At 33.0% G+C, this 115343-nt stretch carries 94 protein-coding genes, 2 tRNA genes, 2 rRNA genes and 1 pseudogene (2 of these 99 cut by a window edge); 61 read left to right on the top strand and 38 right to left on the bottom strand.

The window, feature by feature from the left end; all coding sequences use genetic code 11:
* On the bottom strand, nt 1–382 hold the 5' portion of the coding sequence (sdhC, locus tag AAGD26_RS05795) for a succinate dehydrogenase, cytochrome b556 subunit (protein ID WP_341748050.1). The gene continues 5 nt to the left of window position 1, outside the view; the window shows 382 of its 387 coding nt (coding positions 1–382); its start codon is at nt 380–382; the stop codon falls past the left edge of the window.
* A 189-nt stretch (nt 383–571) separates the two neighbouring features.
* Here sdhC and AAGD26_RS05790 point away from each other — a divergent pair, with 189 nt between their 5' ends.
* Nucleotides 572–784, top strand: a complete 213-nt coding sequence (locus tag AAGD26_RS05790; RefSeq protein WP_341748051.1) for a hypothetical protein — start codon at nt 572–574, stop codon at nt 782–784.
* Nucleotides 765–1112 (top strand): type II toxin-antitoxin system PemK/MazF family toxin, encoded by a 348-nt coding sequence (locus AAGD26_RS05785; protein WP_341748052.1) that lies wholly within the window; start codon nt 765–767, stop codon nt 1110–1112. Before AAGD26_RS05790 ends, AAGD26_RS05785 begins: the two co-directional genes overlap by 20 nt.
* 66 nt (nt 1113–1178) lie before the next feature.
* Here AAGD26_RS05785 and AAGD26_RS05780 read toward each other — a convergent pair whose 3' ends face one another.
* A complete protein-coding gene (locus AAGD26_RS05780) occupies nt 1179–3698 on the bottom strand; it encodes a DUF3971 domain-containing protein (protein WP_341751464.1) in 2520 nt (839 codons plus the stop codon).
* Nucleotides 3699–3806: 108 nt separating this feature from the next.
* Between AAGD26_RS05780 and AAGD26_RS05775 the strand changes: the two genes are divergently transcribed.
* Together AAGD26_RS05775 and dnaE are read left to right on the top strand one after the other, a co-directional pair.
* Nucleotides 3807–5111: a UDP-glucose dehydrogenase family protein gene (locus tag AAGD26_RS05775; protein ID WP_410520643.1), complete on the top strand. Its 1305-nt coding sequence runs from the start codon at nt 3807–3809 to the stop codon at nt 5109–5111.
* Nucleotides 5101–8694, top strand: a complete 3594-nt coding sequence (dnaE, locus tag AAGD26_RS05770; RefSeq protein ID WP_410520612.1) for a DNA polymerase III subunit alpha — start codon at nt 5101–5103, stop codon at nt 8692–8694. The genes AAGD26_RS05775 and dnaE overlap by 11 nt, the downstream gene beginning before the upstream one ends.
* Before the next feature lie 354 nt (nt 8695–9048).
* On the opposite strand, the gene AAGD26_RS05765 is transcribed toward dnaE, so the two are convergent.
* From AAGD26_RS05765 to coxB, 5 genes are read right to left on the bottom strand one after another with little or no spacing between them, the layout of a single operon-like run.
* Complete coding sequence (locus AAGD26_RS05765) at nt 9049–9810, bottom strand: gamma-glutamyl-gamma-aminobutyrate hydrolase family protein (RefSeq protein WP_341752327.1); 762 nt, start codon at nt 9808–9810, stop codon at nt 9049–9051.
* A 10-nt stretch (nt 9811–9820) separates the two neighbouring features.
* Nucleotides 9821–10249: an RDD family protein gene (locus AAGD26_RS05760; protein ID WP_341751462.1), complete on the bottom strand. Its 429-nt coding sequence runs from the start codon at nt 10247–10249 to the stop codon at nt 9821–9823.
* A gap of 4 nt (nt 10250–10253) precedes the next feature.
* Nucleotides 10254–11870 (bottom strand): cytochrome c oxidase subunit I, encoded by a 1617-nt coding sequence (gene ctaD, locus AAGD26_RS05755; protein WP_341751461.1) that lies wholly within the window; start codon nt 11868–11870, stop codon nt 10254–10256.
* Nucleotides 11871–11878: 8 nt separating this feature from the next.
* A complete protein-coding gene (locus AAGD26_RS05750) occupies nt 11879–12496 on the bottom strand; it encodes a CatB-related O-acetyltransferase (RefSeq protein WP_341751460.1) in 618 nt (205 codons plus the stop codon).
* A 19-nt stretch (nt 12497–12515) separates the two neighbouring features.
* Entirely contained in the window at nt 12516–13316 is an 801-nt protein-coding gene (gene coxB / locus AAGD26_RS05745; protein ID WP_341751459.1) for a cytochrome c oxidase subunit II, read from the bottom strand.
* A 137-nt stretch (nt 13317–13453) separates the two neighbouring features.
* Between coxB and AAGD26_RS05740 the strand changes: the two genes are divergently transcribed.
* The 3 genes from AAGD26_RS05740 to AAGD26_RS05730 all read left to right on the top strand — a co-directional run bounded on the left by AAGD26_RS05740 (nt 13454) and on the right by AAGD26_RS05730 (nt 15802).
* The gene (locus tag AAGD26_RS05740) at nt 13454–14164 is read left to right on the top strand and encodes a B3/4 domain-containing protein (RefSeq protein ID WP_341751458.1); all 711 of its coding nucleotides are present in this window, start codon (nt 13454–13456) and stop codon (nt 14162–14164) included.
* Between the two features lie 146 nt (nt 14165–14310).
* Complete coding sequence (locus AAGD26_RS05735; RefSeq protein ID WP_341751457.1) at nt 14311–15063, top strand: YebC/PmpR family DNA-binding transcriptional regulator; 753 nt, start codon at nt 14311–14313, stop codon at nt 15061–15063.
* Nucleotides 15056–15802, top strand: coding sequence for a sugar phosphate nucleotidyltransferase (locus tag AAGD26_RS05730; protein ID WP_341751456.1), 747 nt, complete (start codon nt 15056–15058; stop codon nt 15800–15802). The genes AAGD26_RS05735 and AAGD26_RS05730 overlap by 8 nt, the downstream gene beginning before the upstream one ends.
* 15 nt (nt 15803–15817) lie before the next feature.
* Here AAGD26_RS05730 and AAGD26_RS05725 read toward each other — a convergent pair.
* The 5 genes and pseudogenes from AAGD26_RS05725 to AAGD26_RS05705 form a co-directional block, all read right to left on the bottom strand.
* Nucleotides 15818–16027, bottom strand: a pseudogene (locus AAGD26_RS05725) (IS110 family transposase); the annotation flags it as partial.
* 394 nt (nt 16028–16421) lie between these two features.
* Complete coding sequence (hemA, locus tag AAGD26_RS05720) at nt 16422–17666, bottom strand: 5-aminolevulinate synthase (RefSeq protein ID WP_341751454.1); 1245 nt, start codon at nt 17664–17666, stop codon at nt 16422–16424.
* A gap of 43 nt (nt 17667–17709) precedes the next feature.
* Entirely contained in the window at nt 17710–19731 is a 2022-nt protein-coding gene (gene mutL, locus AAGD26_RS05715) for a DNA mismatch repair endonuclease MutL (protein WP_341751453.1), read from the bottom strand.
* Entirely contained in the window at nt 19706–19879 is a 174-nt protein-coding gene (locus tag AAGD26_RS05710; protein ID WP_341752326.1) for a zinc-finger domain-containing protein, read from the bottom strand. The genes mutL and AAGD26_RS05710 overlap by 26 nt, the downstream gene beginning before the upstream one ends.
* Nucleotides 19880–19975: 96 nt before the next feature.
* Nucleotides 19976–20647 carry a phosphatase PAP2 family protein gene (locus tag AAGD26_RS05705; RefSeq protein WP_341751452.1) on the bottom strand — a complete coding sequence of 224 codons (672 nt, stop codon included), beginning with the start codon at nt 20645–20647 and terminating at the stop codon, nt 19976–19978.
* Nucleotides 20648–20678: 31 nt separating this feature from the next.
* Between AAGD26_RS05705 and AAGD26_RS05700 the strand changes: the two genes are divergently transcribed.
* The 3 genes from AAGD26_RS05700 (at nt 20679) to AAGD26_RS05690 (ending at nt 22942) form a co-directional block, all read left to right on the top strand.
* A complete protein-coding gene (locus tag AAGD26_RS05700; RefSeq protein ID WP_341751451.1) occupies nt 20679–21425 on the top strand; it encodes an MBL fold metallo-hydrolase in 747 nt (248 codons plus the stop codon).
* A gap of 93 nt (nt 21426–21518) precedes the next feature.
* A complete protein-coding gene (locus tag AAGD26_RS05695; RefSeq protein WP_341751450.1) occupies nt 21519–22241 on the top strand; it encodes an amino acid ABC transporter ATP-binding protein in 723 nt (240 codons plus the stop codon).
* Entirely contained in the window at nt 22238–22942 is a 705-nt protein-coding gene (locus AAGD26_RS05690; protein ID WP_341751449.1) for a TIGR02281 family clan AA aspartic protease, read from the top strand. The genes AAGD26_RS05695 and AAGD26_RS05690 overlap by 4 nt, the downstream gene beginning before the upstream one ends.
* Nucleotides 22943–23200: 258 nt before the next feature.
* On the opposite strand, the gene AAGD26_RS05685 is transcribed toward AAGD26_RS05690, so the two are convergent.
* The 4 genes from AAGD26_RS05685 to uvrB form a co-directional block, all read right to left on the bottom strand.
* Nucleotides 23201–24004, bottom strand: a complete 804-nt coding sequence (locus AAGD26_RS05685) for a DsbA family protein (protein ID WP_341751448.1) — start codon at nt 24002–24004, stop codon at nt 23201–23203.
* 94 nt (nt 24005–24098) lie between these two features.
* The gene (locus AAGD26_RS05680; protein WP_410520611.1) at nt 24099–27722 is read right to left on the bottom strand and encodes an acyl-[ACP]--phospholipid O-acyltransferase; all 3624 of its coding nucleotides are present in this window, start codon (nt 27720–27722) and stop codon (nt 24099–24101) included.
* A gap of 156 nt (nt 27723–27878) precedes the next feature.
* On the bottom strand, nt 27879–30158 hold the full coding sequence (locus tag AAGD26_RS05675) for an N-6 DNA methylase (protein ID WP_341751447.1): 2280 nt from the start codon (nt 30156–30158) through the stop codon (nt 27879–27881).
* Between the two features lie 352 nt (nt 30159–30510).
* Entirely contained in the window at nt 30511–32499 is a 1989-nt protein-coding gene (gene uvrB, locus AAGD26_RS05670; RefSeq protein WP_341752325.1) for an excinuclease ABC subunit UvrB, read from the bottom strand.
* A 75-nt stretch (nt 32500–32574) separates the two neighbouring features.
* On the opposite strand from uvrB, the gene grxC reads away from it, so the two are divergent.
* The 3 genes from grxC to AAGD26_RS05655 all read left to right on the top strand — a co-directional run bounded on the left by grxC (nt 32575) and on the right by AAGD26_RS05655 (nt 33244).
* Complete coding sequence (gene grxC, locus AAGD26_RS05665) at nt 32575–32847, top strand: glutaredoxin 3 (protein WP_341751446.1); 273 nt, start codon at nt 32575–32577, stop codon at nt 32845–32847.
* A gap of 116 nt (nt 32848–32963) precedes the next feature.
* Nucleotides 32964–33040 (top strand) — tRNA-His (locus AAGD26_RS05660).
* Between the two features lie 127 nt (nt 33041–33167).
* Nucleotides 33168–33244 (top strand) — tRNA-Arg (locus AAGD26_RS05655).
* 94 nt (nt 33245–33338) lie between these two features.
* Here the strand turns inward: AAGD26_RS05655 and hemF are convergent.
* The 3 genes from hemF to AAGD26_RS05640 form a co-directional block, all read right to left on the bottom strand.
* Nucleotides 33339–34175, bottom strand: a complete 837-nt coding sequence (gene hemF / locus AAGD26_RS05650; RefSeq protein WP_341752324.1) for an oxygen-dependent coproporphyrinogen oxidase — start codon at nt 34173–34175, stop codon at nt 33339–33341.
* 68 nt (nt 34176–34243) lie between these two features.
* On the bottom strand, nt 34244–35605 hold the full coding sequence (locus AAGD26_RS05645; protein WP_341751445.1) for a hypothetical protein: 1362 nt from the start codon (nt 35603–35605) through the stop codon (nt 34244–34246).
* 65 nt (nt 35606–35670) lie between these two features.
* Nucleotides 35671–36948 (bottom strand): MFS transporter, encoded by a 1278-nt coding sequence (locus tag AAGD26_RS05640; protein ID WP_341751444.1) that lies wholly within the window; start codon nt 36946–36948, stop codon nt 35671–35673.
* Nucleotides 36949–37281: 333 nt separating this feature from the next.
* Here AAGD26_RS05640 and AAGD26_RS05635 point away from each other — a divergent pair, with 333 nt between their 5' ends.
* Nucleotides 37282–38748 carry a patatin-like phospholipase family protein gene (locus AAGD26_RS05635; protein WP_341751443.1) on the top strand — a complete coding sequence of 489 codons (1467 nt, stop codon included), beginning with the start codon at nt 37282–37284 and terminating at the stop codon, nt 38746–38748.
* A 129-nt stretch (nt 38749–38877) separates the two neighbouring features.
* On the top strand, nt 38878–39732 hold the full coding sequence (locus tag AAGD26_RS05630) for a cytochrome c oxidase subunit 3 (RefSeq protein ID WP_341751442.1): 855 nt from the start codon (nt 38878–38880) through the stop codon (nt 39730–39732).
* A 147-nt stretch (nt 39733–39879) separates the two neighbouring features.
* Here the strand turns inward: AAGD26_RS05630 and bcp are convergent, their stop codons facing one another.
* The 3 genes from bcp to AAGD26_RS05615 form a co-directional block, all read right to left on the bottom strand.
* Nucleotides 39880–40368 (bottom strand): thioredoxin-dependent thiol peroxidase, encoded by a 489-nt coding sequence (bcp, locus tag AAGD26_RS05625; RefSeq protein ID WP_341751441.1) that lies wholly within the window; start codon nt 40366–40368, stop codon nt 39880–39882.
* 16 nt (nt 40369–40384) lie between these two features.
* Nucleotides 40385–41083, bottom strand: a complete 699-nt coding sequence (locus tag AAGD26_RS05620; protein ID WP_375332417.1) for an SURF1 family protein — start codon at nt 41081–41083, stop codon at nt 40385–40387.
* A gap of 87 nt (nt 41084–41170) precedes the next feature.
* Nucleotides 41171–41989: a glutamine synthetase gene (locus tag AAGD26_RS05615; protein WP_341751439.1), complete on the bottom strand. Its 819-nt coding sequence runs from the start codon at nt 41987–41989 to the stop codon at nt 41171–41173.
* Between AAGD26_RS05615 and pgeF the strand changes: the two genes are divergently transcribed.
* The 4 genes from pgeF to AAGD26_RS05595 all read left to right on the top strand — a co-directional run bounded on the left by pgeF (nt 41990) and on the right by AAGD26_RS05595 (nt 46729).
* Nucleotides 41990–42724, top strand: coding sequence for a peptidoglycan editing factor PgeF (pgeF, locus tag AAGD26_RS05610; protein ID WP_341751438.1), 735 nt, complete (start codon nt 41990–41992; stop codon nt 42722–42724).
* Nucleotides 42725–42851: 127 nt separating this feature from the next.
* The gene (gene dnaN / locus AAGD26_RS05605) at nt 42852–44015 is read left to right on the top strand and encodes a DNA polymerase III subunit beta (RefSeq protein ID WP_341751437.1); all 1164 of its coding nucleotides are present in this window, start codon (nt 42852–42854) and stop codon (nt 44013–44015) included.
* A 283-nt stretch (nt 44016–44298) separates the two neighbouring features.
* The gene (gene sdhA, locus AAGD26_RS05600) at nt 44299–46089 is read left to right on the top strand and encodes a succinate dehydrogenase flavoprotein subunit (RefSeq protein WP_341751436.1); all 1791 of its coding nucleotides are present in this window, start codon (nt 44299–44301) and stop codon (nt 46087–46089) included.
* Nucleotides 46090–46093: 4 nt separating this feature from the next.
* Nucleotides 46094–46729: a histidine phosphotransferase family protein gene (locus AAGD26_RS05595; RefSeq protein WP_341751435.1), complete on the top strand. Its 636-nt coding sequence runs from the start codon at nt 46094–46096 to the stop codon at nt 46727–46729.
* A gap of 83 nt (nt 46730–46812) precedes the next feature.
* Here AAGD26_RS05595 and AAGD26_RS05590 read toward each other — a convergent pair whose 3' ends face one another.
* From AAGD26_RS05590 to AAGD26_RS05575, 4 genes are all read right to left on the bottom strand, one after another.
* A complete protein-coding gene (locus AAGD26_RS05590; protein ID WP_341751434.1) occupies nt 46813–49035 on the bottom strand; it encodes a tetratricopeptide repeat protein in 2223 nt (740 codons plus the stop codon).
* Between the two features lie 571 nt (nt 49036–49606).
* A complete protein-coding gene (rnpA, locus tag AAGD26_RS05585) occupies nt 49607–50017 on the bottom strand; it encodes a ribonuclease P protein component (protein ID WP_341751433.1) in 411 nt (136 codons plus the stop codon).
* 3 nt (nt 50018–50020) lie between these two features.
* Nucleotides 50021–50155 (bottom strand): 50S ribosomal protein L34, encoded by a 135-nt coding sequence (gene rpmH, locus AAGD26_RS05580; RefSeq protein WP_341748129.1) that lies wholly within the window; start codon nt 50153–50155, stop codon nt 50021–50023.
* 241 nt (nt 50156–50396) lie between these two features.
* On the bottom strand, nt 50397–52358 hold the full coding sequence (locus AAGD26_RS05575) for a transglycosylase SLT domain-containing protein (RefSeq protein WP_410520642.1): 1962 nt from the start codon (nt 52356–52358) through the stop codon (nt 50397–50399).
* A gap of 35 nt (nt 52359–52393) precedes the next feature.
* Between AAGD26_RS05575 and fabD the strand changes: the two genes are divergently transcribed.
* Together fabD and AAGD26_RS05565 are read left to right on the top strand one after the other, a co-directional pair.
* The gene (gene fabD / locus AAGD26_RS05570; protein WP_341751431.1) at nt 52394–53323 is read left to right on the top strand and encodes an ACP S-malonyltransferase; all 930 of its coding nucleotides are present in this window, start codon (nt 52394–52396) and stop codon (nt 53321–53323) included.
* A gap of 78 nt (nt 53324–53401) precedes the next feature.
* Nucleotides 53402–55231: a ribonucleoside-diphosphate reductase subunit alpha gene (locus AAGD26_RS05565; RefSeq protein WP_341751430.1), complete on the top strand. Its 1830-nt coding sequence runs from the start codon at nt 53402–53404 to the stop codon at nt 55229–55231.
* Nucleotides 55232–55846: 615 nt separating this feature from the next.
* Here AAGD26_RS05565 and AAGD26_RS05560 read toward each other — a convergent pair.
* Both AAGD26_RS05560 and AAGD26_RS05555 read right to left on the bottom strand, forming a co-directional pair.
* Nucleotides 55847–56884, bottom strand: coding sequence for an IS110 family transposase (locus tag AAGD26_RS05560; RefSeq protein WP_341751256.1), 1038 nt, complete (start codon nt 56882–56884; stop codon nt 55847–55849).
* Between the two features lie 218 nt (nt 56885–57102).
* The gene (locus AAGD26_RS05555; protein ID WP_341751380.1) at nt 57103–58059 is read right to left on the bottom strand and encodes an IS110 family transposase; all 957 of its coding nucleotides are present in this window, start codon (nt 58057–58059) and stop codon (nt 57103–57105) included.
* Nucleotides 58060–58394: 335 nt separating this feature from the next.
* On the opposite strand from AAGD26_RS05555, the gene AAGD26_RS05550 reads away from it, so the two are divergent.
* Entirely contained in the window at nt 58395–59384 is a 990-nt protein-coding gene (locus tag AAGD26_RS05550) for a ribonucleotide-diphosphate reductase subunit beta (RefSeq protein WP_341751429.1), read from the top strand.
* Nucleotides 59385–59907: 523 nt separating this feature from the next.
* On the opposite strand, the gene AAGD26_RS05545 is transcribed toward AAGD26_RS05550, so the two are convergent.
* Nucleotides 59908–60348, bottom strand: coding sequence for a hypothetical protein (locus tag AAGD26_RS05545; RefSeq protein WP_341751428.1), 441 nt, complete (start codon nt 60346–60348; stop codon nt 59908–59910).
* Nucleotides 60349–60536: 188 nt separating this feature from the next.
* Here AAGD26_RS05545 and odhB point away from each other — a divergent pair, with 188 nt between their 5' ends.
* The 11 genes from odhB to AAGD26_RS05490 all read left to right on the top strand — a co-directional run bounded on the left by odhB (nt 60537) and on the right by AAGD26_RS05490 (nt 79741).
* Nucleotides 60537–61724, top strand: coding sequence for a 2-oxoglutarate dehydrogenase complex dihydrolipoyllysine-residue succinyltransferase (odhB, locus tag AAGD26_RS05540; protein WP_341751427.1), 1188 nt, complete (start codon nt 60537–60539; stop codon nt 61722–61724).
* A 21-nt stretch (nt 61725–61745) separates the two neighbouring features.
* Nucleotides 61746–66182: a pentapeptide repeat-containing protein gene (locus tag AAGD26_RS05535; RefSeq protein WP_341751426.1), complete on the top strand. Its 4437-nt coding sequence runs from the start codon at nt 61746–61748 to the stop codon at nt 66180–66182.
* Between the two features lie 199 nt (nt 66183–66381).
* Nucleotides 66382–69161 (top strand): 23S ribosomal RNA (locus AAGD26_RS05530).
* Nucleotides 69162–69314: 153 nt separating this feature from the next.
* A 5S ribosomal RNA gene (gene rrf, locus AAGD26_RS05525) occupies nt 69315–69429 on the top strand.
* A gap of 304 nt (nt 69430–69733) precedes the next feature.
* Nucleotides 69734–70306, top strand: coding sequence for a VUT family protein (locus tag AAGD26_RS05520; protein ID WP_341751425.1), 573 nt, complete (start codon nt 69734–69736; stop codon nt 70304–70306).
* A 417-nt stretch (nt 70307–70723) separates the two neighbouring features.
* Nucleotides 70724–71662, top strand: coding sequence for a DNA cytosine methyltransferase (locus AAGD26_RS05515; RefSeq protein WP_341751424.1), 939 nt, complete (start codon nt 70724–70726; stop codon nt 71660–71662).
* A 2-nt stretch (nt 71663–71664) separates the two neighbouring features.
* Nucleotides 71665–72078 carry a hypothetical protein gene (locus tag AAGD26_RS05510; RefSeq protein ID WP_341751423.1) on the top strand — a complete coding sequence of 138 codons (414 nt, stop codon included), beginning with the start codon at nt 71665–71667 and terminating at the stop codon, nt 72076–72078.
* 3 nt (nt 72079–72081) lie between these two features.
* A complete protein-coding gene (locus tag AAGD26_RS05505) occupies nt 72082–72387 on the top strand; it encodes a hypothetical protein (protein WP_341751422.1) in 306 nt (101 codons plus the stop codon).
* Nucleotides 72388–72440: 53 nt separating this feature from the next.
* Nucleotides 72441–73016: a dephospho-CoA kinase gene (gene coaE / locus AAGD26_RS05500; RefSeq protein WP_341751421.1), complete on the top strand. Its 576-nt coding sequence runs from the start codon at nt 72441–72443 to the stop codon at nt 73014–73016.
* Entirely contained in the window at nt 73004–73699 is a 696-nt protein-coding gene (dnaQ, locus tag AAGD26_RS05495) for a DNA polymerase III subunit epsilon (protein ID WP_341748117.1), read from the top strand. The genes coaE and dnaQ overlap by 13 nt, the downstream gene beginning before the upstream one ends.
* Nucleotides 73700–74206: 507 nt before the next feature.
* Nucleotides 74207–79741: an autotransporter domain-containing protein gene (locus tag AAGD26_RS05490; protein WP_341751420.1), complete on the top strand. Its 5535-nt coding sequence runs from the start codon at nt 74207–74209 to the stop codon at nt 79739–79741.
* Nucleotides 79742–79789: 48 nt separating this feature from the next.
* Here the strand turns inward: AAGD26_RS05490 and AAGD26_RS05485 are convergent, their stop codons facing one another.
* Complete coding sequence (locus AAGD26_RS05485) at nt 79790–80506, bottom strand: ComF family protein (protein WP_341751419.1); 717 nt, start codon at nt 80504–80506, stop codon at nt 79790–79792.
* Between the two features lie 18 nt (nt 80507–80524).
* On the bottom strand, nt 80525–80704 hold the full coding sequence (locus AAGD26_RS05480) for a DUF2706 domain-containing protein (protein WP_341751418.1): 180 nt from the start codon (nt 80702–80704) through the stop codon (nt 80525–80527).
* Between the two features lie 187 nt (nt 80705–80891).
* On the opposite strand from AAGD26_RS05480, the gene AAGD26_RS05475 reads away from it, so the two are divergent.
* The 14 genes from AAGD26_RS05475 (at nt 80892) to AAGD26_RS05410 (ending at nt 92669) form a co-directional block, all read left to right on the top strand.
* Complete coding sequence (locus AAGD26_RS05475; RefSeq protein WP_341751417.1) at nt 80892–82190, top strand: MFS transporter; 1299 nt, start codon at nt 80892–80894, stop codon at nt 82188–82190.
* Between the two features lie 76 nt (nt 82191–82266).
* A complete protein-coding gene (gene ndk / locus AAGD26_RS05470; protein ID WP_341751416.1) occupies nt 82267–82689 on the top strand; it encodes a nucleoside-diphosphate kinase in 423 nt (140 codons plus the stop codon).
* A gap of 11 nt (nt 82690–82700) precedes the next feature.
* Entirely contained in the window at nt 82701–84548 is a 1848-nt protein-coding gene (gene mnmG / locus AAGD26_RS05465) for a tRNA uridine-5-carboxymethylaminomethyl(34) synthesis enzyme MnmG (protein ID WP_341751415.1), read from the top strand.
* Nucleotides 84548–85147, top strand: a complete 600-nt coding sequence (gene rsmG / locus AAGD26_RS05460; protein ID WP_341751414.1) for a 16S rRNA (guanine(527)-N(7))-methyltransferase RsmG — start codon at nt 84548–84550, stop codon at nt 85145–85147. The genes mnmG and rsmG overlap by 1 nt, the downstream gene beginning before the upstream one ends.
* Nucleotides 85122–85886 (top strand): AAA family ATPase, encoded by a 765-nt coding sequence (locus AAGD26_RS05455; protein WP_341748380.1) that lies wholly within the window; start codon nt 85122–85124, stop codon nt 85884–85886. Before rsmG ends, AAGD26_RS05455 begins: the two co-directional genes overlap by 26 nt.
* Entirely contained in the window at nt 85883–86755 is an 873-nt protein-coding gene (locus AAGD26_RS05450) for a ParB/RepB/Spo0J family partition protein (protein WP_341751413.1), read from the top strand. The genes AAGD26_RS05455 and AAGD26_RS05450 overlap by 4 nt, the downstream gene beginning before the upstream one ends.
* A complete protein-coding gene (fsa, locus tag AAGD26_RS05445) occupies nt 86756–87406 on the top strand; it encodes a fructose-6-phosphate aldolase (protein ID WP_341751412.1) in 651 nt (216 codons plus the stop codon).
* A 135-nt stretch (nt 87407–87541) separates the two neighbouring features.
* Nucleotides 87542–88444, top strand: a complete 903-nt coding sequence (locus AAGD26_RS05440; protein ID WP_341751411.1) for a DNA adenine methylase — start codon at nt 87542–87544, stop codon at nt 88442–88444.
* Entirely contained in the window at nt 88437–88904 is a 468-nt protein-coding gene (locus tag AAGD26_RS05435; protein ID WP_341751410.1) for a PD-(D/E)XK nuclease superfamily protein, read from the top strand. The genes AAGD26_RS05440 and AAGD26_RS05435 overlap by 8 nt, the downstream gene beginning before the upstream one ends.
* 69 nt (nt 88905–88973) lie before the next feature.
* Entirely contained in the window at nt 88974–90011 is a 1038-nt protein-coding gene (locus tag AAGD26_RS05430; RefSeq protein WP_341751303.1) for an IS630 family transposase, read from the top strand.
* Between the two features lie 95 nt (nt 90012–90106).
* Nucleotides 90107–91774 (top strand): energy-dependent translational throttle protein EttA, encoded by a 1668-nt coding sequence (gene ettA, locus AAGD26_RS05425; protein ID WP_341751409.1) that lies wholly within the window; start codon nt 90107–90109, stop codon nt 91772–91774.
* Between the two features lie 3 nt (nt 91775–91777).
* Nucleotides 91778–92107 (top strand): DUF2672 domain-containing protein, encoded by a 330-nt coding sequence (locus tag AAGD26_RS05420; protein WP_341751408.1) that lies wholly within the window; start codon nt 91778–91780, stop codon nt 92105–92107.
* Entirely contained in the window at nt 92085–92447 is a 363-nt protein-coding gene (locus AAGD26_RS05415) for a TfoX/Sxy family protein (protein ID WP_341751407.1), read from the top strand. Before AAGD26_RS05420 ends, AAGD26_RS05415 begins: the two co-directional genes overlap by 23 nt.
* Before the next feature lie 9 nt (nt 92448–92456).
* A complete protein-coding gene (locus AAGD26_RS05410; protein ID WP_341751406.1) occupies nt 92457–92669 on the top strand; it encodes a hypothetical protein in 213 nt (70 codons plus the stop codon).
* A gap of 87 nt (nt 92670–92756) precedes the next feature.
* Here the strand turns inward: AAGD26_RS05410 and AAGD26_RS05405 are convergent, their stop codons facing one another.
* Nucleotides 92757–93461 (bottom strand): hemerythrin domain-containing protein, encoded by a 705-nt coding sequence (locus AAGD26_RS05405; RefSeq protein WP_341751405.1) that lies wholly within the window; start codon nt 93459–93461, stop codon nt 92757–92759.
* Nucleotides 93462–93715: 254 nt separating this feature from the next.
* Between AAGD26_RS05405 and mltG the strand changes: the two genes are divergently transcribed.
* Both mltG and cyaY read left to right on the top strand, forming a co-directional pair.
* The gene (mltG, locus tag AAGD26_RS05400) at nt 93716–94684 is read left to right on the top strand and encodes an endolytic transglycosylase MltG (protein WP_375332346.1); all 969 of its coding nucleotides are present in this window, start codon (nt 93716–93718) and stop codon (nt 94682–94684) included.
* Between the two features lie 2 nt (nt 94685–94686).
* Nucleotides 94687–94998 (top strand): iron donor protein CyaY, encoded by a 312-nt coding sequence (cyaY, locus tag AAGD26_RS05395; RefSeq protein ID WP_341751403.1) that lies wholly within the window; start codon nt 94687–94689, stop codon nt 94996–94998.
* A 245-nt stretch (nt 94999–95243) separates the two neighbouring features.
* Here the strand turns inward: cyaY and AAGD26_RS05390 are convergent, their stop codons facing one another.
* Both AAGD26_RS05390 and AAGD26_RS05385 read right to left on the bottom strand, forming a co-directional pair.
* Nucleotides 95244–96764 (bottom strand): Npt1/Npt2 family nucleotide transporter, encoded by a 1521-nt coding sequence (locus AAGD26_RS05390; protein ID WP_341752323.1) that lies wholly within the window; start codon nt 96762–96764, stop codon nt 95244–95246.
* A gap of 533 nt (nt 96765–97297) precedes the next feature.
* Nucleotides 97298–97999, bottom strand: coding sequence for a hypothetical protein (locus AAGD26_RS05385; RefSeq protein ID WP_341751402.1), 702 nt, complete (start codon nt 97997–97999; stop codon nt 97298–97300).
* Nucleotides 98000–98190: 191 nt separating this feature from the next.
* Here AAGD26_RS05385 and AAGD26_RS05380 point away from each other — a divergent pair, with 191 nt between their 5' ends.
* The 4 genes from AAGD26_RS05380 to AAGD26_RS05365 all read left to right on the top strand — a co-directional run bounded on the left by AAGD26_RS05380 (nt 98191) and on the right by AAGD26_RS05365 (nt 103038).
* Nucleotides 98191–98601 carry a hypothetical protein gene (locus AAGD26_RS05380; RefSeq protein WP_341751401.1) on the top strand — a complete coding sequence of 137 codons (411 nt, stop codon included), beginning with the start codon at nt 98191–98193 and terminating at the stop codon, nt 98599–98601.
* Nucleotides 98601–100037 carry a tRNA lysidine(34) synthetase TilS gene (gene tilS, locus AAGD26_RS05375; RefSeq protein ID WP_341751400.1) on the top strand — a complete coding sequence of 479 codons (1437 nt, stop codon included), beginning with the start codon at nt 98601–98603 and terminating at the stop codon, nt 100035–100037. Before AAGD26_RS05380 ends, tilS begins: the two co-directional genes overlap by 1 nt.
* An 11-nt stretch (nt 100038–100048) precedes the next feature.
* Nucleotides 100049–101938, top strand: a complete 1890-nt coding sequence (gene ftsH / locus AAGD26_RS05370) for an ATP-dependent zinc metalloprotease FtsH (RefSeq protein WP_341751399.1) — start codon at nt 100049–100051, stop codon at nt 101936–101938.
* Between the two features lie 314 nt (nt 101939–102252).
* Nucleotides 102253–103038, top strand: a complete 786-nt coding sequence (locus tag AAGD26_RS05365) for a succinate dehydrogenase iron-sulfur subunit (protein WP_341751398.1) — start codon at nt 102253–102255, stop codon at nt 103036–103038.
* Between the two features lie 146 nt (nt 103039–103184).
* Here AAGD26_RS05365 and AAGD26_RS05360 read toward each other — a convergent pair whose 3' ends face one another.
* From AAGD26_RS05360 to AAGD26_RS05345, 4 genes are all read right to left on the bottom strand, one after another.
* A complete protein-coding gene (locus AAGD26_RS05360) occupies nt 103185–103949 on the bottom strand; it encodes a polysaccharide deacetylase family protein (RefSeq protein WP_341751397.1) in 765 nt (254 codons plus the stop codon).
* Between the two features lie 128 nt (nt 103950–104077).
* Nucleotides 104078–104941 carry a 16S rRNA (adenine(1518)-N(6)/adenine(1519)-N(6))-dimethyltransferase RsmA gene (gene rsmA / locus AAGD26_RS05355; RefSeq protein WP_341752322.1) on the bottom strand — a complete coding sequence of 288 codons (864 nt, stop codon included), beginning with the start codon at nt 104939–104941 and terminating at the stop codon, nt 104078–104080.
* Complete coding sequence (locus AAGD26_RS05350; protein WP_341748361.1) at nt 104941–105828, bottom strand: SurA N-terminal domain-containing protein; 888 nt, start codon at nt 105826–105828, stop codon at nt 104941–104943. The genes rsmA and AAGD26_RS05350 overlap by 1 nt, the downstream gene beginning before the upstream one ends.
* A gap of 10 nt (nt 105829–105838) precedes the next feature.
* A complete protein-coding gene (locus tag AAGD26_RS05345; protein WP_341752321.1) occupies nt 105839–107977 on the bottom strand; it encodes an LPS-assembly protein LptD in 2139 nt (712 codons plus the stop codon).
* A 554-nt stretch (nt 107978–108531) separates the two neighbouring features.
* Between AAGD26_RS05345 and AAGD26_RS05340 the strand changes: the two genes are divergently transcribed.
* From AAGD26_RS05340 to AAGD26_RS05305, 8 genes are all read left to right on the top strand, one after another.
* Nucleotides 108532–108948 carry an Rrf2 family transcriptional regulator gene (locus AAGD26_RS05340; protein WP_341748359.1) on the top strand — a complete coding sequence of 139 codons (417 nt, stop codon included), beginning with the start codon at nt 108532–108534 and terminating at the stop codon, nt 108946–108948.
* Nucleotides 108949–109013: 65 nt separating this feature from the next.
* The gene (locus tag AAGD26_RS05335; RefSeq protein WP_341751396.1) at nt 109014–110177 is read left to right on the top strand and encodes a cysteine desulfurase family protein; all 1164 of its coding nucleotides are present in this window, start codon (nt 109014–109016) and stop codon (nt 110175–110177) included.
* Between the two features lie 35 nt (nt 110178–110212).
* Nucleotides 110213–111469, top strand: coding sequence for an IscS subfamily cysteine desulfurase (locus AAGD26_RS05330; RefSeq protein ID WP_341751395.1), 1257 nt, complete (start codon nt 110213–110215; stop codon nt 111467–111469).
* 30 nt (nt 111470–111499) lie between these two features.
* Nucleotides 111500–111880 carry a Fe-S cluster assembly scaffold IscU gene (gene iscU, locus AAGD26_RS05325; RefSeq protein ID WP_341751394.1) on the top strand — a complete coding sequence of 127 codons (381 nt, stop codon included), beginning with the start codon at nt 111500–111502 and terminating at the stop codon, nt 111878–111880.
* Between the two features lie 9 nt (nt 111881–111889).
* Nucleotides 111890–112222, top strand: coding sequence for an iron-sulfur cluster assembly accessory protein (locus tag AAGD26_RS05320; RefSeq protein ID WP_341751393.1), 333 nt, complete (start codon nt 111890–111892; stop codon nt 112220–112222).
* A gap of 160 nt (nt 112223–112382) precedes the next feature.
* Nucleotides 112383–112865 carry a hypothetical protein gene (locus AAGD26_RS05315; RefSeq protein WP_341751392.1) on the top strand — a complete coding sequence of 161 codons (483 nt, stop codon included), beginning with the start codon at nt 112383–112385 and terminating at the stop codon, nt 112863–112865.
* Between the two features lie 566 nt (nt 112866–113431).
* On the top strand, nt 113432–114820 hold the full coding sequence (locus AAGD26_RS05310; protein ID WP_341751391.1) for a hypothetical protein: 1389 nt from the start codon (nt 113432–113434) through the stop codon (nt 114818–114820).
* Nucleotides 114817–115343, top strand: the 5' end (the start) of a protein-coding gene (locus AAGD26_RS05305) for an NB-ARC domain-containing protein (protein WP_341751390.1). The gene runs 742 nt beyond the window's last position; the window shows 527 of its 1269 coding nt (coding positions 1–527); the start codon lies at nt 114817–114819; its stop codon lies off the right edge, out of view. The genes AAGD26_RS05310 and AAGD26_RS05305 overlap by 4 nt, the downstream gene beginning before the upstream one ends.

Genomic DNA, 115343 nt, shown 5'->3' with positions numbered 1-115343 from the left:
ACAACCAAAAAACTAACATCATCAATATCGAAGCTACTACCACAAACCAACCTGTGAAGTTAATAGCCCTTATTGAAAAGCAATGTCCACTATCCCAAATTAAGTGACGCACCCCATTACATAAATGATAAAACCATGCAAAACTTATGAATATTAGAGGAATTCTAAGTAAATTACATTTAAAGCACTGTAAATATTCAGGATCAAATTTACTAAAAGCTAATAAAATAAAGCACCACGACAATATTGATAGTCCAAAAAATAAGCCTATCCCCGTTATACGATGCAAAATAGACAAAACGGAGCTTATCTGCTTTTTATATATCGTCAAATGAGGAGAAGTAGGTCTACTATTATAAATTTCCTGCTTTGTTTTTGTCATAAGTTTCTGTCATAAATTATCTATAGGTGTAATCTATATCCTAAAACAAATTCAGGATGAAGCCCCTATAACTCTAATAGCAACAGTATAAACGCTAGTTAGAAAATACTCAAGTTTTCATATTGTATTGTATTGTATTGTATTGTACAATAACTATTATACAATAATGAAGTTAATTTTATGAGAACGATGAGTATTAGTTTAAACGAGACCTTATATGATAAATTAAAATATATGATTCCTTCTAAAAAAATTAGTAACTTTGTAAGCAATGCTATTGCTAAAGAATTAGAAAAAAAGGAACTGGAACTTACTTTGGCATATAAAGATGCAGAGCAAGATAATGAACGTCAAAATTTGCTAAAAGAGTGGGATGCAATAGATGACATTAGTAAAAAATAAAGAAATAATACGAGGCAATATTTATTGGGTAAATCTTGATCCAACAATTGGAACTGAAATTCAAAAAACAAGACCTGCAATAGTTATATCTAATAATATTCAGAATAAAATATCTAGTAGAGTAATAATTATCCCCATTACCTCAAATATTAATAATATTTTTCCTTTTGAAGTAAGAGTTACAGTTAACAACAAAACTGCAAAAGCGTTAACTGATCAAATTAGAACCATAGATAAATCTAGATTGGGAGAGTTTATAGAACAGTTGAATAAAACTGAGATTATTAATATTGAAAAAGCTATTAAAGTTACTTTAAGTTTGACTTAAGTAACCTAGGTTTGATATAACAAGTTATCAGTATCATCTCTGCTCGGGTTGATGACATAGGGACTATTACTCCTTATACTTCATCTCCATAGAGTAAGGCACAACCTTTGAAAATATTTTACCAATTATTGGTACTTTAGTGATAACGTTACTTGCAAAAAAGAAAGAAGGTATTACATTACCTTTAAGCTTCATTTGATGTTTATTAGTATCAATTGTACCTTGCATTGTAAAATCAAAAAATGGTCCGGTAGCTGATGTATCAGCAATATTTATGGTATTACCTATATAACTAAATCTACCTGTCATGTTTTTAAACATGATATCCTTATTATTTAATATAAAACTCATAAAACCTGGAAAAGAAACAACCGATACCATTCTAGTAAGAAAAGGCACATCGGTGGTAACAAAGCGCTTTATATCAAATGTTCCATCTACGATTGGTATCACTTCTCCCTTTCTAGCATCATATCTTTTTGTATCAAGTGTTAGATTTATAATACCAGATTTCATTTTATTATACATACCAATACCTCTAAATAAAGCTCCAGCATTATCACAGGTAACTATCCATTGTTCTAAATCTTTTTTATCTGTAAGTAGCATTTTAAAAGATTTAGTACCAATTTTTGAATTTAAAGAACCAGAAAAACATTTGATTTTATTACAATCAATTTGTAAATTAAGCTTATCAAGCATTATATTATTTTTTAACCTTACCCTATCTACATCAACTGTTAAATGAATATTTTTTGGATCTCCTTCTTTCTCTAAGAATTGCATCATATTAGATTCAGACAAATCTAGTTGTCTTCCCTGAATTTCAGCATTCAAGCTATCTTTACCTAAAAGCAATTTCCCTACTAGATCAGTCGTATTATACTTCATTACAGGTAAAGTAACATCATACTTATCTTCTGCTACTTTAACCTTACCAACTATTTTTAAGTTATTTTCTCCCGAAAGATTAAAATCAATATCACCATTTAGGTTATCATGTAACTTGCCAGTTAAAGTAAAGTTAGCTTCACTACCAAGTTTTTTATGTATAGATATTTTATCAATATAAAATTCTAAGTTTCTGAGGTTAGTATTGGCTTTAATTAAGCTTTTCCCATCTTTTTGTTCTTTATATTCAAAATCTAGAACAGTACTACCTGAGATTAATTTTAATATACCAACCTTTTGGTTATTACCCATAATGGTAGTTTTTACTTTTAATAGATTCTGATAATCATCTTGGTTATTATCAGTAACATTAACATCGATAAGTAAATTACTGTCATAGCCATTAATTTTACCTATACCGATCAAATTTACCTTATCGCCATTAAATTTTCCAGTTATTTTGGCATTTTTAAATATAATATTGTCACTAAATGCTTTTCCATTTACTCCCGTTATTATTGTAGAAATGTCATAAGTATTTTTGATAACAGGGCTAATTGGTATTATTATGCCAATTTTTGAGTTAGCGATTCCAGTAATCTTTTTAAGATCGATCCCTTGTTTTTTTATCTTGTTATAATCCTCATTTGATATGAAATCAATTAAATCGTTAACTCTCCCCTTAGCATCAGCATTAACAATAAAATTTGATTTATCCATCCCTTGCCAATCAAAAGTTATTACCCCACCTGAAATAAGACTATTACTACTATATGCTTGATTTAATATGAACTTAACAGATAGCCCAGATATAGTAACATCAGTATCAATTTTTCGTAAAGGGGGATAGTCTTTATCATATTGATATTCAAGATCTACAACATGCAGCTTAGCCTTCAATGCAGTTTCTAAGGAAATATTCTTTTCTAAAGAATTTTTATCAAAATTAAAATCAAATTCTCCATTTCTAATATAACCACATTTCATATATTCCTGTAGAAATAAAATTACTTGATTATCAGGAATAATTTTCTCAGCAATTTGATAAATCATTATAGGAATATTCTGAGCATTACCACTTGCTTGAATTATGCTACCATCCAATACACTATTGAATAATAGATATGCTTTATCACCAAACTCTAGTTTACAATTGATTGATTTCTTAGAAGCTCTAGAAATTTTACTGTTATAGGAACAAAATCCTTCACCATCAGGTAATTTCTTGCCATAACTATCAAGCAAAGAGACATTTTTTATAGGCCCCAAGTTTAACTGTGTTTCAATCTTATTTTTAAAAAAATCCACAATGGAACTAGCAGATATTTTAGCATTTATTACTAGTTGATTATCTTTAGAGATTAAGAAAAAACTATCTATGTCAATAGTACTATGAATTAAAGGCTTGGTTGTTATATCATCAATAATAAAACTGATTTTGAAGTTAGTAATTTCACCTTGGGCGTTATTTGCTAAATCCATAAAGATTTTATCGATTGATAGAATATTATTTCTTACTTGTAAGTTACCTATCCGTATTTTCATAGCTTTTTTATCAAGGATAAATTCTATTACCTTCTTAATTGGCTTATCTAAATATCCTTTACTACTACTTAATATTAATAAAGTTAAAATTACTACAACTGTACAAACTATTATGCTTAGGCTAATAAAAAATCTTTTAATGAGCATCATCTTGTTATTTAGTACTTGATCAGTTAATATATACTTTGCAACAATATAGCACAACAAACTTGTTGCACTAAGTATATACTGAAAAAAATTTGAAAATTATTTATGAATATTAGACTTCATTTTATAGGTACTGGTTACGTTGGATTAGTATCTGGCGTAATGATGAGTTACTTAGGACACGACGTTACTTGCTTAGATACCGATATTTCTAAAATCGATCAGCTTAAAAAAAATATTTTACCAATTTATGAACCAAAATTAGCTCAGTACCTACCGCCATTAGTAAAGTCTAGTAAGTTGAAGTTTACAGCCAACTACTCGGCTGAATTAAGAAATGCCCAAGCGGTATTTATTACAGTAGGAACACCACCACTACCTTCAGGGGAGGCAGATTTACAACATATTTTTACTGCTATCGATAATTTATGTGAATGGATCAACGATGATTGTTTGATTGTTATTAAATCAACTGTACCTCCAACAACATGTAACCAAATTATTGATTATTTAAAAAAAAGGAATCTTAAATTTCCTATTGCCTCAAATCCTGAATTTCTTAGAGAAGGTACTGCTGTAGATGACTTTTTAAACCCTGATAGAATATTAATTGGCACAAATAATAAACACGCAGAAGATTTATTAAAAAAGATCTACCTGCCTTTGACTACAAAGAATATATCTCTTATATGTACTGATTTGGTTACGGCAGAACTTACCAAATATGCCTCAAACGCTTTCTTAGCAACAAAGATTGCTTTTATTAATGAAATGGCAAATTTATGTGAGAGGACTGGGGCAAATATCAAAGAACTATCGATTGCTATGGGACTCGACAAGAGAATAGGTAAAGAATGTTTAAATGCTGGTCCTGGATTTGGTGGCTCATGTTTTCCTAAGGATCTCTTAGCACTTTCACAAATAGCGGAGCATTATCAATGTAACTTACAAATAGTTAATTCTGTTATAAGTAGTAATGATCAGAGAGCCTATGATATGGCGGATAGGATTGATCATATCATAAATGATAATTTGACTAATAAAAATATTACCGTATTGGGTCTTACTTTTAAGGCTGGTACAGATGATATTAGAAGCAGCCCTTCTATTAAAATCATCAAAATTCTAGTTGATAAAGGAGCTAATATTATAGCCTTCGATCCAATAGGTATGGATAATGCTAAAAAAGAGCTAAAAAATATATTTTTTGCCGATTCAGCACTTAGTGCTTGTCAAAATAGTGATATAATTTTAGTGGCAACTGAATGGTTGGAGTTTAAAGATTTAGATTGGTCGCTTATTCGCCATCAAGTTAAATCTCCTATAATTATTGATTTCAGGCATATTCTTGACGGAGATATGCTAAAATCTCTTGGGTTTAAATATTATCTTATTGGTACGCAATATGAAGTTTGATTTTATTCACTTAAGAGTACAAAGCTCATATTCATTTCTTGAGAGTGCCTTAACAATTGATCGTATAGTAGAGCTGGCACAATTACACAAAATGCCAGCGATTTGTTTAGCAGATAAGGGTAACTTATTTGGCTCACTAGAGTTTGCTCTAGCTAGCTGCAGGGCAGGAGTACAACCTATAAATGGGGCAATTGTAAACGTTGCTTTTACTAAAGATAATTTTGGTGAAATGGTGCTGATTGCTAAAGATGAGGTAGGTTACAAAAATTTACTAAAAGCAGTTAGTGCTAGTTTCACTGAAAATGATCGCAAAATTTGTAATCATATTACTTTTGATGATTTAGTTAAATACCAGGAAGGGCTTATTATCTTATCCGCTTATACTGATGGGATAATTGGTAAAAGCCTGATTGATGGAAACGAAGAATTAGCCATTTTTTGGACCACTAAGCTACAAAGCATTTTTGGTGATCGTTTCTATTTTGAGATTATGCGGCATAATTTAGCAATAGAACAATCTATAGAAGCAAATTATATAAAAATAGCCGATGACCTTGGTATTCCACTAATTGCTACCAACAAAGTATTGTTTAGCGATGTTAACATGCATGATGCACATGATGCACATGATGTATTATTATGTATATCTGCTGGTGTTAGTAAAGAAGAGGAGAATCGTAAAAAGGTTAGTACTGGTTGTTATTTTAAATCACCAAAAGAAATGCTAGAACTTTTTAGTGATTTACCTGATGCTGTACAAAATACCGTACATTTAGCCCAAAGATGCCATTTTATGGCACATGCTAATCCACCAATGTTACCAAATTTCTCTAGTCTAGATATTAATGAAATAGATCTAATTAAGCAAAACTCCACAGCGGGATTACTATCAAGACTTGATACAAAATTTAAATGGGAAAATATTGCCATAGATAAACAGCAAGATATTAAACAACAATATCTAACTCGTCTTAATTACGAACTAGATATTATTTGTCGGATGGATTTTGCTGGCTATTTTCTTATAGTCTCTGACTTCATAAAATGGAGTAAAGAGCAAGGTATTATGGTAGGACCTGGTAGAGGCTCTGGGGCAGGTTCAATAGTTGCTTGGAGTCTTCTTATCACTGATCTCGATCCTATTAAATTTGGTCTACTATTTGAGCGTTTTTTAAACCCTGAACGTATATCAATGCCAGATTTTGATATTGATTTTTGTCAAGAACGGCGAGAAGAAGTTATTAATTATGTACGTTCTAAATACGGGGATAATAAAGTTGGTCAAATCATCACTTTTGGTAAGATGCAGGCAAAAGCTGTTATCAAAGATGTATCACGAGTTCTTGGCTTGCCTTATAAATATGCCGAATATCTAACTGAGCTTGTGCCATTTAATGCTGTTACTCCCGTTACATTAAATCAGGCTATAAAGGAAGTAAAGGAGTTGAACAACGCCGCCCATGGCAGCGGTCTATATAATTTAGATGGTCAAGAGGAGCTAATAAAACAAGTATTGGATACATCCTTAGTGCTTGAGGGACTTAACAGGCATGCTTCTACACATGCAGCGGGAATCGTTATAGCTGGCAAAGATTTAGTAGAAATATTACCAGTTTATAAAGACCTAAATTCGGATATGTTGGTAGTACAATATTCCATGAAATATGCTGAGATTGCTGGTTTAATTAAATTTGATTTTTTAGGTCTGCAAACTCTGACTGTTATTACTAAATGTCTAGAATTATTAAAACAACAAGGCGTAAATATTGATTTTAGTAATATGCTATTTGATGATCAAAAAACTTATGAACTGCTGTGTAGTGGCAGAGCTACCGGTGTTTTCCAGTTTGAAAGTAGTGGAATGCAGGATGCTTTAAGACGTCTTAAGCCTGACTCCATCCAAGATATAATAGCGTTAGGAGCATTATACCGCCCTGGTCCTATGGATAATATCCCAACTTATATTGCTTGTAAGCACGGTTTGCAGCTACCAGATTACTTGCATGAGATGCTTAAACCAATTTTAGAAGAGACTTATGGAGTTGTTATATATCAGGAACAGGTCTTAGAAATTGCCAAAGTAATTGCCGGCTATAGCTTAGGTGGAGCAGATTTACTTCGTAAAGCCATGGGCAAAAAAATAAAATCTGAAATGGCAGAGCAAGAAGAAACTTTTATTAAAGGTGCAATAGCTAACAATATTTCACGCCAGCAAGCAGAGTCTATTTTTACAACAGTGGCTAAATTTGCTAGCTATGGTTTTAATAAAGCACACGCCTCAGCTTATGGTGTAATATCTTATCAAACCGCCTATCTGAAAGCAAATTTCCCAGCCGAATTTTTGGTAGCTTGTTTAAATCTTGAATTAAATAATCATGATAAAATCAATCTATTCATGCAAGAAGCTAGAAATAACAATATTACTATTATTCCTCCTAATATCAATCTTTCCACTGGTTATTTTAGTACTACTCATGAAGAAGGAAAGACATTTATCATCTATGCCCTAGGTGCTATCAAAAGTGTCACAGCTACTTTTGGCAAAATATTAGCAGAAGAAAGAGTTAAAAATGGTAAGTTTAGAAATATTATAGATTTTATTGAGAGGCTATCGCTTAAATCTATTAATCGAAAATTATTAGAGAATCTTATTAAAGCCGGGTGTTTTGATACGTTACATTCTAATCGTAATCAGTTACTGTTAAGTATCGCTAAACTTTTAGCTTACGCCTCTTCCTATCATGCAGAAAAAGTTTCTGATCAATTTAGCCTGATTAAGGTAAATTCTGCAAGTCAACAAGTGTTAATTGAAGCAGAACCACTTGATAATAATACTGTCTCTTCTTATGAATTTGAAGTATTAGGACTATTCATTACGCTACATCCATTATCAAGATATCAAGATTTGCTAGCTAGGCTTAATATTGCAACATCACTTGACTTACAAAATGATAGTGGTGCTACTTCTAGTAGGCAGATAAGGATAGCTGGGGTAATACAAAAAAAAGATTCACGTATGTCATCTCGTGGAAGGTTTATAACCTTACAACTATCTGATCAGTTTGGTATTTTCGAATTAACTATTTATAGTGAAGAAATACTTAAAAATTTTGTTCACTTACTTGACATTCAATGTCTAGTTGTGGCAAACTGTGATTTGTTTAAGGATGCTGGAGGAACAAGGTTAATCGCTAAAAGCTTCACAACTATTGACGATATAATGAATGAAGAACGACTAGAGATAAAACTCTATCCACAAAATCATTATGAACTATGTCAAATCGTTGATTTGCTTAAAAACCGTATTAGCCCTGAACGTAGTAATACAAGAATAATTTTACTGCTTAAAGTGAGTATACAAGATGAATTTCAAGAGTTGGCTAGGTGTACAAGTGGTGAGCAGACTAGGCGTAGTCAAATCGTTGTTCCTACGCGAAGTTCCATCGTGCCACAACGCCAACACTTGAAAGGCAAAGGGTATATAAATAATAACTTTACTGCTCGAGTCCATTTACCAGAAATTTTATGTCTAGAAACTGAAGATTTTGAATTTTTAAATCGGTTTATGTTAGGTTCTAGTTAACCTGAATTCGATGTAACTTGTTACATCGAATTCAGTATTATATATAGAAACAATCAGGTTTGAAGCGGCTGCCCACCTGATTGTTAAAATATAATACTCCATTCAATATGTGATTTTAATAATTAAAATCACATATTGAATGATGAAAAAAGTTAAAAAATCGTCTATTAGCGAAGTGCTATTGTAAGGCTTAAATCGTCATTGCGAGAAGCCGCTGCAAGAAGCGGCAACGTGGCAATCTTGTGAAGTAGTACTCAAATCACCTAGAGGTCACCTAACAAAGGCAGATATTACTTCATGAGATCGCCACGTCGGCGATTTCATCGTCTCCCTTGCTAATAGGCGGTTCTTTGGCTAAAACCTTTCCAGTTTAGCTATAGCTTCGATTAATCCTTTAAATAAATTTAAATCTAAATCATTAGGGTTTAAATATTCAGGATGCCATTCTACTCCTATAACAAATTTGTGATTTATTGACTCAATTGCTTCAATTATTCCGTCCGGTGCTGTTGCTGCAACTTGGAGCTCCTTGCCTATTTTTCCTACTGCTTGATGATGGCTCGAGTTAACCATACAAGTTTGCTTATTTCCCGATAAGTTTGCAAGAATAGTGTTTGGTTCTATCGTTATAGAATGCGATAATGTATGTTTGGGAGCAGGCTGCTCGTGGTTAATAGTTGTAGTTACCCCTGCTTGTGACTTTATGTAATCAGGTATATGCTGGATAAGGTTGCCACCACATACTACATTTAACATCTGCATACCACGACATATTCCAAGGAATGGCATATTCTTTTCTAGAGCTTTTTGGATAAGTAGTAACTCAAAATTATCACGTTGCTCGTTGGTAGCTGTTCTATCACAAGTGAATTCTTGACCATAAAATTTAGGGTGAATATCCTCATCGCCACCGGGAATAATTAGCCCATCGATAATTGACAGCATCACTTCAATTGTATCATATTGATAGGGTAGCATTAAGGGGATTCCCCCAACTTTTATAACGCTATCTGCATAATTTTGTCTAATTGCATACCAAGGAAAAGGAGCATAGGCATACTTTTCAGAATTATTAGCCAAATCTAGAGTAATCCCTATTACTGGTTTTTTTTGTATCATATTAACCTTATCGCTTTACCATGCGAGTACCACAAATCATGTCATGTAGAAACTTTTTCTTATTAGTACATATCATGCAGATAATACTTATAATCCCCAATATTACAGTACTACTTATTAGTGCTAATATAATAAATCTAATCAACGATTTTAAAAAGCTTATTCGCGTACCATCCTCGTTTATGATCTTCATACCTAAAATATAGCAACCAAGAGTTGCTTGTATTGAAGATGACTCAAATATTGGATCATATAATATTGTTAATGATAGTATTATTGATGTCGAAATGAAAGAATCAGATAGTGTATCGGCTAGTGGAAGGTTACTTAGTAGTATCATAATAATACAAATTAGAAGAAAAATAATTAAGAAAATTCGATCCAAAACTACAGCAATAGATCTTCGCCAAAACCCACAATAGATATATTCATTCATAAAATTAGTTTCCTTTATGTGATGTTTCAAAAGTATGAAATGGTGGTGGAGATGATACTGACCATTCAAGGGTATCAGCCCCATCACCCCAAGGATTATTTGGGCATTTTTTGCCATATTTCATAGTATAAATAACAATAAATACAAAATAAAGAGCTGCAATAAAGGAAATAACTGCTCCGATAGATGATACCATATTCCAGCCAGCAAAGGCGTCCGGATAATCCGGTATTCTTCTTGGCATCCCAGCTAATCCTAGAAAATGCTGAGGAAAGAATGTCAAATTAACACCGATAAAGGTAACCCAAAAATGTATTTTGCCCATCATCTCAGGATATTGCCGCCCTGACATTTTACCAAACCAATAATAGAACCCAGCAAATGCGGTAAATAAAGCCCCAAGCGACATGGTGTAATGGAAATGTGCTACAACATAATATGTATCATGTAAAATTCTGTCGATTGCTGAATTTGATAATATTATGCCGGTAACTCCGCCAATAGTAAATAGCAAGATAAACCCTATGGAAAACAACATAGGCGTTTCAAAAGTAATTGATCCTCCCCACATTGTGGCAATCCAGCTAAAGATTTTGATACCAGTAGGTACAGCTATAATCATAGTACCAGCAGTAAAATATATTAATGCATTGTACGAAAGACCAACAGTAAACATATGGTGAGCCCAAACTATAAAGCCAACAAATCCTATAATTACCATAGCTACCACCATACCAAAATAACCGAATATCGGTTTACGGGAGAAAGTAGAGATGACCTGACTGACTATCCCAAACCCCGGTAATATTACGATATATACCTCTGGATGACCAAAGAACCAAAATAAATGCTGAAATAATACTGGATCTCCACCCCCTTCTGGTTTAAAGAAAGTAGTACCAAAATTTCGGTCAGTTAATAACATGGTTATTGCACCGCCTAGTACCGGGATTGCTAGTATCAGCAAGAAGGCAGTAACCAAAATTGACCAAACAAATAAGGGCATTTCAAATAACCCCATACCATCAGTTCTCATATTAAAGATAGTGACAATCATATTAATTGAACCAAGAATGGAGGAAAGCCCTGTAAGATGTAAGCTTAAAATAGCCATATCGACAGCAGCCCCAGGATGCCCTACTAGACTACTTAGAGGAGGATACAGTGTCCAGCCAGTACCAGCTCCTCCATCAACCAAACCTGACAGCATTAATAATATAAAAGCAGGGACAAGTAGCCAAAAACTTATATTATTTAGCCTAGGAAAAGCCATATCCGGGGCACCTATTAAAATTGGTACAAAGTAATTACCAAATCCACCAAATAAAGCTGGCATAATCATGAAAAATACCATAATTATCGCATGAGCAGTAATTAATACATTGTATAGCTGATAATTACCACCTAGTAGATGCCCACCGGGTACTGCTAGTTCTAACCTAAAAATAACAGAAAATAATCCACCAACAAGTCCAGCAAATATGGCGAATATAATATACATTATGCCAATATCTTTATGATTGGTGGAGAAAATCCATCTTTGTAACCCCTTAGGGGTTTCGTGATGATCAGATATTACTTCTGCAAGAGGTCTAATAGAGGCTTTATCTTTAAGTGTCATAATGGTTACTATTTACATTCTTTAAGTTGATCAATATCTGCACCTACTATGACTTCGATATTTCTAGTAATTTTATCATAATCCCAGTCCCACCATTTTATTTGTGCTAATTTGTCTACTATGTCTTCTGAGAATCTTTTTCTAATAATTCTACTAGGATTACCTACAGCTATAGAATAGGGTGGTACATCCTTGGTGACCACTGCATATGCTCCGATAATTGCTCCGTCTCCTATTGTTACTCCTGGCATAATGACTGAATTCGTACCAAACCACACATCATTACCAACTATTGTACTTCTAGCTTTGTTGCAAGTTGGAGTATAATTATTCCAACCTTCAAAAATAAAAAATGGATAAGTAGAAAAACCATCCATGAGATGGTTTACATCATCCATGATGAAGGTAGTTCCTTTGGCAATAGCACAAAACTTACCGATAATTAATTTACACTGATGACAACCTATAACATTATTACGTTCAAACTGTTCTGGATAGTGGCTATCATGATAGTAACTATAATCACCTACCATTATGTTAGGATTATGAATAAAATGTTTTAAAAATATAGTTTCTTTAACCTGTTTTGCGTAAAGATGGGGATAATGCTTGTTGAAATGTACCATAGTAACTCTTTTATTTAATTTATTTGAAGGCTAATTTTTTGTTAGTCTTCATATTCATAGAGAATTTTGACTTTGCCATAATCAACCAGTTTTGAAATTCTTCCTTGCTTACCACTTCAATGGCAATCGGCATAAAAGCATGGTTAATACCACAAAGCTCTGAACACTGACCATAATACACACCTTTTTTGCTAATTTTAGTCCAAGTTTCATTGATTCTTCCAGGAACGGCATCCATCTTTATGCCCAGTGCTGGTACTGCAAAACTATGTATGACGTCTCCTGCCGTAATTAGAAATTTTACTGTAGTATTTTCTGGTATGATAATACGGTTATCAACTTCTAATAATCTTTTTTGACCAGGTTTTAAGTTTTCATCAGTAATTAAATAACTATCAAATTCAATATTCTCATGATCAGGGTAGATATAGTGCCAATACCATTGATATCCTACAACTTTAACCGTCATGTCTATCTCAGGGATTTTTTCGGCAAACCGTAAAATACGGAACGATGGTACAGCAATAATAACCAAAATTATTATAGGAATTATCGTCCAAATAACTTCAATCAATATATTATGAGAGAATTTTGCTGGAATGGGATTGGCTTTGGCACTAAATCTAATACAAACATACATTAGTAAAACGAAAATAAAGACAACTATCCCTCCTGATATGAGTAGCAGGAAATTATGAAACCCTTGTAGCTCCTCCATAAGAGGGCTTGCTGGAGTTTGTAGCAACATTTGCCACGCCTGAGGTTCTGATGCTAAGCAATCGTGAGCAAATAAAAGATATAAAATTATAAATTTTTTCATAAATAATACTTAGTGGGCTTAACTCCATATGCTATAGTTAGACAATAATAAGATGATATGTAGTTTTATTAAAGTAAAAAATATGGGATGGTAAAAAAATTTGAAGAATTTATTATTAAATTATTGGAGATTCAATTATGAAAAGTGTGGTACGAGAGTTTAACAGACGAATAAGTATCAGCAAAGAATTGATGGAAGCCTCAGGAGGGGTTCTAGTATTAGGAGTTGTTACAGCAAAGGTGCAAGTAAGTTCATTAAACCAAAGCTTATGGGATTTGTTGCAAGATAGTGGCAAAAGTCAAAAAAAACATGCTCCTAAAACAATTAGTGAACTAATTCCTATTAAAGCTTTACGCGATGCTTACAAGAACTTAGGGGTAAAAGTTTCTAGTTACCCGGGCTCTAATGAAGCTTTATTAAAAAGAATTCTTTCAGATAAGGGATTATATCAAATTAATACGGTTGTAGACATAAATAATTATATTTCTATTACTTCATTACGGTCTGTAGGATCTTATGATTTATCTAAGTTATCAGGAGATATTGAATTTCGACCAGGAAAACTAGGGGAAACTTATATTGGTACTACAAAGAGGGCAATTAATCTTGAGCATTTACCCGTGTTATGTGATCAGGATGGACCATTTGGCAGCCCTACATCTGATTCAAGTAAGGCCTTAATTCAGGACTCAACAACTGATCTTATTACAATAATTTTTAGTTTTGATGGAAATCAGTTGTTACAAGAACAAATGCATGAAATGACAAGGTTATTAACACAATATGCTGGTGCTACTAATGTGCATACTTATTCGATCAAAGATGGGTTTCAAGAATTACTTCTATAATTTGAAGAATTTATTATTGACTTTAAGCAGCCTTTTGGTACGATTCGGCTACTATAGCTAACCTGATTAGCGTTGCTCCGTCATTGCGAAGAGGCGTTAGTTTAGCTATAATGAGTAGATTTTTTAAAATGATTTAAGATTACAATATGGCTGGTCATTCAAAATTTAAAAATATTCAACACCGAAAAGGTGCACAAGATAAGAAAAGAGCAAAAATTTTTACTAAGTTAGTTAGAGAAATTATTACTGCTGCTAAACTAGGGGCTGATATAAGCAATAATCCACGATTGCGAAGTAGTATAGCGGCAGCTCGTAGTCAAAATTTGCCAAAGGAGCGAATAGATAAGGCAATAAGTGCAGCAAGTGATTCGAGTAATAATGAAAATTATACAGAAATTAGATATGAAGGCTTTGCTCCTGGTGGGATTGCGATAATAATAGAGGCTTTAACTGATAATAAAAATCGTACGGCTGCGGAAATTAGAGCAGCTTTTAGCAAATTTGGTGGTAATTTAGGTGAAACTGGAAGTAGCAGTTATATGTTTGATCATCTTGGAGTAATACAATATCCGGCAAATTTAGCAACAACAGAAGCTATGTTTGACAGTAGCCTAGAGGCTGGGGCAAAAGATGTGATTTCTGAAGAAGATACATATTTAATCTACACGGATATTGAGAACTTTATGCAAGCTGTTGATTTTCTGACCAATAAATATGGACATCCTGAAGAATCTTACGTAGGTTGGGTGCCTAAAAATACCATAATTATAGAAGATAATGATAAAGCAGAGAAGCTATTAAAATTAGTGGATATTTTAGAAGAAAGTGATGATGTGCAAAAAGTTTTTGGTAATTATGAATTATCTGACGCAATTTATGAAACTATGAAAGATGCTTAATATGGATTGCCAAGTTATTGTTTTAGCTGCCGGTAATGGGAGAAGAATGGAATCTTCGTTACCAAAAGTAATGCACGAAGTTGGTGGTAGACCTATGCTTGATAGGGTGATAACAAATGCTAACAAAGTGACTAACGATATCATTTTAGTTCGTTCATTGCAATTAGAAGAATATACCTCTTCTTATAAGGAGGTTTGTAAATTTGCATTACAGCTAGAACCTCTTGGTACTGCTCATGCAGTATATACTGCTTTAGACTTAGTTGACGATAATAAAATTGTAGCAGTGCTGTACGGAGATAATCCTTTAATCACCGCAAATATTATTAATGATTTACTAGACCACCTAGTTTCTACCAATTCAGCCATTACAACGTTATGCTTTAGACGTGATAACCCGGGGCAATATGGACGAATAGTTACTGATGAACTAGGATATTTCTTAAAAATTGTGGAATTTAAAGAGGCAACGAGTGAAGAACAAGCTATAACAATTTGTAATTCTGGTATTATGGCTTTTGAAGCTGGTATATTAAAAAAATATCTACCTAGTATTTTTTTAGGTAAGGTTGATAGATCAAAAGAGTTGTATTTGACCGCCCTTGTAAAAATAGCTAAGGATAGCGGAGAAAAAGTATCATATTTGCTATCTTCAGACCACGACATAGTGCTTGGAGTAAATACTAAACAGGAGCTAGAAGAAGCTAATAAAACTATTGCTAAGTTAATGGGCAGGTAATACACACAAAATTCTTCAACGTAACTTAGCGTTTGCAATCACAATGATTTTCCGCATTAATGCTACCATCGCCACCATTTTCTTTTTTCCTCTATTGATCAATTTTTCATAAAATACCTTCAGTTCAGAGTTAGAATTTCTAGCAGCCATAGCAGCTACAAACAACATAGGTCTAACAAAATTTCGACCATGACCTGTATGTCTATATCCGCTATATCTACCGCTAACCTGAATTCGATGTAACTTGTTACATCGAATTCAGTGTTATATTGTGGTCATGTTAGTTCATTTCTTAATAATTTTCATTAGACTTCTTTCGAAACTCTACTTCTGCTGGTGATTTGGACAATGATGCGGTACTCGAATCCGTAACGGAATTAGAGTACGCTGCGGTTCGAGGTGAAGCGTCTCCTTCACACCCTTGCGCACAAGCGAGTTTCGAAAGAGGTCTATTATACATTATTTTCTTTAGAAATCGATCGAAGCAAATGTATTAGTAAGAAGAATTATTATTGCTACACCTGCTATTAAAATCATGGTTGATGACATAGTGACAAGTAGGAATGGCATCTTTGGTAGTTAATGCTACTATGTACATTAACTACTGATTGCAATTATGCTACGCTGCAGGGTGTAAAGGTAATTTTATTATAGAGTAAGAATTGATTGATGGTGATATATCGAGAGTACTAAAAATTTCAACAAGGGCTGTGGTGAGGTCATGAATCATTTGGTCGGTATGGTTAGGTGTTGGGATGATTCTTAAACGTTCTGTGCCACGTGGTACTGTTGGGAAGTTAATATGCTGAACATAAATATTATAGTTATCTAGCAACATATTAGAGGCTTGTTTGGCTTTAATTGGATCACCAATAATTATTGGTATAATATGGCTATCATTTTTAAAATAATTCACTTTAGCTTTATCAAAAGATTCTTTTACCTTGGCTATTACCTTTTGGTAAGTTTCCCTCTCTATATTATAATTTTTTAAATGACGAACACTGGCAGTTGCTGCTGAAGCAATAACTGGGGGTAGAGAGGTGGTGAATATAAAACCTGGTGCAGTAAGCCTTATAGAATCGATAATTTGACGATTGGCTGCAACATAACCACCAATAGTGCCATAAGCCTTACCAAGCGTTCCTTGGATCATATCAATTTTATCAGCACAACCCTGAAGATCGGCAATGCCAGCACCATGCTTGCCGTATAGACCCACTGTATGTACTTCATCAATAAAGGTTAAAGCATTATATTTTTTAGCTAAGTTCACTATTTTTTCTATGGGAGAAAATAATCCATCCATAGAATAAGCTGACTCAAAAACAATAATCTTTGGTCTATTAATATCCACTCCTTTGAGTAATTCTTCAAGATGTTGAATATCAATATGTCGATAAATATGTTTTTCAGCTTTTGAGTTACAGATACCGGAAATAATAGAAGCGTGATTTAATTCATCTGAGAAAAAAACTATATTAGGCATTATTTTTGCCAGTGTTGCAAGGGTAGTATCATTGGCAACATAACCGGACGTAAATACTAAAGCTGATTCTTTATTATGTAGGGTTGCTAGTTCTTGCTCTAATTCTATTATGCAGCTATTATTGCCGCCTATATTTCTTGTGCCACCAGAACCAATTCCATATTTGGTTGTAGCCTCTAGAGCAGCTTTGGTAACATCTGGATGCTTACTCATACCAAGATAATCATTGATACACCACATAACAATTTCTTTATCACCATGCCAAGCAGACGGAAAGTTATCTGCCTGCCTTTGAACAGGAACAAATTCACGATATCTGCCTTCTTGTTTAATTCTAGTTATGTGATTATCAAATATATTATTATAGTTAGACATTATATTATTTTTTTATACAGTTTAAAACCTACCTAACCTCAGGTTACCTACGTCCAAATAATCGCTCAATATCTTTGAGTTTGAGTTCGATGTAAGTTGGTCTACCATGATTACACTGACCAGAAAATGGGGTTTTTTCCATTTGTCTTAATAATTCATTCATTTCTTCAGAAGATAATTTACGACCTGCTCTGATAGCATAATGACATGCATAGGTTTCTGTAACATGTTCAATCAATTGAATCAAGGAAATATTTTCACCAAGATCAGATAAATTATCTGCCAAGTCTTGGATAAGTCGGTTTATATCGGTATTTCCAAGTAAGCTTGGACTCTCTGATACAATGATAGATCGCTCGCCAAATTTTTCTAGGCTTAAACCTAATTTAGAAAGATCATCCTTTTTATTATACAATAAATCAGCTCTTTTGACATCCGGTAATTCTACTATCTCAGGCATGAGTAATCGTTGCTTAATTAAGCCATTGTTACTTATCATTTGCTTAATTTTCTCATATCCCAAACGCTCATGTGCTGCATGTTGATCTACGATAATAATACTATCTGCTGTTTGTGATATTATATAAGTGCCGTGCAGTTGGGCTCTCGCTGCTCCGAGTAGCACATTAGGTTTTTTGCATAACTCTACTTCTGCTGGTAATTTAGGCAATGGTGCTAGACTCGAATCCATAACGGAATTTGCCATACTGCTTGAAGGATGAGGTTTCAATCCTCCTGCAGATTCCCTAGTAGAAGTGAATTTTGCAAGAGGTTTATTATTACAATCTAGGTCTAGGATATCATCCTCTAGCACTTCTACTTTAGCATGTGGGTCTGTCTTTATTAATTGTTGCTGAACATTAGAACTATCATTGTGCCTAGGGATGGTTAAATTTTGAGCCTTATAAGTACTGATATTATCAGATATACTTAAACCATTTGGATATACTTTGTCAGAAGAAGAGGCAGGGTTCTTTTGAAATGCCTTATTTGTTTTAACAAAGTTAGTAGTAGTATTTCGAAAAAGACCTAAGGCAGTTGTGGCAACATTCGTTGACACCATATGACTTCTAGTGGCAAGGGCATCTTTGATAGAGCTTATTAGTAATCCCCGTATAGTACCCGGATCATGAAACCTTACTTCTGTTTTGGCAGGATGTACATTAACGTCGACCATGTGGGGATCTATCTGTAGAAACAAAACTGAAACTGGATGTCTATCCCGAGCTAAATAATCCTGATAAGCTAGTCTTAGAGCGATTTGTAGTAATTTATCCTTAACGGGTCTATTATTAACAAATAAAAACTGATCCTCAGCAGAAGCTCTATTAAAGGTAGGAATGCTGGTAAAGCCATATACTGATATTTCCGGTCTTTGTAGATTAATATGGACAGAATTTTCAATAAAATCATAACCCAATATATCAATTATTCTTTGCTTTAACAGATCATCAAAATTTCCATCTTGACCTTTTACTTTTATGATATTTTTGCCATCATGAGATAAATTAATACTGATTTTAGGATGAGCTAATGCAATTTTCTTGATTACATCAACCGAAGCTGCCAATTCAGTTTTATCAGATCTTAAGAACTTTAGTCTTGCAGGGGTGGCAAAGAATAAATCACGTATTTCAATCTTAGTACCCTCGTTATGAATGGTAGGTTTAATCTCTCTATTATGCCCACCGCTAAGTTGTATATGATAAGCCCTATCAGCCCCACGTGCCTTTGAAGTAATCAACATCTTACTTACAGAACCTATTGAAGGTAATGCCTCTCCGCGAAAGCCAAAAGTGTGAATATTTTGTAAATCTGACTCATCAAGTTTAGAAGTAGTATGACGTTCTACAGCAATTTTTAGATCTTCTTCAGACATGCCTATTCCGTCATCAGAAATAATAATAAGATTTTTCCCTGCTTGCTGTAAGCTTATATCTATCTTAGTGCTAGCTGCATCAATAGCATTCTCAACTAATTCTTTTACTACCGAAGCTGGTCGTTCAATTACTTCCCCAGCAGCGATGCGGTTTATAGTACTATCTGACAGGAGTTTTATCTTCATTACTTACTAACACAAATGTTTTACTACAATAAGGACACACAATAGAGCCTTTGGTTGAATCAATCTTCAAATAAATTCTTGGATGATCAAAAGGTGGTTCTTTGCCAAAACATGATACGGATGTAGAGATAGTCTCAATAATTTCCATATTTTGCATAAATTTGAAGCTATATAAGAGTTTTTTAGTATCTTACTACTATAAAACATAAGTGAAATTTATTCAAAATAAAAATCACTAATTATATTAGTGGTCTAGAAAATAATGATATAATAGAGAAAGAATCCTTTCACCAAACCATTTTATTAAATTGTTGGTAAAAATTTTAAAAATCATTTTACTAACCACTATAATCATTATGGTGATAAGGAAACTATAAATAATATCAGCTGGGTAATGCATAGCAAGAGTAATACGTGAGACTGCCACTAATAAAACAATCAAAAAGGCTATAATTTTTTGCCACATTGTTATATATGACCAAATACAGTAAGATACCATTAATGCTAATCCGGAGTGACTGCTTGGAAAACTGGATAAACATCTTTCAACTTCAACATTAGCAATTGTTACAAAACTATTAAGAGGTAATGAGCAAAATGGTCTAGGTATATTAACCGAAAACTTAAATAGAGCATAAGTACAACCGAATATAGCATAAATTATACCAATCATTACCATTTTATTATATATAGACCAAAATTTGATCTGACGCTGATTAAAATCTTGAATCTTTTTTAACTGGATATAGAAATATCCACAATATATAAAATAAACGATAGCAAAGTTGGTAATATTAAAACAATAAGAGATAATTTGTAGAATATAAGCTATTATGCTAAAATGGTTAGTAATTCTATTGATCCACAAGAATATCTCTTGATTAAGACCATGGAAATTATATAAAAGTTCAAACATTTTCAATTTCAATTTTGTTTGGTTTAAGTATATGCTACAAATAACAGTGCTAGGATGTGGCTCATCACTTGGTATGCCGATAATTAATTGTGATTGCAATATATGCACTTCTACTTCAAGTTACAATAAAAGAACTAGATCATCAATATACATCGATGATGGTAATAGTCAAATTCTTGTTGATTTTGGTTTTGATATCAAGAATCAATTAATGCGAGAAAAGATTAAAAAATTGGATGGTGCTATATTAACCCATTATCATGCAGATCATGTTAACGGTATTGATGAGTTACGTGTATTTCCATTTTTCCAAAAAATACCACTAGAAATTTTTTCTGACAGTAGCACAGCATTGAAAACTGAGAATCGTCACCAACATTTATTTGCTCCGGACAAACTGATTGCAAGACCGGTAGATTTTTTTGCAAAATTTAAAATTAATACCATAGATGTACAATTCTTCAGACAACATCATGGTCCTATAGATAGTTTAGGTATTAGAATGGATGATTTTGTATATTCTAGTGATGTGCTAGCTTTTCCGGCAGAATCTAAACCATTCTTGAAAAATATCAATGTTTGGATATTAGACTGTATGGCGTATGAATCTAATGATTGCCATGCAGGATTAGATAAAGTTTTACAGTGGAACGATGAATATAAACCTCAACAAATATTATTAACGAATATGAATCATTTTATTGATTACCATGAGATATCAAAAATATTGCCAAGTAATATAAAACCTCTATATGATGGTTACAAATTTATAGTTTAACAAACCTGAGTTACCCCAATTCGGGATAAAAATTAGTTAATTCTCATCCCGAATTCACGTAGGTCTATCAACTTTTCAAATTATTAGGAGTATATGATAATACTCGATAAGGTTTCAAGAAATTATGGCAAAACCTATGCTGTTAAAGATATTAGTCTTGAGTTCAAGAAAAAAGAAACTATAGCGATTATAGGATCTTCTGGTAGTGGTAAATCTACTTTATTGCGAATTATCAATGCTTTAGAAGTTCCCACCAGTGGGCATGTGTTAATCGATGACAAAAAATTGACGCAAAAAAATAAAAGGAAACTTTGTCTTAAAATTGGCATGGTTTTTCAAGCGTTTAATCTTTTTCCGCACTTAAATGTCCAAGATAATTTAATATATGCTCCTGTTAATATTTTAGGAATGAAGCAAATGGCTGCCATTGCTAAGGCAGAGAAATTATTAGAACAATTTGGTTTAAGACAAAGAATTACCGCCTTTCCTGTCAATTTATCTGGGGGACAGAAACAAAGAGTGGCGATTTGCCGAGCCTTGATGATGAATCCAGAAATAATGTTATTTGACGAGCCTACTTCAGCTTTAGATCCTGAAAATATTAAAGATATTATTGAAATTATCTCTTTATTAAAAAGTCAAATGACGATGATTGTTGTTACTCACCATATTAAATTTGCCAAAGCGATAGCGGATAGGATCATTTTTATGAATCACGGACAAGTTTTAGCTGATCAGCCGGCAGTAGAGTTTTTTGAAAAACCCAAATCTCATAGAGCAAGATTATTTTTAGAGAATATAGGTGATTTAATGTGAGTAATAAAAGTCTTATAAAGTTAATAATTATTCTATGCATTAGTATTGTCATTACTTTCTGTGTACGTAAACTAGTAGCTGCACAATTTGCTGCTTTTTCTTGGGATAACCAAAAAAGTATAACTTGTTTTATAATGATTTTGGTGATTATCAGTATAGTTTATAATTCCTTTAGTCAAAAAGGTATAAGGATACTCTCTATTCAATTATTAACTTGGGGCGGAATTTTCTTAATTATAATTACTAGTTATGCTTTCAAGTTTGAGTTAAATTACGCCGCTCAAAGAGTCATATCCGTACTAATACCATCATATAATTGGGTCAATAAACAAGGGGAATTAGTGATTAGTCGTAGTAGCGATGGGCATTTTTATATTAATGCACTAGTAAATGGGGTAAAGATTAAGTTTATGATTGATACCGGAGCAAGTGATGTTGCCCTTACTACTAACGATGCTAAAATGCTGGGATTTGACTTATCAAAACTAAATTACACCAGAACTTACTCTACAGCTAATGGTACGAGTAGGGCTGCTCCCGTGAGATTAAATAGTGTTGAGATTGGTAGAGGAGCTTTTTTTAGAAATGTTGAAGCTCACATAGGTACTGGCGGTCTTGACGTATCGTTACTAGGCATGTCGTTATTAGAGCGTTTTAAAGGTTTCAGAATAGATCGAGATATGTTGATTTTGAGTTATTAGGTGTATACTCTTCTAGGAAACAACTATCTAACATATTGATTTTTGAGCATTTTTGCTTCTTCCATTATGAACTTGATAGCACTTATCAAGTGTTAGCTCCTAACAAACTGCTTCTAATAGTTTGTTTTTACATAATGCGTAGTGGTGCTACTTTGAAGAATTGCGTTGTCGATATCGTTTTTGGTCTTGTAGTACCATTACTTACATTGGTATTTTTAGGCAAAGTCTCCATGCACCGTAGCTCGGATAACAGCAAAACTACTTATTTTGACTTCGTATATCAGCAACTATCGTCTGCAATTGGTCTAGATCTACCATTCCTGCTATTAATTTACCATTAATAATATAAGCAGGTACTCCCTGTATTTTTAAACCCTTTGCTAACTTAACATTTTTGTCGATGAGATTTTTTATTTCATCTTTATTGATTTCTTCCGCAATTACTTCATGATTTAGATCATTTACTAGTAACAATTTTTCTACAGATTCTTTGGTAATAGATTTTAAGTCCATTAAACCATTATGAATATCTTGAAACTTACTCGGAGTGGTTTTATAAACAGCTAAAGCAATAGTTGCAGCATAATTAGATGCATCACCAAGAATCGGGAACGGTTTTAAAACGACTTTAACCCCCGTATCTAATTTGATTAACTGGTTAATAAAGTTATGACCTTTTCTACAATAACTACAATTATAATCATAAAAAGTAGCGATGACTACATCTCCATTCGGGTTACCAAGTACAGGAGATGTAAGAGAATCTTCTATTTCAGATTTATTATCTTTTATATATTCGCCAGTTTTTATTTCCATTTCTTGCATTTTACGCTGCTGAAGACCTTCTATTGCCTGAATGATTATTTCGGGATTATTTAATAAATATTCTTTTATAATTTGTTCAGTTTTTTCCACTTCTTCTTTTCTGTCTAACACTTGCTGATCGAGAGTGTTAATCGAAACCGTAGTAGAAGCACTAGGAATCTTCATAGTTTTATAAGCAAATAATGCTAGAAGAACAACAACAATAATTAATAATACTTTACCAACAACATTATGCATAATATTTTTCTATTAAATAGATTAGTTTGTTATAAATGGTTTATTAGTCCAAGTTATATAGTATATTGGCGTCCATATATGACACTCATGTACCTTATTTCAGCATTCTAGTTACTTTTCTATAATTTTCAAGCATTTTAGTTATTTGCCGATAATTTACTTTACCTATTGGTAGAATTGGTATTTCTTTAACAGGGATAATAACTGGTATATTCTTTTGGTTTGAGTCTATTGAATTTTTATGCATTATTTCTATGAATTTTTCACTATTTATGGTCTGACTTGTGGTCAATAGAAAAATCTGTTTGTCTTTATTATCATTATCAGGGCAAATAGCAACATGCTTACTATCAACATCGATCATATTAGCTAAATCCTCTATTAATATCAGCGACATTACTTCTTCTATTGTAACAAATTGCTGAATACGACCTAATAAGGTAAGATATCCATCTTCATCAATTTTTACTATATCTCCAGTATCATACCATCCCAAACCCAATTCTTCTGATGATGTAGGGTGGATAATTCCGGGATTATTAGAGTGCATATAGCCAAGCATAATATTTGGTCCTTTGATGAATAGTTGTCCTACCCCCTCTATTCCAATAGACCTCTCGCATAATTCTATTTCTGCTGGTAATTTATTCGTACTACCGGTACTCTGCTCTTCGCCTACATTTGAGTACGCTACGGTTCTAAGCTCCGTGGTTTCTTTAAATTCCTCAGCAGAAACAAATTCTGCAAGAGGTCTATTGTGAATTGGTTTAATATAATATTCTATTTTAGGCATCAAACGCCCTACACTTCCAGCACGATAATGCATTGGGGTATTACAAGATATTATTGGAGATGTTTCTGACGTACCATATCCTTCAAAAATTCTTATACCAAACTTATCAAGCCATAATTCCCTTGTGTCTTTTCTCAGTTTCTCACTACTGGCAAATACGTATCTTATAGAATAAAAATCGTAAGGATGAGCATAGACAGCATAACCATGCAAAAATATATCCGTACCAAACATAATTGTCGCTCCGATATCGTATATTACCTCAGGAATACTCCTATAATGCAGAGAAGACGGGTAAAGAAACACTGGTATAGCATTGAGTGTCATCATTATTGTTCCAGATAAACCAAAACAGTGAAAAAGCGGTAAAGCCATAAAGGCAGAATCATCAGGACTAAAATGTACCTTAGCTAGAAGTTGGCATCTATTAGCCTGCAAGTTCCTATGTGATAATACTACAGCTTTAGCTGTTGCTGAAATACTAGAAGTAAATACTACAACTGATGGATCATTATCATCATAACTGCTACATATATTGTTGTAATAACTTTGTGGGAAGAAGCTGGCAATAATAGCCTTAATTTTTAAATATAAATCAATTCTTTGTGTTAAATCTTCAAGGTAAATAATTTTTATATTGGCTGCTAAGATTTTTGCTACCACTTCCTGTAATCCAGCTTTTTCAACAAACTGTTTTGAAGTATATACCATTTTAACGGACGTTGTTTTACATGAAGCCACTATATTGCTCACCTCACTCATATAGTCAATCATAACTGGTCGACGGCAGCAGGCTTGCATAGCATAAAAAGTAACCATAGTTTCAACCATATTAGGTAGCATAAGAGCTACATAGTCAGCTACTTCCGTATCCTGTTTTATTAAATTTGCTAAAGTAAAAGATCCCAATATTAATTGGCGATAGGTAACAGATTTATCATCAATATCTTGTATTATTTTTTTGTTAAAACCGTAAGCTTTTGCTGTCTCAATTAGAGACTGAAATATAGTATTCTGATAATCAGAGCTTTCAAACATCATATCAGCCATGATATCATAAAGAGCCTGACCTATATATTTACGCTTTTCCCTATTATCTATATTCGGCTTAGAAGGAAATTTTACTGGTGGCAAAATAGTAATGGTAACCTTAGGAAACATCCGTGTTTTTAATATATTCTTAAGTTTAGAAAAATGAGTAAATTGTGTACCATCTATTCTTACAGGTAGAATTGTCGCATCAGATTTCTCAGCAATCATGCCAGGTCCTTCATATATCTTCATTAAGGAACCAGTAATACTTATTCTTCCTTCAGGGAATATAGCAACTTTTTTATCTTTTTGTACTTCCCTAATCAAGCTCTTTATAGCCATTGAATTAGAAGGATCAATTGGTAAAGTTTTTGCCATCGTTAAGAATGGTTTTACCCACCACACTTTAGCCATAGTTGTATTAATGGCAAAAGTCATTTCTTCAGGTAGATAAGTTGCCAGTAATGCAGGATCAAGATATGAAATATGATTGGCGATAACTACTGATCTTTTACCAGCTTTATAAAAATTTTCAATACCTTTTACTTCCACTCTGTACATGCAATCAAAAAGAAATTTTAAAATAGCTCGGTTAACAGCAAAAGGTACTATTTTTACTTCGGGAATTAATTGATAAATATAATAAGCTACCACTATGTTAAGTAGGCTAATAAATAATATAACAAATGGTATCGAATATCCCCAATGGAATAACAATGAAAGTATTACAGTAGACCCAGCCATAAATATAGCATTAACAAAATTATTTATAGCAATTATTCTACTACGATGAGCTGAAGAACTCAAATATTGTAATACTGCAAAAAGCGGAACAATATACAGCCCCGCAATGGCAGCTATAAAAAATAAATCGATAATGATTCGCCAATTATGCTTTTTAGATAAAAAGACAAATATACTCTTTAACTGTTCCGGTTCATAATGAACCGCACTAATTCGGCTGGCAAAAAATAAATCAATACCGAATATACTGATACCAAGTGCCGAAACAAAAACATATTTCGTGGTAATTTCATTTCCAAAAATCTTACTACACCAAAAAGAACCAACCCCTACTCCAATTGAAAATGTTGCAAGGAACAAATTAGCAACATTTTCATCCGCTCCAAAAGTATCTTTGGCAAGAGATGGAATTTGAGCAAGTATTGCTGCACTGATAAACCAAAACCAAGATATACCAAGAATTGCCAAATATACTTGCTTTTTAGCTTTAGCATATTTAATCATTTCTATACTTTCACGAAATAAATTTAAATTTATTTTAATTTCACAGTTAGAATTATTCGATCTTGGCATAAAATAACTAGCAACAACACCAACCATAGCAATTATTATCAGAATAGTGATGATTAAATTGCCACTTATAGTGTAGTATCCTCCAATAATAGTACCAACTAAAATAGAGATAAATGTTCCTGCCTCAACAAATCCATTAGCTCCCAATAGTTCATTTTTGTATAAATGATCTGGCAGAACACTGTATTTGATTGGTCCAAAAAATGTTGAATGTATACCCATAAAAAATATAGACAAAAAAAGTATTACTAAATTATTATTGAAAAACCCATAAGTAGCGAAAAGCACTATGGATAGTTCAAATAATTTAATGATTTTAACTAAAGTTGATCGCTCATATCTATCAGCCACTTGCCCTGCAATACTTGCAAATATAACAAAAGGCAATACAAAAATAGTATTAGCAGCAAGTACAAGCAATTGGGTTGATTCTACCAATTGACTAGATAGTTTATAAGTAATTAATATAATTAGAGCATTTTTTAGTATACTATCATTCATACAACCACAAAATTGTACTATGAAGATAGGCAAAAAACGCATATCTCGAAATAAATATAATTGATTTGATGGCATGCTTTCTCCAAAGGCATATTTAGTTGTAGTATAGTATGTAATTTGTTACTCGATAATCAACTTTTTTCTAAGGCATAACAATTGGCTTATTGCAGGACAAATTTTTGTGTTAGCATTTATAATGCTGAAACTTTTAGGTTAATAAGGTTGTAAAAATTAAGGTAAAATTTTATGTATAGATTCTTTAAGATTATTTTTAATTTTCTGAAATTCTTCCATGATATTATTTAGTTTACTTATCTTTTCTAAAAATTCTTTCATTTCATTTTTTTTAAGTAATGGTATCTGTATATTACAAAGCTGTTCATAAGTTAAATTCGCTCTAACAGCTCCATATTTTGTATCGTATTTGCCAATAATGGCTAAATAATATTTTGACTTTAAAATATGTAATAAATATTCGGATGGTAGAATATCTTGGAATTTCTTTAAAACTCTAAATACGGTATAAATACCACTTACATAACCACCGCTTAAATCTTCAAAGACTAAACCTAAAGAACCCACATTAATCCTATGCGGATTATATACCAAATCTCCAGCTTGAACCTGCTTGTATTTTTGGTTTATGTCCTCACCTTTTAAAATTTCATTGTCAAAAACACCAATACTATTACTTACACCTAAAATTCTAAAATCTGTAATTGGCTGTAAAGAGGGCTCTGTTTTTTCTGTTATCTCCTCAATATAATTACCAAGTTTTATAATATCACCTTTTAAATTAGCAAAAATATCAAAATAATCATAAATCCACAAACTATAACCATTCTTGGAGATTTCAGTTGATGCTATTATAGCAGATTCAATTTCTAAAACAGTCTTTTTATTGTTGAAAGCATCAAGTGCAGCTGGCAAATCATTGTCCTTAATTGGCTTCTTTCTTGAACCAAGTTCATGACCAACCGCATTAACTGCAAAAAAGAATGTGTTTGATATCTTTCTGTTTTTCTCGAAATACACAATGCTTGTTTTTGTTGGTGTGTAAGGTTCAAAAAGCTTTCTTGGCAATGAAACAATAGAAACATTTGATGAATTATTAAAAATATACTCTCTTACCTTTCCAACATCGCCCCCATCTGAAAGAAAGTTTTCTTTTACAAGTAAACAACCTCTACCACCTAGTTTTAAAGCTTCAAAGCAATGTAAAGCACAAATAGCGTCACCATTATTTGATTGAATGGGATATAAATACCCAAACCTTGTTTGTTGCGAATATGGTGGATTTGTAATTACAATATCATATTTTTGATTTACATAATCAGACAGGGTGTCTTGTTTTTTGATATTACTATGCCCGTCTCCGAACAAAATCATATTCATTTTTGCAATTCTTGCATTTACAGTAATCTCAGAACCGTAAATTGTTTTTTTTCTTAGAATATTTTGCATCTCATCGTTAAACGAAGTTCTGATTTTTAAATATCTAAACGCTTCAATTAAAAACCCTCCTGTACCACAAAAAGGGTCATAAATGGTTTCGCCAATTTTAGGATTAACCATACTTATCATTGTTCTTACAATGTTTCTAGGTGTAAAATATTCACCTAAATCTTTAATTTTGATGCCTTGGTAAGCATTTTTTAAAAAATACTCAAAAGCATCACCATTCACATCACTATCTGAAGCTGTAAGGTTAAGTTTTGAAATCTCATAAATAATCTCTTCAAAAATATCAGGTGAATTAATAGGGAATGCTTCGCTAAAAATATCACCATATTTCTTGTTAATCTTAATCCAAACAACATCTTTCACATATTGATACAATTCGTTTCCTTTTCTCTGAGAAAATGAACTCCATCTAAGGTACTCATCTAATGTATTCTCCTCGCCCCCCAACATCTTTAGAACAGAAATCTCATCAAGAATTTTTAAAAACAAAATATCAGAAAATGCTCCAAATCTATCAAGACCTGCTTGTAGACCATCCTCTCTTAGTAAATTAGCTGCTCTTTTAAATATCTTAATAAGCTCGTCTCTTGAATGCTGAATAAAATTTACTGCAGATAGTATTTCAGATCCTTCGTTAACAAATCTGAGTGCCGTATGATGATTTACAAATTGCCTTACATCTTCTCCATCAATTTTAAGATTACGCCCATTATACAAATATTGGGTTTCAATATAACTTCCATTATAAGCAAATATAAGTGGCGTATTTAGTGGTTTAGCATACAAATTCAATGCTTGGTTTATTGCTAATTGTATACTTTCATTCGGTTTTTTTGCCTCAATTATTATTATTGGTTCATTACTTCCTTCCTTGTATAGCACAAAGTCAGGCATTTTACCGTTAAGTAATTCTTTTTGCTTTGTAAGTTTCACTCTTTGTTGAAATACGTTACATTTTGGGTCTTTTTCATCGACAATCCAACCAAGATTATCAAGTTGGACTAAAATATCATGCGTTACAGACGCTTCTAATCTTTTAGTATACATATAGAATATTCCAATTTCACAAAACAGCTTGTTTTATCAACAAATTAAACATATCGTAATTATCTCTGTTATTAATCTACAGAACTCATCAACTTATTTTTGCGAGTGTTGTGATGATACACGGTAATAAATAACCTGAATTTAATATAACAAGTTATTCCAAATTCGGTTATATCTATAAATATAACAGATTTTTATGATCCACTAATAGCTGTTTTCATTATTTTTGCGGTATTGCTTATTTTGTTCATCCCCTAACCAGTACATTACTATTACTCTACTATTATTCATTCTTTAAAAGGCTTATTCTTATCCCAAACTAATGGTTAATTGGAACAGAAAGTACTTTAAATTAAGTTAGCTCTAAGGCTGCTTCTTCTAGTACATTAATTTGATCTCGTATTTTTGCCGCCTGTTCAAATTCTAAATTACTAGCCTTTTCATACATTTCCTTCTTTAATCTATCGATATGAGCTTTCAATTTCATTGGATTGTCCAATAATATATGAGTTTGTTTTTTATTATCTAACTTACTATCCAATTTTTCTAATTCGATTAGTGCATGGATATGGTGATTAATTGTCTGCGGTACTATACCATGTTGCCTATTATATTCCTCCTGAATTTTTCTTCTTCTATATGTCTCACCTACAGCCTTATCAATAGACTTGGTGTTGCGATCTGCGTAGAGTATTACTCTTCCTTGACTATTCCTTGCAGCCCTGCCGATAGTTTGAATTAATGAGACTTCAGAACGCAAAAAACCTTCTTTATCAGCATCAAGTATCGCAACAAGTCCACATTCTGGAATATCTAAACCTTCTCGCAATAAATTAATACCAACAATAATATCTATAGTACCTTGGCGTAAATCTCTTATGATTTCCATACGTTCAAGAGTATGAACATTAGAGTGCAAATATGATACTTTATACCCTAATTCTTGTAGATAATTTGTTAAATCTTCTGACATTTTTTTAGTTAATGTTGTCACTAAAACACGGAATCCTGCATTTATCGTATATTGAATTTCATTTAGCAAATCTTCAACTTGGTTGGTTGCTGGTTTTATAATACATTCTGGGTCAAGTAGCCCTGTTGGTCTAATAATTTGCTCAACCGTAACTCCTGCTGTTTCTTCCAATTCGAAAGCCCCCGGTGTAGCCGAAACAAAAACCGTTTGAGGTCTAAAATCTTGCCATTCCTCAAATTTTAATGGTCTATTATCTAAGGCTGATGGAAGGCGAAACCCGTGTTCCACTAATACTTCTTTTCTTGCCCTATCACCATTATACATTGCTCTAATTTGCGGGACAGATACGTGACTTTCATCGACAAATAGTAAAGCATCTTTAGGCAAATATTCAAATAAGGTTGGCGGGGGTTGCCCATTTGCTTTACCAGTTAGGAATCGAGAGTAATTCTCAATGCCTTTGCAACTGCCAGTTTCCATCATCATTTCCATATCATATTGGGTACGTTGATTTAATCTTTGAGCCTCTACTAATTTATCGTGTGCTTTAAGAAATTCTAAACGTCGTTGTAATTCCTCTTCAATTTGCGATATAGCATTTTGTACTACTTCTTTAGGTGTTACAAAGTGGGACTTAGCATAAATCACAGCTTGATCCAATTTAGCTAATTTTTCACCTGTAAGCGGATCAAATTCGCTTATATATTCAAGTTCATTGCCAAAAAATGACAATCGCCAAGCTTTATCGTTATAATGTACTGGAAATATATCAATATTATCACCTTTTACCCTAAACGTACCGCGTTCAAACCCCACATCATTACGCTCATATTGTAAATTTACTAAGTCATTAAGCAATTTATCTCTAGCATAAATTTCCCCAGACTTAAGGCTTATTGTCATCTGATAATAAAGATTTGGTGAACCAAGACCATAAATACAAGAAACTGAGGATACAACAATTACATCCCGACGTTCCAGCAGTGACCTAGTAGCAGAGTGTCTTAATAAATCTATTTGTTCATTTATCGAAGAATCTTTTTCTATATAAGTATCGGTTTTTGCAATATATGCTTCAGGTTGGAAATAATCATAATATGATACAAAATATTCAACGGCATTATTGGGAAAAATTGCCTTCATTTCTGAATAAATTTGTGCAGCTAATGTCTTATTATGTACCATAATAAGCGATGGTCGACCGGTTCTCTCAATAATATTTGCCATAGTAAAGGTCTTACCAGAACCAGTAATACCAAAGAGTATTTGTGAACGCATTCTAGATTCAAGACCTTTAACGATTTCATTAATTGCTTTTGGCTGATCGCCAGCTGGACTATATTTAGATACTATTGAAAACTTATTTATCATTAACTTGTAACTTGCTAAAAGTTTATTATATGTGGATAATAGTTTTATAACCAATTAAATAGGGTAACTCTTATGAAAAGCATTCTTTTTTATACGGTCATCATTTATACATTAACATATTGTCCCTATTGCACTAAGGCCAAAAAGCTACTTGATCAAAAAAATATACCTTATCAAGAAATAATCGTAGACAATTATAGTGACAAGCAAAGATTAGAGTTGCAAGCTAAAGCTAATGGACAACGTACATTACCACAAATATTTATTAATGATAAGCATATTGGTGGATGTGACGCTCTTCATAAACTTGAAGAAGAAGGTAAGTTAGATGAATTAGTAAAATAATATCATATAATTATGACAGCAAAAATTCTAAGAATAAAAGTATTAAGTCATGGTAACTTGGTTTGAATATACTTGACTTATAGGTGATAATAATTTACTTTAACGCAGGTTACATGGCGGATGTAGCTCAGTTGGTTAGAGCATCAGATTGTGGATCTGAGGGTCGCGGGTTCAAGTCCCGTCATTCGCCCCATATTTGTTAGGTTAAAAATTCTTCTCTCAGATAAAGCCATAGGGTAATTTAAAAGTCACGATCAGTATTTGCTATTAGCGAAAAATATCTATTGTATTTTCATGTTTGAGAAGCAGCAATAAATTAAGCATTCGTAGCTCAGCTGGATAGAGCGTTGCCCTCCGAAGGCAGAGGTCGTTGGTTCGAATCCAATCGAATGCACCAATTACTTGAGAGTCTAAGGATTTAATAATGAGTGAAAAAGGTTCTATAATAGTGGCTTTTACCTTTTGCACAAATTTGATATTTATTATAAAAGCTACCAGCGTACTTCTGGGGGCAGAGACATTAATATTGCTTCAACGTTGCCATCTGTCATTAAGCCAAACATTGTCCCACGATCATATAATAAGTTAAATTCAACATATCTACCACGACGCACTAATTGATAATCCTTTTGTTCATTAGTCCAAGGCAGTAGCATCTTTGTTCTAACAATTTCAGGATATACTGTTAAGAATGTTTGTCCCACGTCCTTAGTAAAAGAAAAATCATTATTAAAATTTCCAGTATTTAAATAATCATAAAATATACCGCCTACTCCCCTTGGCTCATTTCTATGTTTTAAGTAAAAATACTCATCACATTGTTTTGTAAATTTAGGATAATAATTTGGATCATGTTTATCACAAGCATGTTTAAAAGCATTGTGAAATTTTGTCGTCTCATTTTCATTAGGGTAAAATGGCGTTAGGTCTCCACCACCGCCAAACCAATGATTAGCAGTTTCAATATAGCGGGTGTTGAAATGTACCGCTGGTATCAATGGAGAAGTAAGATGAGCCACGATAGAAATACCAGTAGCAAAGAATTGCCTACTATTTTCCGTACCCGGTATATTTTTACTAAACTTTGGAGATAATTCTCCAAAAACTGTAGAAATATTCACCCCAACTTTCTCAAATAAGTTACCACGCATTACAGACATTACTCCCCCACCACCGCTTTTTCTCTCCCAAGGTGTTCGTATGAATTTTGCGGGTACTAAATCTCTTGCCTTACTATATTCAAGCTCAATTTCCTCTAATTTGCTACATACTTGATCACGTAAATTACTAAACCATGTTATCGCCTTTTCTTTGTTAGTTATCATAATTTTTCCAGTCATTTACAGTATACTCCAAAAATTTCTTCCACTAATACTTTAAGAAAAAATAATTTTTTTTATATTGAATTTCTATAGCCTGTGTTATGTTTTACTTGTTGTGTTCTAAGTAGTGATGTAGCTTTACTACTATCATTAGTATGTTTCTGATTGTGTATAATATTTCCTATATCTTTTACGGTATCTTTCTGCTTCATTAGCTGTAATGCTTGCGTATAAATGTCCTTCTCCGGTGATTTTGCTATAATTTTCTCTAATTTTGCTTCAACTCTTTCTCTTATTTGTTGTTTGTCTTGATCATTTGCCTGTTTACCAATTTTATCAACAGTCAATTGATCAATAAATTTATCCATCTCATTATTAAACGATATTATATCTTTATTGTTAGTTAAAATATCTTTTGTTGATTGCATTATCTTATATTTATCAGCTTTTGTTAGTTCTTGTATCGGTCTTGGTATAAAAATAATACCACCAGTTCTCTTGGCAATTACTTTTTGAATCAGTTCCTCTCCACCTTTCTGATATATTTTCTCAAGCTCATTCCTAGCAGCTTTAAGATATTTTAGAGTTTTATAATCAATGGCACGGTTTTGTTTTTTTCTTGTAATTGCTCCTGTAGCTTGTTCTGCAACTTCAACCGTTATTGAATAATCTTCTATATGCTGTTCAAGGGTTTTGTTTTTACTAACTATAACTGTTCTATTCGCTTCGTTAGCAAGATTCTCTCTTATTGCTTTGCCGCTCTGAGCATTTTTAACAAAGCGTGGGGATAACTTTAATATGTCACATGTGCCGTGTTCTTTTGCTCGTATAGATTCTATGGAGTTTAGAGATTGGTTCAGATTTTTGGCTCCGAGATTTGTCATACTATTTAAATCCTGAATACTAAAAGTAGAGCAGCTAAAAATATCTTTTTGTATAGCATTATTATAATATAATTTGCTATCGATTTTCACTGTGTTAGCAACTTGTAAAATAAAAGGGAGATTTGTTATAACTCCTGCTGCATCAATGTGAAAAATCTCCATATTATCACCATTAGAATGTATCTGAAGAGGTGTGCAATGAGCGTCTCCTCTTCCTGGAACAGGCATTTGTATGATAAGATCGTAGTGAAGAGGCTGCTTAGAGTCATATTTTTGTTTTACTATGTCTTTAAGTTTGTCCAAACTCTCATGATCCTTAATTATCACCGGTTGGTAATTTATGCCATGTTCTGCTCGAGCATTGGATTTTGCTTGAAGCATTAAAGCTATTATTGAAGAATGTTGGGTTGATCCGGAGTCTAATAGTTTCATTTGTTCTGTGTTAGGTAGTTTTTCCCTGTTTATTCTTAAGTTATCTATAACAGCAACTTTTTGTTCCATTAATGATATGTTTGCATCTAGACTAGCTTTTAATTCCTCGTAACTTATCATATATACCTTAGTATAATTAAACGTAAAAAATGACAGATAGGTTATCTAGAACCTTAACGGATTAGCTATATTTCTCTCTTATAGCTATTATTTTTAATTAATCGTCTTATTTCATTTCTCATAAAATAAATGACAACTAAAAATATACTAGAAATAGTCATAATATAAAAGGCAGGAGCATAAAACAAGCCTGTTTTTTCAACAAGCCAACGAGAAATAAGAGGAGAAGTGCCGCCAAATATAGTAATACCCAAATTATAACTAAAGGATACCCCTGAAAATTTTTGTTCAGGAGTAAATAAAGATATAATAAAGCTATAGGCTGCCCCAGCTATTGCCCCACTAAGAATACCTAAGATAGTTAGTGCTAGAATTTGTTGCCACATGAACGGTAATGACATAGATAACAAAATAGGTAAAGCCAATATCAAGATCGCTAAGCTTACTAAAGCTAAAGTCTTAAATTTTCCAATAATATCAGTTAATCCACCAAATAATGGCATAGATACCATCGCTATAAAATTTGCATATAATGAATAAATAAGGGAAGTTGTATTATCAAAATGCATAACATCCTGGTAATACACATTAATGTAGGTTTTTACTAAATAGACGACGCTACTAGCAACTGCACCTGTACAAAAGGTTAAAAACATCGCTTTCCAAGCTGTCTTAACTACGTTGATAAAAGGTGCTTTTAAAGTTTTCTTTTGTTCAGCTAACATTTTGAAAATTGGAGTCTCTGATACACGAAGACGCAAATAGAAACCGACAAGCCCCATAGCCCCGCCTAGTAAAAATGCAAAACGCCAAGCAAAATCAAAATGATAAAAATATTGTTCAATAATAATTCCTACAAGGGTGGCTATTAACGTACCAGCCATATTTGAGCCATGTACTAAACCAGCAGTAAAACCTGGTCGTAAATTTTGATGATGTTCTAGAATAAAAATAGCAGCTCCAGCCCCTTCACCACTAATACATAAGCCTTGAAAAAGACGCATTATGATTAATATTATCGGTGCATAAACTCCTATGTCATGATAGGAAGGAATTAGTCCTATAGTAAATGTTGGTATAGTCATACCAAGCATGGAAATAATTAAGGCTATACGCCTTCCATATTTATCGCCAACATAACCAAAAAATATACCACCAATTGGTCTAGTAATGAATCCTACTGCAAATACCCCGAGAGTCCATAATATTTGTAGAAATTTTGAGCTTGAAGGAAAAAATGTGTGACCAATTACTAATGCAAATACTGAATATACTGTGAAATCATAATATTCTAGTATATTTCCTGAAATTGCTGATAAAAAAACGGATTTAGGTTTGCTCATCTATATCTTATAAATCAAATTTAATTAAATCGGATTATAGACTACTTAATCAACTTATAAAGTGTAAAATAATTTTATTTTCTGTAATCATTTCTTTTAAAAAAATCAACACAACCAATTATATCATATAATTAATTTATCAGATTATTTTAATTTTGCCAACTTTTAGTTACATAGTAACATAATTATTACTATATAATTAATTTTTATCTAATAATTAGCAATTTATATTATCTATTACTTGATTCTTTTGAGCGAGACATTCATTATGCTATAATGACCTGATATGATATTGTGTTATTAAACTTAATTAAGAATTATGGAGTTATTGTCATGACAACACCAAAGACAGTTCTCTCTCTCTCAGGAGGTGGAGTCAAAGGGATCGCTCAATTGGTTGTGCTTGCAGAAATTGAAAGAATTACAGGGAAATATATAGTCGAATTATTTGACGTTATTGTTGGTACTAGCGTCGGTGGATTACTTGCCGTTTTATTCGGCATTCCCAAACCAGGTTCAACAAAACCTCTTCTCTCAGCACAAGAAGCTTTAAAACTATTCGAAGATAGTGTTGCTGATATTTTCCCACAACATTGGTATCATCAAGGAAAAATTGGTCAAATATTTAGTCATAAATATAGCCAGAAACCTCTTAAAGCACTGTTAGACAAATATCTTGGTGATATGAAATTTGATGATCTGCTGGGTCATGTTCTTGTAACAGCTTTTGAGTTAAACAAAGAAAGTTCTATTAAGATGTTTGATAGTCATAAACATAAGGTTAAGGCAAAAGATGTAGTCCGTGCTACTACGGCAGCTCCTAGCTATTTAAAAAGCGTGAAAATTGAGGATGAGGAAGGTGAGCATATTCTGATTGATGGAGGCGTAGGTCCTTGTAATCGTCCAGGGGCAGAAGCTATAAAATATTTTAAAGAGGGATTAAATCGTGAACAACAAGGAGAAATGTTAGATAACATGACGCTTGTTGCCCTTAATTTTCAATCGCCTCTTGAAAAACAAGATGTACTACCACCTCACCTTGATGGTCTTATACCTCAGCTAGCTAATGGGCTAGTGAACAACATGATGAAAGCTTCTCAAGATGCTGGCACGAAGGAAGTTGAAAGAGACCTACCGGAAAAGCAATTTTTCAACTTATTACTTCCTGTGCCGAAAGGATCTACGAAATTAGATAATTCTAGTCCAAAGAATATGGCTAAATTAAAAGCAGCTAGTACAAAATATATAGAAGATAATAAAGAGTTTATTGAGAATCTATGTAAGGATTTGGTCAAGAATGCCAAAGCTATGGAAGAGAGTTTAAAAGCAACAGATATTGACGAATCTAATGTTTCTAGTGCGTTAGTAGCGAGTGATAATACTAATGAAGAGCAAGATAATAATGCTTCCAGTACTGTTAGTAATCGTGTAATATCAAAAGAATGTGATAAACAACAATTATTGATTAAAGATTTAAATGATAGTCAATATGAAACTTTACAAAAAAGCTTGAGTACTTTAACTCCTAGGGAATCTCAGCTTCTAGAAATGTTCTTACAAGTATTAGATAATACACAAATTGAAGCTCTATCCGGTCGGATTAGCTCAATCATCAACGGTAACCATATGGATGAGATACCTGAGTTAACTAATTCTCAAAATATGCTTCTTAACTCTTTTAGTAAGATGTTTATACCTGATAATGATTATAATACTTGTGGTCAAGAAGCTTTAGCTCAAGACGTACCGTGTGATGGAAGAGGCTCAGATTTTTCACACGCTCCTCCTGAAGTGTATTAATTGTAATTACCCCAATTTGGATAAGAATTAACTAATTCTTATCCCGAATTCGCGTCTGTTGAGTATATTCTTGATATTTACAGAAGATAGCATAAAATAACCAAGCAGTGAATTGCTTATGAGTTTGTTATGTTACATAGATATATTAAAAACAATGATGTTGTTTCTTTAGAAGAAAAACAACATCTATTTCATCTCGTTGATCCGAGTCCTTGGCCAATCCTGACTTCATTTGCCTTATTGCTTTTAGCTAGCGGTAGCATAATGTTTATGCATGCATATAGATTTGGTGAATATGTTTTTGGAGCTGGTATTCTTTCAGTGATTTTTTGTGTATATTCATGGTGGAGTGATGTAATTAAAGAGGGGTTAATTGGAAAACATCATACGCAGCCAGTAAGAATCGGCTTAAGGATAGGTATGGCACTATTTATTTTGTCAGAAATAATGTTTTTTGCTGTATTTTTTGGGTCATTTTTTAAAGCAAACCTTTTCCCTGTAGGACTGCTAGATGGTGTATGGGTGGTAAAGCCTGGTGTATGGCCTCCTGCTGGTATTCAAACATTTGATCCTTTTGACATTCCTTTTATTAACACATTGATTCTTTTGTTGTCCGGTACAACAGTAACTTGGGCACATTATGCTCTTGAGGAAAATAACCAAAAGGATTGTATGACCGCTCTTAGCTTTACCATAATACTTGGGGTATTATTTAGTTTAATGCAAGCTTACGAATATCATCATGCAACTTTTAAATTTAAAGATGGTATCTATTCTTCTAATTTTTATCTAGCAACCGGTTTCCATGGTGTTCACGTGATAATTGGCACTATATTTCTAGGTGTTTGTTATTATAGAGTGCGGCGAGGTGACTTTGTGAAAGGTAATGGTCATTTGGGTTTTGAATTTGCAGCTTGGTACTGGCATTTTGTCGATGTAGTATGGTTGTTTTTGTTCACTTTTGTATATGTTCTTGGAAGATAGACTGTTAAAATATAGACATGTTTATATTAGACTTGCTGCATAAATCAAAGATAGTTGAGGGATTTTTAGGAGAAACGAAGCCGGCTACCTTCGCGTACACAGACGTACGTGAGGAGCGGAGGCGAGTTTCGACGACAAAATCACCAACTAGATTGACTTATGCAGTAAGTCTATTATTTTCCGTACTTGATTTAATACGTCTTCAGCATGTCCAACTACTTGTACTTTTGACCAAATGTAAGCTATCTTGCCTTTTTTATCTATTAAGAAAGTAGCTCTATTAACTCCCATATATTTTTTACCAAACATTGATTTTTCTACCCAAACTCCATATTTTTCACAAGTATCGGAATTAGAATCTGATGCAAGATCAAAGTCCAAACAATATTTTTTCTTGAATTTATCGTGAGAATTTAAGTCATCTTTTGATACACCAATAATGACAGCATTCATTTTTTCAAATTCTAGTTTTAATTTATTAAAGTCACCGGCTTCGATAGTACAACCTGGTGTATCATCTTTAGGATAAAAATATAATACAACAACCTTTCCTGCTAAATCTGACAAATTAACTGTACTATTATTATCTATTGGCATAGTAAAATTTGGTGCAATATCACCTATTTTTAATATCATAACTACTCCTTTATATTTATTTTATTTCTTTTTTAGACAAATTATAAATTACAAAAATTACTGCTAACGAGATCGCTAATGCAAACCAAGTTATGGCATATTCTAAATGATCATTTCTGACATTCAGCAAATTTTCAATCGACAAACTTTTAAGAATATCAGATCGATTGTTATTACCCTCCATAACTAAATAAAAATCTTCTAATTTTAAGCCAAGAACATTAGAGGCTTGAGTTAAATCCAAGGTAAACCAAACATTGTTTTTAACATCATTATCCAGTACAAACAGCTTTGTTTTTTCACCGGGAAGAATTACACCTGTGATTTCCATAGAGTTATCTATTATATTATCAATATTTTTTTTATGCCTCCCAGCAAACCACCCTAGTACAACCAAGATTATCTTGTTATCATCAGTTTGAAATGGGGTAACTAAATAATAACCATCTTTTTCAGTGGACATTGATCTGCGTCCATAAAGATGTAAATTCTTACCCTCTAGAAAATAGCCGTTCGCCCTTATTTTAGCATATAATTTATTTCCACTAAGTGTTTTTATATTAATTGGCGGATTATTAAGATTATTTTTCATTGAACTTAAAAACAGTTCTTTTTCCTGTAATCTAGCAATTTGCCAAAACCCAAGTGATAAGAGAATTACAAATGCTAATATAGTAAGTAATAAAGGTAATAATTGAACTTGGCACTTACCGATTTTTAAAGTATTTTTTTTTAAAGTTTGTAACACTATAATTTCTTCATTATTTCTAGTAGTGATTCTAGAGTAGCTAGTTCTCTTTGTCTATTGAGTATATATAAAAAACTCCAAATTAAATAGCTCTAATGCTTCTGTTAATGATTTGGGGAATGACACTAAATTATATTGTTGATCAAAAGCATTGCCATATATTTTGTTGATATTATTTATTTTATCAGGAAATTTTAGACCTAGAAATATAGAGTTTAAAATAGTAAAGATTGCTAAATAAGGATCAGTGAGTGGATTTGCTATTCTATGTTCTAGTCTTTTAGGAGAGAGATCAGGGATGCGCAGTGCAACAGTTCTATTATTATTACCAAAAGATACATTAGTTGGTGCCATAAAATTCTTATCCAAACGAAGATAATCATCTTCATTTGGCATGAATATCAAGAAAGTGTCAAGCATATAATGACAGATACTTTGAGCCATTAGATCAATATTAAGTATACAATTCTCCAAATCATTTGGGAATATAAAATTTACATGAAAATGCATACTACTACCATAATCGCTTGCAAATGGTTTGGCAGAAAAATTTACATTACCCTGTAATTTTTCTGCAATAATTTGTATTTTAGACTTAGTGCTACTAATTTTTTCTATATACTCAATTATGTTAGTGGAAGGCGGCAAATCTACCTCAAATTGATTAGCTCCTTTTTCTTTCTTAACTGCTATTCCAAGTAGAGTCTGAAATTCGAGTGGATCAATATTTTTGCTTAAATAAAATTCTATTTCCACTCCGATGCAAGCTATTAGCGAGTAGTCTGTTCGAAATTTCTTAATGATTTTTTGTAAAGCATTGTTCTTTTGCAAATGATCTGATAGTGTATGGATAAATTTCTGTAGGGTGACCATATGGATGAGTTTATAAAAAATAAAGTTTATTATAAAATTTTTGATGGAAGCTTCAAGCAATCTAGTCATATTTATAGTAAAAAAAATAAGTTGGGTGATTCTAGGATATTAGAAAGTGTCGAGAATAATCGGCTAACAGTAGTTAAACATTATGATGCCAAGAACATTGTTATCCTACAGCAAGTTCATGGTAACAAAGTTATTGATGCTGATAGTGATATTGAGACTGATCCCGAAGCTGATGGGGCAGTTACTACCAAAAAAAATCTAGTACTAACAGTACAAACTGCTGATTGCGTTCCTATTCTACTTAGTAGCGAAGATGGTAAGGTTATAGGGGCAGCTCATTGTGGTTGGCGTGGAGCTAAAGCTGGTATCACTAATAATTTGGTAAAACTAATGCATGAGAAAGGAGCAAAAAATATTAAAGCTATTATTTGCCCTAGTATTCAACAATATTCTTATGAGGTAGACCAAGAATTTTACGATAATTTTATAAAGCAACGGGCTGAGAACTCAAAGTTTTTTAGTGCCTCTTTGAGAACAAAGCATTATATGTTTGATTTACCAGCTTATGTAGAACTTCAACTGCAAGAAGCTGGTATTAAAGATATAACAAGGATGCTAGAAGATACATATACTACCCCTGAGAAATATCCAAGTTATCGACGTTCCTGTCATACTGGAGAATTATATAACCGTACCATATTATCCACCATTGTAATTAAAGGATAAATAACACTAGATGAGAATCAACTACATGGGAAACATATTTGTATTTATTTGTTAGATAGTATATAATATGTATACTTCTCCTACTTCAAGAGTAAGTTTGCACTGAGGTTAATTATGGATAAATAATATGAATAATAATAACTTAAAAACAATAGTTGAAACAAAAACATTAACTCATGCTTTGGCTTTTGCCAATTCTGTGGTAGAAAAACGTAACGTAATTGCTGAGCTTAGTCATGTTAAATTATCATCTAAGGATGGTAAGCTAGAGCTAATAACTACTAACATGGAAATATATTTAAGCCAAAAAGTAGCAGCTCAAGTAATAAGTGAAGGCGAAATAATGGTATCTACTAAAACATTAAATGACATAATAAGAAAGATATCTGATAATGATGTAACACTTAGTGTCTCAAATGAAACAGATCAACTTGAAATTCTAGGAAAGAATTGTGCTTTTAACCTACTAACCCTACATGCTAACCAGTTCCCTGCGTTAGATGATATTAATGTTGAAGCTACTTTAAAAATATCTTGTAGTGATTTTGTTAAAATGATCGACGGTACTTTGTTTTCGGTATCCGTTGATGAAACTCGTTATAATCTTAATGGTGTTTATTTCTACGTAAAAGATGAAGAATGTTGTATGGCTAGCACCGATGGGCATAGATTATCAGTGTCAGTAGTAAAAATAGCCAATAATGCTAGCGAGTTTGGCGTTATTTTACCTAAAAAGACTCTCGAGGAAATTGTTAAGATATTGAAAGATCCTAAGAATATCCAACTAGAGACTAAAATTTTTCTAAGTGTTAATAGGATTAAATTTGTTTGTAATGATATTATAATGGTATCAAAACTAATTGATGGAACTTTTCCGGACTATCAAGCTTTTATCCCAGTAGAGAACAACTATAAACTTACTATTAATACCAAGTTGCTAGCTGATGCTATAGATAGAGTAGCGACAATAACTATAGACAAATTTCAAGCAATAAAATTGATTTTATCAAAAGACTTGCTTGAAATTACCGCTTCTGGAGAAACAAGAGGTGTGGCTAAAGAATGTATACCATGTTCTCTAGATGAAAGTAATTTATGCATTTTTGATCATGAAGATACTCTGTCTATAGGTTTTAATCCTAAATATCTTACTGATGCACTAAGTGCTGTGTTAAGTGCTACTAAAGCAAACCAAGTTGAGCTATACTTTTTAAATGCATCATCACCAATGTTATTGAAAACCCTTCAGAATCCTAAAGATGTTTTTGTGATTATGCCAGTTAAGGTTTAATATTTACCTGAATTCGATGTATAACTAACACGAAAAGGTTTTAGCAAAAACCGTCATTGCGAGGAGGCACAAAGTGCCGACGTGGCAATCTTGTGAAGAAGAGCTTAAATTACCTCGAGGTCGCCTAATAAAGGTAGATATTATTTCATGAGATTGGCCGCGTCGCCGCTTTTTCGCGACTCCTCGCTAATAGACGATCAGCAGCCATTTTAATAGTGGTTATATAAAAAATGTAGGGTACTATGAACAAAAGGATTATTACAAACAAAAGGAATTTATATAAATGTCTAAATCTTATAATATTATCCACCATGAATTTGATGTAGTGGTAGTTGGAGCAGGTGGGGCTGGTCTTAGGGCTACTTTTGGTATGGCGAAAGAGGGCTTAAATACTGCTTGCATTAGTAAGGTTTTCCCAACTAGGAGTCATACTGTGGCTGCCCAAGGGGGCATTAGTGCTTCTCTTGGTAATATGGGGCAAGATGATTGGCGTTGGCATATGTACGATACAGTAAAAGGCTCGGATTGGTTGGGTGATCAAGACGCAATTGAGTATATGTGTAAACATGCAGCTGCAGCAGTGCTAGAGCTTGAGCATTATGGAGTACCTTTTTCTCGAACAGAAGAAGGCAAAATTTATCAACGTCCCTTTGGTGGCATGACAACAAATTATGGTAAGGGACAAGCAGCTCAAAGGACTTGTGCTGCAGCAGATCGTACTGGTCATGCAATATTACATACTTTATATCAACAGGCTTTAAAAAATAAAGCCCAATTTTTTATCGAATATTTTGCCCTTGATTTATTAATGAATAATGGAGAATGTGTAGGGGTAGTTGCTTGGAATCTTGATGACGGAACAATTCACTGTTTCCATGCTCACTTAGTGGTATTAGCTACTGGCGGGTATGGTAGAGCTTATTTTTCTGCAACAAGTGCTCATACTTGTACTGGTGATGGAGGTGGCATGGCGGCAAGAAGTTCTATTGCCTTGCAAGATATGGAATTTGTCCAATTCCACCCAACTGGTATATATGGAGCTGGTTGCTTAATTACCGAAGGTGCTAGAGGAGAAGGTGGGTATTTAGTAAATTCTAATGGAGAGCGATTTATGGAACGATATGCTCCCGCTGCTAAGGATCTTGCTTCAAGAGATGTAGTATCAAGAGCTATTACCATGGAAATCAGAGAAAATAGAGGGGTAGGAGAGCATAAAGATCATGTATTCTTACATTTAGATCATTTACCGCCGGAAATTCTTCACGAACGTTTACCCGGTATTTCAGAGACGGCTAAAATTTTTGCTGGTGTTAATGTTAACACTCAACCAATACCTGTATTACCAACAGTGCATTATAATATGGGGGGAATACCAACAAATTATCATGGGCAAGTTATTGATAAAGATCAGGATGGTCATAACAAGATTATTCCTGGGTTAATGTCAATCGGTGAAGCTGCTTGCGTTTCAGTACATGGGGCCAATCGGTTAGGATCAAACTCTCTGCTTGATTTAGTAGTATTTGGTAGAGCCGCAGCACAAAAAGCTGCTGAAATTGTTAAAGTAGGGCAAAAGCATAAAAGCTTGCCGGAGTCTATATTGGATAAAATAATTAGCAGATTTGATGGTATACGTCATGCTAAAGGGGGCCTACCAGTAGCTGACTTAAGACTTAAAATGCAAAAAATCATGCAAAATCATGCAGCGGTATTTAGAATTCAAGAGGTTCTAGATGAAGGAATAGAAATGATTGACCAGGCACGAAAGGAATATGCTGATATTCAGGTTAATGATAGATCATTAATATGGAACAGCGACTTGGTTGAAGCATTAGAACTAGCTAATTTATTAGATCAAGCGGTAATTACTGTACACTGCGCAGCGGCTAGAAAAGAGAGTAGGGGAGCTCATTCTAGGGAGGATTACCCAGAGCGTAATGATGAAGAATGGATGAAACATACACTCGCTTGGATTGATGAGAAAGGTAAGGTGAAGTTAGATTACAAACCTGTAACTCTTACAACTTTGACAGATGAAGTAGATAGCATTTCGCCAGCTAAACGAGTTTATTAAGAATATGCTAAATTCACTAAAATTATGCCAAGCTTTAAATGAAAAAATATGTCATGATTTTGCAGGATCAATAGGTGTTATAGATAATGCTATTGGGTTAATAAAAACTATAGAGTATCAAGAGAAAGCTACTAAACTGGTTCAGGATAGTATAAATAGACTCATGAGCTATTTACAGTTTCATCGTTATGTATACTCTCTACCTTCTGAGGGGAACAAAATTGCTATTGCAGAAATTAATAGATTAAGTACTGATTTTTTAAAATCAAAAAATCATAATATTGAACTAGTGTTCACAAGGTTAATCAGCACAAATATCGATGACAATATAGCTCAGATTATTATGTGTTTAATTGTTGCGGCATCTAGCAATATATACAGAGATGCTGTTATTAAGATTGAACTAGAGATACAAAATGATAATTTTATTGGTATAAAAATTGTAGTAACATCTCCAAACCTCAGGCTTGATCAGGATAGAGCAGATATTTTGCTTGGAAACAGAACTATTGATGATTTAAGTATCGAAAACGTTCATGAATATTACACTTACTACTTAATTACGGAATATGGTTATAAATTAGCTATTACTCCATCAACCGATTCAGTGGAGTATATACTCGTTGGAAATCTCTATTAGCAATTGCATAGATAGAACCAATGTTAAGGTAGTTGCGATGAGCTGCCACTTAATATAAAGTTCCAACGATTGAACCTTAATATTTAATTGTTCTTGACCCACAAATCCATGTTATATTGTTTGCAATATTCAAACATATCAACTGTGTTAGGATGGTGTATGCCAAATTCCTTAATTTGTGGCTTGCCAAAAAATTTGTAATTATATAAATCTTTGCTTTTACAGGCAGCTTTTGCTCCATGATTATACAAATAACTCATTTGGGCAACATTTTGACTTCTATCTCCATATAAATAATGATATATAACAAAAGCTTTTTTATAAGATTCTATAGCTTGATTCAGTTTATCTTGAGCAGATAAAATATCACCTTGTACTACATAAGCCTCTGCTAAATAACGATTTTTAGAATAATTTGTGTTCTCTGCATTTTTCTTGTCTTCTGCTAAGAACAGGAGGATAGCATTACTAATATATTCATAAGCTTGATCTACTTTACCTAAACCTAATGCACTTCTTGCCATTATTGCATAAATATCTCCATCTTCATACTCATTGTGTATTGAGTTATATAATGATTGAACCTGAGTATAAGCTTCTTGATATCTACCTAAAAAATTCAACATATATGCTCTATACATATAAATTGTAAAAGCGTATGAGTCATTAATATTATGACCATTTTTTATAAATATTTCAATAACTTTATCTGCACACTCTAAAGCTTCTTGATAGTGACCTTGCATCTCAAAGAATGAAGCTTTTATAATATATAGTGTATATATTTCATCTTCTTGCATTACTCTTGATTTTACTAGCTTTTCTATCTTTTTAAAAAGTTCTTCAGATATTTTTATTTCACCTAAGAATATATAAGTCATAGCTAGATTAGAGAGAAGATTTAATTTAATAGCGTAATAATCAGCTTCATTATCAAGCTTATCTAGAATATTTAATGCTTTAGTAAAATAAGAAATTGCTGTGTTAAAATCCATTAATATTGTTTTATAATACGCTCCCACTATTCCTAAGTACCTAGCATAATAACATTTTTGAGATTCAGGCACTTGCCATAATTTAAATTCCTTATTTTTCTCTTTTTGATAAAACCAATCAAACATTTGTTTGACTTTGTTGGGGCAGGTGTTTGCGTGTAGAGCAAATAACTCCACTCTTAAGATAAGTATTGCGGATAGATTAATATTATATTTTTCAGAATTATTTAGAAGGATTTCTAAGTTTTCTGGTATAGTTTTGGTACTTTTCCACAAATATCCTGAATAAGGACCTTTAAATTTAGGTAATTTGTTAATAATATTTTCTAAATATATTTTATTATTATCACCATTTAATTCCATTATTTTATTGCTGATTATATCATGCATTTCAAAAATAGGATTATCCTTGTTAGGATCAATATTACTGATTAGCATAAATTTAGATAATTGATATATATCATCATCTAAAGTATTTGTATTATCAGTAATGATGGTAAGCAGCTGTTTTGAGAAACTTTGATTATTGAGTAAAGCTATTTTATTAAGTAATTTTACAGCACTAGGTTTTAATTCTTGAATAGCCATTTTAATATTTGTTGCTATTTTATCAGTCGATTGATAAATTTTCTTTTTATATTCCTCTTTATCTAAACCTTTAACTTTGTTAAGTAATTGAGCTCCTTGCACTATCAATATTGGATAACCACTAAAAGATTGCATTAAAAATTCGATATTATTTTTATTGTCTAATAAGTTATTAGCTAAAGCTACAATAGTAGACACATCAAGTAGGGGCATTGCTATAATATTAGATAACTTTTCATTATCTTGCGAACAAAACACGACCTGACCATTATGCTCCCAATCAATTAAATCTTGTACTTTTTTATTTTCATTAACTTTTAAATTATCAAACACTAATAACCATTTATTAGTAGTGGTTAAATATGATATTACTTCTTTTTTTGCTAAAGCAACTTCTTCAGATATATTAGTTTGTTTGATAGTATTGAGTTGTTTGGCTAATTTAACAAATTGCTCGTTCAAATCAAGGTTACAATCAAAAAACCAAATTAGATCATAATTATTTTTATAAGCATACATTCTAATCAGTTGAGTTTTACCTATACCACTAGTACCCACTATACTTGCTTGTCTATATTTACTTAAATATTCATCAAGAATTTTAAGTTGTTGCTCATGATTGACAAAATAACTAACTGGAGTGATAAGATTAGATACTTGTACTTGAGCAAAAGTATTACTATAAATAATTAGTGATATGAATAATGTTAAAAATTTTTTCATATAATGAAACTGTTGAAAAATAAATTATGCCCTAACGGTACGTATAAAACATATTATTAACCTCAGCATCGATATAAGAATTAATAATTCTTATATCGATACTTGCTTTGTTATAAGGAAAAATGCATTCTTGAAGCGGCTGACGTGAGTGCATTTTAATTATTAAAATCACATATTGAATGGAGTATTATATTTTAACAATCAGGTGGGCAGCTGCTTCAAACCTGATTGTTTCTATATATAATACTGAATTCGATGTAACTTGTTACATCGAATTCAGGTTATTATTACGAATAATTATAAAGAATAAGCAAAAATAACTCAACTTAAGTTTGAATATTAATAATAAAAATCATTAAAAAGTAGGAAAGTTTGTTTGCTAATTCTGAACCTAAATTCCACTAGCCTAGTATCAGTATTATGCAATCCAAATTATTTCCAACTTAACTTATGCGAATTCGGGTAACTTGATGGTAGCTGAATAAGGGCTGGATTCCGCATCAAGGCTAGGATGATATTTTTTACACGAATGATAACTTTTGATTGCAGGAGGTAATTTATGCAGTAAGGATTACACTTGTGAAACTATCTTGTATAGTTCACTTAATAAAGTTGCAAATTCAATTTGCTCAAAACCTTTCCTAGGGATGACTATCATTGCCCAACTATTTTGTTTGAATTTTGATTCTTTGCTTAGCAGTCTAACTAAATGCCTGATACGTCTTTTGATTTTATTACGAATAACAGCATTTCCTAACTTTCTTCCGACTTTCATGCCAAAAAGTAATGTATTTGACGAATTATATAAAATCTCACTAGATTTCTTACATAGGTTGTCAATATTACCTTTTACATTTAGCTTTGCAAAGAGCTTAGTAGAATTCTTTGCTATTATTGTGATAAAATAAGGGCTATGGAACTTTTTTCCTAACTTATTAACTAGGTCAAATTCTTTCTGATTTTTTAGGGAGGAGATAAGCACTTACTACGCTGATAATTTTTTTCTGCCTTTTGCTCGGCGTTTCCTTAAAATTTCTCTACCGCCGACAGTTGCCATCCTTGCCCTAAATCCATGTCTTCTTTTTCTTACTAAATTGCTAGGTTGAAATGTACGTTTCATAAATTCATATCCAATACGAAATAATATATTTCTTTATAGTCAGATAATGTTAAACTGTCAACTTAAATAACATTATTTAAACTAGGATATATACTGCTCGTAAATGAAGAGTTGGTAGACGAAGGTCAACTTCAAGAAGGGCTAGGAGTGTTAAAGTCGAGCAGCGGAGCGTACATTAGTACGTGAGCAGCGGAGATCTTTAGACACGACAAAGCCAATTCTTGAAGTTCACCGAGTATAGCTATATTTCTCTCTTATTATCTTTAGTCTTTAAAAGATCTTGTTCTAATTTTATATTATTATTTCTATTGATAATAGATCGATAAACTTGCAGATTTTCCAAAACACGTTGAGTATAGTTCCTAGTTTCTGCATATGGTATTAGTTCAATCCAATCAATTATTTGTCGTAAATTCTTAAAGTCACGAGGATCACCAAACAGATTAATCCATCTTGTGATTCTACAAGGACCAGCATTATAAGCTGCAATGGCTAAAAGATAATTACCATTATATAGTTGTAAGTATTCTTTAAAATGATTAGTACCAAGCATGATATTATATTTAGGGTCAAGAGTTAGCTTTTTAATATGACATTTACAGCCAACAGATTTAGCCGTATCATAAGCAGCTGTATCTGTAAGTTGCATTAGCCCCTTAGCTTTAGCTGTACTAATTGCATGCTGATTAAAAACTGACTCCTGTCTTATAATACTGTATGTTAAAGCTGGTTCTAGGGGGGTATTTTTTACTGCCTTAGTATGAGGGGTAGGGAAAGCATAATCCTTAATAAAAGTATGATGTTGACAAGCAGTTTTTGCTACATCTACTGTATGATAAATATTACCCTTTGTGCTAATGATATCGGTAATTAATACAATCTTAGATGGGGTTGATGATTTTTCAATAGCCGTTTTAGCATATAACAGAGCTAAATCATGCTTACCATATTTAGTCAAATATTTTATGGCTCTAATAATTTCACTATTTTCATTATTATGCTTAGTGGAGGTAGGCTTTTGTGGTAAAATGAAGTGCCGTTTGTTAAGTTCGATATTAGCTAACTGTCCATAGAAACTATGGGAATACTTGCTGGCCATATGATAAAATTTATTCGCTTGCTCTTTATCCCCTTTGGCTTCATAAGTTCTAGCTAGCCAATATTGCCCCCTTGATACGCTTAATGGTTTAGCTGCAACTTTCATAAATTTGTTAAAATGACTTAAAGCAATATCAGGCTTATGCAAAAATCTAAGGGCAAGCCAACCACTAAGCCATTCTGCTTCTCTTACATGTTCGGGATCAACAGTAATTGGCATGCTAATTATCTTATAACTACTAGCAAAATCTTTCTGATCAATAAATTCTCTAGCATAATAAGATTGTACACGAGCCCAATAGGCGGAATGTCTTTTATCTTGCTTTACTTTTTTAAATAGAGCGATACTTTGGCTGGTAGGAATCTCTGTTTTCTTGGAATCCAAATAGTTAAATAATAAAGCTGGGGTATAATATTTTTCTGATACTTGTTGAAAAAGTTTTTCACTATCATTAGATTTATTTAAGATAGCAATTTGGGCAATAAAATTTTGTTTATAGCCATTACTGACATAATGCATATATTTTTTTGCACTACGCATATCCCCTGCCCATAAATATTCATCAATTTTTTTTACATGATCTTCTTCACATAATATATTTTTGAAATTACTCAAATAATTGCTTTCTTCTGTTTGCGTAAAAACCCCATAAATCCAACCATTTTTCATAATCTTCGCTAATTTTTGTGGATCTTTTATTAATTTTCTACTGGCTAAAGCATAAAATTTATAGCCTAAAGCAGTAATTGGTTCGTTTTCACTAAACCAGTTTACAATTAAAGCTTGGTCTGTGTTATAGTTTAAATATTGTTCTGCCATCTCTTTTAGTTTATCGACTTGCGGCCAGTGGGGATTGTTTTGTATAAATTTTATTACCTCTTCAAAGCTATTTTTCTTATAATTCGGGTCTAAGAATCTTTGAGACATAATAATTTTGATTAAGGTTTTATCTTTTGAAGACTTTGCCATCTTTTCACAATCTTGCCATGCTTTTTTGTCTAAATGTATAAAAGTTTCTTTGACATAGTCCGATGCCATTGACTCTGATATTAATAAATTTAGAATAATTAAAACTATTGACAGTATTGTTGAAATTCTCATAATCGACAGCGGATAAATTAAATTATTATGGTATTATTATGAATAGAGCATTTGTCTTTCCAGGTCAAGGGTCACAAATGGTTGGTATGGGGAAAGAATTCTACGATAACTTTCAGGTGGCAAAAGAGACATTTGAAATGGTAGATAATACTCTTGGAAGAAAATTAAGCCATATTGTCTTTAATGGATCAAGTGAAGATTTAACTTTGACTATTAATGCTCAACCAGCACTAATGGCAGTATCTATGGCAATATTGAATGTCATTAAGCAACAAACAAATAGAAATATTACTAACCTGTGTTCATATGTTGCAGGTCATTCTTTAGGAGAATATAGTGCATTATGTGCAGCGGAAAGTATAGATATACAAGTAACTACCGAATTGCTAGCAGTACGTAGTAAATCCATGCAAGAAGCCTATCCGGTTGGTCAAGGCTCAATGGCGGCATGTATAGGCGTACCTCTAAAAAAGCTTGAAAAAATCATCGAAGAGGTTATAGACCTTGATATAGCTAACGATAATATAGATGGGCAGGTGGTAATTAGTGGTAAAACTATAGCAGTGGAACGGGTAATATCTATCGTAAAAGATTTGGGCTATAAAGCTATTAAATTGAATGTAAGTAGTCCTTTTCATTGTAGTTTGATGAAGCCAGCAGAAGAGCAAATGGCAAAGGCTTTAGACAAAGTAGCAATTAACAAACCGTTTGTTCCGGTGATACAAAATGTTACAGCTAAACCAATAACTAACCCTATAGAGATAAAACAAAACTTAATCTCCCAGATTTGTGGTAGGGTGAGGTGGCGTCAAACTTTAAACGAATTGGAAAATCTGAAAATAGAACAAATAGTTGAAATAGGTGCAGGTAAGGTTCTAACTAATATGCTGAAAAAAACTGATCATAAATTTAATTTGATTAATGTTTCGAGTCTTGTAGAATTAGAAAAATTTTTAGAAATTATGTGATTATGGTATTAGTGCTAAGACAAAAATCTGCTATGATCCCAATTTAATTAAAATAATAAGATATAAGATAATATAATAATGGCAACGCAAGCAAATACTAAATTTCCTATAGAAATTGATAAGAAACGAGATAATTTACTGACTAATTTTGGTAAAGCTGTCCTAAAGGATAGGTACTTACTAGCCGGAGAGGATTTTCAAGATCTATTTGCTAGAGTAGCTAGCTATTATGCTGATAATGCAAAATCAGCTCAGCAATTATATGAGTACATAAGCAAGTTGTGGTTTATGCCAGCTACACCGGTTCTTAGTAACGGTGGAACTGACAGAGGGATGCCTATCTCTTGTTTTTTAAATGAAACAGATGATAGTTTAGAAGGTATTGTAGATCTTTGGACTGAGAATGTTTGGTTAGCCTCACGTGGTGGTGGTATAGGAAGCTATTGGGGCAATGTTCGTTCTATTAATGAAGCAATTAAAGGCAAAGGTACTTCTTCTGGCATTATTCCATTTGTCAAGGTTGTCGATTCTATGACTTTAGCTATTTCTCAAGGGTCAATTAGACGTGGTAATGCTGCTATATATTTACCAATTGATCATCCTGAAATTGAGGAATTCATAGACTTAAGACGCCATACTGGTGGTGATACTAATCGTAAAGCTTTAAACATGCATCACGGCATAGCTGTAACAGATGCATTTATGCAAGCAGTTGAGAGTGATGGAAATTTTCCATTAATCAGCCCTGCTACTAAAAAAGTTGTACGTGAAGTTAAGGCTAGAGATTTGTGGGTTAAGTTACTAACTACTAGAATAGAAACTGGAGAACCCTATATTTTATTTATTGATACTGTCAATAAATATATTCCGCAGCACCATAAAAAACTTGGGCTACAAGTAAAAACTTCTAATCTTTGTAGCGAGATTACCCTGCCAACTGGCATTGATCATTTGGGTAAGGTTAGAACTGCGGTGTGTTGTTTGTCTTCTGTAAATTTAGAATATTTTGATGATTGGCAGAATGATCCCGAATTTATTCCCACCGCAATGCGTTTTTTAGATAATGTACTTGAAGATTTTATTACTAAAGCACCTAGTACCATGGAGCGAGCTAAATATTCAGCAATGCGTGAACGTAGCGTAGGTTTAGGTGTTATGGGTTTTCACTCATTCCTGCAATCAAAGGATGTACCAATAGAGTCGGTAATGGCAAAGGTTTGGAATAATCAAATATTTGAACATATTCATAAAGAAGTTGATAAAGCTTCAGTAGTTCTATCTGATGAACGTGGTGCTTGCCTCGATGCAGTTGAAGTAGGTATTAACGAACGGTTTAGTAATAAAACAGCTATTGCTCCTACGGCATCAATCTCTATTATTGCTGGCAATAGTTCGCCTGGAATTGAACCATTTGCTGCTAATAGTTTTGTCCAAAAGACTCTTACTGGATCTTTTAATGTACGTAACAAATATTTAGAAAAGCTGTTAAGCACCAAAGGTTTTAATAATGAGCAGGTTTGGTCATCAATTGCAACTCATGAAGGCTCAGTTCAACATCTAACCTTTTTATCCAGCCATGAAAAAGATGTTTTCAGAACTGCTTATGAGATTGATCAAAATTGGCTTATTGATCTAGCAGCAGATAGGACACCACATATTTCACAATCTCAATCTCTAAATGTTTTCTTAGCAGGCAATGTAAGTAAGATGTATTTAAATAATATCCATTTTAGAGCTTGGAAAAAAGGGGTTAAGAGTTTATATTATTGTAGATCAACCTCAATTCAAAGAGCTGATAAAGTATCACACGATGTCAAGAAAGCGGATTTTCAAGATATTGAAAGAGATAATAAGAAAAAACAAGAAAAAGAAGTTGTGTCTTATGATGAATGTTTATCCTGTCAGTAATAGACTTTCTGCATAATTCTACTTTTGCTGGTAATTTGTGCGTCGATCCGGTACTCGAATCCGTAACGGAATTTGAGTACGCTGCGGGTCGAGGTTCCGTGTCTCCTACAAATTCCTCAGCAAAAGCGAATTATGCAGGAAGTCTAATGAATATACGCGAATTCGGGATAAGAATTTGTCAATTCTTATCCAATCGTCATTGCGAGCGAACGTATGTGAGCGTGGCAATCCATGAAGCTTGTCATATAGATTGCTTCGTCAACCTACGGTCTTCTCGCAATGACGTTTTATAGACGTATATGTCATATATGGACGCCAATAAAAACACAAGTAAAAAAACAAAAAATAGTAGAAAAAATGAAGCAGTCATATATTCGGCATCAAAGTGCCATAATGGTTTCTGCATTCTGCTAAGATCCTGGAGAGATACACTCATCGCGGCGGTATCAAAGTACCATGACGTTACAACGGATTTTATCCAAAATGCTTATTTATTATCTCCTCAACTTATCGTTTTTATTTTTTACTTTGTTTTATTCATATTACTTATCAATTTTTATAGCACGCCACTAACCACCTAGCAACTTTATAACGTAAATTTGCACCAAATAACTATTATAGTACCTGATAGTTGCTATTACTTATCAAACAACCATAAGTTATTCTAGCTAATTTATTTGCTATGGCTACTGCCATTACATTAAACGATTTCCCTTTTTCTTTTAACCTTTCGATAAATTCTGATAACTTCCCTTGAGGCGGATTCTTTTTATAACTTCTCATTAATAAAGACCTTGCTCCTTGTATTAGCATTGTTCTTGCATATCTATCACCTTGTTTGGTTATTCTACCTAAAATAATCTTACCACCAGTGGTATTTTGTTTCGGTACAAGCCCCAAAGATGCGGCAAAATCCTTAGCAGAATCATATGCTTCAACCGGTTTAATGCTTAAAATACTTGCATTAATTGTGCCAATTCCTGGAATAGTTTCTAAAATTTTTGCTTTCTCAGAACACCTATTTCTTTCTGCTATTTCTTTATCTAACATTTGTTCCCGTACTATCAATTGGCTAATCTCCTTACAATCAAGCAACATTTGAACAGCAATAGTTTTGTTAATAAATCCCTCTTCTAGTGCAAGATTTACAAAATTTTGACAAGTTTTGGCAAATGTAGATTTTCCACATGTTACCAAATAGCCAAGCTCAAATAATGAGGTAATCAGAGCATTACTGCGCTGAATCCTTTGTTGTATTATATTCTGCCTTGCTTTATGCAGGTAAGATATTTCTTGCTCTACCACTGTTTTAGCTTTGACATGCATTAAATCCGGATCACAGGATGCTTTGCAAATTGCAATTGAATCATTAATATCATTCTTTTGACGAATTTTTGCATATGCCTTTACATCTTTAGGTTTAAGTAATATTGCTTTATGCCCCATTGATTCAAGCCTCTGAGCCATATAATGAGCTCCACCACAAGCTTCAAATACAAAAGTTTCTGACTTTGGAAACATTATTGATAAATTTTCAAAAAAGCTTTTTCTATCCATTGCTTTTTTTAATACAACTTTATTTTCTAAATTTATTGCAGCAAAATGTAATTTTCTTTTTGCCAAATCAATTCCTATTACTTTATAATCATTCATGGTATGGACCTCATAAAATTATTAAAAAAATACAAACCTATTTTAGGTTTTGGTTCTTTGATATTTTAATATCATTTGAAACCGTTGATAAGTTTTTTTTCTTTCTTATCATTGGCGTCCATACCATCATTGCGAGCGAACGTATGTGAGCGTGGCAATCTACGAAGCTTGTCATATAGATCAACTATGTTCGCAATAAAAATTTAAATAAATTTGGTTTAAATTTTTATTGCTTCTGCAGAGCTAGTTAAATCACGTAACTTAGCGTTTGCAATCACAATGATTTTCCGCATTAATGCTACCATCGCCACCATTTTCTTTTTTCCTCTATTGATCAATTTTTCATAAAATACCTTCAGTTCAGAGTTAGAATTTCTAGCAGCCATAGCAGCTACAAACAACATAGGTCTAACAAAACTTCTACCATGACCTGTATGTCTATATCCGCTATATCTACCGCTATCATTAGATATTGGTGCAACACCTACTAATGATGCTATTTGTTTGCGGTTCAATGTACCAAGTTCAGGTAACAAAGCTATAAGCTCATTAGATACTACTGTGCCTATACCACTAATAGTTTGCAGTGTCTCTTTCTTAGCCTGCAAGAGTTTATCTTTTGCTATTAAGTCATCTATTTTTTTAGTAATAGATGCAATTTGTTCTTCTAGTACTTCGATTATTTTAACACAACTAGACTTGATTAAATCAGCTCTCGGGGACTGAAACCTATTTTTTTCTGCAATCAACATTTGTTTGAGGTCGTTCCTACGTCCGACTAATTCATACAAGTTTAAAGCTTGCTTAGATTGTACTTTAAATAGTTCTAATCTTTCTGACCGTTCAAAACCATAAAGTGCTAGAGCTTTAGCATCAAGACTATCAGTTTTAGCTGCATTCCCAAAAGACCTAATAAAGTTTTTAACTTTGCGAGTATTGGCTCTATGTACAGCAAAACCCTGATTGCAAAGCGTTAGTAATAGTTCCATTTCATATCCACCTGTGGTTTCTAAAACACACAATGCAGAACTAACCTCTTTTTTGTAATCCTTGATAAAATCAGCTATTCCATTAGAGTTGTTATTATATTCTTTAGTTTCTTTTTTTCCATGAATAGCAACAACAAAATTGAATTTTCCTATATCAAGACCAATAAAATTATTATATAATGGCATAATACCTCGAAGACTTTTAATGTTTACGATTGTAAGCGGGAGTGCAAAGGCATCCCAATCAACTATTCAAACGTCTCGGGGATTTGGGCTAGAGTACCAAGATCCATACGATCTTAAGACCAATTGCTTCACGGTCGCTCACGCCTGCACAGCGATAGTCATTTAGTATTATTAATGACTATCGCTGTAATACCCCCTTATAAGTCAGTATAAATCATTATTTATATTGACTTCAACATCTATTATATCATACTTTTAACTTACAATTGCTTCGTCGACCTATGGTCTCCTCGCAATGATGTTTTATAGTAGTATACTTAAAAAGGAAATATAATATGTCTTTACTTAATGCCAGTCCAATCTACAAACCATTTTCTTATCCATGGGCTTATGAAGCGTGGCATATTCAACAACGAATTCATTGGTTACCAGAGGAAGTGCCGCTAGCTGATGATCTAAAAGACTGGAAATATAATTTAAGTCCAGGAGAAAAACACCTATTAACCCAAATATTTCGCTTCTTTACTCAAGCTGATATTGAAGTAAATAATTGTTATATGAAACATTACTCTAGGGTATTTAAGCCAACAGAAGTACTGATGATGTTATCAGCGTTTTCTAATATGGAAACAATTCATATTGCTGCTTATTCTCATCTGCTTGATACCGTAGGTATGCCAGAAACCGAATATTCAGCATTTCTCAAATATAGAGAAATGAAAGATAAATACGACTATATGCAGCGTTTCGGTGTAGAAACTAAAGAAGATATTGCTACTACTTTAGCAGTATTTGGTGCATTTACTGAAGGGTTACAGTTATTTGCTTCATTTGTTATTTTACTTAATTTTCCTCGTTTTAATAAAATGAAAGGTATGGGGCAAATTATTAGTTGGTCAGTAAGGGATGAGACGTTACATACTGATTCTATCATTATGTTATTTAAAACTTTTATTAGGGAAAACCCTGAAGTATGGACTGAAGAGCTTCGTAGTCGTCTTTATGAAGCGTGTGCTACTATTGTGCATTTTGAAGATGCCTTTATTGAACTAGCATTTGAAGTTGGTGGCATTGAAGGTCTGACAGCTAGAGAGGTAAGACAATATATTCGTTATATTGCCGATCGCAGATTAATGCAGCTTGGACTTAAAGAGATTTATTTAATTGATACTAATCCGTTGCCTTGGCTTGATGAAATCTTAAACGGTGCTGAACATACTAATTTCTTTGAAGGAAGGGTGACAGAATATACCAAAGCTGCAACTACTGGATCGTGGGAAGATGTATTCGCTGAGATGGATGGTAGGAGGAGTGGTACTACTTAACCTGAATTCGATGTAACAAGTTACATCGAATTCAGTATTATATATAGAAACAATTATGTTTGAAGCGGCTGCCCACCTGATTGTTAAAATATAATACTCTATTCAATATGTGATTTTAATAATTAAAATCACATATTGAATGATGAAAAAAGTTAAAATGCACCCGTGTCAGCTGCTTCAAGAGTGCATTTTTCCTTATAACAAAGCAAGTATCGATATAAGAATTATTAATTCTTATATCGAATTCGCGTGACTTAATGTGTTCTTGCTGGATTATTAGGTTTTCTACTAATGCGTGATACGTGGTCTACCATATTTGGAGGTTTTGGTGTTGGGACTTTAGCTTTAGGTAAAATCTTTTCCTCCTTAGGTGGTTTGTTAATTGTTGTGTCAAAATCGCTAAATAAACTTGTCTGAGTTTGAGGATTTATTTTATTTTTAGCAGGATCACCAGTAATAACGTTTTTTATATAAGACAGGATAAATCGACCGCAATTTATATTATCAGCTATTTTCTGATGACCTAGATATGAGGGTAGAAACGGCTAAGCCATACTTTGGAATCATGATGATGAGATGTTATATTGCCAGCAGTATCTTTATTAAGTTCTAAATATGTGAAGTGTCTCCTTGTCAGAAGTCCAAAAAAATATTTGTTAGACTGACAAATAGGAATTATTGCTTTCTCCCAATTAGGATCTTGGTTTAATACTCCAAGTGTATCCTTTAATGGGGCTGCAGTTGTTGTAAGCGTATTGCCTTTTTGAGCATCATGAGATGGGGCAGTGATATAATTATTGTCTTTTTTGAGATAATAATTGATTTTATTCTCAGGATTTCCCGGATTTTCATACGTCTCTGCTGATAGTTTATATTCTTGCTTTCTAGATAAATCTTTCAAGACATTATATATCTGAGTAGGCTTATATGCCATGTATGGCTCAATTTCTTTCCGATCTTTCATTTCATTCCCTATAATATCCTTAATATATTAGTGGTAAATAAAATAATAGTATACTAAAATGACTGCAAAAAATAGATGTTTTATAGATAGATGTTTTTAACATCATTTGAGTGCTAAAACAATTTTTGTTATTAGTGCAAGATATAAATAATAGTATAATAGAATATAATTGGGAGAATAAAATAATTATGAGTATTGAAATTATAGTTCCATCTCTTGGAGAGTCTGTATCAGAAGCGGCTATTGCTAAGTGGCATAAAAAACAAGGAGATGCGGTAAAAGTGGATGAACTACTTTTAGAACTTGAGACAGAGAAAGTTACGTTGGAAGTAAATGCACTTTCCTCTGGTGTAATAAGCAAAATACTTAAGAATGAGGGCGATACAGTATATGTGGGTGAGAGCGTGGGACAAATTACCGAAGGAGAAGCTTCTAGTGTAGCTTCACCTAGTACATTAGACAAAGAGATAAAACAGCAACCTGCAAGTACCAACAAGGTTGATGTTCCGCCCTCGGTGCAAAGATTAGTGAGCGAAAATAAACTGCAATTAGCTGACATAAAAGGTACTGGTCGAGAAGGCAGAGTAACCAAGGGAGATGTACTAGAGTTCATAAATACCCCGCCTGTGAAAGAAACAGAATTACCTGTTATAGCCAATGTTGTACGTGCAAATGAAGGGATGGTTGAGCGTGTTAAAATGTCACGTCTTCGTAAAACTATAGCGGATCGTTTAAAACAATCACAAAATACTGCAGCTATTCTAACTACTTTTAATGAAATTGATATGTTGAAAGTTATTAATTTGCGTATGCAGTATCGTGAAGAGTTTGAGAAGAAACATGGCGTGAAGCTAGGATTTATGTCATTTTTTGTAAAAGCTACTATTGAAGCTCTTAAAGCAGTCCCATCGGTAAACGCCGAGATAGAAGGGGATGAGATTTTGTATAAGAATTATTATGATATTGGTGTTGCAGTAGGGACAGAGCAGGGTCTAGTAGTGCCAATAGTTAGGCAGGCTGACAAATTGAGTTTTGCTAAGGTTGAGAAAGAAATTGCTGGTTTGGGTAAAAAGGCTAGAGAAGGAAAATTATCTATGTCTGATTTATCAGGTGGAACATTTACCATTTCAAATGGCGGTGTTTATGGATCACTATTATCAACTCCGATTATTAATCCTCCTCAATCAGGTATTTTAGGTCTTCACAAGACTGAAGAAAGACCAGTAGTGGTTAATGGTAAGATAGAAATACGTCCCATGATGTACGTTGCTTTATCTTATGATCATCGTATTATTGATGGCAAAGAAGCAGTTACTTTTCTTGTAAAAATAAAGGAATTGATTGAGAATCCTGAGAAATTGTTATTAAATCTTTAATACAAAGAAGGAGTATAAGTTATGGTGAAAAATAAACCTGTTTTCTATGATCTCGCTGTTAAGATTGAAAAATTTCGTCCTACTAGCAAGGATATAAAGGATTATATTACAGCTCAGCATGCAACTTTAGCAAGTGACCCTAAGGAAAGTTTAAGCCTTAACAAATATTTAAAGGAAAAATATTTTTCAGATGATAATGTAGTAGTAGTTGCAGATTTATCCGATAGGACTTTTAGTAGATCTGGTAATGTAACAGACCTAAGCGGAGGAGATTTTACTGGTTGTATACTTAAAAATACTACTTTTACAGGATGTAATTTGGCTGATGCGGTGTTTTGTGATGTTGATTTTGACAATGCTTATTTCGAAGATACTATTCTAAAAAACATAGATTTTAGAGGGGCTGACCTTGCTAATTGTAGGTTTTCTGATGGCTATAAAGGATACTCTCAAATAGGGAAGGAACGTGATATTGAGGGGATAAAATTCAGTACCACTTCTTCTTTAGGCAGAAAATATGCTGACATAAAAAGTGACTTAGTTCGCAAAAAAGAGCAGCAAGATCTTATAAGTAGTAAACAAAAAGAATTAGAGGAGGCGGAGAAGAAGTTAAGCTTGAAAGCTCAGGCTTGGCGTATTGGAGGTTATAAAACTGGGAATTCAGAATATGATAGGCTGCAAGAAGAGCTGCAACTAATGGTTGAGCAAAAAATATTTCCTAGAGAAGATAATTCAATGCATGAAACTTTTCAAAACATTTTTGGCAGTAGCAGTTGTACTTTTGATCCAGCTTATGTACGAGGATCAACTAAAGAACAGCGGGATCAAGAAACGCAATATGTACCTTTAGCTCGGAAAGATATAGAGCAATATTTGCAGGCAAGAAAGAGTAATGAGAATTTAAGCTTAAATGATTTTGCTAAATCTAAATTAGAGAAATCACAGATAAGATCAGGAGCAAGAATTATTGCAGATTGTTCTAGTAGAGTTGATACTTCTACTAATAATGAATGGTATGATAGAGTGGATTTATCGGGCTTAGATTTCTCTGGAGCAGATTTAGGGGGTGCTGTGTTCGCAGGGTCCGTTTTATCCGGATGTAGATTTAATGGTACTAATATTAGTGAAGCGAATTTCGAGAGTGCAGAACTTGATCGAGCTAATTTTTTAGGGTCTAAAGCAGATAACGCGAATTTTTTTAATAGTAATTTAAGTCAGGCAGTCGTTGATAATAGTCAGTTTACACATGCTTTTATGGCTCGTTCTAATGGTCAGGAGGTTGTGATAAATAACTCCAACTTTGATTATGCGAATATAAAAAATGGTAAATGGGATAACGCAAAATTGACTGATTCAACATTTAATCAAGCAGATTTGCAAGGTATCTCTTTAATTTCAGCAGATTTACGAAGAATACAAATGCAGCATGCAATATTAGATAAAGCTGTTTTAACAAAGTGTCAAGTTATAGAGAGTGATTTATCTAATGCTTTGATGGAAAAGGTTGAAGCACATAAGGCAAAATTTAAAGATACTATATTGCAGAACATAGAAGCAAAAGGATTAGATTTGTCGGATGCTGAGTTAAGTGGTTTGACTAAGTTGGATGGAGCGAATTTAGAAGCGGCTATTCTAAGAAGGATTAATGCTGAAGGAGTGAATTTTATTAATGCCAATCTAAATATGGTGGAAGCACAAAAGGCGAATTTCAGAAATGCAATTTTAGAAGGAGTAGAGGTCAAATTTGCTAACTTAACAGAGGCGATTTTAGAAGGAGCGAAGGCTAAAGGAATCAATGCAAGTTATAGTATACTAAAAAAAGTTCATGCACAAAAGGCTGATTTCTCGAATAGTATAATGAGGAGTATTGACGCTCAGGAAGGGGATTTTACCGAAGTAATATTCATGAATGGTGATCTTACAAAATCAAAATTGCAGCAAGCGATATTGGAAAAAGTACAAGCAGAAAAGGTTAAGTTAGAAGGGGTTAATTTACGTGCGGCAAAGTTAGCTGAGGCTGATTTGTCTAAAGCTACGGTCGATATTGATACTGATATTGTGGACGTAAATTTGATTGGTTTACAAGGCACATTCATTCAGAATGGTCAAGAAATTATTCCGCAAAAGCTTCAAGAAGAGCAAAAACAATTGGAGCAAGTAAAAAAAGCGGAGCAATTAGAATTAACACTAGAGAATTTACCTCACATCGCTGTAGGTTTATTAAAAGAGACAGGGACATTTCTTCTTGATATTGCTACTATAGTACCTTCAGCTATTAGGAATCCGCTGGATACAAAGAAGCTATTATATGATGAGCTATATGCTGATTTCCTAAAATTTCAAGAAGTGAGTGGAAAATTATTAAGTGATAAGTTGCTAATTGAAGAAAGGCAAAAATTACAAAAAGAACAAGTAGAACATGTATCTAATCTAATCAAGGGAGCTGGTGCAGTGGCTGATATATATATTCCTGCTCTGAATGAAGCACGATCTGATCTATTGAAAGATCAGATCGCTCAGCGTGTTTTGTTGCCAGTTTTAGAAGCTGTGTTAAATCCCGCTCCAATGATTTCACCTACAGAAGCTAGTAGAGTTAATCCTGATATATTTGATGGAGTAGATAAAAATTTTATTAGAAGGATAGTGCCGTTGGTGCTAAAATTAGGAGGTGGCGTATTAGAAGGAGAATCAAATAAAAAAGTACAAGAAATTTATAAAAATCTAATAATTTCTAACGAGAATTCAGGGCGTGATATCATTGAAAATGCTTTAGAAATCTTTACCAGCCCTAAAGTAGCAGAAGTAGTCAAAAAAGATTTAGTTGAGTTTTTACGTGATTCAGCTAATCAAAAAGAAATTACCAAAATTGCTGAGAATGTTCTAGACGATAAATTTACTAGATTTGTGTCAAAAGAATTTTTTAGGGATACTGTATCACTAGCAACTAATGCAAGTAGCACGATATTAGAGCATACTCCTGAAATGGTTGCGATTTATGAGTTCTATATGAAACATCAAGATATTGGCTTGGAATTATTGGCTGATAACAATTTATCTTCGACTCGAATAGAAGAAATAGTGGAAACACAAAAAGCCATGATATTGTCTATTTTAGATAATACTAGTAAGGTTGTTCAAGATCTAGCTCCTGCCTTAAAATCGACTCTACCACAATATTTTGCTGATAATAAAAAGAATATTTTAGAATTTTTGGATAAAACAGAAGTGCAGCAAAATATAAGATCTCTTGGTCTGAATCCTAAATTTGTACGTGATGCAACAGCAGCAACTATTCCATTTATTGTTGATGTTTTACCGATAATAGCAGAACTTACTGAAAGTTGTTTAGCAGACAAAGAGGGGTTAGAGCGAATCATTGAGCAAACTAAAGAGGTTATGAACGTACCTGAATCCAAACAAGCAGAAAAAGTTGGTAAATTAGTAAACTCTCTTATTAAGTTTAATAAGGATAATCCTAAGGTTAAAGAAGTTTTACAAGAAAAAATACCTGAGCTTTTAATAAAACATGCTAAAGACCTTGGCTCTGTGGTTGAGAAATTTTTAAATGAAACCGAGATGGGTAAAAAGCTAAAACTAAAAGGTGAAGCAATTGTTAAAGCACTAGGGGATCATGCTAAGGAAGTAGGAACAATAACGGCTTCATATAAGAAGGGAGAATATAGTGCAATGGTTCGTCCATTGATTAATTTGTTATCTGATACAAAAGTTCTAAGTTTAGCTGTAGAAGCTACTGTTAACCTTTGGAAGTATAATTTTCAAAAACATTTTGTGTCTAATTCAACACGTGAAAAAGTAATTGGTGAAAAAATGAACCAAATTATGGAAGATGTTTTGTCCAATCCTCTTGTGATAGCTAAGTCAGACAAGAAAATAGATTTATCTTCTATCTTTCAGGAGCAGGCTGAGGAATATAGTCGAAATAATTCATCTGAGTATTCACCGATACTTTATTATTCCTTAAATAATAAAGATTTGAGAGGATTATCTTTTGAAAAAGTAGATATGAAATTAGATAATTTTGAAATTAAAGGGTTTAATTTTAATGAAGTGACGTTAGGAAAATGTTCTCTGAAAAATGCTGAGTTGAAAGAATGCTCTTTTAAGAGAGTTACTTTTAAAGAACATATAGACTTTGAAGGAGCTACCATTGATGGTAATACTTTAACTACACTTCTTCCGGAAATTAAAAAATATAATAAAAAACATCCGGAAAAAACAATGAATTTAGATAATATAAGAGTTGTTGGGAATATAAGCGAAGAAGTTAAATCAAATCCTTTGCTAAAAAATGTAGATTTGAATAAAGCTACTGTAAAAAAAATAGAAGTTATTCCACCAGTACCTAAAGCAAGTCAAACAATATCATCAAATGAACATAGAGAGAGATATGATAGAAATGCTAACAAAGAAAGACAAACAAATCTGTTAATCAGATAAAATAATGTTTGACATTGTTCTGAATAATCGGTATAAAACTTCACACAGGGCAAAAATCCTGTAGCTGTTTGAAAAGTTGATAAAACTGAAAACTAAATACACACTGCGATAATAAAAATTTATGATCGTGAGTGGATACTGTATAAGTAGCAGAATTAGTTCTGTACACATCGTACAATCTCAAGCTTTAAAAGAATCAAAGTAAATAAAATAAGAGCATTTGGTGGATGCCTTGGCACTAGAAGGCGATGAAGGACGTAATACGCTGCGATAAGCTTCGGGGAGCTGCGAATAAGCTTTGATCCGAAGATTTCCGAATGGGGAAACCCACCTGCTTAGCAGGTATCGTATAGTGAATACATAGCTATGCGAAGCAAACCCAGTGAACTGAAATATCTCAATAGCTGGAGGAAAGGACATCAACCGAGACTCCGTTAGTAGTGACGAGCGAACGCGGACCAGGCCAGTGGCTTCAGAATAAAAACTAGAACAACATGGAAAGGTTGGCCATAGAGGGTGATAGCCCCTTATAGGTAAAAAGTTTTGGAGTCCTTGAGTAAGGCGGGACACGTGAAATCCTGTTTGAACATAGGGGGACCACCCTCTAAGCCTAAGTACTCTCTAGTGACCGATAGTGAACAAGTACCGTGAGGGAAAGGTGAAAAGAACCCCGATAAGGGGAGTGAAATAGACCTGAAACCGAATGCTTACAAGCAGTCGGAGCAGACATTGAGTTTTAAAGCTCGTTTATATGTTCTGTGACGGCGTACCTTTTGTATAATGGGTCAGCGACTTAGTTTATCTAGCAAGCTTAAGCCGTTAGGTGTAGGCGTAGCGAAAGCGAGTCTGAATAGGGCGACTTTAGTTAGATGAATTAGACCCGAAACCGAGTGATCTAGCCATGGCCAGGTTGAAGGTGGAGTAATATCCGCTGAAGGACCGAACCCACTACTGTTGAAAAAGTAGGGGATGAGTTGTGGCTAGGGGTGAAAGGCCAATCAAACTCGGATATAGCTGGTTCTCCGCGAAATCTATTTAGGTAGAGCGTTATAGCGATTACCGTCGAAGGTAGAGCACTGGATGAGCTAGGGGGTCCTACAGACTTACCAAACTCAACCAAACTCCGAATGTCGACGAGTACAGCATAGCAGACAGACTGTGGGTGCTAAGGTCCATAGTCGAGAGGGAAAAAGCCCAGACCGCCATCTAAGGTCCCTAAATCATGACTAAGTGTTAAAGGATGTGGGAAAACCAAAACAACTAGGATGTTGGCTTAGAAGCAGCCATCATTTAAAGAAAGCGTAATAGCTCACTAGTCTAAATAAGTTTTCCTGCGCCAACAATGTAACGGGGCTCAAGTCATGTACCGAAGATGCGGATTTGCACTTTAATAGTGCAGATGGTAGCGGAGCGTTCCGTAAGCCTGTGAAGGTGAACTGTGAAGTTTGCTGGAGGTATCGGAAGTGAGAATGCTGACATAAGTAGCGATAAAGAATGTGAGAAACATTCTCGCCGAAAGTCCAAGGGTTCCTGCGTAAAGTTAATCTGCGCAGGTTTAGTCGGCCCCTAAGGTGAGGCTGAAAGGCGTAATCGATGGGAATCAGGTTAATATTCCTGAACCGAAAGGGTGTGACGAAGATAGTAAATTGTATATGCTTATTGGATTGTTATATGCAGTGAATATCTTCCAGGAAATAACACCCTTATTGAAGACCGTACCCTAAACCGACACAGGTGGACAGGTAGAGTATACCTAGGCGCTTGAGAGAACGATGCTGAAGGAACTAGGCAAATTGCATCTGTAACTTCGGGAGAAGGATGACCTATATATGGGCAACCATTTATAGGTGACACAAGCCAGGGGGTAGCGACTGTTTATTAAAAACACAGGGCTCTGCAAAGTCAATAGACGAAGTATAGGGTCTGACGCCTGCCCAGTGCTGGAAGATTAAGAGGAGGGGTGCAAGCTCTGAATTGAAGTCCCAGTGAACGGCGGCCGTAACTATGACGGTCCTAAGGTAGCGAAATTCCTTGTCGGGTAAGTTCCGACCCGCACGAATGGCGTAACGATTTCCCCGCTGTCTCCAGTATCGACTCAGCGAAATTGAATTCTCCGTGAAGATGCGGAGTTCCCGCGGTTAGACGGAAAGACCCCGTGAACCTTTACTATAGCTTTGCACTGGTATTAGGAATTAGATGTGCAGGATAGGTGGGAGACTATGAAGCGGTGGCGCAAGCCACTGTGGAGTCATCCTTGAGATACCACCCTTTTGATTCTTGATATCTAACCGCGATCCTTGAATCAGGGTCCGAGACAATGCATGGTGGGTAGTTTGACTGGGGCGGTCGCCTCCCAAAGAGTAACGGAGGCGCGCGATGGTTAGCTCAGGTTGGTCGGAAATCAACTGTTAGAGTGCAATGGCATAAGCTAGCCTGACTGCGAGTCTGACAAGACGAGCAGAGACGAAAGTCGGTCATAGTGATCCGGTGGTCCCGAGTGGAAGGGCCATCGCTCAACGAATAAAAGGTACTCCGGGGATAACAGGCTGATGATTTCCAAGCGTCCATAGCGACGAAATCGTTTGGCACCTCGATGTCGGCTCATCACATCCTGGGGCTGGAGAAGGTCCCAAGGGTTCGGCTGTTCGCCGATTAAAGTGGTACGTGAGCTGGGTTTAGAACGTCGTGAGACAGTTTGGTCCCTATCTGCCGTGGGTGTAGGAAGTTTGAGAGGATCTGCCTTTAGTACGAGAGGACCGAGGTGGACGTACCTTTGGTGGACCAGTTGTCGCGCCAGCGGCATAGCTGGGTAGCTAAGTACGGAAGGGATAACCGCTGAATGCATCTAAGCGGGAAACCCACCTCAAAACTAGACTTCCCTATCAGAGCCGTGGAAGACCACCACGTTGATAGGCTAGGTGTGGAAGCACGGTAACGTGTGTAGCTAACTAGTACTAATAGCTCGATTGTTTTACTTTGCTGAGGTTGTACTTGTGTACAGCATTAATTCTGCAAGAAACATAAAAAGGTTTTCAGTTTTATCAACAACTCAAATTTTAGACCTCTTTTGAAATTATGGTTCTATGAATAAATGTCTAAAGAAGTCTATATATAAAAAATTTGTATTGCTAGCTTGGTGGTTATAGCACGAGTGAAACACCCGATCCCATACCGAACTCGAACGTGAAACCTCGTAGTGCTGATGGTACTATGCCCTGAGGCATGGGAGAGTAAGTCGCTGCCAAGCTTGCAATGCAAGTTTTTTGTGAAGGTCATGTACACTCAAATGATCCTACGAATTGCATTTGAAAATGAGGGGTAAACTAAAGTAATACGTGAGTTCCTGATGTTTTTAAAAAACAATTCTTAAAAGCGTAAGAGTATACAAATTGTCATTAGACATTTGTTGTTTTGTGTTCCAATTCCCCAAATCATTTAAATACCCTTGCAAGCAAGTCTTTTAAAAAGTAAGTTTTAAAAAATCAACTAAATTATCTACTAACAATAATCCATATTATTTGATAAAATTAGAACAAAAAGAAGGAGGTAATATGAACAATATTAACACTAAGTTTTACATGCTACTAGTAATACTACTTGGTATATTCACTTATTCATTAAATCTTTTTAATAAAATATCTCAGTGTTCTTTAGTATTTGTGTTTTTAGCTATAACTGCAAATATCATATCTGAACTATATGGTAGGAAAAAAGCTTGGATTGCTTTAACGTTGAGTATAATAGTAAGCTTTTGTTTGTTATGGGACTTCAATTATTATATTCATGGTCGTGTTATTAATGGAATTATACTTGTATCTTTTGTATCTATATTGTTATCAACATATTGTAGTACAAGTATATTTGTACAACTCAAGTCAACATGTTCTTTGAATACAAGAAATTTTGCTGGTTTAATGATGGGTGCGGTTGTAGATTGCATTGTGATGTCAGGATTTTTTGTAAATATATTCTCTACAAGTAGAGTTTTGTCGATGTTTTTAAAAGAAGTATTATTTAAATGTGCATATTCATTAACAGTTTATATATGTATATTTTTGGGGTCATTTTTAGTCCAAAAAGTATATTGCAATAATAGGACTACCCGTGAACTGAAGAATTTTTGAGTAAAAAATACAGCTGAGTACCGCAAGAATCTTGGATAATGACGATGCAATTCTTGATTTTCTATTCTAGAGTATATATACTCAAATGATATTAAAGGGTGTTGGCAAAGTAGTAATAAAGTAAAATTATCGTCATATTTTGAGAATATATTATATAATTTTACTTTTTTTGTTGGCAATTTAACTAAAGAATTACTTAAAAATTTGCTTTATATAGCATTTATATGCCTTTGCCAACATTCTATATACCTAACCCAAGGAACTCTTAGCTAAAAGCGATATCATTTCCACTTTTGCAGGAATGGCATCGATAGTAGTTAAGATTATATTTATACCAACTATTGGTACAATTCTTAAATTGCCCTGATCAAATCTAATGGAATTAACTATATCATAACTTATTTAAACAGGAATAATGTGTATAAATTTATAGACTTGTTTTGCGGTATTGGTGGATTTAGGATTGCTTTAGAAGGAAAAGGAATGGAGTGTGTTTTTTCTTCAGATATAGATAAGGATATTCAAGAAACTTATGTAAAAAATTTCGGAGAAAGACCTTATGGCGATTTAAATGAAATCTCAGAAAAAAAAATACCAAAACACGATATTCTATGTGCAGGTTTTCCTTGTCAACCCTTTAGTATTTCTGGTAAGCAATTGGGATTAAAAGGCAGTAACGGAAGATTATTTTATGAAATAATTAGAATCGCCCAATATCATAAACCATATGTTTTATTGCTTGAGAACGTCAAAAATATAATTAATATTGATAATGGATCGGTAATTAAAACAATAGATATAAAATTGGATGAAATTGGTTATAAAGTTTATAGGCATATTCTAAATTCTTCTTTTTTTGGTATACCTCAATCAAGAGAAAGGGTTTATTTTGTTTGTTTACGTAAAGATTACGATAATGATCTAAAATTTAAATATTTACCGCCAAAAGAAACTTTTGCAAAAGTTTATTTGGATGATATTTTAGAAGAAAAAGTTGATGATAGTTTATATATTAAAAGAGATGACATAGTAATAGATGGCAATAAAGAAATTGAAAGAAATTTAAGACCTCTAAGAATTGGTTATGTTAATAAAGGCGGTCAAGGAGAAAGAATCTATAGCCCCTTGGGACATGCAATAACTCTTTCTGCTTTTGGTGGAGGAGTGGGTGCAAGAACTGGCTTATATTTAATTAATAATAGAATTAGACGATTATCAGTTAATGAATGTAAAAACTTAATGGGATTTCCAAAAAATCACCATGTTATAGAAGGGATAAAAGGTTATCAACAGCTTGGCAATGCTGTTATACCAAAGATGATCAGTAATATTTATGATTCAATTGGAATATCATAATTATGAATAGAAATGCTTATATAGGAAAAAATGTTGAGGTTCTGTTTAAAAATAGCATAGGAGATCATCAAAAAATCATACAAAAAATTCAAGAAAACTTTAAAATACAAGGAAACTTCATAACTGCGATTTGTAGTGGAGTACATAATGAAAAAGTAGATGTAAAAATGGAATTTTCTTGTGGGAGAAATATTGATGCCAATATAAAGGCTTTTAAGACTGGTTTAAATCAACTAACAAGAACCACACCTGAAAAGTTCTGCGAAAAATTTAATTTGGATTGCTTAACGTGGTTGCAAAATCTACTTGTTGAAAAAGCCAAAAGAGGAGCTACAAAATATGATTTTTTTCCAAAAAGTGAAAAAGAGAAAGCAGTATTAATATTTAAACCTATTGTAAAAGATATAGTGGAATGATCTATGTCTTATAAAAAATCTCGAGAAATACTAGTACTATACGATAGACAAGAAAGTATGATGCATATTTATTCAATGAAAAATATTTTAAAACATTTAAAATATGACATATCTTTTACATCTAAAGGTGGTAATTTGCTTATTGGTAATTTGATAACTTTTAAAAGAAAAGGGGGAAATGGTAAGTTATGTTCGCATAAAATAAAAACCGACCCAACTCACCCAGGTAATAACATTCAATTGCAACTGAGAATGTATGAATTTATAAAAGAAATGAAGAATTATGAGTTAGGTAATTACGTTATCTAAATTTAAATCCCTTAAAGTGAAAATTACTTAGAAAAAATAAAATATTTATTAGAATGATCGCGGTAGGAATCAGCGGTAGTTATGCTTCAGGGAAAACTTTTGTCTTAAATTATTTAGCTAATCTAGGATTTACAACTTTTTCTGCTGACGAATATGTTAAGAACCTATACGAAGAGTCAGAAATACAAAATATGGTTCTTAACTTACTACCTGATCTAAAAAGCTTTGATAAAAGAAAAATTGCAGAGCTAATCTATGCTAATGATTCAGCAAGAAACAAACTGCAAAATTTTATTCATCCATTTGTAGTGGAAAGTTTGTTTCTTTTTAAACAGCAAAATAGTAAATCAGAGATTACATTTGCTGAGATACCATTACTTTTTGAAGCTGGATTTGATCAATATTTTGATTTTTATGTTACAACATTCTGCTCAGAAGAATCTAGATTAAAACGTGCAATGTCTAGAGAGGCTTTTAATTTAACAGCTTATAATAAAATAGCACAAATTCAATTGCCACAACAGATTAAAATAGAAAAAGCAGATTTTGTTATTAATACTGATGTTAATCTAGTAGATTTAGATAAACAAATAACTCAACTAATAGAAAAATTAAAATGCAGCAATTAAGAGAAGTAATTTTAGATACGGAGACAACTGGTTTAGACCCCAAAAATGGTCACCGAATTGTTGAGATTGGTGCTATTGAGATGGTTAATAAAGTTTTAACCGGCAAACATTTTCATTTTTATATTAATCCAAAGCGAGATATGCCGACGGAAGCTTATCGAATACATGGCATATCGGGAGAATTTTTAAAAGACAAACCACCTTTTGAAGAAATTGTTGACGAGTTCTTAGGGTTTATTAGCAATAGCAGACTTATTATACATAATGCAGCATTCGATATTAAATTTATTAATTATGAGTTATCTCTGCTCAAAAGACCTTCTACAGAGTATTTAGAACTTTCCAATATTATCGATACTCTTGCTTTAGCTCGGAAGATGTTTCCTGGAATGAAAGCTAATCTTGACGCATTATGTAAAAGATATAAAATTGACAATTCCTCACGTAAGTTGCATGGGGCACTTAAAGATGCGGCATTACTGGCAGAAGTTTATGTTGAACTTACTGGAGGTAGGCAGATAAGTTTCAATATTAATAGCCAAAAGGCACAAAATATAGACGAGTTAGTGGTTCAAACTACTATGGCAAATAAAAAGAATACTATAGTTATCAAACCAACTAAGGAAGAGTTACAAAAACATAAAGAGTTTTTGTCAAAAATTCTTTCTCCAATTTGGTTGTAGAACCAGTGTGCGAAAGTGAGAATGACATATATACTCTTCCGCTTTGAAGAATTGGTTTCGCAAAACTGCGTGGTACTCACGTTTTATCTTCGAGACAGAAAAGTGCTTGAAACGTCTAAAAAATCAGGCTCGTAGTGCTTTTGGCATACTAAAAATTAGTCAACATAAGGCTTCTTATTTGTGCTACAATTTGTTAGATATAAGGCTTTATGGTAATTTTCAAATATAATCAACTAGTATAATAGTTAAACGAAAGAGTTTTTTTGTGCTTGCCCTTTTGCAACTTTAGTGTAAAATCAACAGAAAAGTTCTTGTGCAGAGTCACAGAATGTGCTAAATATCTTATAAGATTGGTGAAGTTTGAACCAAAGATACTCTGCCCATTCGGGATGATACTTAAGTATTAACCTCAGTTTGATGTCAATTCCTTGCGTAGGTAGGGGATATAAAAAAATGACCAAGATCAGGTTGAGTTAAGTTAATTTTTTTTAATTATAGAATGGTAAAATGATGGCAAAAAAACAAAAATCCTTTAAATATTTACTGGCTAGTAGTGCAATCGCCTCAGTTGTAGCTAGCCTAGGCAGTAGTAACGCATTGGCGGCTGGTGTGGATCGTGGTGCTGTAATTATAAACAATGCAACTTTGGGGGATGGTGCTGCTAATCTGAATTGGAATGGAATTGATAACGGCGGTAATCCTCTAGATCCCGTAGTATCATATAATGTGGTTGATGTGTGGAATGATCTAGTAAATCCAAAATTAGCAATTACCTATGGTGCTGCTAATCATACACTTAATGCTAACCACGCAGGTGCTACTATTAAAGCTATCAACCTAGCTAATCATCAGCCCGGCGATCTTACAGTTAATCAAAATCTATCAATCGGTTCTATAGTGCCTGATGCTCATGGTGTTGGTGTAGATGGTAGGTTACCTATAAAGATAGAAGCTGATCACACCTTAACTTTAACTGGTACTCCAGCTGCTGCGGTTGATCATGGCTTCAATGCAGTAGCCAATACCTACACTGGCTTGGGTACTGTAACGCTTGGTGGTGCAGGCTCAACTCTTGTAGTTCGTTCTGATGATAATGGGGATATAGCTGTCGGCAATGTCTCGGCTGGTGTACATAAGCAGGGCGTATTAACCTTCGCAACAAATGGTACAGTTGAGCAGATTGGTGCGAATGATCATAGATTACTAACAGTGAATATAGGTGATGTAGTAGTAAGACAAGGGGGTGCTGCAATAGTTACATTAAATGGTAATGTTTATGCTGATAATATTAACTTTACCCGTGCAGGTACTGTACTTAAGGTGGGTAATACTAAGATAATCAATGGTAATATAGTTGCTCGAAATAACAGGAGAACATTAACCTTCCTAGGAGATGGTACGGTAATTGGGAATATTGGTACTAATAATAAGAGATTTGACCGAATTGATATTAATGGTGCTACTACATTAGGTGGTAGTGTTTATACTGATGATCTGCACTTTGGTAATGCTGCTGGTCATACTGTAACAATTGGTGGTCATTTTAAAGGAAAAGTTACTTTTGATGATGCTAATGATGGGATACTGACATTTAACGGTGCTGGTGGACCTTATGATTTCGACTCAGAAATAGAGCATGGTGATCATGGTACTTTAAATGTTCAAACGGCTAACCTCAAAGCCACACATCAAGACATTGGAAAGATTAAAACCATAAATATAGGTACGGCTGCAGTAAATGGGTCTCTAGTAATAGATGCTGCATTAGGTGATGTTAACCTTCTTGGTGCTGCTAATCAAACTATTAATTTTGACCATGTAGATTCCAAGTTAATATTACAGAATACTGCTAATGATAATAAAACTATAACTTTCAAAGCTAATTTAGATCCAGATACTCTAGCTCCAGCTGCATCTACCAAAGGTATAATTGAAATCCAATCTGTTATTGTTGCCAAAACATTAACCATTGATGGAGCTGCCCTCTCTTTAGGTACTGCTAATCATAAGCTCAAAAAGGTGATTTTTTCCGGTGATGGTAACATTGATATTGTACCTACCATTAATGCTCAAAATATAGAATTAAATGTAGCTGAGCTGACTTCGGGTGGCGTTGTTAATGGTAACATTTTGTTTAATAAAGCTACTGTATTTAATGCTAACAATAATATTACTGGTAATGTGGATTTCAACGGTCAGGCAGGTACAATTAATCTAGTAGCTGATAAGACAATCGATGGTAATATTATTGCGGGTGGAGTCGCGGGTGGAGCTGGTGTAGGCACATTAAATTTCGCAGGAATTGGTACGGTAACTAAGGATATCGGTGCTAATAATAAGAGACTTGCCCGAATTGATATTAATGGTGCTACTACATTAGGTGGTAGTGTTTATACTGATGATCTGCACTTTGGTAATGCTGCTGGTCATACTGTAACAATTGGTGGTCATTTTAAAGGAAAAGTTACTTTTGATGATGCTAATGATGGGATACTGACATTTAACGGTGCTGGTGGACCTTATGATTTCGACTCAGAAATAGAGCATGGTGATCATGGTACTTTAAATGTTCAAACGGCTAACCTCAAAGCCACACATCAAGACATTGGAAAGATTAAAACCATAAATATAGGTACGGCTGCAGTAAATGGGTCTCTAGTAATAGATGCTGCATTAGGTGATGTTAACCTTCTTGGTGCTGCTAATCAAACTATTAATTTTGACCATGCAGATGCTCAGTTAACCTTAAAGAATAGTGCTGCTGCAGATAAAACAATAACTTTGGTAAATAATTTAAATCCTGGTGCTGGTGCTGATGGTAAGGGTATAGTTGAGCTTCATTCTGTTGAGGATGGAAGAACATTGACGATTGCTGGGGCAGGTAAACATTTAGGTACTGCTGTTAATAAATTAAAAGAGGTAATTTTTTCAGGTAGAGGTAAATTTGACACTCGGGCGATTATCATTCATAGCAAAAATATAGAATTAAATGTAAATGAACTAACATTGGGTGATGTTAATAGCAATATTTTATTTGCTAAGAATACTGCACTTACCGTTGGTGATATTACAGGTAATGTAGATTTCCAAAATCATGATGGTACAGTTAAGTTGGAAGCTGGTAAGAGAATCACTGGTAGTGTAACTAGTACTGGTACTGGTGATGCTAAGGGAACATTAGAATTCCGAGGAATTGGTGCAGTAACAAATCCTATTACTAACTTAAAGATGTTAAGAGCTGGGGCAGGTAATGTAAGATTAGTAGGTGGCAATCATACTATTACTGAAATTCAAGGTAATGGTGTTGGTAATTTAACTTTTGCTAATAACTTTAATTTAACAGGTTCTATTAACTCAACAGGAGGAAATGCAGTTGGTTTAATATTCGAAGGCAACAATAGAGTTGCTGGTGTAGTTGGAACGGCAACAAGTCCTGTTGGTACTATACAAGTCCAAGGTACTACCATCTTTGGCGACAAAGTTCAAACTGCTAATGATAAGGACATCATAATATCTGCTGGAGCAACTGCTGAGTTTGCTAACAGCGTGACAACTCGTAATATTAAGGGACATGCAGCTGGTCAAGGTACAGTTCAATTTAGTAATGCTGAAACTATAGCCGTTAATAGTGCAATAGGTGCTACTAATGCAGTAGATACTTTAGACATAGCGGGAGCAGATGTAAAGGTTACCCAAGCAGTTTCGGCGAATAATATTAACTTCTCTAATGCTAGTAAAGAGGCAACTTTAACGTTAGAAAGGACAAGTACTGTAGGTGGTATTAGGACTAATGGTAATAATGTTCATACTCTTGCATTAGCTGCAGATTTTACCACTGGAATACAAGATATTGGGTTAGAGAAGAACAGGTTAAAATCTATTAAATTACTGGGTGATCATAAAATTACTATTAATAGTGGTGTCTATTACGATGTATCAACTGAAACTAATAATACTGGTAAAGTAATTTTCAACTCGGATAGAAGCTTTGCTTATAATTTAGGAACAAATGATTTAAAATTGTCTGATGTAATCTTTGATAAGAATGCTACGGTAAGAGGTGATGTTTATTCTAAGCAAATAACCATTGCTAGTGATAAGACTGCAACTTTTGCTGGTACTATAAACAGAACTATATCTGTGCCAAACTCCACTGTAGATGGAGCTAGCATATCAAGATCATTGAAAAGTTTTGCCTATAGTACACAAATTGGTTCGGATGAAATAAAAAATGAAGGTATTGCAAAATTTGATAAGGCAGTACTGGTTGATGCCAAAATTACTGGTGGTGAGGTAACGTTTACCGATAATGTTTGGTTTAAACAAACTGCTAATGGGAAAAAAGTAAATTTTGCTGCAGATAAGTTTGTAATATTAGAACAAAATATTAACTTTGCTAATATTAAAGCAGATAAAGCTAAGATAATTATATTACCTAAAACAGCCTCTATAACTGGTAATTTAGCAGCTAAAGGTTTAACCGTAGATATTGCAGCTAATCAATTAAAATATACTGGTCAGGCACAGCTGACAGGAGATGTAGAATTAGTTACTGCCTACGACCCATCAAGTGCAGCAGGCGGTAATATAGAGGTTCAGAAAGGTAGTAAATTGGATTTATCGAAAGCAGACCAGCTGACTATAAAAGTGAATGCTCAGACTGATATTAACAAAATTCCTGAGGGTGGTGCTAAGTATGTTGTGATTTCATCAGTTGATGGTCAGGGTCTTGTTGCAATTGATAACAGTAAAATTAAGCTTGACCCAACTGGTGAACAAAACCGTTTTGTACAGTGGTCCATGGATTCTAGTGATCTAAAACTATATATAACTGACATTTCTAAGCAAGTTATAGATAAAGACATTGCTGGTAAATCCCTATCACAGGAAGAACGGAAATTTTATACACTGTTGAATAATGTAACAGATCGTAATAGTTCTGCTGGTAAGTTCAGGAACAATATAGGTTTGATGGATAGAGAGCATACCCTTCAAGCGATGGATAGAATATTGCCTGGTAATGAAAATCCAATAGGAGAGAGCCTTGCAAGAAATCCAACATCTGAAATAATTAGAGGATTGATGGCTCAAGCTGATACCCAAATTACTGCAACAAGGATGGGAAATTCAGTACCTATGAAAAATGCTGCATCAGCTGTAGGCTCTGGTGATGATGATACGCTAAGGTATGGAGTATGGGGTAGTCCATTCTATGGTACTGCTTGCCAAGAAACGTATAAAGGGGTTAGTGGTTATAAAGAGAAATCAGCTGGTGGAATAGTTGGATTTGATGGTTTAGTAAATGATAATCTGCTACTTGGTGCAGCTTATAGCCGAATTAACACACAAATGTCTCATCAGGATAAGAAATTTGGTGATAAAACTAATGGTAAGACTAATATCTTCTCCTTATATAGTTTGTATAATCTTACCAATAATTGGTTTACTGAAGCTATAGCATCATATGGTATAACTAGGGTTAGGAACTCAGAAGGACGCCTAATTGCAACGAATGTAAAAAGAAATGTTACTGCTCTAGAGACTGCTGCTGCTAAGTATAAATCTATCTCTTATAGTGGTCAATTACTTACAGGGTATAATTATATAGCTTCTGAAAAGTTAATGATTACCCCAACAATTGGGTTCAGATATTCGCAATTTAAGGATGCTGGCTATACGGAAACTGGTACAAAATTCCAAAACTTAGTTGTTAAGAAAAGGTCGTACAATAAATTTGAAGGTATTTTGGGGTTAAGAACTGCGGCAACCCTGAAGGCTAACAAAGTACTGTTAATACCAGAATTGCATGGTTACGTTAATCATGACTTCAAAGGAAAAGCACCAATTATTGATGCAAGGTTAGATGGGATAAATGAACCATTACCGACTAAATCAGTTAAACCTGTTAAGACCTTCTTCACTGTTGGTACTGGTTTCACTGCGAAATATAATATGATGGAATGTGGTATTATCTATAATGTTAACATTGCCAGCAAATATATTGGTCACCAAGGTAGTTTGAAGGTTAAAGTGAATTTTTAAGTAGCTTATCCTCAATTTAATGAGTGCAAAATGGGGATATAAGAGTATTTATGTCATGGCAATTGTCATAACATAAACACTCTTAGCCCCGGAATCCTTTAAGATTTTAGCACATTTGTTAATGGTAGTACCAGTGGTTAATACATCATCTACTAATAATATTTTTTGGTCTATAATTTGATATTTTTTATTGAATATAAGGCTATTTGATAAGTTTTTTTCTCGTTCTTTTTTAGATAAAAAAGTTTGGGATTTGGTCCATCTTGACTTAATTAATACGTCAGGACTTACAGGTTTTTTTAGTAGTCTGCTGATTTCTTGAGCCATAATCAAAGCAGGATTATACATTCTAAACAATCTTTTGAATCTATTCATTGGAACTGGAATAATCAGGTCAATATCTTGAAATTCGCTGTGATATTGTATATAAAGTAATTTGCTGAAAGTTTTGGAAAGAATGGTTTTGTCTTGATATTTAAAAGCATGAATTATTTTCTTGCTATGCTCGTTAAATTTAATTAAACTACGGGATATGTTATAATGTGGTTTATATTGAAAGCATTTTGCACAACACATATCATCTAAAATTGATATATCTAATCTACAACCACAAATATTGCAGTAAGGTTTTGTAATAAAGTCAAATTTCTTCCAACAATTTAGACAAAATTCTTCTTTAGTGGCAGTCATTTCAGCACAAGACAAACATCTTGCTGGCAAGATATAATCTACTAGGTAATTATAAAATCTACTAATTTTGTACATTACTATAAAAGCAAACCTTTAGGCAATATCTCTAGTTAAGTTTACCGGTCTAGGAACACATGGGTTGCCACTACTCGAAGAATCTGTTGATTCAACAGACACACAAGGGCTTTTAATCTCGTAAGGAGGACCAGGAGTGCATGATAATAATTGCAAGAGTATAACAAAAAACAGAGAAAATCTTAATAATTTTGTCATAATTGTCGTTTGGAATTAATTTTATTGTCTTAGATTCTATAGGAGGTTAACCTAGTTCGCAATAAATCTCAAGTACATTTGATAAAAAATAAGTTTTAGATACAAAATACATAATAGCTTGTGGCATTTTTCCTGACAAGCATATATACTCTCTTCAAATGTTTGCAAGTAATAACCTAAGGAAACGATGATAAGTACATCCTTCAAAGAAAGACCTCCTTATGCTAGAAAGTATAATAGTTGGCGTATTAGAATTTTATATTCAATAATTATTGGTTATTCAACATTCATATTTTGTCGTCAGAATTTTAATATTGCAATGCCTGCTTTAATGGATCATTTTGAGGTAACAAAAACTCAACTTGGCTGGATTTTAACAGCCTCTTCTATAGTTTATGGTGTAGGAAAGTTGTGTAATGGATTCTTTAGCGATAGATCAAATGCTCGTATATTTATGGTGGTTGGTCTTGCCCTTGTAGGCATCATAACATTGTTATCGGGTTTTGCTTCTAGTATAACCTTACTGGGTTTTTTATGGATTCTGAATAATTGGTTTCAATCCATGGGATGGCCGCCTGCAACACGTATGTTGACTTATTGGTACGCTTCTAAGGAATTAGGAATGAAATGGTCTTTAGGGGCTACTTCTAATCAAATTGGCGGAGCAACTACTATGATAGTGTGTGGCTATTTAATAGACGTTTATGGTTGGAAAGCAGCATTTATAATTCCTGGAATAGTGGCATTATTAATATCGTTATTTTTATTTAATAGATTACGTAATTCTCCCAATGAGGTTAATTTGCCCATAGTAGAAGAGTATAAAGAATGTGATATATCTCTTGGAAACAATGGTGATAATTTATTAACGCGTCAACTAATAGAAATTGTATTTTGTAATAAGTTAGTGTGGTATGTGTGTTTTGCTAATATGTTTGTTTATATTGTACGGTCAGGTGTAATTTTTTGGGCACCCGTATTTTTACGTGAACTAAAAAACGTTACTATTGCTCAAGCTGGTCTACAAGTTGCTTCTTATGATATTTTAGGTTTAATTGGTGGTGTTGTTGCTGGATGGATGTCAGACAATCTATTTCAAGGACGACGTGGTGCAGTTGGTTCAGTATTTATGTTTGTTTTGGCTTTTACTCTTATTTTATTTTGGCAAATACCAAACGAGTATGAAATATTTAGCATGATTATTCTTGCTTTGGCTGGTTTTTTTGTATCTGGACCGCAAGTCTTAATAGGTGTTGCTACAGCAGATTTTACTAATAAACAAGCAGTTGGTACAGCTAATGGTCTTTCAGGCTTATTTGGTTATCTTGGTGCTGCATTGGCTGGGGTATGTGTTGGTTGGATTTCTGATAATTTAGGTTGGAATGGTGTTTTTTTATTTTTTATCTTGTCTGCTTTCTTGGGGGCAATACTTTTTTCCTTAACTTGGAATTATAGTTCTAGAAAAATGCGTAACGTGTTACTTTAGCTGTGCTGTCAGAATTTACTTGCCAAAAATGTATAAATTTATATAAATGTTAATAATAAATTAATAAAGGTTTACTGTGACTCAAGAATATACGTTTTCAATGATTAAGCCAGATGCTACGAGAAGAAATATAATTGGTAAGATTACTTCTTATTTAGAAAATAATGGGCTGAAAATAGTAGCTCAAAAAATGACCATTTTAACTAAAGATCAAGCAGAGCATTTTTATGCAGAACATAAATCAAGAACATTTTTTAGTAGTTTAATAGAGGGCATTATTTCTGGTCCTGTTGTTTTACAGGTGCTTAAAGGAGAAAATGCTATCTTACAAAATCGTAAAATAATGGGAGCTACTAACCCAGAAAATGCTGAACTAGGCACAATTCGGAGAGATTTTGCAGAAAATATCGAGGCTAATAGTATTCACGGTTCTGATACTTTGGAAAGTGCTGAAAGAGAGATAAAACTTTTCTTTACTGAAAAAGAAATTGTAGAATAATTATAGTCTATATGAGATATAGTGTTGTAGTTATTGGTGGTGGTCATGCTGGTTGCGAGGCAGCTTCGGCTTCTGCTCGTTTAGGTGTAGATACTCTTTTAATTACTCTAAAATTAGATAATCTTGGTGAAATGTCTTGCAATCCTGCAATAGGTGGGGTAGCAAAAGGCACTTTAGTAAAAGAAATAGATGCACTTGACGGACTCATGGGTAAAATTATAGATCAAGCTGGTATCCATTATAAGATGCTCAATGAAAGTAAAGGGCCAGCAGTTTGGGGACCAAGAGCTCAAGCTGACAGAAAACTTTATAAGAAAGCTATGCATAATGTCTTGATAAATCACCCAAATTTGACAATTTTATGTGCGTCTGTAGAAAATATTGAAGTCCACGACTCTAAAGTAAAGGCATTAACCTTAGATAATGGTACGCGTATTGAGTGTCAAAAAGTTGTATTAACCACAGGTACGTTTTTATCGGGACTCATTCACATAGGAACTAAAAAAATCCCATCGGGTAGAATAGGTGAAAAGCCGTCATACGGTTTATCTAACACTTTAAAATCTTTTGGCTTTTCTCTTGGTAGGTTAAAAACTGGTACCCCTCCAAGAATAGATGGAAGAACAATTGATTATAACGAAGTAGAAGTGCAGGCTGGAGATACCGTGCCACGTCCTTTCTCCGAACTTACAAATTCTGTTAAGATAAAGCAAATAAATTGTTTCGTTACTAGAACAACTGAACAAACTCATGAAATTATTAGGAATAATTTAGATAAATCAGCTATGTATTCTGGACAAATCAAGGGTATAGGACCAAGATATTGTCCATCCATCGAGGATAAGGTTACTAGATTCTCTAAAGTAAGTCATCAAATATTTTTAGAACCTGAAGCCTTGGACGACCATACTATATACCCAAATGGTATATCTACATCGTTGCCTGAAGATATACAATTAGCATTGCTAAAAACAATTCCTGGTCTTAAAAATGCCACTATGTTAAAACCAGGATATGCAATAGAATATGATTATGTCGATCCAAGAGAATTAAAAGTAACGTTAGAAACAAAAAAAATTAAAGGTTTGTATTTTGCCGGTCAAATTAATGGCACCACTGGCTATGAAGAAGCTGCGGGGCAAGGAATTATGGCTGGCATTAATGCAGCCTTATCGATAAAAAATCAATCAGATTTTATTTTGACTAGAGCAGATGCTTATATTGGTGTTATGATTGATGATTTAATTACCCTTGGTACAGTGGAGCCTTATAGAATGTTCACTTCCAGATCTGAATATAGACTTTCTGTTAGGGCTGATAATGCAGATTTAAGGCTAACTCAAATGGCCATAGATATTGGTGTTATATCCAATTTACGCAAAGAGATTTTTAGTAAGAAATGTGACGATATTCATAAGGTAGAAAATATTGTAAAAACTATTTCTTTAACAACCACTAAGTTAGCTAACTTGGGTGTGTCTATTGCACAAGATGGTTCATATAAAACAGCCTTTGATTTACTAGGACTACCAAATTTTGGTGTTGATAAAACAATAGAGATATTCCCAGAACTTATTTCATTAAATAAAAAAATCCTTCATTATCTTTGTATTGAATCAAGATATTCTTCTTATTTGATTAGACAAAATGCAGATATTCAATTATTTAAAGAAGAAGAGTTGGAATTATTAGATGAGAATATTGATTACTTTAAAATACCAAGCTTGTCTACAGAAGTAAGAGAAAAGCTCCATTATCATAAACCGGCGACTATTGGTGCAGCTAGAAGAATATCTGGAGTTACTCCAGCTGCTTTAATAGCAATTATAATTTATATAAAAACAAGATATAAACATTAATGTATGACGGTCGTAATGTTCCACGTGAAATATTAGATGCCCTTAAGAAGTATCAATCATTGACATTAAAATGGAATAAAACTATTAATCTCGTTTCTTGTAATACCGAGCGTGAGTTTTGGGTAAGACATATTTTAGATTCTTTACAGCTAATGAAGTATATAAATAACCAAAATATTCATTTAATAGATGTTGGTTCGGGTGGTGGATTTCCAGGGATAGTTTTGTCTATTGCTGGAATAAAAAATGTTACTTTAGTAGAATCTGATGTAAGAAAATCTATTTTTTTATTGCAAGCTTCTAAAATTTCTACTAATAAAGTCAATGTGGTTAATCAACGAATAGAAAATGTTAAATTAGATTGTGATATATTAACTTCTAGAGCCTGTGCTCAGTTAGAGAAAATATTTGTTTATACCCAACATATTAATGTAAGAAATAAGTATTTATTATTTAAAGGTGAGCAATATCAAAAAGAAATTGAAATTGCTAAAAAGAGATGGTCTTTTTGTCATTCTATGTATGATAGTGAGACTTCTGATAATAGTAAGATTCTAGAAATTAGTAACATATATGACAAAAATAGTTGCGATAGTTAATCAAAAAGGTGGAGTTGCTAAAACTACAACTACTGTAAATTTATCGACAGCTTTATCTGTAATGGATAAAAAAATCTTGGTTATAGATTTAGATCCTCAAGGAAATAGTAGTACTGGTTTTGGTATAAACCAACAAGATAGAAAAGTTACTATTTATCAAGTATTAATTGGTTTAAGAACGATTGAAGAAGCCATAATACAAACGAATATTCCAAATTTACAATTAATTACAGCTAACACTAATTTATCCGGTGCTGAATCGGATTTATTAAGTATAAAAAAGCGTGAATATTTATTATCGGATTTGTTAAATAAGTTGGTCAGTAAATATGATTATATTATTATAGATTGTCCTCCTGCTCTTAACCTACTAACAGTTAATGCGTTAGTAGCTTGTGATTATGTATTAATCCCTATGCAGTGTGATTTTTATTCATTAGAAGGATTAAGTCATTTACTAAAGACAATTGAAATTGTAGAAAAGAATTTAAATCCGAAAATAAAAATTGCCGGTATTTTATTTACTATGTATGATAAGCGCAATCGATTAACTGAGCAAGTAGAGGATGATGTTAGAAAATGCTTAGGAAGATTGGTATTTAAGACAGTTATTCCGCGGAATGTAAAACTATCTGAGGCACCATCTTACGGTCAGCCAGCAATTATTTATGATCATAAATGTACTGGCTCTATTGCTTATATAGAACTTACAAAAGAGATTTTAGGTAGAAATATATGAAAAACAAAGGTTTAGGCAAAGGGTTATCGGCTTTGCTTGGAGAAGAGGTTTTTACTGTAGAAAAAGATGAATTAATAAAAATTATAGATATTGATAAAATTGAAGCTAGGAATAATCAACCAAGGAAAAAATTTGAATATGATAAAATAAAAGAATTAGCTGACTCCATAAGTAATAATGGTTTATTGCAACCAATCATTGTTAATTCAACCAATGATGGAAAATATAAAATTATAGCTGGTGAGAGACGTTGGCGTGCTTGTAAGATAGCTAAGCTTAGCGATATTCCTGCTATTGTAAAAGATATAGGGGATAAAGAAATTATAGAGATAGCACTAATTGAAAATATTCAAAGAGAGGAATTATCTGTTATAGAAGAATCAGAAGGATTTGAGCGGTTAATAAAAGAGTTTGGTTATACACAAGAGAAATTAGCAGAAAAACTTAGCAAGAGTCGTAGTCATGTAGCTAATTTATTAAGACTAAATCAATTACCACAATCTATCAAAGATAAAATAAATGAAGGGCTTTTAACTATGGGACATGCAAGATGCCTAATTAATCATCAGCAGGCCGAGGTAATAGCTAACCATATTATTGAAAATGATTTAAGCGTTCGACAAACTGAAGATATAGTAAAAAATTGGTCTAAAAATGAATATACAAAAATCCCAGAACATGATAGACATGTAGGGAAAAGATTTCTAAAAGAAAATAGTAAAGAGAATGATCTACAATTATTAGCTAAATCATTGTCAGAAAGATTTAATATAAAAGTAACTATTGAAAACTACCCAATTGGTGGAAAATTAATATTTCACTATAGTAATTTAGAAGAACTTGATTCAATTTTGTCGAGCTTAAATTAAATGCAAATTTTTTTAGATAGTGTTGATATTAAAGAAATTGATGAGATTAATCAATTAGGTATAATTGATGGTATAACTACTAATCCTTCCTTAATGTCTAAGACAAAAGATGATTTTGTCTCAACTATTGCAGAAATATGTAAGATAATAACTTCCGATGTTAGTGTTGAAGTGGTTGCAAATGATGTTGATACTATGATTAGTCAAGGAAATAAAATTTTAGAAATATCCAGCAATATTGTTATTAAATTACCTATGACATGGAATGGTATTAAGGCGTGCCAATATTTTGCAAATAAAGAAAAAAAAGTGAACATGACCTTATGCTTTTCTGTGAATCAGGCTCTTATCGCTGCAAAAGCCGGAGCATATTATATATCGCCTTTTATCGGTAGACTTGATGATATAGGTCAAAATGGTATTAGTTTAATAAGTGATATAAGACAAGTATATGATAATTATCAGTATCAAACAAAAATCCTTGCTGCATCTATAAGAAATCCTAACCATGTTTATCAAGCTAGTATGTATGGGGCTGATGTTGCTACAATGTCTGGTAAAATTATCAAGCAATTATTAGATCATCCACTAACAGACTTCGGTTTAGAGATTTTTAATAAAGATTGGGATAAATCTGGATTAAAAATTTAATTATTAAAAAAGAATTAGATACTGCTTATTTCAGGTAACAACAGGTGAAAGAGGAATCAGAAAATAGGTGGTATGTTTAATAACATTCTTGTAATGTCGAAAGATATTTGGCATATGAAATTTTGGTAAATTCTTATGCAAATTGAATCAGTAAACAATTTAAGAATATCGTTTAATGAAGCCTTATCAAGGATAGGAAAAAGTGTGCTAAAAAATGATGACATAATAATTGAAAATGACGATAAAGCAAAACCATTTGTAAAATGGGTAGGTGGAAAAAGAAGTTTAATAAAAGAATTATCCTCAAGAACACCGCAAACTTATAAAAGCTATTATGAACCATTTATAGGAGGAGGAGCACTTTTGTTTGCTCTTGCCCCATTTGGTGCGACTATATCAGACGTAAACCTAGATTTAGTTATTACATATGCCGTGATTAAAAATAAACCTCAAGAATTGATAAAGCTATTGGCAAAACATAAAGTCAATCATTGTGAAGAATATTACTATAAAATCCGGAAACAATTTATTAATGATAATGACATAGAAGTTGCTGGACGTTTTATATATCTTAATAAAACCTGTTATAATGGTTTGTATAGAGTTAATAACAAAGGTGAGTTTAATGTGCCTATGGGGAAATACAAAAATCCAGCAATAGTTGATGAGACAAATATACTAGCTTGTAGTAAATTATTACAAAATGTTGATATAAAATATCAAGATTTCAGTAAGATTTCTCCAGATACAGGTGATTTTGTTTATATTGATCCTCCTTATCATCCTATAAATAATACATCGTTTACTAAATATACAAAACTTGATTTTACAGAAACAGATCAGATAAAACTTTATCAAAAATGTAAAGAATTAAACGATAAAGGTATATATTTTTTGCTTTCAAATTCTAATATTCAGTTTATAAAGCATCTGTATAAAGATTTTTATATAGAGATTATCGAAGCACCACGTGCTATCAATTGTAAAGCTAATGAAAGAAAAAATACAGAAGAAGTTTTGATTAGAAATTATGAATAAAATACAAGGTGGATCAATTGCAAATAAAACAGGGAATGAACTTGAGATATTTATAAATAATCGTCTTGTTAGGGAAGGTTACGGTTTTGTTCCCAAGACTAGATTTATTGCTTCACAAGTATTAGCACAACCAATCTATACTAGACAATTTAGTTTAGGAGAAACTATCTATAATACCGCTTGGCAATGCGATTTTATTCTATATCATCCTATAAAACATTCTAATTGTCTTGTTATTGAATCTAAGTGGCAACAATCAGGCGGTTCTGCAGATGAAAAATACCCTTATACAATATTAAATGTTAGAAAACAAAGTGTTTATAATGTTATTATCATTATAGATGGAGATGGTTACAAAAAAGGTGCTTTACAATGGTTAAAAGATCAAGTTTATGGAAACTTAAAAGGTGTTTTTAGTATGTCTGAATTTACAACTTGGGCAAATAAACAAAATATTTAGGTTGTATATGTATATACTGCTCGTAAATGAAGAGTTGAAGGAAGAGAAGAAAGAAGCTAGAATATGATAATGGGAAATATTTTAACATCTGAACAAAGAACGGTACTGAAGTCAGGTCATGGTAATGAACGAGATAGGAGAGTATGTGACCGAATTAAGGCAGTTTTGCTGTATGATAAAGGTTGGAGCTATGGAGAAATAGCAGAAGCATTGCTGTTAAGTGAAGAAGCTATAAGAAAGCATGTAAGAGATTATCAAAAATTTAATAAATTAGAGACAGCTACCGGTGTTAGTGCAAGTAAGCTAAGTGAGCTAGAAGAGAAAGAGTTAATAGAGCATTTAGAAATATGTAATTATGTTTATGCCAAAGATATCAGCAATTACATAGAAGAAAAATACGGTGTTACCTATACAATAGCAGGAGTAACAAAACTATTAATCAGATTAGGCTTTGTATATAAGAAGCCAAAGATCGTACCCGGCAAGCTTGATATAGATAAGCAAGAACTATTTAAGCTAGAATATAGTTTGTTAAAAGGTACTCTCAAGGCTAAAGAAGCTATATATTTTATGGATAGCGTTCATCCTCAGTATCAAACAAAAGCCCGTTATGGTTGGATCAGAAAGAATCAAAATAAAACTTTACCAACATTTAGTGGCTGGAAAAGGAAGCATTTAATAGGAGCAATTAATTTATCTGATTTGCAATTAGTTAGCACAGATAATCCTAAAGTAAACGGTGATTATATAATCAATTTTCTACAAAAATTAGAAGCAGAAAATCCTAATAAAGAGAAGATATATTTGATTTGTTATAATGCTGGGTATCATAAGTCAAAGAAAGTAAAGGAGTATCTAGTAAATAGCAAAATAGAATTAGTATTTTTACCTTCCTATAGCCCTAATCTTAATCCGATTGAACGATTATGGAAATTTATGCATAGAATTGTAACAAATAATAAATTTTACCATAATTTTGCTCAATTCTCAGAAGCTATAGATAGATTTTTTGCTAATATTGATAAATACAAAGGTAATTTGATTACTCTTATAACTGACCAATTTCAGACTATAACTTTTAATCATTTTGCCAACTCTTCAGGTTAATTGAGTATATAGCTTCCTTAAAGAGTTAAGATTAATCTGTTCTATTAACTATTTAAAAACTACAAATAAATTACAAAAATAAAGGATTAAGGATTATGTCGTATCAATATGTTTATGTTATGAATGGTCTAAGTAAGACCATCAACGGTAAACAAATTTTAAAGGAAACGTATTTGTCTTTCTTACCAGGGGCAAAAATCGGTATTATTGGTCCAAATGGTGCTGGTAAATCTACTCTTTTAAAAATTATGGCAGGTATTGACAAAGAATATGACGGTGAGGCGTTTGTAGCTAGTGGGGTTAGAGTTGGCTATTTAGCTCAGGAACCGCATCTTGATCCTACTCAAAATGTTTTTGATAATATTATGGAAAGTTTAAGTGATAAGAAAGCTTTAATTGATGAATTTAATGAAATAAGCTATAAATTTGCTGAGGAAATGTCAGATGATGCAATGAACGAACTTCTAGCAAAACAGGCTGATCTACAGGAGAAAATAGATAGTTGTGATGCTTGGAGTTTAGAGAGGGAAATAGAGATTGCTATGTTTGCATTAAGGTGTCCAAATAAAGATGCCGATGTTACAAAAATCTCAGGTGGGGAAAAAAGACGAGTTGGGTTATGTAAACTTTTACTAGAAAAGCCTGATATGTTATTACTCGATGAACCAACAAACCATTTAGATGCTGAATCGGTATCTTGGCTAGAAAATTATTTAAAAAATTATAAAGGTACGGTAGTAGTTATTACCCATGATCGATATTTTCTTGATAATGTAACGGATTGGATATTAGAGGTGGATCGTGGTAGATGTGTTCCATGGCATTCTAATTACACTGCTTGGCTCGAGCAAAAGCAAGCAAAATTAGAGCTTGAAGATAAAGAAGAAGATGATAGAAGTAAACAATTAAAAAGAGAACTTGAATGGATACGTCAATCACCAAAAGCTAGGCAATCAAAAAGTAAGGCTAGAATTACCGCTTATCAGGATTTGTTGACCAAACAAAAAGAACAAAGATCCGGCACTGCACAAATTATTATACCTAATGGTCCACGCCTAGGCGATTTAGTTATAGAGGCAGAGCATATAGCGAAGAGATACGGTGATAAGGTATTGTTATCAGACTTTAGCTTTAAGGTTGTTCCAGGAGCTATTGTTGGTATTATAGGTCCAAATGGAGCAGGTAAATCTACTTTATTTAACATTATCACTGGCAAGACTGATCCAAATCACGGCTCTATTAAATTAGGACAGACTGTTAAACTTGGTTACGTTGATCAATCAAGAGATGATTTAGATGATAACAAGACTGTGTGGGATGAGATTTCCTCAGGTCTTGAAGAGTTGCAACTTGGTTCTAGATCAATGAAAAGTCGAGCTTATTGTGCAGCTTTTAATTTTAGGGGGGGAGACCAGCAGAAGAAAGTAGGGCAACTTTCTGGGGGTGAACGCAACAGGGTACATATAGCCAAATTACTAAAAGAGGGAGCTAACGTTATATTACTTGATGAACCATCTAATGATCTTGATGTTGACACATTACGAGCCTTAGAAGATGCTATTTTAGATTTTGCTGGATGTGTATTAGTAATAAGCCATGATCGTTGGTTTTTAGACAGAATAGCAACACATATTATTGCTTTTGATAAAGATGGAAATGCTACGTGGTTTGAAGGAAATTACCAAGATTATCATGATTATATTATTAATTTAACAGGTGAAAATATTATTAATCCTAAATATCGTCATAAAAAATTAGTATAAAATATGTCTCTAGGAGAAATATTAGTGGTTATGTTAGTAGCACTGATAGTAATGAAGCCAGAAGATATTCCAATCATTATAAAAAAAATCCAAGAATTTAAATTATACTGCTCAGCTATCAAAAATCAAGCATTGGGCTATATTACGAAAGACTTAAAAATTGATAATGATATTCTAGAGAGTAATGCTGAGCAGTTGAATTTTTATTTAGAAAGAATCATTAATATCCAAGGCTATTATGATGGTAATTATTCTCTAGATGAGCTTAAAGTAAAGTATGATGAGCTTATAAAAATAAAAAGTACAAAGTATGTACAAGATTGTAAGAAATAATGAATTTATTGAATATATAAAAGATATATTAGCCCCTTTTGGTCAAATAACTACTCGTGCGATGTTTGGTGGTTATGGCATGTATAAAGATAGAGTGATAATAGGGATTATTGCAGAAAGTGAGCTATATTTTAAAGCAGATAGCTTCACTGCTGAATATTTTAAATCTTTTGGCTCACAGCCATTTACCTATAATAGCAAAAATAAGCTAGTAACTATGTCATATTGGAAAGTATTACCTGAGATTTTAGATCAACAGGAAGAACTTGGAAAATGGCTCTCTATGGCATTTAATGTATCTATTAATTCCAAGAAAATACCTCATGCTTTAAATCATTGAGGTAGAATTGTGAATTATGAAGGACACCAAGAATCTGATATAAGGTCTATTGTATTTACTAGTAATTTAGCTGAGTCTACGGTAGAAAGTTTAATTAATCGTTGTGCAAAGGTCACCAACATATGCGTTGCTCTAGAGATGGTCTTAATCCGTTGTTGTAGATCAGGACTGTTTTACATAGTAAGGGAGAATGGTATAACAAGTGACCCCAATTCGGGATAAGAATTGACAAATTCTTATCCCAAATTCGCGTAAGCGGTAAACTGCTGTATTAAATGCAGCGTAAATATGTTGAAATCACTAAATATATTACGGTTTCACAAGTTCTGTACTGTCTTTTAAAGGCAAATCAAACTCCATGGCGAAAGCAGATTTTTCATCATTAGTGAAACAGCCTTCTGAGACTAATGTACGCTTCCAAATTTCAAGAAACATTTCAGGTGAGCAAGCTTCTTTAAGATCTTGTAAATAAGTACGCTTTTCAAGAAAATTCAAAACCGGGAAGAAGCTCGAGCTATCTAATAAAACATGTTTAGGCAGACCTCTATAACTATCTACGGTAACCTGCTGCAGCTCTGTATCAGAATAAAGATGCCATAATTCAGGCATTAATATGGTTTCTTCTTGATAAAAATGTAGAAGATTGTTAGACAAAAACTTATCATATAAGGAGCAGATATGGCAGCCCTGTATAACCCGTTCATCATCATCCACTATTTTTATCGCATTTTCAAAAATCCCTTGAAACTCCATCAGCTCATCTTGCTGGTTGAAATGCTCTTGTTCAACATGCTTATGCACGGTTGATCCTTTTTTATTAAATAGTGGGGTAAAATATTTTTCTTCTTTTTGTGCATGCATTTTTAGATCAAATACAATATTATCAAAAGAATCTTTAATATCAGTTACAGCTGCTATTTTTCGAAAATCTGTTTTACCTAGCTCTTCTCCGAACTGGTACAGCTCCTTACGAATGAACTTATGTACACTTCTATACAAATCATATCTTGGCATTTGATTATACTCCTTAACTAAATTAGAGGATTAGATTGATCACAGGTTTGAAAAATAACGCGATAGCATTTCTGTATTTGCATATTAATAATTTTTATGAATGTTAATTATCTGCATGATAACATATTATTTAAATGTTATCACTACCTATATTACTGTTCCGCCTATTATTAATTTATTACATCGATGGTTGAAGTTATGTTATAATCTTCTGAAATCATCTAATTCTAATTAGGTATAGCTTGTTTAAGAAAATACTAAAAATAAAATTTGTTTTTGTAACTATTACATTGATTTTGCTGATCAGCGGAATCAATTTTTGTATATTTTACTTATTTGCACCTGGTTTACTTGCAGAAAGTAAAACTCTAATAATTAAGCCTAAGTTGTCGATTGATCAAATTACTACGATATTAAATGATAACAAAATCATAAAATATCCTTATTTATTTGCATTTCTTACAAAAATATATTCATTAAAACATCCTATAAAAAGTGGGGAATATACTTTTACTCAAAATATTTCTCCAATGCAAACTTTAAAAATATTGTCCAGTGGCAAATCGATTATTCATAAAATGATTATACCTGAGGGTATGCTTGTATATGAAATAATACAAAAGATTAATAATGAAGAACGCTTAATTGGTGAGATTCTAGGAACAATTCCTGAAGGATTTTTAATGCCATCTACTTATTTTTTTTCATATGGTGATCAAAAAGAGCAGATCATTGATAAAATGCGAAAATTAATGTCCCTGCATCTTGACAAAGTCATGGAAAGATTATCACCCAATTCCCCATTAAAAACCCGTCTTGACGTCTTAATTTTAGCGTCCATTGTGGAGAAGGAAGCTAGCCTAGACGCAGAAAAACCTTTGATTGCTGCTGTATTTCTAAATCGCCTTACCAAACATATGAAATTGCAAGCAGATCCAACGACGATTTATGCTATAACACTTGGGAAAGATAAACTAGCAAGGCGATTAACTAAAAAAGACTTAGCTATCCAATCACCCTATAATACATATTATGTTTTTAATTTACCACCTGGGGCTATTTCTTGTCCTGGAGTAAAATCTTTAGAAGCTGTAGTAAATCCTGCTAAAATTGATTCATTATATTTTGTCGTTAACATTATGGGAGGGCATAATTTTTCTAATAACCTTAACGATCACAATAAGTACGTTGAGATGTATCGCAAAAGTTTAAAGGAGCATTAAGTATGGACAATACTGAATTTGCCAAATTGGCTGAAAAAACAATATCTTTAATTGCCGATACGATTGAGGCAGAAGATAAGAATTGTCTTATCGATATTGATTTTCAAGGTGATATTCTAACCCTAACTACTAACCAAGGAGTATTTGTTATTAACAAACACTCAGCTGCTAAAGAAATTTGGTTATCTTCACCGATTAGTGGTCCTTACCATTTTTATTATGTTGCTGGTAAATGGAAATCAAAATCCTCTGATGATCTAGTTGTTATTTTAGAGCAGGAGTTAAAAATTAATATGCTAAATTGTAGCTATTAGTTGTTATCTTAGATTTAAGGAATAATGTTTAAGATTCATAATACCTCTATTCGGGGTAAGAATTAGTTAATTCTTATTCCGAATTGGCTTTAATAGAAGGAAAAATGCATTCTTAAAAAGGTTTTGCGAATGCATTTTAAACCTTTCTGAAGCTAAAAACATGATTTTAAAATCAGATGTAGAGCCGTTTCAAATCTGATTGTTTCGATAATTTCACCGAATTTGGGATAAGAATTTATCAATTCTTATCCCAAATTCGCGTATGATGTTATGCTAGTGTATTCTTTATTCAATTCTCTAATCACCCACATCCATATAATACAAATTATACCAAATACTGTCATTAAGTATATAGAAATAGATTGATAAGTTGCACAAGGCAAAATAATAAATATTAAAGACTGGAGAAGAGCACTGGCTGACTTTCCAAGCTTAGTCCCAATTACGTCGGCAGCTGCTTTACCTTTTGTCTTAAGCTCGGCATCTAGAGGAACATATGACATTTCTTTTGTAGAATCAAATAAAGTATATTTACTTGACTTACTTAGAACATTGTTGACTAGCCCCATGGTAATAGCAATCAAAGAAGGATCGGTTAGCATAAAGCTAACCACGATTATGGCAGAAAACCCATCAAAGTTAGATACTGAGAAAAATAGCATGCCAGTTATAAAGACCATTATTGGCGTTATACTTGCTGCTGTAAACCAGCCCAACCTTCTTACAATATTAGAGCCGAGAATAACAAATAAAATGGTAAATATGCCAGTAATACTTAGATAACTGCCAACAAAAGCAGCAAATTCCGTCGGTGTTTTATAAACCTTTGAAGCTGACGCTTTCCAAGGCCCTTCGACTAAATTTATAGCTATACCATAACAAACAAGTAGTGTAGCAATTAATCTAATATATCTTGAAGAAATAACCATTTTAAAACTTTCTATAATAGTCATAGATTGTCTCTTGACAGAAAATTGTAGTTTTTCTACCTGAATTTTATCTAATATTTTATGGTTCAGCACCCAAAAAGTTGCTAATGCTACTACACCTAATACCAATACACAGCCTAATATAATTTGTACTGAAAGTTCAGTCTCTGTATGTTGTAGGTCAAACCTTTTAATTAAAGATTGATTTAAATAAGCTAAATTTTCTAGAAACTTCCCTGATATATAAAGTCCTGTTTGAGCAAAAAGTCCAAATAAAGGATAGAATCTTTTCGATTGTTCCACCGAGGTTATATTATTAACAAATTGCCAAAAAAGTAACGCAAATATCACGCTCGGCCATAATTCTGCTATAATATAAAACAGGGAGAAACTCCAATTAGATAAAAGTAATATAAACCATTTCAAATTGGGATAAGACTTTATTAAAATGCCGGCATGCTCATTACTCAAATGTAATGCTAGATGATTAGGAAAAATATAAAAGGCAAATAAGGCAAAAAATAGTAGAAAAACTGACAATATAAGGTAAAATATATACTCTCCTTTTATGTTATTTACTAGTTTCACATAGATTATTGACAGCAGGAATGCCGAAGGTAGAACCCCCCAAAATTTAAGAAATGATACAGTTTCAGTACCAATCATAGTATTAATAAGACTATCTTTTAAGGCTCTGATAATATTTTGTATAAATAAAATACAAAACATCAACAATGTTACACTTAGAAACTTAGATAATTCACGCCTTTCGATAGGAAACACGTATTCTAACAATCTATTTGTTAGTTTTGAGGTGGGGGATGTGTTGCGAGTTATAGAGAGATACGAAAAAATTCTAGAAATGACTGCCATATAAGGCCTAACCTACTTATTTATTGGCTAGGGCTACATATTAAAGCTTATTGTCTTTAGTGTCAAGAAGAATAAGCATGAATTTGAGCAGGGTAATTAAAAATTATAATCAATAGTTGATATAAACATAAGTTTAACTGCTCTTGATATCATTCTTATACTAAAAGCGGGAATCCATAATATCTAATAGCCTTTGCAGGTTATTTTTTGGATTCCCGCTTTTAGCTAGGAATGATCGTTTTTGCCTAAAACCTTCTAGAGTTAGCTATACGTGACTACGGCTCATCCATGCTACTTTCAAAAAATAATTTTTGAAAGCAGCGAAGAATTGATACTAATATTAGATCTCTTGCAGAATTCGCTTCTGCTAGGGAATTTGTAGGAGGACCGGAACGCAGAACCGCAACGTACTCCCAAACGTACGTGAGGATTCGACTACCGTACCGACGCACAAATTACCAGCAGAAGTAGAATTATGCAAGAGGTCTTTATTTTTATTACTGTTCTACCTGCGTTGTTGTATTACCTGCTAAAGATATATTTGGAATCTCTTCTAGTGGTATTGTTATTATTGACAAGTTAGTATCTACTGAGCAATCAATATTTTTGTTCTTACTATCAGAACTTTCACATACTTCTATTGGAAAAACTATTGGGAGATCAACGTTTTTGTTCTTACTGCCAAAACTTTTACATGTTCTGTATACAGCAATCCCAACAGAACTTATAATAGCAAGACCAACTAAACCACCAGCTGTGTATAAAATTTCTCCTGTTGACATTGTATCACTAACATCCTGATTATGAGAAATTGGTTTTTTAGTAGTATCATTTTTAGGAGTAGTAATGCCATCAGAGGTAGTAGCACCCTCTAATGTATCACCCTCACTTATTGCACGTTTTGCAATATAATGTGCTGACAGATTATCTATATTATCTATCGAGTTAGAATTATCTATATTATCTTTAGAGCGAATCATAGAAAGAGTTGTCAATAACAGCATATCTTTAGCTGTATATAACTTAAGAGGCTCTACTTCTTTAGAAAGAGGTTTATCTTGTTTTAAAAAATTATGTTCCCGGTAATGATTAGCCCAGTCTCCCTGATTATGTTTGTTACGTCCCATATTTTTTCCTCCTTGTACATTAACAAATTTGTTGCGTTCAACTACTTTAGATAAAGTGTCAATTAATATCAAATAAAATTATTATATTTAATAGCCAATATTCTAAATATAATAGCATATTAAAAATTACTATATTATTTGGTATTAAAAAGATTATTTCAGTATCTTTATGATTGACTAAATAGGATTATTATAGTGTATATTAAATTTTGCTAGATTTCACGTTTAGCAAAAAATATATAAAAACATTTTAGGAGCATATGATGATAAAAAAAAATAGATTAATTACTACTATAATAGGATTACTATTACTAAGTTCAAATAGCTTAGCAAGTACAACAGCTGCAAAATCAAATGCCAATAAAACTAATATTATTAGTAGTAGTGGCACTAGTGATGAATTACAAAAAATTGAGAGTGATTTCAAGTCTTATGCTGCGGGAATTTCAGCAGAACTAAGAGAAGAAATAACAAAATATAGAATAGAAGTGGCTAAAATTAATGGTCAAAAACGTGAATTATATAAAAAAATCTCACAAGAAGCTCAAAACTATCTTGCCAAAGAACGAGACTATAAAAAAAGAATACTATCCTTAAGCAAAAATTCAGCTAAAAACCAAGAGGATACTAGCTCTATTGAGAAAAAATCTGACAAAAAAGATTTGCCTAAATAATGCTTTATGAACAATTTCAGCGGAATATTGAAAAGCTAGTTGATAGACCTCACCTGAGGTCTATCGCATTGGCTATTTCAGGTGGTTCTGATTCCATAGCCCTTTTAATGTTAGCACATAAATGGACTAGCACTAATAGTATTAAGCTAGTAGTGATGTTAGTTAATCATCATTTACGAGAGCAGGCTAAGTTGGAGCATGAGTATGTACGAGACTTAAGCCATAAATTGGGACATAGATATCACCAGCTTCATTTCGATCACCAAAATAATTTTTCTAATTTACAAGCAAGGGCTAGAGAAGGTCGTTATAAATTAATGACTGATTTATGTAGCAAATTAGATATATTGACAATTTTAACAGCACATCACTTGGATGATTATATAGAGAATTATTGTCTAAGATCAGAAAAAAAAAGTAGTATATTTGGACTTAGTAGCAGCAATATTAATTGGTATAATAATGTTAAAATAGTGAGACCATTGTTTAACATTCCAAAACAACAGTTAATTGCATATTTAGTTACCAATAATGTAAAATGGTTTGAAGATGAATCTAATAAATCTGACAAATATCAACGAAATATCATTAGAAAAAAGCTATCCCTAGAAGGAGAATATATAAAGAATCAAATAACTTCTCAACAATCTAGAATTAACCAAGTAGTAGAAGAGAAATGGCAACCGGAATTGATTGCTTGCATCGCAGAATCAGTAAAAATTTATGATTTTGGTTTTGCTACTGTAAATTTATTAAAATTTGCAGAATTTTCTAGTGCAATAACACTACAGGTAATCAGTTTTGTACTTATCATTATTAGCGGTAAGAACCGTGCCAGTAGATCAGGCTCAATAAGCATGATAACAGAACTATTACAACAAAAAATAGACTTTATTAAGACACTCCATGGTTGCGTGATTAAAAAAATTAGTAATAATCTAATAATTTACCGAGAATTTGGTAGGAATTTACCTATAGATATTAGACTTAATAATGTAGATGTATGGGATGGTAGATTTCATTTCTATATCAATAGACCTCTTGTAGAATTCGCTCTAGCTCAGGAATTTGCAGGATATCCGGAACGCAGAACCACATCATACTCAAATGCATGTGAGGATTCGAGTGCCGCACCGACGTCCAAATTACCAGCAGCAGTAGAATTATACAAGAAGTCTAATAATTCAGGCTATTTGATCAGTAACCTAACGATCAAGGATTATAGTAAAATAAGGCAAGATTTAGATTTTAAAATACTGAAAGACGCAAGTTTTAACAATCATATAGCTATTTTATTCACCCTACCAGTATTCAAGATACTTGAAAAAGTTATAGCCATACCCCATATATCGTATTATAATGACCAAGGTTTGAGAAGAAGGCTTAGTGTTTCTTTCTCTCCCAATTTTATATCGCGTTTTACACATTTCTGTTAGGTGAGTAGTAGATGAATAATCAAAGTAAGAATGTTCTAATTTGGGTGTCGGTTTTTGTTTTAATGATACTTGTTTTTCATGCATTTCAAAATGATGGTTTTATTGGAGGAAGAAGTAATATCGCTTTTTCAGATTTTTTAACCAAAATTGATGAAAAATCAATTAGTGCTGTTAAAATTCAGGGTAGAATGATTGAGGGAACTCTAAGCGATGGATCTTCTTTTTCGACTTATGCTGCTGACTATCCAGATCTAATAAATCGCCTAAATAGCAATTCGGTTCATATTGAAATAGTGCCACCTGATACAAAAATGAACTTGTTGTTTAACATATTTGTTTCGTGGTTTCCAATGATTCTTTTGATAGGTGGGTGGGTGTTTTTCATGCGTCAAATGCAAGGTGGAGGAAAAGCCATGGGTTTTGGTAAATCTAAAGCTAAGCTAGTTTCAGACAAAGGCCCAAAAATTACTTTTAAAGATGTTGCTGGAATTAACGAAGCTAAAGAAGAATTAACTGAAATTGTTGATTTCCTTAGAGACCCAAGCAAATTCCAAAAACTTGGTGGTAAAATTCCAAAGGGATGTTTACTTATAGGATCACCTGGAACAGGTAAAACTCTCCTAGCAAAAGCTATAGCCGGCGAGGCAAATGTCCCATTCTTTAGTATATCTGGCTCTGATTTTGTTGAAATGTTCGTTGGTGTTGGTGCTAGCCGTGTCCGTGATATGTTCGAACAAGGTAAACGCAATGCTCCTTGTATAATTTTTATTGACGAAATAGATGCAGTAGGTCGCCACAGAGGTATTGGTATGGGTGGTGGCAACGATGAACGTGAACAAACACTAAATCAAATGCTGGTCGAAATGGATGGGTTTGAGGATAATGAAGGGGTAGTTATTATTGCTGCAACTAACAGACCGGATGTATTGGATCCAGCGTTGCTAAGACCTGGGAGATTTGATCGCCAAATTACTGTTCCTAATCCAGATATTGATGGTAGAGAACAAATTTTACAAGTACATTTGAAGAAAATAAAATGTGCCTCAAATATAGTCGCTAGAATCATAGCTAGAGGAACTCCTGGATCTTCAGGAGCAGATCTTGCTAATCTTGTCAATGAATCTGCATTAATTGCTGCTCGCAAGGGTAAAAAAGAAGTAAGTATGACAGATTTAGAAGAGGCAAAAGATAAAGTGTTAATGGGTGTAGAAAGACGTTCTATGGTTATGTCAGATGAGCAGAAAAAACTAACTGCTTATCATGAGGGAGGGCATGCATTGGTTGGGTTGTATTGTCCTGCTTCTGATCCAATTCACAAAGCAACTATTATTCCAAGAGGTAGGTCACTTGGAATGGTTATGCGACTTCCTGAAAATGATCGTTTTTCTATGCCACGTGATAAAATGGAAGCTGACATAGCGGTGGCAATGGCTGGCAGGGTAGCTGAGGAGCTTATTTTTGGCAGAGATAAAGTTACTTCTGGGGCTTCTTCAGATATTAAAATGGCAACCCAAATGGCTAGAGCTATGGTAACGGACTGGGGGTTAAGTGATGCAATAGGACCAGTATATCATGGTTCGAGTAATGAAGATCTATATACTAGTGGTAGGGGAGCAGGTCATACTTCTGTACATACAGCAGAATTAATTGATACAGAAGTAAGAAAAATTATTGAAAAAGGTTATGATTTTGCCAAAAATATATTAACTACACATATTGATCAACTTCATTTGTTAGCTAAATTATTGATTGAACATGAGACATTGTCTGGTCAGCAAATTAAAAACTTGCTGAGTGATAGATCAATGAATTCAGAAGAGGAAAATTTATTTCCAATAAAAAATGACTATGGTGGTACTGTAAAAGTTAAGAAACTAAATCAGAAAAGAACAGCTGGGTAATTTAAAAGTCGTGGCTACGGTAAAGAAGTGTGCTTGATGTCCCCCCACAACTGTTGAAAGTTAAAAATCGTCTATTAGCGAAGCACTGTTGTAAGTCTTAAACCGTCATTGCGAGGAGTCGCTGCAAGCGGCGACGTGGCAAGGAGGTCTTGACTATCATGAAGATTGCCACAGTGCCTAACGGCACTTCGCTAATAGACGATTTTTAACTTTCAACAGTTGTGCCGTCTACGCGGGGATGACATCTTTTCACCATTGATTACAACTTTTAAATTGCTCTGAAATATAGTTAGAATTTTAGATGAGGAATAAACATGGCAGAACTTAGATTACCACCTAATTCTAAAGTCCGTAAAGGTACTATATATAAACATTCTGGAGAAGCGGTTAAGTTACGTAATATCAGAATTTATAGATATGATCCAAATTCTGAAGAAAATCCTAGAATTGATATTTATGAGTTAGATCTATGCAAAACAGGTCCAATGGTTCTAGATGCCTTAATTAAAATAAAAAATGAAATAGATTCTACATTGACTTTTAGGCGTTCTTGTCGTGAAGGAATTTGTGGTAGCTGTGCGATGAATATAGATGGAACTAACACACTTGCTTGCATTAAGGCTATTGAAGAAATTCGTGGTGATGTCAAGATATATCCTCTACCGCACATGAAGGTAGTAAAAGATTTAGTACCTGATATGTCGCATTTCTATGCTCAATATGAATCGATAGAACCTTGGCTAAAAACTGACAGTCCGCCACCTTCCAATACTGAAAGATTGCAGTCTCTTAAGGATAGAGAAAAGCTGGATGGTTTATATGAATGCATATTATGTGCGTGTTGTTCTACCTCTTGCCCAAGTTATTGGTGGAATGGTGATAAATATTTAGGACCTGCGATTTTACTACAAGCATATCGGTGGATTGCTGATTCTAGGGATGAGTATACTGGAGAACGTTTAGATGCTTTAGAAGATCCATTTAAATTATATCGTTGTCATACGATTATGAACTGTACAAAGACTTGTCCGAAAGGTTTAAATCCAGCTAAAGCTATTGCAGAGATAAAAAGCCAAATAATAGAACGTCACGGAGTGTAAAGCGAATAGACTTACTTAACCTAAGTTCGATATAGCATTAGTGTATACTCTTCTGCTCCTACAAATTGTTTTTTGGAAATATCATGGATTCGCATGCTCACCATTTATTTTCAAATCCAATTCTTTAAAGCATTTATAGATAAAAATCACTCTACATGATAATTTTTAATAAAATCAAACTTATAATTTTTTTTATGCAAAAGATCAACTAACTGACTTAAATTTTCTTTGCCATTAAATTGGTCTTGAAACATCTCATCATGCATAAGTAAAATTAATTTATTAGGTAAGGCAGTATCATTTCTGTTAAATTTATCTTCTATCTCTTGCACTAATTCATCTAAGGATTGAATTGGCTTGCCATGCTGATTATGAGCCCATTCTAAATCCCAGCCATATAGATAGAAGCCATTTTTATATATTCCATCATCATCTATTCTTTCTACTTTATCTTCTTCTTTTGAAATATATGGATCATCTTTACTTAGGTTAGGAAGACGGAATACATCTCTACCTGGTAGTCTAGTATTGACATGTGAACCAGTGAAACCAAAAACAGTATTATTTTTTTTAAGATCCTTAATTACATCCGGAAGCTGATGATAAAAATTCCTATAGTGGTTATTAGCGTGAGTATAGCTGTGATTTCCTATTTCAATAAAAGGGTTTTTTTTAGCTAGATCAACAGCTTTCTTTAGACTAGGACTCGAATTATCATAATGTAATCCTACCATGAACATGGTAATGGGAGTCTTTTTTTGGGTCATGACATTAATAACATTTTCGGTTCCTCCAAGAGGACCATCATCTGATGTTATATAAATTGTTTTATTTGTATCTGCACATAATGCATAAGGTAGATTTACTATAGCTACGAAACAATATATTAGGAAGATTTTGGTTATTCTCATAAAAATATACCTGAGATTATATGATTAAGTAGGTTGCTTTTACCGTAAATAGAATTGTATCATTACATTACCAAATATACCAAAGTAAAAAATTGACAATTAACAATAAATATTTACTGGCAGTGATATTAATAGCGATGTAGTGATTCATTCGAGCATAATTTTGCTAAAGACAAATAATCTTGCGATGATAAATTTTCAGATCGAGAAGAATTATCAATCTTTAATTGAGACAACAAATCTTCTATGTGCGGGGTTAGTTTCTTCAAAGATGATTTAATCATTTTACGACGTTCACTAAAGGCTAGTTTGGTAATTAGTTCAACTTTCCCAATTAGTTCAGGTGTTAATGGATTATCAAAAGGCTCAAGTCTAACTATTGCAGAGTGGACTTTTGGTGCAGGGTAGAAAGCTTGCGGATTAACATCAAAGCATTTTTCAACTGAACAAAGTAACTGACATATTATTGATAATCTGCCATAAGATTTTGTCCCAACTTTACCACATATTCGCTCTACAACCTCTCTTTGCAGCATTAAAGTCATACTACTTATTAAGTATGATTTTTTTAACCATTTTATGACTAACTCTGTACCTATTCGGTAAGGTAGATTTGAAATAATAGTTATTTTATCATGTGTTTTGTCGTGACTTAAGGTTGATAGATCAAATTTAGAAGCATCTGAATGAATAATATGTAGATTAGGGTATAACTCTCTTATTTCCGTCAGTAACGGTATGCATCTAGCGTCAGTTTCAACCACAGTTAAAGATTTAGGGTTGTAAGAAAGGATAGCTCTAGTGAGTCCGGCTGTACCAGGACCAACTTCTAATACAGAGTCATTTTCTCGGAGGCCACTTACGCGAACTATTTTATCACATAGACTACTATCAAAAATGAAATTCTGACCATATTTCTTAATAGGAACAATACCATGTTGGCTAGCATGCTTGGCGATTGAAGGTAGTGTACTCGGATTATTCGAGTATATCACAAAGGTAGCATTATTTTGATATAGGCTTTCTTACGCATATCCTCAAAGTATTTTTGGGCTTTTTGTGACATTTTTTTATTGGTCAGAAGATTTACTACATAATTATTTTCATCTAGAGTAATATTAACTATCTTTTTATTACACATTAATATTAACTTAAACCCATCTTGCATCTCAAAAACACTACTTTTCTCTCCTGTATTTAAATCCTTGAGAATTGTTTGTAGCGTAGAATCTAGAGTACTTAAATTTTGATTGACTATCTCTAACGTAGAAAAATCTTTATATAAAGATTCTTTGATATCGTGACAATTTGTAAGGCGTTTTTGTAACCCATACATCTTTTGCAAAGTTTTATCCTGTTTATCTTTTGAAGTAAAGATTTGAGCCGATACTTCTGCATCTTTTGAATTAGTCGCTAATATTATAGCATCAACTTCTTTTGCACTAATAGCAACTGATCTAGAAATACTAGATAAAATATTCATTTTGATAATTTCAGCACCAATCTGAGATTTAAAACTATTAATATCTACAGATTTACTCTTCAAAAGTTGCATTAATTGTCCTTTTGCCATTTTATTACGTTGCTCAATAGTCTCTATAGACTCATTTAACTCACTATCAGAACTTTTTTTACCATTTACAGACTGATAAAGCAATAAATCATCAATCACGCTGTTAATTGCCATCTTGTCAAGTTGCTTATCTGTTTGAGAATCAGGATTGTTAATATTGTTAAGTGCCATGATCATGTGTTTTCTAGCTAAAAATTCATGTAACGTAATTGGCTCATTATTAACTAATGCAACTATATTGGATAATTCTGCTTTCGCTATAGCTAGGTTAAAAACGATAGCAACTAAACAAAATAACTTCTTCATAATTTTAGACTCACATATTTAATATTTTTAAACCTATAGAAATAGTAGGTACAGCAGAATTCTTTTTTATTCCCCTACTACCATCTTCCATGTAGTTGTCTGAAAGTTTTCCGGCTATTCTAACACAATCATTTAAGTATGTCACTTGGATACTCTTAGAAAGAACATTTAGTTTGCTTTTTGGCCAATTTACTCTCATATCATAGACAACTGACCAATTTTCTGTTAATTGATAAGTGAGATTATAGTAGAATTGCTTTATTTTCTCATCAGTTAATTTATCTGTAAAATAATATTTCTGTAAATTTGAAATCTGAACCAATCCAGCAGTTAACTGAATTTTCTTAGAGTTAAGACTTCCACCTAATTCATCTCTAATTGGATCAAAATTTCTACTTTTTCTAAATCTATAGAATAGCTCTATCTTATCAGAAAAACTACTAGCAATTCTACCAACATTTTCGATACTATTAATAGAGTTAGTATTAATAGTACTGTTATAGGTTTGTCCTAGAAATAAACTTGTATAATTCTCCTCCGATAGTATAGAAGAATTAACCCCATAACTTAATCTATTGCCAAATTCATGATAATCTATACCACTATAACGATTCGAATTGAATATATTATTTTCTGATAGTTCATATTTTGATGGATCAATAAAGGAAAGTTTCTTATTATAATTATGTCTACGTCCAATAGTCACGGATATAATTGGTTCTACAAACAGGCTAGTTTTATCAAAAATTGTTCCAGCTAATGGATAACTCCAAATATTTTGGATTTCAGGTATATTTCTAGTTAGAACATGATTAGTCCTAGAATCATTTAGATATAGGTGATTAATAAAATATACATCTGATCTATTCCGTAAGGTAACATTAAATAAATGACCTGCATCAGTTAAAAAATTATTATCCACTGCCAGTTGTAATGCAACTCGACCTAGTTCCTTTCCGCTTCTTTCTTTATAAATTAATGCATTATTCTCTACAACTAAGTTACTAGTTTCTTCGTCATTTAGAGGTATAACATTCTTAGTTCTAACCTTGGGGAAAATTAATGGATTCGTACTACTAGAATCATTTGTTCCCAATCCCTCAAAATATATTCCTTCCGTCAATAAGTAATTATAATTATTGACATGCTCTAAATATAACTTAGACATCAAATACGGAGTATAATTGTTATAGTAATTTTTTAAATAAGCTTTATCAGAAGTACGTTGTAACCTAAATCCATATCTATAATCGTTTTTGATAAAATTACCATTGCTTAATAGATAATATGAGTTCACCTTACGGTTTTTTATCGTTACATCACCATCCTTTATGGAATATGGCACTTTACCATAATTAGCGTCTAAAGATATATAATCAGTTTTATTCGGTTTGTAACGAGCTTCTAGTTCAAGAATTTTATATATAATATTATGCTTTTGCCAAAAAATCCTAGGGGTTAGAGTAAAGTCTAGATTAGGTTTAGCTCTATAATATAGCGGTATTCCCAAAGCATTATCCCGCACTCTAGGTATCAATATTCCCGATTCTGCGGAAGCCTTAGGTGTTGGATGAGAAAAATATGGTATATACAAGATTGGTACACCATATACCTCAAAAAATAGGTGATTATAAACCATTTTATTCTTATTAAGATATATCTCAGTATTTTTTGCAGAAACTTGCCAAATAGGTTTTTGGTTACATAGTATTTTGCATGGAGTAAAGGTACTATTATGCAGACGAAAAACATCTTCATTTACTCTTTCTGCTAGTTTTGATACTAATAGTGTATTATCACCAAAATATAAAATAAAATCTGAGATTATCCCTGCCTTTAGTTTGTCTTTTAATATGACAAGATCTCCTAGAATAACTCTATTTTGCTGATCTTTAATTCTAATATCACCTTCAGCCCAAAGTTTATCTTGCCCTATATCATAAATCAAAGAATTAGCTGTTAGGAAGTAATTATCCAATATAACTTGAACATCACCTTTAGCATAAATAAACTGTTCTTTTTGGTTATATTCAATATAATCCGCTGATATAAAGCTAAATTGTTTGTTCATCTCTTGCTTATCAGCTATTGCAAAACCAAAAACCGATAACAAAGTAATAATAATCAATATATTGCAGAAAACTCGCATTAAAGATAACTTTTGAAGTGAGGGGGTATGTAAAATGCAGTCATTTAGTATCATAGTACTATATAACCAAGTGTGCAAGTTTAAGTATATAATAGTCCTCGATGTTCTAAGAGTGATGTTATCCCAGCGTAGGTAGCGGGATCTAAAAATGTTGATAGTCTTCCCAGCTGGTTTTTTAGACCTCTACTTTCGCGGGGGTGACAGCGAAGACTGGGATAACACCGAGGCTGCTTAAGTTAACAAAACTTGAACGCTTAGTTATATACTAAATTTGATATATTTATACGATAATTCGACGTTAAATAGTAGTAATTTTTAAAATTAGGCTGCAAGCTTGTAAAGTAATAGATATAACCTTCAATTTACTTTCTATATCATCTAGCCTTTCAGGTTATTTTTTGAATCCCCACTATAGCTCAGATGATATCAGTAGTAGTTAAACGTAAGCTTTATATTAATTATTGACTGCGATTTTTAAACCGCCATGATAAAATAATACTTGACTAAATTAGTAGGGTATTATATAATAATGTTATTATAGTGGAGTTGTTTGTATGCAATTAACTACAAAGGGGCGATATGCTGTAATGGCTATCTTAGAAATCGCATCGCAAATGTCGGATATACCTGTTACCTTGGCTGAAATTTCGGTGAAACAAAATATACCGGTCAACTACTTGGAGCAAATTTTTGCAAAGCTTAAGAAAGCTAATATAGTTAGATCAGCGAAAGGTCCAAAAGGTGGTTACATCATTAATGAAAAATTAAATAATATCAAGATTACTGATATTATTGATGCGGTAGATGAGAATATTGAAATGACAAGATGTTTAAGAAAATCTCAGAATAGTTGCGTACCTAATAAAGTAAAATGTAACGCTCATCATTTATGGTTAGGTTTAAGTAAGCATATAAGGAACTATTTTGACACCATCTCTGTAGCTGACATGCTAGCTGATACACTAGATTAGCTCTAAAAGTTTTTGAAAATTATTTTAACTTATGTATTAGTGGACGAATAAATTATGTTATATATATGTTATATTTAGACCATAATTCCACTACTAACGTTCATCCTAAGGTTAAGGAACTTATGAAGGATTTGCTCGAAGAAGCATATAATCCATCTTCTATTCATGCAAATGGGCGTTATGCTCGGAGTTTAGTGGAAATGGCTAGGCAGCAGGTCGCGAAATCTGTTGGCATTGATATAAATTCTAGGGAATATCAGGTAATTTTTACTTCCTCTGGCACAGAGAGTAATAATTTACTGATGAGTAATTATTATGATGGAGAAATTTTTGTTTCTGGCATAGAGCATTTATCGATTTTTGATCACACTAAATATCGAGATAATATTAAAATTATCCGTGTTGATAGTGATGGCATTGTTGATATTGACCATTTAGAGCAATTATTATTGGCAAGTCTAGCTAGTAAGAAACTAGTTTCTGTGATGTTGGCTAATAATGAAAGCGGTGTTGTACAAAATATACAAGAACTGGTTAAAATTGCCCAAAAATATGGGGCAGTATTTCATAGTGATTGTGTTCAAGCAGTTGGCAAAATATCGGTCAATATTAAAGAATTAGCAGTTGATTTTGCTACTATATCAAGTCATAAATTAGGAGGAGTGCAGGGAAGTAGTGCGTTGATTGCTAAAGCAGAACATACGCTTAAAGCAATGATGATTGGTGGAGGGCAAGAGAGAAACATTCGCTCAGGTACAGAAAATGTACTAGCGATTGCTTCGTTCGGTCTTGTGTCATCAATAGCGACTGCAGAGATAGAAGATAGATACAAAAAAATGAAGAAATTACAGACATATTTGGAACAAAATTTGTGCAACTATAAAAATGTTAAAATAGTGTCGAAAGATGTTGAAAGATTACCAAATACCACGTTGATAATCGTACCTAACACTGATGCACAAACCAAATTGATAGCTTTCGATTTACGGGGTATAGCGGTTAGTTCCGGTTCTGCCTGTTCATCAGGGAAAGTTGGTAAATCACATGTATTATCTTCTATGGGATTTAGTGAGGATGATGCTAGGTCTTCGATTAGGGTGAGTTTTGATTATCAACAAACTATTGAAGATGTTGTGACATTTGTTAAAGCGTTTGAAGAAGTATATTACCCGTTTTTATGTCATTCCCGCGTAGGCGGGAATCTATATCCCACATCGAAGCAAGGATGACATTCCTGTTGGAATGACACTAAGGAATAACTAGTATGGATAAATTAGAAGAATTAAGACAAAAAGTAAAATTAAGTGGTAAAGCACTACCGATTTATATGGATTATCAATCGACAACTCCTATGGATTCGAGGGTCTTGGAATGTATGTTGCCATATTTTACCACTAAGTTTGGTAATCCGCACTCTAGGAGTCATTCTTTTGGTTGGGAAGCCGAAGAAGCTGTGGAAAAGTCAAGAGAACAAGTAGCAAAGCTTATTGGTGCAGATCCTAAAGAAATTATTTTTACTTCTGGGGCTACGGAGTCTAATAATTTAGCAATAAAAGGTATTGCTAAATTCTATGGTAGTAAAAAAAATCACATAGTGACAGTGATAAGTGAACATAAATGCGTTTTAGATGCTTGTCGGCATTTAGAAAATGAAGGTTTTAAGGTAACATACTTGCCAATTCAGCCAAGTGGTTTGATTGATTTACAACAATTAAGAGATGCCATAACTGACCAAACTATGTTGGTATCAGTGATGGCGGTAAATAATGAAATAGGTGTCATCCAACCAATTAAAGAAATTGGTAAAATTTGTCGGGAATTAGGGGTATTTTTTCATTCAGATATCGCCCAAGGATATGGTAAAATTCCTATAGATGTTAATGATTGTAACATTGATTTGGCAAGTATTTCCGGGCATAAAATTTATGGTCCCAAAGGTATTGGAGCTTTATATGTAAGGAAAAAACCTAGGGTACGTTTGGTGCCAATTTTAAATGGCGGTGGACAGGAAAGAGGCATGCGTTCTGGAACTCTACCAACTCCTTTAATTGTTGGACTAGGTAGCGCTAGCGAATTGGCTCTATCTGAAATGGCAAAAGATGCCATACTGGTAGAAGAGCTTTTTGATAGATTTTATAATAATATTACTAAACAAATTGCTGATGTCTATTTAAATGGTGATATCAATAGGAGATATAAGGGAAATCTAAATTTAAGTTTTGCTTATGTCGAAGGTGAGTCGATGATATTAGCTATTAAGGATTTAGCCGTTTCATCTGGTTCGGCTTGTACCTCATCTTCGCTAGAACCGTCATATGTGTTAAGAGCTATGGGAGTTGATGAAGAAATGGCACATACATCGATTAGGTTTGGTATTGGTAGATTTACCACTAAAGAAGAAATAGATTATGCTGTAGAGTTAATAAAGTCAAAAATTAACAAGTTAAGAGAACTAAGCCCTCTTTGGGAGATGGTTCAAGAAGGAATTAATTTAAAGCAAATCAAGTGGGCGGTACACTGACAAATCTTAATTATTAATATAGGAAATAACATGGGCTATAGTTTAAAAGTACTGGATCATTACGAAAATCCCCGTAACGTAGGGTCATTAGACAAAAATGATGCATATGTTGGAACAGGTCTCGTGGGAGCTCCTGCCTGTGGTGATGTAATGAAGCTACAAATTAAAGTTAGTGAGGATGGAATTATTACAGATGCCAAATTTAAAACCTTTGGTTGTGGTTCTGCTATTGCTTCAAGCTCTTTAGTAACTGAATGGGTTAAGGGTAAATCTATTGATGAGGCTGGTAGTATAAAAAATACTGAAATAGCTAAGGAATTATCTTTGCCACCAGTAAAACTCCATTGTTCTTTATTGGCAGAAGATGCCATAAAAGCAGCAATAGCTGATTATAGAACTAAAAAACCATAAGTAGCTATTATGAAAAATGTTATGTCATTGACTGATGCAGCAGCTAGGCAAATAAAGCTATTGATAGACAAACGTAATAAACCATCTTTTGGTATTAGGATTGGCGTAAAGTCTGGTGGTTGTTCCGGTCTATCTTATTACGTAGAATATGCGGATAACAAGAATAAGTTTGATGAGGTGATAGAAGATAAAGGTGTACGAATATTAATTGACCCAAAAGCTCTAATGTATCTTCTAGCCAGTGAAATGGATTATGTAGAAGATAAGTTTAAATCGGGGTTTACTTTTAATAATCCAAATGAAAAAGGTAGTTGTGGCTGTGGGAAGTCGTTTAATATATAAGAAAATATTTCTGTTTTTATAAAAAATGCCGTAAAACCCCATATGTCTTTAGCGTGTAGAATGTAAGACGTTACTCACCTTGAGTTTCAATATATCCCGAATTCGCGTAATTTAATTCTAAGTGGCAGCAAAACGGCTCATTCTTAACACTGGTTCTTATATGAAACATAAACACTCTACAAAAGTGTCTACAAGTGTTAGCTTATTAGCTAGTAGTTCAGTACATGACTCTAGTATTAAACAACAACAATTTGATGATAAATTACAAGCAATTTTAAATAGCTCTTTAGGTACGAGTAAAATAGGAAATTTTATAGTCAATCATATTTTATGTTCCCTTGATGCAACTAATATAACTAATGGAGAAAAAATAAAATATATAAAGATTCTAGAGGAATTTGTATCAAAGTTTGTTCAAGAAATGGATAAGAATTCAATGGAACAATTAAAATTTTGGAGACAATTATATAATCTTGTATTAATTCGTGAGCATTTAAAGAAGGGCGAGGAAAGTGTTATCAAAATATTAAAAAAATTACTCGCTTTTTTCATGATAAAAAGTCTGATAATCACCAAGAAACTTATCAAAGTTGGAACATTTCTGACGAAGTATCATATACAACAAAGAATAAAGATGTTGTAGTACGTCTTAGTAAGAAACATAATAATTATACTAGCATTGACCCTGAACTGTTAGGATCATTAGAGATATCCGAGCAGCAACAATTTACCACTGCTTTAAAGAAAGGTATAGTAAAAAATCCTAACCTTAATGGGGTTAAAATGATTAGGCTCATGTTTTCTAGAACTTAAAATAAATGCAGATGCTCGGTTATACGCAAGCAAAATTTATGAAAATGATAATGGGGCTGTTTTAGTGTTTTTGATAAAAAAACTGATCATGATGGCATAAAAAGGGCATTGCGTGCTGAGAATATTGAGTGTATAAAAGTTTTTGGGGGGTGTAGATCATAGTACACAGATAGAAGATTATCCTTTAAAGTGTGATGTTTTTCCGAAAGATTATTCCATGTATGAGGAAGTGAGCTGCATGGGAGATATTTAAATGCTTCACTAATTAAATCGATTTGTTGTATGAATTATTTGCTAAATATAAATTCGAGGATTGGTATTACATACTATTGAGCTTAAATTGCTTTCCATAATACTTAACAAAATGTTATTAAATCATGAACGAAAAAAACAAAAATGTTTATTAAAAGGAAGAACATTTTAAAAGCAAGTGCAATATCTATGATATTTGTGAGTAGCTTTGTTATATTAACAAATATATTGGTACGTCGTTGTATCAATCATGAATATCATCAGCAAAACCTAATAAAATTAGAAGAATATCATAATATAATTAGATCGCTTTTAGTTGATAAATTTAATATTAATTATATATTAAGTAGTAATGATATATCTGATCAAATCTCTATTTTAAAAGAACATATTAGGAATCATGTTTTCATTTCGAAGTATCATATACCAAATAGCGTGTATGGCAAGAATGATCTACCTTATACCACTCTACAAGAACTACTAGATATAGTATCAAACCAAGCATTTAAATACAATATTACTATTAATAATCATTCAATTATATCTAATGGTGTGGTAGAATTTCAGGAGAGTGTGAACAAGCAGTATTACATTAATAAAGACCTCACTTATAATATCTCAATACAAATTTCTCCTAATTCTTATTATACACAACAAGCTATCTCTAGGGTTAAGCAGCAAATTTTATTATTAAATATAGGTTCTGTATTTACAATTTTAGTACTATGTATGATAGTATTGTATCTATCTTATAGAGATAAAAAAATTAAACTTAAACTTAACAAGTTAGAGACAGATTTAACTAACAGTATGGAACATAGTAAAAATATTCTATTATTTCACAAAATAAACGAAGAGTTTACTCTAAAATGTTATCACTATTCTAAAAGTAGTAATAATAAAAAATCATTTAATATCTCTAATACTGTTAATGTAGAAGAAGAACTAGGATATAATAGTGAATATTTTCCATTACCAATAACAACATTAGAGTCCCACAATGAAATTAACTACCATACAATAAAACTAACTCCGATAATTTTATATCTACAAAGTTATTATACAGGATACACAGCTTGCTATAATTCTAATATTAAATTAGATATAGTCAGTAATATAGAGACACTTGAAGTGCCTTTTGAATCGGAAATATTTAACCAAATTATGGTTAGTGTATTATCTAATATCTTGTACTTTAATAAAAATACAGAAAGATCGAGATGTGTAAAGTTAATATTTCAAAACAACTTGATTACCTTTATCGGTGAAGGGTTTAGTTTAGACCAAAATTTAGCAGTAAGATATTCTGAAAAAATATTTAATGATACAGCTAATTTATACATATTAAATTTGGGACAAATATTTATTTTGTTAAAAAGTTTTAAAATAAATTGTCAAGTAACTAAAAATAAGTACTCTACAACAATAGAAATAAAATTAGATAATGTACCAACAGAGTTAAATACCGACACTACCCAAAAGGCACAGATAATTAAAATGAATAAGTATAGAAAACTTAACGACTTAAAATGAAAAACTTTATACTATTACTATTTATAGTAGTAATTTCTACTTGTGAAGCATATGCAGTACTTCTTTTTAATAAAGAAGAGCCAGTATACTATTTCGTTAATCATGAAGAACAAATTAACAACATAAGAAAGTTATTAATAAGAGACAAAATAGTAGGTATTACAGGTATCAGTGGTATAGGAAAAAGTGAAATAGCTAGAAAATATGCACAAAAATATCAACAAGATTACGATATTATTGCGTTTTTAGATGCAAGTATAGATTTAATCCCACAATTTGTTTTATTGGCCAAAGAAATAAATCAAAAAATATGTTCAAAAACGGGGTGTTTCATTTCAGAAAGTACCGGAAGCGTTAAACAAAACCTTATGACATATCTTAAACCTCAGGGGAAGTGGTTATTAATATTCGATAATTTACATATTAATGAAAATAACAAAATTAAGGATATTATTGATTGGCATCATAATGGACATATTATGATTTGTTCGCAAGATAGTCAATATTTACTACCAAGAATCTC

Origin of the sequence: Candidatus Tisiphia endosymbiont of Piscicola geometra (assembly GCF_964026415.1) — a bacterium.
GTDB lineage: Bacteria > Pseudomonadota > Alphaproteobacteria > Rickettsiales > Rickettsiaceae > Tisiphia.
Note: the sequence above shows the minus strand (reverse complement) of the source record. Positions and strands in the feature narration are given on the sequence as shown.

Excerpts from the sequence above, each read along its gene's own strand:
- AAGD26_RS05520 (WP_341751425.1), top strand. The coding sequence starts at position 69,734 with ATGAACAATATTAACACTAAGTTTTACATGCTACTAGTAATACTACTT.
- AAGD26_RS05590 (WP_341751434.1), bottom strand. The coding sequence starts at position 49,035 with ATGAAAAAATTTTTAACATTATTCATATCACTAATTATTTATAGTAAT.
- AAGD26_RS05350 (WP_341748361.1), bottom strand. The coding sequence starts at position 105,828 with ATGAAGAAGTTATTTTGTTTAGTTGCTATCGTTTTTAACCTAGCTATA.
- AAGD26_RS05430 (WP_341751303.1), top strand. The coding sequence starts at position 88,974 with ATGGGAAATATTTTAACATCTGAACAAAGAACGGTACTGAAGTCAGGT.
- AAGD26_RS05790 (WP_341748051.1), top strand. The coding sequence starts at position 572 with ATGAGTATTAGTTTAAACGAGACCTTATATGATAAATTAAAATATATG.
- AAGD26_RS05780 (WP_341751464.1), bottom strand. The coding sequence starts at position 3,698 with ATGATGCTCATTAAAAGATTTTTTATTAGCCTAAGCATAATAGTTTGT.
- AAGD26_RS05560 (WP_341751256.1), bottom strand. The coding sequence starts at position 56,884 with ATGAATGATTATAAAGTAATAGGAATTGATTTGGCAAAAAGAAAATTA.
- ettA (WP_341751409.1), top strand. The coding sequence starts at position 90,107 with ATGTCGTATCAATATGTTTATGTTATGAATGGTCTAAGTAAGACCATC.
- ftsH (WP_341751399.1), top strand. The coding sequence starts at position 100,049 with ATGAATAATCAAAGTAAGAATGTTCTAATTTGGGTGTCGGTTTTTGTT.
- AAGD26_RS05550 (WP_341751429.1), top strand. The coding sequence starts at position 58,395 with ATGTCTTTACTTAATGCCAGTCCAATCTACAAACCATTTTCTTATCCA.
- AAGD26_RS05675 (WP_341751447.1), bottom strand. The coding sequence starts at position 30,158 with ATGTATACTAAAAGATTAGAAGCGTCTGTAACGCATGATATTTTAGTC.
- AAGD26_RS05320 (WP_341751393.1), top strand. The coding sequence starts at position 111,890 with ATGAAAAATGTTATGTCATTGACTGATGCAGCAGCTAGGCAAATAAAG.
- rsmG (WP_341751414.1), top strand. The coding sequence starts at position 84,548 with ATGTATGACGGTCGTAATGTTCCACGTGAAATATTAGATGCCCTTAAG.
- AAGD26_RS05340 (WP_341748359.1), top strand. The coding sequence starts at position 108,532 with ATGCAATTAACTACAAAGGGGCGATATGCTGTAATGGCTATCTTAGAA.
- AAGD26_RS05695 (WP_341751450.1), top strand. The coding sequence starts at position 21,519 with ATGATAATACTCGATAAGGTTTCAAGAAATTATGGCAAAACCTATGCT.
- AAGD26_RS05685 (WP_341751448.1), bottom strand. The coding sequence starts at position 24,004 with ATGCATAATGTTGTTGGTAAAGTATTATTAATTATTGTTGTTGTTCTT.
- fabD (WP_341751431.1), top strand. The coding sequence starts at position 52,394 with ATGAATAGAGCATTTGTCTTTCCAGGTCAAGGGTCACAAATGGTTGGT.
- AAGD26_RS05740 (WP_341751458.1), top strand. The coding sequence starts at position 13,454 with ATGAAAAGTGTGGTACGAGAGTTTAACAGACGAATAAGTATCAGCAAA.
- AAGD26_RS05365 (WP_341751398.1), top strand. The coding sequence starts at position 102,253 with ATGGCAGAACTTAGATTACCACCTAATTCTAAAGTCCGTAAAGGTACT.
- mutL (WP_341751453.1), bottom strand. The coding sequence starts at position 19,731 with ATGAAGATAAAACTCCTGTCAGATAGTACTATAAACCGCATCGCTGCT.
- AAGD26_RS05535 (WP_341751426.1), top strand. The coding sequence starts at position 61,746 with ATGGTGAAAAATAAACCTGTTTTCTATGATCTCGCTGTTAAGATTGAA.
- sdhA (WP_341751436.1), top strand. The coding sequence starts at position 44,299 with ATGTCTAAATCTTATAATATTATCCACCATGAATTTGATGTAGTGGTA.
- iscU (WP_341751394.1), top strand. The coding sequence starts at position 111,500 with ATGGGCTATAGTTTAAAAGTACTGGATCATTACGAAAATCCCCGTAAC.
- AAGD26_RS05565 (WP_341751430.1), top strand. The coding sequence starts at position 53,402 with ATGGCAACGCAAGCAAATACTAAATTTCCTATAGAAATTGATAAGAAA.
- AAGD26_RS05335 (WP_341751396.1), top strand. The coding sequence starts at position 109,014 with ATGTTATATTTAGACCATAATTCCACTACTAACGTTCATCCTAAGGTT.
- AAGD26_RS05345 (WP_341752321.1), bottom strand. The coding sequence starts at position 107,977 with ATGCGAGTTTTCTGCAATATATTGATTATTATTACTTTGTTATCGGTT.
- ctaD (WP_341751461.1), bottom strand. The coding sequence starts at position 11,870 with ATGACACTTAAAGATAAAGCCTCTATTAGACCTCTTGCAGAAGTAATA.
- grxC (WP_341751446.1), top strand. The coding sequence starts at position 32,575 with ATGAAAAGCATTCTTTTTTATACGGTCATCATTTATACATTAACATAT.
- pgeF (WP_341751438.1), top strand. The coding sequence starts at position 41,990 with ATGGATGAGTTTATAAAAAATAAAGTTTATTATAAAATTTTTGATGGA.
- AAGD26_RS05645 (WP_341751445.1), bottom strand. The coding sequence starts at position 35,605 with ATGATAAGTTACGAGGAATTAAAAGCTAGTCTAGATGCAAACATATCA.
- coaE (WP_341751421.1), top strand. The coding sequence starts at position 72,441 with ATGATCGCGGTAGGAATCAGCGGTAGTTATGCTTCAGGGAAAACTTTT.
- rpmH (WP_341748129.1), bottom strand. The coding sequence starts at position 50,155 with ATGAAACGTACATTTCAACCTAGCAATTTAGTAAGAAAAAGAAGACAT.
- dnaQ (WP_341748117.1), top strand. The coding sequence starts at position 73,004 with ATGCAGCAATTAAGAGAAGTAATTTTAGATACGGAGACAACTGGTTTA.
- dnaE (WP_410520612.1), top strand. The coding sequence starts at position 5,101 with ATGAAGTTTGATTTTATTCACTTAAGAGTACAAAGCTCATATTCATTT.
- AAGD26_RS05330 (WP_341751395.1), top strand. The coding sequence starts at position 110,213 with ATGGATAAATTAGAAGAATTAAGACAAAAAGTAAAATTAAGTGGTAAA.
- AAGD26_RS05705 (WP_341751452.1), bottom strand. The coding sequence starts at position 20,647 with ATGTTTGAACTTTTATATAATTTCCATGGTCTTAATCAAGAGATATTC.
- tilS (WP_341751400.1), top strand. The coding sequence starts at position 98,601 with ATGCTTTATGAACAATTTCAGCGGAATATTGAAAAGCTAGTTGATAGA.
- odhB (WP_341751427.1), top strand. The coding sequence starts at position 60,537 with ATGAGTATTGAAATTATAGTTCCATCTCTTGGAGAGTCTGTATCAGAA.
- AAGD26_RS05760 (WP_341751462.1), bottom strand. The coding sequence starts at position 10,249 with ATGAATGAATATATCTATTGTGGGTTTTGGCGAAGATCTATTGCTGTA.
- AAGD26_RS05480 (WP_341751418.1), bottom strand. The coding sequence starts at position 80,704 with ATGACAAAATTATTAAGATTTTCTCTGTTTTTTGTTATACTCTTGCAA.
- AAGD26_RS05785 (WP_341748052.1), top strand. The coding sequence starts at position 765 with ATGACATTAGTAAAAAATAAAGAAATAATACGAGGCAATATTTATTGG.
- AAGD26_RS05415 (WP_341751407.1), top strand. The coding sequence starts at position 92,085 with ATGTACAAGATTGTAAGAAATAATGAATTTATTGAATATATAAAAGAT.
- AAGD26_RS05360 (WP_341751397.1), bottom strand. The coding sequence starts at position 103,949 with ATGAGAATAACCAAAATCTTCCTAATATATTGTTTCGTAGCTATAGTA.
- AAGD26_RS05485 (WP_341751419.1), bottom strand. The coding sequence starts at position 80,506 with ATGTACAAAATTAGTAGATTTTATAATTACCTAGTAGATTATATCTTG.
- AAGD26_RS05440 (WP_341751411.1), top strand. The coding sequence starts at position 87,542 with ATGCAAATTGAATCAGTAAACAATTTAAGAATATCGTTTAATGAAGCC.
- AAGD26_RS05730 (WP_341751456.1), top strand. The coding sequence starts at position 15,056 with ATGCTTAATATGGATTGCCAAGTTATTGTTTTAGCTGCCGGTAATGGG.
- AAGD26_RS05420 (WP_341751408.1), top strand. The coding sequence starts at position 91,778 with ATGTCTCTAGGAGAAATATTAGTGGTTATGTTAGTAGCACTGATAGTA.
- AAGD26_RS05630 (WP_341751442.1), top strand. The coding sequence starts at position 38,878 with ATGTTACATAGATATATTAAAAACAATGATGTTGTTTCTTTAGAAGAA.
- AAGD26_RS05315 (WP_341751392.1), top strand. The coding sequence starts at position 112,383 with ATGAAACATAAACACTCTACAAAAGTGTCTACAAGTGTTAGCTTATTA.
- AAGD26_RS05615 (WP_341751439.1), bottom strand. The coding sequence starts at position 41,989 with ATGGTCACCCTACAGAAATTTATCCATACACTATCAGATCATTTGCAA.
- AAGD26_RS05595 (WP_341751435.1), top strand. The coding sequence starts at position 46,094 with ATGCTAAATTCACTAAAATTATGCCAAGCTTTAAATGAAAAAATATGT.
- AAGD26_RS05435 (WP_341751410.1), top strand. The coding sequence starts at position 88,437 with ATGAATAAAATACAAGGTGGATCAATTGCAAATAAAACAGGGAATGAA.
- AAGD26_RS05455 (WP_341748380.1), top strand. The coding sequence starts at position 85,122 with ATGACAAAAATAGTTGCGATAGTTAATCAAAAAGGTGGAGTTGCTAAA.
- AAGD26_RS05510 (WP_341751423.1), top strand. The coding sequence starts at position 71,665 with ATGAATAGAAATGCTTATATAGGAAAAAATGTTGAGGTTCTGTTTAAA.
- AAGD26_RS05505 (WP_341751422.1), top strand. The coding sequence starts at position 72,082 with ATGTCTTATAAAAAATCTCGAGAAATACTAGTACTATACGATAGACAA.
- cyaY (WP_341751403.1), top strand. The coding sequence starts at position 94,687 with ATGGACAATACTGAATTTGCCAAATTGGCTGAAAAAACAATATCTTTA.
- mnmG (WP_341751415.1), top strand. The coding sequence starts at position 82,701 with ATGAGATATAGTGTTGTAGTTATTGGTGGTGGTCATGCTGGTTGCGAG.
- AAGD26_RS05310 (WP_341751391.1), top strand. The coding sequence starts at position 113,432 with ATGTTTATTAAAAGGAAGAACATTTTAAAAGCAAGTGCAATATCTATG.
- AAGD26_RS05475 (WP_341751417.1), top strand. The coding sequence starts at position 80,892 with ATGATAAGTACATCCTTCAAAGAAAGACCTCCTTATGCTAGAAAGTAT.
- AAGD26_RS05555 (WP_341751380.1), bottom strand. The coding sequence starts at position 58,059 with ATGCCATTATATAATAATTTTATTGGTCTTGATATAGGAAAATTCAAT.
- AAGD26_RS05490 (WP_341751420.1), top strand. The coding sequence starts at position 74,207 with ATGATGGCAAAAAAACAAAAATCCTTTAAATATTTACTGGCTAGTAGT.
- AAGD26_RS05450 (WP_341751413.1), top strand. The coding sequence starts at position 85,883 with ATGAAAAACAAAGGTTTAGGCAAAGGGTTATCGGCTTTGCTTGGAGAA.
- AAGD26_RS05700 (WP_341751451.1), top strand. The coding sequence starts at position 20,679 with ATGCTACAAATAACAGTGCTAGGATGTGGCTCATCACTTGGTATGCCG.
- AAGD26_RS05710 (WP_341752326.1), bottom strand. The coding sequence starts at position 19,879 with ATGGAAATTATTGAGACTATCTCTACATCCGTATCATGTTTTGGCAAA.
- dnaN (WP_341751437.1), top strand. The coding sequence starts at position 42,852 with ATGAATAATAATAACTTAAAAACAATAGTTGAAACAAAAACATTAACT.
- hemA (WP_341751454.1), bottom strand. The coding sequence starts at position 17,666 with ATGTCTAACTATAATAATATATTTGATAATCACATAACTAGAATTAAA.
- coxB (WP_341751459.1), bottom strand. The coding sequence starts at position 13,316 with ATGAAAAAATTTATAATTTTATATCTTTTATTTGCTCACGATTGCTTA.
- AAGD26_RS05750 (WP_341751460.1), bottom strand. The coding sequence starts at position 12,496 with ATGGTACATTTCAACAAGCATTATCCCCATCTTTACGCAAAACAGGTT.
- AAGD26_RS05680 (WP_410520611.1), bottom strand. The coding sequence starts at position 27,722 with ATGCCATCAAATCAATTATATTTATTTCGAGATATGCGTTTTTTGCCT.
- AAGD26_RS05635 (WP_341751443.1), top strand. The coding sequence starts at position 37,282 with ATGACAACACCAAAGACAGTTCTCTCTCTCTCAGGAGGTGGAGTCAAA.
- AAGD26_RS05640 (WP_341751444.1), bottom strand. The coding sequence starts at position 36,948 with ATGAGCAAACCTAAATCCGTTTTTTTATCAGCAATTTCAGGAAATATA.
- AAGD26_RS05735 (WP_341751457.1), top strand. The coding sequence starts at position 14,311 with ATGGCTGGTCATTCAAAATTTAAAAATATTCAACACCGAAAAGGTGCA.
- AAGD26_RS05545 (WP_341751428.1), bottom strand. The coding sequence starts at position 60,348 with ATGAAAGATCGGAAAGAAATTGAGCCATACATGGCATATAAGCCTACT.
- AAGD26_RS05405 (WP_341751405.1), bottom strand. The coding sequence starts at position 93,461 with ATGCCAAGATATGATTTGTATAGAAGTGTACATAAGTTCATTCGTAAG.
- bcp (WP_341751441.1), bottom strand. The coding sequence starts at position 40,368 with ATGATATTAAAAATAGGTGATATTGCACCAAATTTTACTATGCCAATA.
- AAGD26_RS05380 (WP_341751401.1), top strand. The coding sequence starts at position 98,191 with ATGATAAAAAAAAATAGATTAATTACTACTATAATAGGATTACTATTA.
- fsa (WP_341751412.1), top strand. The coding sequence starts at position 86,756 with ATGCAAATTTTTTTAGATAGTGTTGATATTAAAGAAATTGATGAGATT.